Genomic DNA, 114,390 nt, shown 5'->3' on the forward strand with positions numbered 1-114,390 from the left:
CAAAGAAAAGTAGGTGCCCCCCCGCACAGGGGGAACGCTAATAAACCACTAACAAATCAAGGAAAGGCCAAAGTCCTAAGAACACTGACAAACAAGCGCCGCGAAGGCAAAAACAAAAACCAAAGCCTTACCGCTGCGGCGCCCGAAATGGCACCCACGCCCCCACATCCACATCCCAATCATCAAGTTCAGACGGTGTCATAACATGCTCCTTTATAAAGAGTGCAAACAACCCACCGCGATGAAAATTTCTTTTGGAAACCGAATCATCGCGGCGCATTCGCCTTACTGCCCATTCGCCACGCGAGTAACATCGCCACTAGTCCCTTCCTGCAATGCAATGCGCGCAGCCTGCGTCTGACCAATCAGACCTTTATTCGGATACGACGTACGATTCAACGCAGGCAGCGAACCATCGCGATACGCAGCGACCAGTTCAGCATTAACTTCAGCACGCGTTTTGCCGACGGTAGTCGGAGCAGGCAACGTTTGGTAAGTGCCAGCATGCCCAATGCCCCCACCGTTGCTTTGAGCAAACACCGGTGCGCTGGCAAGCAGCGACAGAGCCAGACCTGCTAGGAGATTGCGCTTCATGATTCACTCCTGTCGATTCGTTTGCAGCACGAGCGGCGCTGCGACAGGATGAAATGTAGACTTCGAGGTGATGCGGATAAATCGCACTTTCGCGAAATGAATTGTCGCGAATCTAGAACAATCGCGACGACGTACGCCTTATCCGGTTACTGCAGGGCAACCGCGGCATTAGAGCCGCGGTTGAAATTCACTTTTCCATAATCTGTGCTTCAACTCACGCGAATCAGGCAACCCACTCCGTTATCACCGGCGTGTCGGCTATCGGAGCAGATTCGCGTTCTTCGAAAGTGCGCTTCGTGCACATCGCGTCGAGACTGCCGCGTCCGCTCAGCAACGGGCAGCGGTCGAACAGCTCGGCAATCCAGTCTACGAAAACACGGACTTTAGGCGACAGATGCCGACTGTGCGGATAGACTGCGGAAATCGGCATCGGCAAAGGTTTCAGCTCCGGCAACACTTCAACCAGCTGTCCCGAACGCAGATGCGGCAGCACCATGAAGAGCGCCGGCTGAAACAGGCCGAAGCCTTCCAGACCGCACGTTACGTAAGCATCGGCGTCGTTCACCGACACAATGCTCTTCATCTTCACTTCGACTTCTTTGCCATCAACCATGAAGGCCCAATCGATCGTGCGCCCCGTGCGGCTCGAAAAATAATTGACTGCTTTGTGATTCTCGAGGTCTTCGAGCGAAGTCGGCATGCCCGCCCGCTCGATGTAGCTGGGGGCCGCGCATGTCACGCCCTCGAACAGACCGATACGGCGCGCCACCAGCGAGGAATCCTGTAGCGCGCCCACCCGCACCACGCAATCCACGCCTTCCTGCAGCAGATCGACGGGCCGGTCCGTCAATCCGAGCTGCAGGTCGATGTCCGGGTAACGCGTGTGGAATTCACACAGCGAAGGGATCACGAGCAAACGCCCGATCGATCCCGGCATGTCGATGCGCAGCTTGCCGTGAGGCTTTTTATTGCCGCTCTGGAAGCTGGCCTCGGTCTCTTCGACGTCCGCGAGGATGCGCACGCAGCGTTCGTAATACGCCGCGCCGTCCGGCGTCAGCGACAAACGCCGCGTGGTCCGGTGCATCAAACGCGTGCCGAGGAACGCTTCGAGGTTCTGAATGATGGTGGTAACTGATGCGCGTGGCAGATCGAGCGTTTCCGCCGCGCGGGTAAAGCTGTTGGTGTCGACGACGCGCGTGAACACTTGCATGGCCTGAAGCCGGTCCATTGCAAACCTCCAGAAAGGGGCGGACGCACCGAGCAGGAATCGAATCCGCAGAGCAATCGCATTCGATTGTTCAGGGGCGCCGAATTGTGTTGCCGGATTATAGGCATTTATTTACGAGTCTGCCGAACCCACAATTCGCACCATTGAAGTTCTATGCGCATTGCGCGGCTCGACATGGATGCATTTAAACCGCCGTACTCGTTTGTGCCCGCCGGCAGCGGCCCGGCACAGGCTGACAGCACGGCACTCGACGTCACTGACGTGCAGATCGAAGGGCACGCACAGGACATTACGTTGCGTTTGTACCGCCAGGCACAGAAAGCCGCACTGCCGGTATTGCTTTACTTCCACGGTGGCGGATTTACCAAGGGTTCGATCGATCAGGCGGACTTCGCCGCCCGGTATTTCGCAGAACACTTACCGGCTCTGGTCGTTTCGGTCGGTTATTCGCTGGCGCCGCAGTTTCCGTTTCCGGCGGCGCCTGAAGACGCCCATCGCGCGGCGCTGTGGGTGCAGACACGAGCACGCGCGTTCGGCGGCAATAGCAAGAAGGTCGGCGTGGCGGGCCACGATGCCGGCGGGCAGTTGGCCAACTGCCTCGCTTTCATCGCGCGTGATCGCGGCGACGTGCGCATTGCGGCGCAAGCGCTGTTCGGACCGATGCTCGATCCAAGCCTGACGCGCCTCGGCGACGAAAAGCGCCTCGGCTCAGATATCACCGCGAAGGAATGCGCGGCGTGTTATCGCGCGTATCTGCCGCAAGCGTCGCAACGCATGCATCCGTATGCCGCGCCGCTCGAATCGTCGCGCCTCGCGGGCCTGCCGGCCACGCTGATCGCGACGGCGCAAAACGACGTGCTGCACGTGGAAGCGGAGAAATACGCGAGCGGTCTGATCGACGCGGGTGTGCTGACCCAGGTGGTCCGCTATCCCAGCGTTTCGCACGCCGCGTTGGCCGACCATCCGCCCGCCTTGCAGGAAGCGGTGCGATTTTTTCAGTGGCGCTTCGATGCACGCGCCCATCGCTGAGACACCAATAAGCAAAACTTTAATCAACGATACCGGGAGCTTCTCATGACCATCCTTCCTCTTTCCCGTCGCCGTGTGGCGATTGCCGTGCTAGCCGTCATCGTGGTGGCCGGGCTGGGTACGTTCGGCGCGATCCGCGTCGACGCGAGCTCGCCTGCTGCGCCGACCATCGTGCCGGAAGTCGACGTGGCCACCGTGGTGCAAAAGACCATCACCGACTGGCAAAGCTATTCGGGCCGCCTCGAAGCGGTCGAAAAAGTGGACGTCCGTTCGCAAGTGCCGGGCACGATCGTGTCCGTCAATTTCAAGGACGGCGCCCTCGTGAAGAAGGGCGACACGCTGTTCGTCATCGATCCGCGGCCGTACGCGGCTGAAGTCGATCGCACCGAAGCACAGGTCGCGGCGGCGCAGGCGCGTACGGGCTATACGCAAAGCGATTGGGAGCGTGCGCAACGCCTGATCGCCGACAACGCGATCGCCAAGCGCGACTATGACGAGAAGCAGAACGCCGCGCGCGAAGCGAGCGCCAACCTGAAGGCCGCGCAAGCCGCCGTCGAAACCGCGCGTATCAATCTCGGCTACACGAAGATCGTCGCGCCGGTGTCGGGCCGCGTCTCGCGTGCGGAAATCACGGTGGGCAATGTGGTGTCGGCGGGTGCAAGCGCGGCGCCGTTGACCACGCTGGTGTCGGTTTCGCCGATCTACGCATCGTTCGACGTCGACGAACAAACCTATCTGCAGTACCTGAGCCGCGCGAAGGATGGCAGCAAGGTGCCGGTGGACCTGGGGCTGGCGGATGAAAGCGGCTACTCGCGCAGCGGCACGATCGAATCCGTCGACAACCGGCTGGATACGTCGTCCGGCACGATCCGGGTGCGTGCGCGCTTCGATAACCAGGACGGTGCATTGATCCCAGGTCTCTATGCACGCGTGAAGGTCGGCGGCAGCGAGCCGCATCCGGCACTGCTGATCGACGACGCCGCAGTGGGCACCGATCAGGACAAGAAGTTCGTGCTGGTGGTCGATCAGAGCAACCACGTCGTGTACCGGGAAATCGCGGTGGGCGGCATGCAGGGCAACCTGCGCGTCGTCAAGGGCGGTTTGCAGGCAACCGACCGGATTGTCGTGAACGGTGTCCAGCGCGTACGTCCGGGCGATGCAGTGCGCGCTCACATGGTGCCCATGACCACCGATCAGGATCCGAACAGCGCGCCGCTTGCGCAGACGCGAGCAAAAGCAGCGGACAAGAATTCGTGAGTCTCGTGCGCCGCGCTTGGCCAGTCACGTTGACGGCCGTAGCAGGCGCATGCTCCAACGTTAAGAGCTTCCCATGAACATATCCAAATTCTTCATCGATCGACCGATCTTTGCCGGCGTGCTATCGGTATTGATCCTGCTGGGGGGCATTATTTCGCTCTTCAAGCTGCCGATTTCGGAGTACCCGGAAGTGGTGCCGCCTTCGGTGGTGGTGCACGCGCAATATCCGGGCGCCAACCCGAAAGTGATCGCGGAGGCCGTTGCGGCGCCGCTTGAAGAGCAGATCAACGGCGTTGAGAACATGCTGTACATGCAGTCGCAAGCCAATAGCGACGGCAATCTCACGCTGACGGTGACCTTCAAGCTCGGCACCAATCCGGACCTGGCGACGCAGCTCGTGCAGAACCGCGTCAACCAGGCGCTGCCGCGCCTGCCGGAAGACGTGCAACGGCTTGGCATCACGACCATCAAGAGTTCGCCGACGCTGACGATGGTGGTCCACCTGATCTCGCCGAACAATCGCTACGACATGACGTACCTGCGCAACTACGCGTTGCTCAACGTCAAGGACCGCCTGGCGCGGATTCAGGGCGTCGGCGAAGTGCAGTTGTGGGGTTCAGGCGACTACGCGATGCGTGTCTGGCTCGATCCGCAGAAAGTCGCACAGCGTGGCTTGACGGCGACCGAAGTGGTCAACGCAATCCGTGAGCAGAACATTCAAGTGGCAGCCGGTGTGATCGGCGCATCGCCTTCGGTGCCGGGCACGCAACTGCAGTTGTCGGTGAATGCGCGTGGTCGTTTGAAGACTGAGGGCGAATTCGGCGACATCATCGTCAAAACTGCGCCGGATGGCGGCGTGACATACCTGCGTGATATCGCACGCGTCGAACTGGCGGCGTCGGAATACGGCCTGCGTTCGCTGCTCGACAACAAGCCTGCTGTGGCGCTCGCTATCAACCAGGCGCCGGGCGCGAACTCGCTCGCGATTTCCGACCAGGTTCGTTCCGCGATGAAGGAACTGGCGGAAGACATGCCGGCAGGCGTCGAATACAAGATCGTCTATGACCCGACGCAGTTCGTGCGCTCGAGTATCGAGGCGGTGATTCACACCCTGCTCGAAGCGATCGCGCTGGTGGTGATCGTGGTGATCGTGTTCCTGCAGACGTGGCGTGCGTCGATCATTCCGTTGATCGCAGTGCCGGTGTCGATTGTCGGTACGTTCTCGTTGCTGCTGGCGTTCGGCTTCTCGATCAACGCGTTGTCGTTGTTCGGGATGGTGCTGGCCATCGGGATCGTGGTGGACGATGCGATCGTGGTGGTGGAGAACGTCGAGCGGAACATCGAAAATGGGCTCAGTGCGCGCGATGCGACTTATAAGGCCATGCAGGAAGTGAGCGGGCCGATTATCGCCATCGCGCTGACGCTGGTTGCCGTGTTCGTGCCGCTCGCTTTCATGACCGGCTTGACGGGTCAGTTCTACAAGCAGTTCGCGATGACCATCGCGATCTCGACGGTGATCTCGGCGTTCAACTCGCTGACGTTGTCGCCGGCGTTGTCCGCGATGCTGTTGCGTGGCCATGGTGCCAAGGAAGACTTCCTGACGCGTGTGATGAATCGCGTGCTGGGCCGCTTCTTCAAGGGCTTCAACAAGGTGTTCCATCGCGGCTCGACGGAATACGGCCGTGGCGTGAAAGGCGTGCTGCGTCGTAAGGGCGCGATGCTCGCGGTCTACGCGATCCTGCTGGGTGCAACGGTGCTGATCTCGCGCGTCGTGCCGGGCGGTTTCGTGCCGGCGCAGGACAAGGAATACCTGATTGCGTTTGCGCAATTGCCGAACGGTGCATCGCTGGACCGCACGGAAAAGGTGATCCGCGACATGAGTGCGATTGCCTTGAAGCAGCCTGGCGTGGAAAGCGCGGTGGCGTTCCCTGGTTTGTCGGTGAACGGCTTCACCAATAGTTCGAGCGCGGGCATCGTGTTCGTCACGCTGAAGCCTTTCAAGGAGCGTGGCAACAAGAAACTCTCGGCCGGCACGATTGCCGGTGCGTTGAACCAGCAGTACGGCGCGATCAAGGATTCGTTCGTCGCGGTGTTTCCGCCACCTCCTGTGCTTGGCCTGGGTACGCTGGGCGGCTTCAAGATGCAGTTGGAAGATCATGGTGCGGTGGGCTACGCAGAGTTGAACAAGGCTGCGGAAGCGTTCGTGAAGAAGGCAGCGCAAACGCCTGAACTCGGACCGACGTTCTCGAGCTATCAGATCAACGTGCCGCAATTGAACGTCGACCTGGATCGCGTGAAAGCCAAGCAACTCGGCGTGCCGGTCACGGACGTGTTCAACACGATGCAGATCTATCTGGGCTCGCTGTATGTGAACGACTTCAACCGCTTCGGCCGTGTGTATCAGGTGCGGGTGCAGGCTGATGCGCCGTTCCGTCAACGTGCCGATGACATCCTGCAACTGAAGACGCGCAACGCTGCAGGTGACATGGTGCCGTTGTCGTCGCTGGTGACGGTGACGCCCACGTACGGTCCGGAAATGGTGGTGCGTTACAACGGCTATACGGCTGCCGACATCAACGGTGGTCCGGCGCCGGGCTTCTCATCGGGCCAGGCGCAAGCCGCGGCCGAACGCGTGGCGGCGGAAACCTTGCCGCATGGCGTGAAGCTCGAATGGACCGACCTGACGTATCAGCAGATCATCGCCGGCAATGCGGGCCTGTGGGTGTTCCCGATCAGCGTGCTGCTCGTGTTCCTCGTGCTGGCTGCGTTGTATGAAAGCCTGACGTTGCCGCTCGCGGTGATTCTGATCGTGCCGATGAGCGTGCTGTCTGCGCTGACCGGTGTGTGGCTCACGGGCGGTGACAACAACATCTTCACGCAGATCGGTTTGATGGTGCTGGTGGGGCTGTCGGCGAAGAACGCGATTCTGATCGTCGAGTTCGCTCGCGAACTCGAACATGACGGGCGTACGCCGCTGGCGGCGGCGATCGAGGCGAGCCGCTTGCGTCTGCGTCCGATTCTGATGACGTCGATCGCTTTCATCATGGGTGTGGTGCCGCTGGTGCTCTCGAGCGGAGCGGGTTCGGAGATGCGCCACGCGATGGGTATCGCGGTGTTCTTCGGCATGCTCGGCGTGACGCTGTTCGGCCTGATGCTGACCCCTGTGTTCTATGTGGTGCTGCGTACGCTGGCGGGCGGGACGATTCACGTCGCGCAGAAAGACGCGCCGCACCTTGGTGCGCCGGTGACGGACGCCTGAGGAGAAAATAATAATGAAGCGTTTTGAATCTTTAAGCGGGTGGGGCAGAGCGGCTGCCAGCGGTTTGCTGCTGGCGTTGCTCGCGGCCTGCTCCGTGGAGCCCACGTATAAGCGGCCCGACGTGGATACGCCGGCTGCGTTCAAGGAAACGCCGACTGCTGCGTCGGCTGCGTCCGGAGCGTCGGCTACATCGGCTACCTCCGCCGCATCGCCGCAGGACACGGGCACCTGGAAGCAGGCTCAGCCCGCCGACGACGCGCATCGCGGCGAATGGTGGACGATTTTCGGCGACCCGCAGTTGAACGCGCTGGAAGAACAGGCGGCTGCCGCGAATCAGGACTTGAAGGCGGCTGCAGCGCGCGTGCAGCAGGCGCGTGCGGTGACGCAAGCGGCGAAGTCGGACTGGTTCCCGAAGTTCGACGCGGGCTTCGGCCCGACGCGTGAACGGGCATCGGCGGCCTCGCAGTTTCAGCCGGATAGTGCGGGCGGGACGAACGGCACGATTTGGCGTGCGCAGGTTGGCGCATCGTATGAAACCGATCTGTTCGGGCGGGTTGGTTCGAACGTGAATGCGTCGCGGGCGGACGAGCAGCAAAGTGAAGCGTTGTTCCGGTCTGTGCAGTTGTCGTTGCAAGCCGACGTTGCGCAGAACTACTTCCAGTTGCGCGAGCTCGACACGGATCAGGATCTGTACCGCCGTACCGTGGCGTTGCGCGAGGACACGCTGAAGCTGGTCGAACGCCGTTTCAAGGAAGGCGATATCGGCGAGCTGGATGTTTCGCGCTCTCGCAACGAACTGGCGAGTGCGCGTGCCGATGCAGTTGGTGTGGCACGTCAGCGCGCGGCCTCCGAGCACAGCCTGGCGATTCTGCTCGGCAAGCCGCCGGCGGATTTCTCGTTCGCGGAGGCACCGCTCGTGCCGGTGACGGTGCGTGTGCCGCCAGGTTTGCCTTCGGCGCTGCTCGAACGTCGGCCGGACATTTCGGCGGCGGAGCGGGCGATGATGGCGGCGAATGCGCGGGTCGGTCTGGCGAAGTCGGCGTTCTTCCCGAAGCTCGATATCACGGGTGCGGCTGGTTTTGAATCGGCGACGCTGGGCGATCTGTTCAAGTGGTCGAGCCGCGCGTTTATTCTCGGGCCATTCGCCGGTACCGCGCTAACGTTGCCTTTGTTCGACGGTGGCCGCCGCAAGGCAAACCTCGCGCAAGCTCGCTCGAAGTACGACGAAGATGTCGCGCAGTATCGTCAACAGGTGCTGGTGGCGTTCCGTGAGGCCGAGGACAACCTTGCCGATCTGCGTTTGCTCGACGATCAGATTCGCGAGCAGAACGATGCAGTCGTGGCCTCGCAACGCGCGGCGCATCTGTCGCGCACACAGTACACGGAAGGCGCGGTCAGCTATCTGGATGTGATCGACGGCGAGCGGCAGGTGCTGACATCGCAACTGCAGGCGAGCCATCTGTCGGGTACGCAGGCGGTGGCGACGGTCAATCTGATTCGCGCGCTGGGCGGCGGCTGGGGTGATGTGAAGCCTGCGGGCGATGAGGCGGTGGGGGCGGTTGCGCCGGCTTCGGGTGCGGTTGGTGCGTCTGCTTCTACGTCTACGTCTGCTTCTGCGTCGGTGGAACAGGTGGCGAAGCGCTAAGGTTTAGGTTTAGTTTTAGTTTGTTGGCTGGTGAAGAACGCCGGGTTGCGCGAAAGCGCGGCCCGGCGTTTTTTCTTTGGTGACGTGGTGTGCCTGCTCCATGGGGCAAGCCCCAAATCATTTTTCCGGCTTTCCTTCCAAAAATCCGTTCGTAGACCGCCGGTTTCCCGCCGTCTATGATGATTCGCACCTCATCTGGAGAGAGGCGATGACCTGTCCGACCTGCCGCTGTCCGCGCTGATCCGCCCGCGCGTTCTATCGCTGCCGCACGCCGGTTAAACCGCGCGCTGCAGATTTCTGTTGTCCGACCGATTTCGGCGCGCCTGCCCGCATGCCGCGGGACCGGCTCGCCTCGAAACACACCACGCCCCCCATCCTAACGAGTTCACCATGCGCATTTCTCTGACCACTGCACGGCGTTTTTTCAAGGCGCGGACGCTGACGTTCCTCGGCGCGTTCGGCCTCGCGCTAACGTTGTCCGCTACGCCCGCGTTCGCGGCAGACACTCCCACGCTGAAAATCGGCACCGCCACCAGCCCGCAAATCGAGGCGCTCAAAGTCGCCGCGCGCGAAGCGAAAGAGCAAGGGCTGGACGTGAAGATCATCGAGTTCACTGACTGGAATACGCCGAATGCGGCGCTCGCCAACAAGGATATCGACGTCAACTATTTCCAGCACATCCCGTTTCTCGAGAACGCAAAGAAGCAGGGCGGTTATAACTTCGTCGCAATCGCACCGGGCACGATCATGAAGATCGGCCTGTATTCGAAAAAGATCAAACGCTTCGATGAATTGAAAGACGGCGCCACCGTTGCCATCGCTAACGATCCGGTCAACGGCGGTCGTGGTCTGTTGTTGCTGCAACGCGCCGGTCTCATCAAGCTGACGCCGGGCATTGACTATCGCGCTACGACGCTGGACATCATCGACAACCCGAAGCACCTGAAGATCGTTCAGCTCGAGGCCTCGCAATTGGCCCGCTCGCTCGACGACGTCGATCTCGCCCAAGGCTACCCGAGCTTCATCAAGCTCGCGGGCACCACCGACCCGAATAGCGCATTGTTGTTCGACGGTCTGGAAAACAAGAACTACGCGATCCAGTGGGTCGTGCGTCCGGAAAGCGCAAATGATCCGCGTATCCGCAAGTTCATCTCGATCTATCAGCATTCGCCCGCTGTGCGCGCGGCGCTCGACAAAGCCTTCGGCAGCCTCTACGCCGTCGCCTGGTAAGGCGCGCCGCTAGCAACGTTGCAACCAGCAAGGAGCCGCACGATGGCGAAGAAAAAGATCCTGCTGAACGCGTTCAATATGAATGCGGTCGGTCACATCAATCATGGTCTGTGGACGCATCCGCGCGACCGCTCGGCGCATTACACCGACCTCGACTACTGGACGAGCCTCGCGCAAACGCTCGAGCGCGGCAAGTTCGACGGGATCTTTCTCGCGGATATCGTCGGCGTATACGACGTTTATCAGGGCGGCCCGGAAACTCCGTTGCGCGAATCGGTGCAGATTCCGATCAACGATCCCTCGCTGATCGTGCCCGCGATGGCACACGTGACGAAGCATATTGGCTTCGGCGTCACGTCGAATCTCACTTACGAGCCGCCGTACCTGTTCGCGCGCCGCATGTCGACGCTGGATCACCTGACGAAGGGCCGGGTGGGCTGGAACATTGTCACCGGCTATCTGGACAGCGCCGCGCGCGGCATGGGTCTCGCACAACAGATTAGCCACGACGATCGTTACGATCGCGCGGACGATTACATGGACGTGGTCTACAAGCTGTGGGAGCAAAGCTGGGAAGACGACGCGGTAGTGCGCGATCGCGAGGCGCGTATCTTCTCGCATCCTGACAAGGTGCATCGTGTGAAACACGACGGTCCGTACTATTCGATCGACGCCATTCATCTGAGCGAGCCGTCGCCGCAACGCACGCCGGTGTTGTATCAGGCGGGTTCGTCGAGCCGGGGCGTTGATTTCGCGGCGCGTCACGCGGAATGCGTATTTGTCGGTGGCCAGAACAAGCAGCTCGCGCGTTCCATTGTCGACGACATTCGCGCACGGGCGGTTAGCTTCGGCCGCGCGCCGGACGATATCAAGATCTTTGCCGGCATCACCGTTGTAGTCGGCGAAACAGAACGCGCTGCGCAGGAAAAATTCGAAGAGTACCGGCGTTATGCGAGCGCTGAGGGTGGCATTGCGCATTTCTCCAGTTCGACCGGCATCGACTTCTCACAGTACGAACTGGACGAGCCGATTTCGTATGTGAAGACCGAATCGATGCAATCGGCCGTTGAAGCGATTTCGAAGAAGAGCGTGAGCGGTGTATGGACCAAACGCAAGGTGCTCGAACAGATGACGCTCGGCGGCCGCGCGAAGCCCGTAGTCGGGTCGCCGCAGCAGATCGCGGACGAGCTGGTGTCGTGGATAGAAGAGGCCGGCGTTGACGGATTCAATCTGACGCGTACGGTCATGCCTGAATCGTTCGAAGACTTTGTCGACCTGGTGGTGCCGGAATTGCAGAATCGCGGCGTCTACAAGGAAGACTACGATCCGGCGCCGACGCTGCGCGAAAAGCTTTTCGGCGGCGGCCGCGCGCGACTGCCTGAGGTGCATGCCGGCGCGCAGCATCGGCGTAATGTACCAATTACGCAAAGCGGCGCGCGATCCACCGTGGACGCTTGAGAGGAACGAAGCCATGGCTCATCTTTTCGACACGCCGCAATTCATTGAAGACGCACCGTCCCTCGCCTTGAATCGTGATGCGGCCGATGCCGCGCAAGAAGCCGTCGTATTCGACGACGTGGGCAAGGTGTTCGCCAACACGCGCGGTGTGTCGACTGCCGCGCTGGCGAACGTCACGCTGAAGGTGGCGCGAGGTGAAGTGTTCGGCATTATCGGCCGAAGCGGCGCAGGCAAATCGACCCTGCTGCGGCTCGTCAATGGTCTGGAAAAGCCGAGTTCCGGCGCCGTGCGCGTGAATGGCGTGAGTGTCGGCGAGCTCGACGAACGCGGGCTGGTCACGCTGCGACGGCGCATCGGCATGGTGTTCCAGCACTTCAATTTACTCTCCGCGAAGACGGTGCGCGAGAACATTGCGTTGCCGCTAAAAATCGCCGGCGCGCCTAAAGCTGCGATCGACAAAAAGGTTGACGCCTTGCTCGAACTCGTCGGCCTGTCGACCAAGCGCGATGCCTATCCGGCGAGTTTGTCCGGCGGCCAGAAACAGCGCGTCGGGATTGCGCGCGCCCTTGTGACCGACCCGGACATACTGCTGTGCGACGAGGCAACCTCCGCACTCGATCCTGAAACGACGCAAGCCATTCTCGCGTTGCTGCGCGATATCAATCAGCGGCTCAACCTGACCATCGTGCTGATTACGCACGAAATGCAGGTCATTCGCGAGGTCTGCGATACGGTGGCCGTGATCGAACGCGGTGAGGTGGTGGAGACGGGGCCGGTGTGGCGCGTATTCGGCGACTCACAGCATGATGCGACGCGCGCGTTGCTGCGGACCCTTGTGCATGATCTGCCTGCGGATCTCGCCGCGCGCGTCAAACCGTTGCACGAGATCGAACAAGCGGATGCGCAGATTCTGCTCGACGTGCGCTTCACCGGCAACGATGCGCGTGAGCCTGACCTGGGCGGGTTGACGTCCGCATTGAGCATTGAAGGTGGCCGCGTGAGTTTCGTGCATGGCGGCATCGACCGGATTCAGGGGCACGCGCAGGGGCGTCTGGTAGTGTCGGCGGAGGTGCGCGCGGACGCGGAAGGCACGGTGCAAAAGCAGATCGCGACGCTGCTCGAGCGTGCGCGTCACTATGCCAATCACGTCGAGGTGCTCGGTTATGTCTGACCTCTGGCTCTCGGAACTCGCAGATGCCATTCGCGACACCATCGTCATGGTCGGCGTATCGGCCTTCGTAGCGGCGCTGATCGGCATTCCCCTTGCACTGGTGCTGGTTACCACCACACGCGGCGGCATCTTTGAAAAGCGTGTGGTGAACAGCACACTCGGCGCGCTCGTCAATGCGTTCCGCTCCACGCCGTTCATCATTTTGCTGGTCGCGCTGTTGCCGCTCACGCGTTTGCTGATCGGCACGACGATCGGCGTATGGGCCGCCATCGTGCCGCTCAGCATCGCAGCGATTCCTTTTTTTGCGCGCGTGGCCGAAGTGAGCTTGCGCGAAGTGGACCGCGGTTTGATCGAAGCCGCGCAGGCAATGGGCGCGCAGCGCCGGCATATCATCCGGCATGTGCTGCTGCCTGAAGCGCTGCCGGGCATTCTCGGCGGCTTCACGATCACGGTGGTGGCGATGATCGGTTCCTCGGCCATGGCGGGCGCGGTGGGCGCCGGTGGTCTCGGCGATCTGGCGATCCGCTACGGCTATCAGCGTTTCGATACGACCGTGATGGTGACGGTGATCGCATTGCTGATCGTGATTGTGACGGCGGTGCAGTTCGTCGGCGATCGCTTCGTGCGACGGCTTGCGCAACGCGCATGATCTTCGCCTTTCGCCCGCTATTTGCATGACGAATACGCGCTTGCGGCCCACGTTTTCAGCGCTGACGCCACGGTCTATCATCCTATTTGCGACGCTGGGCGCAGCGAGACTCCCGCTCGCCAAACTTCTCCACGTGGACATTGCATGAACGAACCTCGACATCCCGAGGCGCTGCAACCGCTGCAAACCGGCGCTGCGCCTGTGGTGCGCGATCTGACCGGCTTGCTCGATGCGTTGCGCGCCAGCGCGGTTCAGCGCGATCGCGACGGCGGTCACGCCGCGCAGGAAAAACAATGGATCGCCGACGCGGGACTGCTCACGCTAGCCGTACCGCGTGAATTCGGCGGTTCAGGCACGCGCTGGCCCGAGATCTACGAGACGATCCGCCAGATCGCGCGAGTCGACAGTGCGCTCGCGCATCTGCTTGGCTTCACGTGCCTGCAGGTGGTCAGCGTCAATGTATGGGGCAACCCGGAACAACGTGCCCGCTATCTGGGCGGCACCGTGGAAGAGCGCTGGTGGTGGGGCAATGCGGTCAATCCGCTCGACACGCGACTCGTTGCAAGCGCAACCGCCGACGGTGGCTATCTTTTAGATGGGCAGAAAGGATTTTGTTCGGGCACGCGCGGCTCGCACATGATGACGGTTTCCGGGCACGATCCGGTCGCCGGCAAAGCGGTGTTCGCGGTGGTGCCAACCGCGCGTGAAGGCATTACCGTTCACGAAGACTGGAATCCGATCGGTCAACGGCAAACCGATAGCGGCAGCGTCTCCTTTGCGCGCGTTAAGGTTGAACCGCACGAGGTGCTGGAGCGGGCCGACACCTCATACGCGAGCCTCCGCACGCTGATCTCGCAGCAGGTGCTGATCAATCTGTTCGTCGGCATCGCGCAGGGCGCGCTCGAAGAAGCACGCGCCTATGTCACGCAGTACGGCAAGCCGTGGATATCTTCGGGCGTCGAAAAAGCCACCGACGATCCTTACCTGATCCAGCGCTTTGGCGAGATGCGTCTGCAGGCGGTGAGTGCGGAAGCGCTGGCAGTGCGTGCCGCCTACGCGCTCGAAGACGCATGGCAACAAGGCCCGACGCTGGACGCCGAAACCCGTGCACAGGTGGCGCTCGCCACCTCGGAGGCGAAAATCGTCGCGCACCGCGCCGCGCTCGACGTCAGCGAAAAACTGTTCGATGCCTGCGGCGCGCGCGCCACCCACGCGCCACTCGCGCTCGACCGCTTCTGGCGCAACGCTCGCGTGCATACGCTGCACGATCCACTCGACTATCGCGTACGCGACGTCGGCCGTTATGCGTTAAGCGGGACATTGCCGGAAGTTTCTTTGTACACTTGAGGCGGTTCGCGGCGGCCTGCATGAGGCGTCGCGGTTTATCCCCTTCAAGAGACCACCGGCTTGCAGTTCAAATTACCGACCACCGCAACGGCGCCGTTTTGCCCATCCGAGGTGCAAGGCACGGTCGCCGTTACGCAAGGCGCGCCGTTCTGGAAAAAAATCCTGCAATTCGCGGGGCCAGGCCTGCTGATTTCGATCGGCTACATGGACCCCGGCAACTGGGCCACCGATATCGAAGCGGGCTCACGTTACGGCTACAGCCTGTTGTTCGTCGTCATGTTGTCGAGTCTTGCGGCGATGGCGCTGCAATGTCTGAGCATGCGGCTCGGCATCGCCACCGGGCGGGACCTCGCAGAATTGTCGAGACTGCGTTACTCACCAGGTGTCGCGCGCTTTCAGTGGCTGCTTGCCGAACTGTCGATCGTGGCCTGCGATCTGGCCGAAGTGCTCGGCGGCGCGCTGGCTTTCCACCTGCTCTTCAAATGTTCGCTGACCACCGGCGTGTTGCTGACCGCGTTCGATACGCTGATCGTGCTCGGCCTGAAGGGCAAGAATTTTCGCGACCTTGAAGCGATCATGCTCGGGCTGATCGCGACCATCGGCGTCGGTTACATCATCGAGCTGGCGCTGGTGAAGCCGCATTGGCCGTCCGTCGCGCAAGGGCTGATTCCTTCGTGGCAGGCACTCAGCAGCCGCGAGCCGATGTATCTGGCGATCGGCATTCTCGGTGCGACCGTGATGCCCCACAACCTCTATCTGCATTCGTCGATCGTGCAGACCCGCGCGGTTAAACGCGATTCGGCCAGCATCCGCTCGGCGATCGGCATGTCGCGCATCGATACGATCGTCTCGCTGATCATTGCGCTGCTGATCAACATGGCGATCCTGATTCTCGCGGCGGCTGCGTTCCACGCGACCGGCCACAACCAGGTCACCGAAATCGAAGACGCGTACAAACTGCTGGCGCCGATCGTCGGCACCGGTTTCGCGGCGGTGCTGTTCGCGATCACGTTGTTGGCGTCGGGGCAAAGTTCGACCTTCACCGGCACGGTGGCGGGGCAGGTCATCATGGAAGGCTTCCTGAAGCTGAAAATTCCGTGCTGGCAGCGGCGCTTTATCACGCGGGCGCTTGCCTTGATTCCGGCGCTGATCGGCGTGCAGATGATGGGCAACGGTGCAGTCGGCAAACTGTTGGTCGCAAGCCAGGTCGTCTTGAGCCTGCAACTGCCGTTCGCGCTTTATCCGCTGATCCGCATGACCAACGATCGTTCTCTGATGGGCGAATTTGCCAACAGGCTGCCGACGCGGCTCGTCGCCTGGTCGCTGTTCGTGGTGATCAGTGCGGCGAATCTGTGGCTGGTGGTGCAGACGGTGGGACTGGTCGGCTGATGCGGCAAAGGGGGGTAGCGGGGTAGCGCCTGGTGCCTGGCGTCGGTTGCTAGATGTGAGGTGTCCGTGTCAGGGCGAGAACCACACAAAAAAAAGTCCGCGGGATGGCGGACTTTTTCCAAGGTGCTTCGGTTCGAATCAGGCTGGACCGGCCCTCATCGATTCCACTTAACTCAGGCGGCTTGCGCGATCTGCGCTGCTTCGAGCGCTTCCTGACGAGCGGCGGCCGCCTTTTTGGTCTTGCCGGCGCGCGATGGCGGTTGGCATGCGCCACACACCACGTTGTGTTGGAGGTCGTGCTTGTGCGCGACGAACTTGCCGGTGCAACGGCAGCATTTGGTCAGCTGCAGGATGTCGGCGTCGAAGAAACGCACCAGCGTCCATGCCCGCGTGAGATCCAGCACCGGTTCGGAGTCGCTGTGCTGGCAATGTTCCAGATACAGCCGATACCCCTTGGTCAGCGCATCCAGGTGCGAGCAGCGCGCTTCGTTCTTCAGGAACAGGTATGTGTTGTAGAACAACGACGCGTGGATGTTCGCCAGCCACGTCATGTACCAGTCCGCCGAGAAAGGCAGCATGCCCTTGGGCGGCGACACACCTTTGACCTCGCGGTACAGGCGGATCATGCGGTCGCGCGAAAGCGTCAACTCGCTTTCGAGCACCTGCATGCGCGCGCCGAGTTCAATCAGCGCGATGGCACGGAATACTTCTTGTGCGTCTTCCGTCAGGCTACGCTTGAGCATCGCGGTCACCTCGATTAAGCAAACTGCTCAGCAGGCTGGCCTGCAAGCAGGATTGCCGCGTGAGTCGGTGCAACTGCTGCGTGCTTCGTCGTTTGCGTCAACGCCGACAACATCGAGTGGTCGTTGAAGCGGAAGAAGCATAAAAGCTGATCGGAAGCGGCCAGCTTGACGATCTGCGCGAGCGACAGCCCGGCTAGCAAATCAGCCAGTTCCGACGACAGTCCCAGTCGAAACATGCCGACCGGTTTGTCCTCACGCAACATACGTTGCGCGAGCATGATGTAAGACAAGTTGATCTCGCGGATTGAATCCAGCGTCTCGCTGCTACGGTCCATTTTCTGTTTTCCGAAGCCCCGAATTACTAAGTCGGCTTTTTTTGCCGTTATGTCTTTTATGCCTCGCCGGAAACGTTGTCCTCCGGCTACATGTCACCACCTGATACAGATGGCGACTTTTTGATACATCGCGTTACATTTCGTAACAGCTTGGGACGAATTGTATGAAGGGCAAAACAAGAAATCAATCCCTTCTCAAAAAAATATCTCAAAAAGATACATCAAATTTCGGTAAGTCTTTCACGGTCCTGTAATAGACGATGCTTAGCGGGTTTTTTGCGGCCTCGGAATTTCGTCTGATCCATGAAAACCCTTGTGTAGTGGGCTTCAGAGTCATCCATCTGAGCAATGGCGTGTACCCGGTCGAGAACCGGAAAATCATGACGGAATCAGAAAGGAAATAGAAAGCGAGCCCAATTGAAAGTAATAAATACCGTTCGTTGGAACTGCAATGGGGACGAATCAGACGTGTAACATGTTGATGCGGCCCCAGTTACAAACGAGGCCGCATTTGTAACTTCTAGCAACCGTTTGCGCGGATGCGTTCGACTTCGAGGCCGAACAGCGGGCGCAGGCGGGTGCCGAGCACGTTGCCGGCGAAGGCGGCGACCAGCCACAACCAACCGTGCAAGCTGCCTGACACGATGCCGCTGAAATAGGCGCCGATGTTACAACCGTAGGCCAGACGGGCTCCGTAGCCGAGCATCAGGCCGCCGACCACCGCCGCGATCAGCGAGCGGGCCGGCACCTTCCAGACCGGTGCGTAACGGCCGGCCAGTGCGGCGGCCGTCATGGCGCCGAGGATGATGCCAATGTCCATCACCGTGGTGACGTCATGTGTAACAGGAGCGGCCAGTGCGCCGGCGTTGGCGTGAGCGGCCCAATACGTCCAATTGGCCACATCGATGCCCAGTGCGGCAAATATCTTGGCGCCCCACAGCGCAAACGCGGACGTCACACCCCATGGGCGACCGGACAGCGCCAGCGTCGCGAAGTTGAGCAGGACCAGCGCGATTGCACCGACGAACAACGGCCACGGGCCGTGCAGCCATGGCGACGCGTGCGGCGGACGCTGCGGCTCGTCGACCAGCCCGCCATGGCGGCGCCGTTCGACCCATACGGTGAGCGCCGCGATCGCAGCGAACATGAGCAGATTCAGCGCGATCGCCCAGCCGAGACCGAGCGTGGTTACCATCGAAAGCGGTTTGAGAGACGGCAGTGCGGTCCAGAACGGCATATGAGCGGTCGCGACAACCGAACCGATGACGAACGCCGCCAGCGTGACGATCATGCGCGTGCTGCCGCCGCCTACGGTGTACAGCGTGCCGGACGCGCAGCCGCCGCCCAGCTGCATGCCGATGCCGAACATGAAGGCACCAACCAGCACGGATGTGCCTGCCGGTGCGACGAGGCCGACCACCGGCCGGCCGAACAGCGTACCCGCGGCGAGCGCCGGAAAGAACAGCAACACGCCGAGCGCCAGCATCAGCATCTGGGCGCGCAGACCCGCGCCGCGGCCGTCGGCGATAAAGACTCGCCACGCCGAGGTAAAACCGAACGCCGCGTGATAGAGCGACAAGCCCAGCAAGGTGCCGACGATGTAGAGCGCTGCCTGACGACCGCTAACGGTCTGTGCCAGATAGACGGCGCCCAGCGCGATAAGAAGGAGTGCGGCACCTAGCGGTTTCGGATTGATGTCGAAACGGCGTGGTACACGCGGAAGGGAAGTGGCAAGGTCGGACATGGTGTTTGACTGGCGAGCGGCAAATCGAAGATAGCCCGAGGGCGGCGGATAAGCCGCTTCGGGGTTGGTGCAGCGGAAAGGTGATTGAAAAAGATAGCACGTATCGCGCGTTGAAGCAGGGCACCCGAAAGCCGTTACATGAAGCGCGCCATCAGATCAGCATCGTGAAACACGCCGCCGACGTTCAATGCTTCCACCTCGCAACCATATTTGCGAAAGCCAAGCGACTCATAGAGTTTGCGTGCCGCTTCGTTGCGGCTACCCACCATCAGCTGGATTTGCCGTAGACCTTCTATCTGCGCCGCTCGCGCCAGCAACTCATTCAGCAAGGCGCGCCCGACTCCGCGGCCCGCAGCTTCCGGCGCGACATACATACCGACGACGGAAGCCTTGTGCCTTTCCTTGTCGCTCTGGTTACGCAGCAGTCCCACTACACCGATCAATGGCGTATTAGCCGATTCATAAGCACCGAGCAAAAAATCACCTTCGGCTGCGCGTGTGCCTTCCAACATCGCATCGTGCCGCGCGGCGCCCTTGGCCACCGCGTCCTCGTAGCTTTGACCGAACGACTCCGGATGCGCCTTCAGTCCGCGCAGGCGAAGCTGAAAGTAGGCGTCGCGGTCGGCGAGACCGAGTTGGCGGACCAGTAGGGCGTTGTTGATCAAGTGTGTCTCTCCGTGTGGTTTGAACGATGCTGCAAGCGGGAACAATTCAGCTTTCGATATTGCGCTCCAGGTTTCTGCGGTGCTGCTATGACTTCACAGCTTCAGCCCCTTGGCCTTCGGCGCGCTGGCTCGCGGCAAACTCACGCAGCGCGGCCGCGGTTTCCTGATCGGCGGGAAAGAACGCTTCAATAGCAAGCTCCGACAGTGTGACATCTACCGGTGTGCCGAACACCGTGGTCGTGCTGAAGAACGACAGGACGCCGATCGGCGTGCGCAACCGCAGCGGCACGGCGATCTGATTACCTGCCGTGTCGTCGTGGTCGGCCGCTTCAGCGCCGGGTGGAGCGGGATATGCAGCGAGTTCGTCGCGCAGTGCGCTCAACGTGTCGTCACCGCTCACGTCGATTTGTCGCTGAAGCCGGGACAGCGCGTGCGCGCGCCAGGCATGCCAATTGACGATCGACGCCGCGATGCCTCCCGGATGCAAGCTCAATCGCATCGCATTGACCGGCGGTTTCATAAGCTCAGGGCTTGCGCCTGCAAGCAGCGGCGCAAGCGCATTGTTCGCGGCAACGATGGTCCAGTGACGGTCGATCGCGAGAGCCGGATACGGCTCGTGACCTTTGAGCACCAACTCAACTGCCTCGCGTGCGGCGGCTAACTGCGGGTCCGTCAACGGGCGTTCGCGGAACAGCGGCGCATAACCCGCCGCAATCAGCAGTGCATTGCGCGCGCGCAGTGGCACGTCGAGCCGCTCAGCGAGGTGCATGACCATTTCCCGGCTAGGCACCGCACGGCCTGATTCGACGAAGCTCAGATGCCGCGTTGAAATATCGGCTTCAGCGGCGAGCAGCAACTGACTCATTCTTCGCCGCTGCCGCCATTCGCGCAGCAGATCGCCGACCGTGCGGCTTGCTGTCGGCCCGTTCGACGGGATGGTTTGTGCAAGAGAGAGTGTGTTCATGTTGCCGATGATAGCCAAAGCGCGTTAGCGATCCATTACCTGACAGGTAATGGAATACCCCGGGAATACCCGGGAATGCTAGGCAATACCGTGGAATGTCCGAGAAAGCGTAGGAGCACCCACGAATACGCAGCTCATTCAGGGCGTCACCCCAGGCGACAACACGCCAGGCGCGAATCAGGCGGGCGCTACGCCTTCCGGCACGGCGTTGAGTTTGACGCCCAGCGCGCGCAGCAATTTGAACACCGTGTCCATGCGCGGTTTGGAGCCGGGCGCGAGGGTTTTATAGAGGCTTTCGCGCCCGAGTCCGGCGTCCGCCGCAACCTTCGCAATGCCACGTGCTTTTGCGATGTCGGCGATCGCGGCGAGGAGCAGGTCGGCGTCCCCTTCTTCCAGCGCTGCGTTGAGATACTCGGCGATCATCTCTTCGCTATCGAGGTAATGCGATGCGTCGAACCGTGCGGTTTTGACTTTGCTCATGACAGTTCCTTTCTGATGTCTGCCCACATTGATTTGGCATGCCTGATGTCGGCTGGCTGCGTGGATTTATCGCCACCGCAGAGCAGCAGGAACACCACGCGCCCTTCGCGCGCGAAGTAGACCCGATAGCCGGGACCGCAATCGATGCGCATCTCGGACACACCGTCTTCCAGCAGCTTGACGTCGCCGAAATGACCTCGCTCAGCACGCCGGACTCGCACCAGGATTTTGGCTCTCGCCCTCAAGTTTGCGAGGCCGGCAAGCCAGTGGTCGAATTCCTCGGTGCGCTTGACCGTGTACACAGGCGGTGAACCGATTTGTTGATGAGTGTATCCCGTTGGATACGGTCTTGCAAGTGTGAAAACCATATTAAAAAAGCGGCCTGTGTCCGCGCCCATTCAGTTCGTCACATGCCGCGAGTCGACGCTGCGCGGCCCCCAATTCCGCCATGAGGTTAGCGGCTGACGAAGTCGGTGACGATTCAGCCAAATGGCCTATCCGGTGGGCAAAACAGCGCGGTTCTTCACGCTGGTGCATCTCGATGCTTACCTCCAACGTAATCGACGCGCTGCGCTCGAGCCGTCAATCTTCACTCCGAGCCCGCCGCATACAACGTGTCTGCCGAGCGTAGTGCTCAGTCATGCCAATCAAGGAGTCTGAGATGAATGCGCATACCGATCTGATCGACCGTTACTTCGACGCATGGAATGAAACCGATGCAGTACGCCGCCGGGAACTGATCGCCGCGACATGGACCACCGATGCCGACTATCGCGATCCGCTGCTGGCAGGCGCGGGCCATGACGGCATCGACGCGATGATCCGTGCGGTGCATGAACGCTTCCCGCATCACACGTTTCACCGCACGACGGAAGTCGACGGTTTCGCGAACCGCCTGCGTTTTTCGTGGGCACTCACCACGCCGGCCGGCGAGGCGATCGTCAAGGGATCCGACTTCGGCGTGCTCGACATGCACGGCCGCTTGCAGGCGGTGACCGGTTTCCTCGACCAGGTCCCTGCCGCTACCTGAGCTCACGCAGTCTTTTTCACGGAGACGATCATGCACGAGTCCGTTGCCGTCACGGCTCCCGGTACTGTCCTCACGGTCACGCGCCTGTCGGGCGCTGTCGACGCGCTCTCCAGCGCGATCGCCGGCTTTGCTCTGCTGGCCGGCACACGCGCGTTCACCTTCACAGCGTTGCTGGCCTGGCGCGAGCCGGTGCTGGGTGGCGCGGGTCTCGTGCTGCTCGCATTGGTTGGATGGTTGCGGTGGCGGTGTCGCGCAATGCCGCTCGCCGCATCGTGTGGAAAGCTGGATTGACGATGAGCCGTCGGCAAAGAACCGTGCGCCACGGTCTTGCTACAATCGATCGCGACGCGCAACAAGGACAATCCGCTCGAATCCGGGTGGCTGGCGGCCAATCGACCCTCAAGGAGACACCGTGCTGAAGAATCTGGACCCGCTGCTGAATGCCGATGTGCTGCATGCGCTACGCTCGATGGGGCATGGCGACGAACTGGTGGTTTGCGACGCCAACTTTCCGGGCGCGTCCGTCGCGCAGGAGACGGTGTTGGGCAAGCTACTGCGCCTCGATGGCGTGAACGCGCCGCGTGCCATTCGCGCGATTCTGTCGGTGATGCCGCTGGATACATTCATCGAGCGTCCTGCGTCGCGGATGGAAGTGGTCGGTGAGCCGAACTCGATTCCGGCGGTTCAGCGCGAAGTGCAGCTTGAGATCAATGCGGCGGAAGGGCGCGAGGTGCCGTTTGCTTCTGTTGAACGTTTCGCTTTCTATGAGCGGGCGCGCAAGGCCTATTGCGTGATCGCTACCGGCGAAGAGCGCGGTTACGGCTGCTTCGTCTTTACGAAGGGTGTCCTGCTCGCGCCGGATGCGCCGCAGCAGTAGCACCTCATAGCACCTCACGACGGTGACGAAATCCATGAGCTTCTCGATAGACAGTCTCGATCATCTCGTTCTGAATGTCGCCGACGTGGAAACCAGTGCGGCCTGGTATGCACGCATGCTCGGCATGCGGCGTACCGAGTTCGAGTCGCGCACCGGCACGCGCGTGGCGATGACATACGGCAATCAGAAGATCAACTTGCGTCCCGTGGATGCGGACACGGTCGCGTGGTTCACCGGGCGTGAGCCGGTGCCGGGCAGCGCCGATCTGTGTTTTGTCACCACCGCGAGCCCCGCTGAGGTTAAAGCTCACTGGCTCGCTCAGGGTGTCGAGATAGAAGCCGGCCCGGTTGAACGCGATGGCGCACGCGGCAAGATGACCTCGGTGTATTGCCGCGATCCGGATGGCAATCTGATCGAGGTCGCGACATATCCCCGCGCTTAGGCACGACGTCGATACTGTCCATGGCGTGCACGATCGGGCACGCGCTGTGCGCTCGGACACTGTTTTCCTTCCCTTGAGACGGCGCAGATTGTGCCGTTCATGCCGGCCCACGCTTGGAAAAGGCGGGCAGCGCACCTATTCTCAGATGCAAAGTAGGGAACTGCGGCCGTCTGGCCGGGTCTGCTGCTTATTCATTTACAGGAGCCCCTCATGACGCGTCCCGTCGATTCCGGCGTGATCCTCATCGCGCGTATTGCCCTTGCCGTGCTGTTCTTATGGGGCGGTGTGATGAAACTGCTGGGCTATGCGGGCTTTGTCGGCTATCTGAATGCGAAGGGTGTGCCGCTCGTCCAGGTCGCCGCACCGATCGCAACGGCGGTCGAGGCACTCGGTGGCCTGCTGCTGATCGTCGGCTTCAAGATCCGCCCGCTCGCGCTCATCATGGCCGTCTACACCGTGGCAACCGCAGTGCTGGGCCACGATTTCTGGAATGTTACCGATCCCGCTTTGCAACGCGACATGGTGATCCACTTCTGGAAAAACGTCGGTATCGCGGGTGGTTTCCTGCTGCTGTTTGTGACCGGAGCGGGCCGGATCAGTATCGACGGCGCGCGCTCGCCTCGCGGCGGGCTGAATCTCTAATCACGCAATTGAGGTAGTCTGTGCAGGTCGCTTTTGATTGTGGCTGTAATCAAGGGAGCAAATAATGATTCAAAGCTTTGAGCAAACCATTGGCGGCAAGGTCACGCAGTTGTGCGCAAGTCTCGGCGAAGGGCCTACGCCGCATCGCGTCATCATCAGCCTTGCCGATTCGGCGAAAACGCTGGTGGTTCTGGATGCATCAGGTCTTATCAGCACGATCAAGGCCGAAATCGAGCAGCCGGAAAAGCTGATCGCCGACGCGATCACCAAGGCGCAAAACGAAGGATTGATCGAACGCGCGATCGACACCGGCACGATTCAGGAAGCGCCGCTGTAAATACGTGCGGCGGCAGCGCGAGTTGTATCGCGCCTGCTGGCGCCGTATAAGCGTTGAAAGAAGACTCCTGCGATGCCTAAGCATCGTGGGGTCTTGTTTTGCACTCAGGTTGAATCGGTGCGATGTTCAGTGCGATTTGCCAACTTGCCCACGACAAGTCCCGTGCGGCCTCAAGGCCGACGCCTGCGGCTCCGGATGAACAAGGCAGCCCATTACGCCACCAACCACCAGCAAACCGACCGAGATGGCCGTCGCGGCCTGCATCCCCGCGACGATCTGCGTGGCAGCCGCGCCGCTTGCCAACGCACCGAAGGCAGCCACACCCACCGCACCGCCTGCTTGCCGGGCGGTATTCAGCACGGCGGACGCAGTGCCGGCGCGCTGCGCTTCGACGGAAGCCAGCACGGCGGTCGTCATGGCCGGGACCGCGAGTCCCATCCCGGACGGAATCAGCAGGAACGGCAGCAGCAGGCCGATGAGCGGCGTAGACGCATCGACGAAATGCAGCAGGCCGTAGCCGAGCCCTGCGGTGATTGCGCCGGCGATCATCGGCACACGTACGCCGAAGCGCCCGACCACCCAGCCGCTCGCCACGTTCGAGAGCAGAAAGCCGCCCGTCAACGGCAGGAAAGCGAGGCCCGCCTGCAGCGGGGTGTAGCCGCGTACGCGCTGCAAATACAGGCTCAGCACGAATACCATGCCGTAGTACGTCAGATTCACGCAGATGCCGAACAGCACCGCCGCATTGAAGGTGCGCTTGCTGAATAGCGAGAGCGGCAGCATCGGTGCTTCGACACGCGATTCCACGACGATAAAGGCGGCGGCCGCGATCAGAGCGAGTATGAAACCGCAGGCGACCAGCGGATGGCTCAGCCCCAGCGGCCGCCATTCGATCACAGCGGCGACGAAGGCGGTGAGCGCGACGATCGCAAGGGCCTGGCCGCTCAGATCGATGCCACGGGGGATTGCTGTGGTCGTAGCCGAAGCCACTCCTTGCGCGATTTTCCGCGCGGACCCAGACCGCGGCACCCAAAGCAAAGTCGCCAGCAAACCGGCTACGCAAATCGGCAGATTGACGAGAAAGATGCTGCGCCAGCCGAACGCCGCAATCAGCACACCACCGACCACCGGTCCGGCCGCGATCGAAATCGCGCCCGCGGCGGTCCACAGTCCGACGGCGCGTGCCCGGAGCTTCGGATCGTGGCCGTATGACTGATTGAGTAGCGCGAGCGAGTTCGGCAGCATGGCGGCGGCGCCGATGCCTTGCACGGCGCGCGCGGCAATCAGCATGGTGGCATCGAGCGCCAGTCCGCAAGCGAGCGACGCGAGCGCAAACAGCACGATGCCGGCCGCGTACATGCGCCGTGTGCCGAGCCGGTCACCGAGCGCGCCTGCCGAAAGCATCAGCACGGCGAACGCGAGCGTGTACGCGTCGACAACCCACTGCAGGCCAGCAACGTCTGCATGCAGGTCTGCGCCGATCTTCGGCAGAGCGATGTTGACGATGGTCACGTCAAGCTGCGTGACGACGAAGCCGATGCTGACGGTCGCAAGGACGCGGCCGAGGGCCGGCGAGACGGGGGTATTGGGAGAGTTCATGAGACACATCGTAGGCCGATGCGGCGCACGATGTTTCGGTCCGGCGTGAAGTGTCGATGTCGCCGGAATTGCCGGAAAGGCTGAGCGTGAAGCCGATGGAAACAACGGCGCACCAGGCGGTGCGCCGTTACAAAACAGCTCGATTAGCGCGTTTGCGGAGCGTCTTTGATGAACAGCGTGGTCAATGCCCCGACAATGCAGATCGCGCCGACATACAGCGGCGCGGCCATCGGGTTCGACTTCATCATCAGCGAAACGGCGATCGGTGTGAGGCCGCCGAACACTGCGTAGGCAACGTTATACGAGAACGAGATGCCTGAGAATCGCACGACCGGCGGGAACGCCTTCACCAGCACGAACGGAATCGCGCCGATCACACCGACGAACAGGCCGGCCACCGCGTACAGCGGCACCAGTGCCGACGTATCGACGGCAAGTTGCTGGAACATCACGTAGTACGTCACGGCCAGCGCGAGGCCGCCGATGAAAATCGTGCGCCCCGCACCGATGCGGCCGGCGATTGAGCCCGCCATCACGCAGCCGATCGTCAGACACAGCGTCGCCACGCAGTTCGCCAGCAACGCCGTGGCCGGCGCGATATGAAACTGCTTCTGCAGCAGCGTCGGCGTCATCAGAATCACTACGACGATTGCAGCCGACAGCATCCACGTGAGCAGCATCGACACGATCACGGCGCGGCCGTGGTCGCGCAGCACAGCCTTGAGCGGCACTTCCGCGGCGATTGCCTTGCGTTGCTTGAGCTCGGCGAACACCGGCGTCTCATGCAGCCAGCGGCGCAGGTAAACCGAGAACATGCCGAACACGCCACCCACCAGGAACGGGATGCGCCATGCGTAAGAGGAGATTTCCGCCGGCGCGAAGTTGCGGTTTACCGCCGAGGCGATCAGCGAGCCGAGCAGGATGCCTGCCGTGAGGCCGGCTGTCAGCGTGCCGCACGCATAGCCGATGTGCCGCTGCGGCACGTGCTCGGAAACGAACACCCATGCGCCCGGCACTTCGCCGCCGACCGCAGCGCCCTGCATCACGCGGAACAGCAGCAGCAAGACCGGCGCCATCACGCCGATGCTGGCGTAGGTAGGAAGCAGACCCATCATCAGCGTCGGCACCGACATCAGCAGCACGCTCAGCGTGAACATGCGCTTGCGGCCGAACAGGTCGCCGAAGTGCGCCATGATGATGCCGCCCAGCGGCCGGGCCAGATAACCGGCCGCGAAGATACCGAAGGTCTGCACCTGACGCAGCCAGTCCGGCATCGCGGCGGGGAAGAACAGCTGGCCGATCGCCGGCGCAAAGAATACGAAGATGATGAAGTCGTAAAACTCCAGCGCCCCGCCGAGCGCGGCGAGGCCGAGCGTCTTGTAATCGCTTCGCCCAAGAGGGCGTGGGGTGACAGCCTGCGCTCCACCCAGATTTGTCGCTTGCATTGCTTGTGTCTTGTCTTGAATTGGAAACCACACGTGGCGCGTGGAAATACGGCGGTCGTCGGGCGAGAAGTGTGGCAAGCGCTGGGTAGAGCACGGGACACCGGCGCGCCGGCCCGGATAGGGCAAGCGCGATGACGACTGGGGCCAGGGCGGCGATTTTACAGGATGAAAGCGGATCGCTTCGGGAAGTGCTTAATTAGATTGGGAAAAGTTCCCGAAAACGGGGTTTTCGAAGGCAGCCAGGACGGCAAGGCCTGTGTGTCGTGCGAGCCGCAGCGGTCGCGTGTAGGAATGCAGCACACAGGTGTCGGAAGGGGGCAATTGACGCGCAAATTAGGAATGCTCCTATGGGATGGTTTGGGCGTCCCTCCGAGAATCGCGTCCGAGCTATCAGTTAAGAGTCATCCCATGCGCATTGCCATCCTTCAGCGTGACCCCGTCACGCGTCAGTCGATCGAAAAGATTCTCATGAGTGCCGGCCATACCTGTATGGTCTACGACGACGGTCTGAGTATGTCGAAAGCGCTCGCCCGTTCCACCGTGGATCTGCTGGTGCTGGACTGGCAAGGCACCCGTCTCTCCGGTGCGGAAGTTCTGAGGTCGGTGCGCGCCGTTGGTGGCGACCGCCTGCCGGTGCTGTTCGCTTCGGCCGAGACGTCGGAGGACAGCGTGGTGCGCGCCTTTGTCAGCGGGGCAGACGACTATGTCGGGCTGCCGTTGCGTCCGGGCGAGTTCCGCGAGCGCGTTGCGGCCTTACTGCGCCGCGCCTATCCGGACCGTTTCAGCGCCGCGAGCTTCGATGTCGGCCCCTATCACTTCGATACGCATCGCCAGCTCGTTATGCTGCGCGGTCAGCCGGTGCCTCTATCGGGTACGCAATACCGGTTGGCGTCGCTGTTCTTTTCCAATATTGGCCGCGTGATGTCGCGCGACCATATCTTCGCGATGGTGTGGGGCCGTGAGTTCCGCGAGTTCACCCGCACGATCGACAGCCATGTGTCGCGCTTGCGTTTGCTGCTTGAGATCGAGCCGCAAAACGACTTCCGGCTGCAACCCGTTTACAAGAGCGGCTATCGGCTGCTGCATTTGCGGCAAGGTGAGGTGGCCGCGGAAAAGCAGGCGGCCTGACAAGCGGGTATCTCACCGGCCGCGCTGCTCTGCGGCCGGGAGCGGCTACCCATCAACTTGCTGCAACTCAAACCGCAACTTAAACCTGCGGCAGCGTCGGACGGTTTTCAATCGACTGGCGGATCAACGCTTCAACGGCTTTGCGCTCATCTCCGGCCAGCGGCAGACGCGGCGGCCGCACCGGCTCCGTACCGAGCCCGACGATCGTCTCGGCCAGCTTGATGTTCTGCACCAGCTTCGACGAAACATCGAGTGCGAGCAGGGGCGCGAACCAGCGATAGATCGCGCGCGCTTCTTCAAGACGGCCCGCCTTCAGCAACTTGTAAATCACGACCGTCTCGCGCGGAAACGCGCACACGAGACCGGCCACCCAGCCATGCGCGCCCATCAATATCGCTTCCATCGCGAGATTGTCGACCCCGCACAGAATCGCGAAGCGGTCGCCGACCACGTTGATCAGATCGGTCACGCGCCGCACGTCGCCGCATGATTCCTTGATCGCGACGATCTTCTTTTCGTCGGCGATTTCCGCGAACATCTCGGGCGTCATGTCGACGCCATAGGCCAGCGGATTGTTATAGATCATTAGCGGCAGCGCGCTCGCATCGGCGACGCTGCGAAAGTGGTGCAGCGTTTCGCGCCGGTCGGACAGATAGCGCAGCCCAGGCAGCACCATGAATCCGGCCGCGCCATGCCGGCTGCCGGCTTCGGCCTGGCGGCATGCGTCGAGCGTGCTGTTCTCGGCGATCGTCAGCAAAACGGGCACACGGCCGCGCGACGCTTCAACGGCGATGTCGAGCACTTGCAGCTTCTCGTCCAGCGAGAGCGTCGATGCTTCGCCGAGCGATCCGCACACGATGATGCCGTCCACACCCGCGTCGATCTGCGCCTCGATATTCTTGCCGGTCCATTCGCGGTCTATGCTGAAATCCGCGTGAAACTTGGTGGTAACTGCGGGCAATACGCCTTCCCAGATATGCGCCACGACTGCTCTCCTGAGTGTGTTGAGTCGAAGCGCAGTGTAAGCAGGGAAAATGCTGCCGTCTTGCGTGATTCGCGCGTGACGGATGACGATTTCAGCATAGCGGCTGTGCCTGTATGCCTAGCAAGGCCAAGCGGACCGGCTATTTCAGCACAGGACGCAAAATACGTCGAAAGCATGTGGACTGGGCCTCACATGCATTCTGGACCTCGCTCGATAGAGGTTGTGCAGACGCGGCACCAGCCTGATTTCAATAGTCGACGCATGCGCGGATGGACAGATTATATATGCTGAAATCGTCACAATCTACGATTATGCACACCAAGACTTCGGCGCCCGGCATTCCTACCATGTGCATCATGAAAACCCTAGATATCATCGACTCGCACACCGGCGGTGAACCGACCCGCCTGGTGGTGTCGGGTGGCCCGGAGCTTGGCGGCGGCACGCTGGCGCAGCGTCTCGACGTGTTTCGCACGCATTTCGACGACTGGCGCGCAGGCATCGTCACCGAACCGCGCGGCTCGGACGTGGTGGTCGGCGCGCTGCTGTGCGAGCCGGACGATGCCGCGTGCGCGGCCGGCGTGATCTTTTTCAACAACGTGGGCTATCTCGGCATGTGCGGGCACGGCACGATCGGTCTCGTCGTCTCGCTCGCGCACATGGGGCGGATCGGGCCGGGGCTTCATCGGATCGAGACACCGGTCGGCGTCGTCGAAGCGACGCTCAACGAGGACGGCAGCGTGGCCGTGCGCAACGTGCCGGCGTATCGCTATAGGCAAGGCGTGCAGGTGGACGTGCCGGGCTACGGCATGTTGACTGGCGACATCGGCTGGGGCGGCAACTGGTTCTTTCTCGTCGCTGATCACGGGCACTCGCTGGAGGCGGCGCGTATCGCCGAGCTGACCAAGTTCAGTACGGCAATCCGCGATGCGCTGATCGCGCAGCGCATCACCGGCGCGGACGGCGCCTTGATCGACCACATCGAACTCTTCGGACCGGGCTCGCGAGACGGCATCGACAGCCGCAGCTTCGTCCTCTGTCCCGGCAACGCGTATGACCGTTCGCCGTGCGGTACCGGCACGAGCGCGAAAATCGCCTGCCTCGCCGCCGACGGCAAGCTGCCCGAAGGCGCGGTGTGGCGGCAGGAGAGCATCATCGGCAGCGTATTCGAGGCGAGCTATCGCCGCGCCGGCGATGGCGTCTCGGTGATTCCGACCATCACCGGCCACGCGCACATCATGGCCGAAGGGCGTTTGTGTTTCGACGAGCGCGACCCGTTCGCATGGGGCATCCGCACGGCATGACAGCGGACGCGTTGATCGTCGGGGCCGGCATTGTCGGCGCGGCTTGCGCGGCGGAGCTGGCCGCGCTCGGCATGCGCGTTAAGGTACTCGACGCGCAGGGCATCGGCGGCGGCGCGACGGCAGCGGGCATGGGCCATATCGTCGTGATGAATGACTCGCCCGCGGAATTCGCGTTGAGCCGCTATTCGCGCGACTTGTGGCTGGCGCTCGCGCCGCAGCTGCGCACGCGCGACGCGTTCGCGCGCTGCGGTACTTTGTGGGTCGCCGCCGACGATGAGGAATGGCAAGCCGCCCGCGCCATGCATGCCGCCTTCGAAGCGCAGGGCGTCACCGCTCAACTGCTCGACGCGGCCGCGTTGCGGGCGTGTGAGCCGGCGCTGGCGGCATCGATGGCGGGCGGCCTGCGGATCGAACACGACAGCATCGTGTATGCGCCGACGGTTTCCGAGTGGCTGCTGACGCAATCGTCAGGAGTCGAGAAGATCCGTGTGCGGCTCGGTACGCGGGTTACCGCAATCAGCGCGCGTGGCGTGACGCTGGCCGACGGCGAGCGCGTCAGCGCGGAGCACGTGATCGTGGCCAATGGTCTGGGTGCTCAGCAACTGCTGCCGTCTCTGCCGTTGCAACCGAAGAAAGGTCATCTGCTGATCACCGACCGTTATCCCGGACTCGTTCGCCATCAACTGCTCGAACTGGGCTACATCAAGAGCGCGCATCACGCAGCCGGTACCTCGGTGGCGTTCAATGCGCAGCCGCGGCCTACAGGGCAGTTGTTGATCGGCTCGTCGCGCCAGTTCGATACAACCGATCCTGCCGTCGACATGCCGGTGCTCGCGCAGATGCTGCAGCGCGCAGCACGTTATCTGCCGGTCCTGCCGACGCTCAATGGCATTCGCGCGTGGACCGGGTTTCGTGCGGCGTCGCCGGATGGTCTGCCGTTGATCGGGCCGGCCGGTGATTTTGCACCCGGTGTGTGGCTTGCGGTCGGACACGAGGGTCTTGGCGTGACGACTTCGCTGGCAACCGCAAAGTTGCTCGCCGCGCAGATCACTGGGAACACTGCACCAATTCCCGTCGAGCCTTACTTGCCGGTCCGTTTTGCGCAACAGGTGGCCCATGGCTGACGCCGATGCAACATACCTTCACTTGACGATCGACGGTAGAAGCGTCGAGGTCGAAGCCGGCACGATCGTGGCCGCGGCGCTTGCCATGGCGGGCGCGGGCCGTACGCGGACGTCGGTCAGCGGCGAGCCGCGTGCAGCGCTGTGCGGGATGGGTATCTGCCAGGAGTGCCGCGTCACGATCGACGGTCGGGCGCATGTATTGGCATGCCAGACGCTTTGCCGCGATGGGCAGGTGGTTTGCACTGCCGCGGCTGTGGCCAACGCAGTCAACGCGACCAACGCTCCTACCACCACGGACAACCGATGAAGCAGCATTTCGACATCGTCGTGGTAGGCGCCGGTCCGGCCGGATTGAACGCAGCGCAGGCAGCGGCGCGCGAGGGCGCCACAGTCGCAGTGCTCGACGACAATCCGCGCGCCGGCGGTCAAATCTGGCGGCAAGGTCCCGGCCATCCGCCGCAAGTGCCGCTACAAGGCCTGCTCGCCGTTTTGAAGACGCAAACCAACGTCACCCTTTTGCCATCCACTCGCGTAATCGCGCCTTTGAGTCCGCGAGGTTTGCTGCTCGAGTCGGCTGAGCACGGTGGCGTGTCGATCAGCTACGATCGATTGATTCTCGCGACCGGCGCGCGCGAGCGGCTATTGCCATTCGCTGGCTGGACGTTGCCCGGCGTGACCGGTGCGGGCGCGCTGCAGGCACTCATCAAAGGCGGCATGCCGGTACGCGGCGAACGGATCGTGATTGCAGGCAGCGGTCCCTTGCTGATCGCGGCGCTTGCCACCGCGCGTGCGGCGGGGGGGCGCGTGCTGGCGGTCGTGGAGCAGGCCTCGGCATTTGAGGTCGCCCGCTTCGGAGCCTCATTGCTGGGCGAGCCGGCGAAGTTACGGCAAGCCTTTACCATGACGCGCGGCTTCGCGGGCGTGCGTTACTGGACCGGCAGCATTGTCCGGAAAGCTCATGGCGATGGCCGCGTCGAGCGCGTGACGATCCGGCGCGGCGAGCATGAGTCGACGCTCGACTGCGACCGCATCGCCTGCGGCTATGGACTCGTGCCGAATATCACGCTTGCGCAAGCGCTCGGCTGTGCGATCACCGAAGCGGGCGAGATCGTCGTCGACGACGAACAGCGGACTTCGGTCGACGGCGTGCTGGCAGCAGGCGAATGCACGGGCGTCGGCGGCGCGGAACTGGCGGGTGTGGAAGGCGAGATTGCCGGGCTGGCCGCGAGCGGCGTCTCGGCAAACCGCACCGCATTGCAAGCGCAACGAGCCCGATGGCGGCGTTTCGCAAGGCGCGTCGAAACGGCCTTTGCCTTGCAGACCGCCGCGCGCACGCCACCCGACGACGCCACGCTGCTCTGCCGTTGCGAAGACGTCAGCTTCGGCGAGGTACGCGCCTATCCGGATTGGCGCGAGGCCAAGCTGCATACCCGCTGCGGGATGGGTGCATGCCAGGGCCGAATCTGTGGCGCCGCGGCTTCGCTGTATTTAGGCTGGCAAGCTGCAGCGCCGCGCCCGCCGTTCAGTCCGGCGCAAATCGGCACGTTGATGGCAATCAGCGAGGAGCCGTTGCCCGCTGAGTGAAACAGCCGTCCATTCGTCCGCTGGATATTTTCAATAGCGCGTGGCCCTATAATCGACCGCAAGCGCCACCCCGTGCAGTCGCGCGGATGAACGCACCAACGGCACTCAACGCACAACCGCACCGACCACGGAACCCGCACGATGAACACGCTGGCTCATCCGCTCGAACCGGACGACGCAACGCTGTCCGGCATGCTGTCGCATTTCACGCTACTTGAGCCCGTGTTCGATGCGATGCCGGACGTCGTGTTCTTCGTCAAGGACGCGCATGCCCGCTATGCGCTGGTCAATCGCACGTTGGCTTCGCGCTGTGGCTTCAAGGAAAAGTCCGCGCTGCTCGGCAAGACCGCCGAGGACGTCTTCCCGCACCGTTTCGGTCGCATCTACACCGCCCAGGACAAAGCAATCATCAACGTTGGCAGCCAGATGATCGATCAGCTGGAGCTGCACCTGTATCCCGGCCGTCAGCCGGGATGGTGCCTGACCTGCAAGCAGCCGTTGCGCGATCCGGCGGGGAAGGTGGTCGGCCTTGCCGGCATCTCCCGCGACCTGAAAGCGGACGAAAGCAGTCATCCTGCTTACAGCCGGCTGGCTGAAGTGGTGCAGTCCATTCAGGAAAATTACGTGCAGCCGCTGAATCTGAAACAGCTTGCTGCAATGGCGGATATGTCGGTGGCGCAACTGGAGCGTTACTTTCACAAAGTGTTTCATTTGACGCCGCGCCAGGTGTTGCTGAAAACGCGGCTCGACGCCGCCACCGCCTTGCTGGTTTCACACGACAAGGTCACCGATGTGGCCGCACTCTGCGGCTACACCGACCACAGCGCCTTTACGCGTCAATTCAAGGCGACCGTCGGCGTCACGCCGACCGAGTACCGGATGCTGCTGCACGGAACCTCGCGAAGCTGAGCCGCCGCGCACATGGTTCGTCGCAAGCATCATTACTACGTCTATGTCGTCGCACTGGACGACACCGTCTGGAACGAGGCGCGCTTTCGCCGCGCGAATCCGGATTACCGGTTCGACAAGCCGTGCGTGTATGTGGGAATGACGGGATTGGACCCGGATCTGAGATTCGACCGGCACAAGGCCGGCATTCAGGCAAATCGCTATGTGCGCGATTACGGCCTGCGCCTCATGCCCGAATTGTATGAAGTTTACAATCCGATGCCTTACCGCGGCGCACAGGATATGGAAGTGGAATTGGCGATTGGACTACGCGAGGCGGGGTACGGCGTCTGGCAGGCGTAACTAAAATCTACAACGCGCCTTATTTCACACCGAGTCCGCGCAACACTGCATTGCCTTCGGGCGTCAGACGGATATGCGAGGCGCCGGCGTCGCCGGAGACCGTTTCGATCAGGCCGGCTTCGTGAAGCTGCGGAATCTCGGGTTTCGCGGATGCGTCGATCGGCGCGTGCAGCAACACCAGCAGCGTTGCCAGTTCGTGATGGCTCAGCAAGCGACGCAGAATCGTGGGCTTTTTCGCCGGTGCGGGCGAGTCGTTCGTGTTGTGATCGGGCTGGTTCATGAAGCGCACCTTGTGCGGATTAGTGTCGGATGGATCATGCGGATGAAGTCTTAAACGATTCTTAAGACACCATTGTGATGTAACACCGTGACACTATGATTGCGCCGGAACAAGTTACCGACCGTTACACCTGGCCGATTATTGCGTCTGCTTACCTTACGGCGCGCAAGTTTTGCTCGCCGATTCTATCCACAGATTGTTCACGTGGCGTTTGCCCGCGTAGAAGCGATAAGTCGTCGCGCCGTTGTCGCTACGGACCTTGACGATATTCGAATCGCCGAAATCGAGCATCTGACCCTGCGGAATCGCGGTCGATTTGAACGCGGCGTTGTGGCTGGTCGCCACTTGCGTCAGGCAGGCGACTACGTCGCTGACCGAGCGTTGCGTGGTGGTGTCCGTGACGGGCTCGCCGGCATCCGGATTCTTCTGGAAGTACGCGCAAGCGCTGAGAAGCAGGGGAACTGACAGGACTACGGCAAACTTCTTCATATCTCTCCTGGCGTTTCATTCGGCTGACGGTACGCGCCACACCCGTATGGGGCAGGGTGCGCGCGGCACTGGCCGCGGATCAAACGCCATTATATCGGTGCGGCGCGCCCGCTTGAGCCGATGGAGCATGCGCCGTGCCCGATCTGCGTGAATTCGCGGGTGGAGGGCCGCGAACCGCAAACCACCGTCCACCAGCATTGCCGGCCGCAAACCCCTACTTGCGTCGCTGAGCCTGCGCTGCGAGCCGTACGGCTGCATTGGCCGCGCCATAACCGTCGTAGCCGCCGCGCCGTTCGACAATCTCCAGGAAAAAGCGCTGATCGAGTTGTTCGGTGTAAGCGTGGAAGAACTCGCCACCGCGTTCGTCGCGGTCATACAGGATGTTGTGCGCGCGCAGCGCCTCGAGCGTCTCGTCCGGCAGCGCGTAGCGGGCGGCGAGGTCGTCGTAGTAATTGCGCGGAATGCGTAGCACTGGCAGACCGTCGGCGACGAATTCGGGAACTGCGCTGAAAATGTCGCCGGTGCTGAACGCGACGTGATTCAGGCCCGAGCCGTGGTAGGTATGCAAGGCTTCGGCCACCGCCGTGTGATGGTCCACGGAGGCGTTCAGTACGATTCGCACCGAACCGTCGTGACTGCGCAGCGCGCGGCTGCGCACCAGCCCGTACGGGTCGGGCACCAGCACGCCGGGCTCGGCCTGGAAGCCGAGCGCGGTCCGCAGAAACAGAACCCATGTATCCAGCGAAGGCGCCGGCACCGACAGGCAGACATGGTCGATGCGCGCGAGCGGTCCCACTTCGGTCGGACCATTAATGTCGGTGAGCACGAAATCAGCTTCGAACAGGGTGGGCTGGTCCGGTGTCTCGTCGACGAAATAGTTCAGGCTGCCGTCGGGCGCCTGCACGGCCGGCAGCACGCGTTCGTTCGGGCCGATCTGGCCCGAGAACGGGGCGTAGCCGAACCCGGCGGCGCGCTCGAACGCCTGATTGGCGTCGTCCACGCGGAAGGCCGACGCGCACAGCGACAAACCATGCTGCTGGAAGAAAGCATTGGCGAATGAATCCGGTTCGGCATTCAGCACGATCGACGCTGCGCCATGCTGAAACAGCGTCACATCTTTCGAACGATGCTGGCCGGCCTGACGGAAGCGCAGCTTGCCGAGCCAGTCGACGAGATGCGCGCGGGTCGTGTGGTCGACCGCGAACTCGAGAAACTGATAGCCGACGTGCGCGGGCGCAGCGGGCGATCGATAGAGTTCGCCGACCGGCTGCCGGGTGGATTCAAGGAGCGCCCGGGTCTGTTCCTCGAGGAACAGCAATGAGCGATGGCCGTCCGCCGCGGTGATGGCGGTCGGTGCGGCGCGAAAACCGTCGTTGAAAATTTCGAGCGAAAGCGGGCCCGTGTAGCCGGTTTTCACGACCTGGGCGGTGAAGCCTGCCAGATCGAAATCGCCTTGGCCCGGGAAGCAGCGGTAGTGGCGGCTCCATTCCAGCACGTCCATGGCGAGCTTCGGCGCATCGGCAATCTGCACGAAGGCGATGCGATCGCCCGGGATATCAGCGATCCCGTCCACCGTATCGTTCAGCGACAGCGTATGAAAACTGTCGAGCACAAGCCCCAGATTCGGATGATTGACCGCATTGACGAGTTTCCACGCGTGGCGGTAGGTCTTGACGTGCTTGCCCCACGCAAGCGCCTCATAGCCGGCGATCACGCCGGCCGCTGCGGCCGCGCGGGCCAGCGCGCCGAGCTGGTCGGTCATCAGCGAGTCGTCGCCGATGGTGTCGGGGGAAACGTTGCTGCACACCAGAATCCGGTCCGTACCCAGTTCGTGCATCACGTCGAACTTGCGTTTCGCCCGATCCAGATTGCGTTCGAGGCGTTCCGGGCTTACGCCGTCGAAATCGCGGAACGGCTGAAACAGCATGATCTTCAGCCCGAGATCCTCGGCGATGCGCCGCACGTCGGCGGGTGAGCCGTCGAAATACAGCAGGTCGTTCTCGAAGATTTCGACGCCTTCGAAGCCCGCCGCCTGGATTGCGGTCAGCTTTTCGACGAGGGTCCCGCTGATCGACACGGTGGCAATCGAACGTTGCATGAACGGCTCCGGCAAAAACAATGAAACGACTGGTGGGGCGGCGCGAAGCGGCCGCTGTGCGGCGTCCGCGTGTCTTGCGGTCCGCTATGCTGCAATGCGCAAAATGGTCTAGCTAGTTACCGTCAACCAGCAGGCCGCAGGCCAGAACTACCCATATTAGCGGAATTTCCCGACAGTCTATACAAACTAACTAGATGGTACAAATTCGTATAAACCCCGAATGACGATTGCGGGCAATGCGCGCACACTGCGCTTACGTTGTAGAGCCACGGCGCATGCTGTGGCCCGCTTTATGCCTTACTTTTGCAGGAGTGGTCGTCATGAGTTTTGCTTCAGTGCTGGTCCTCAACGGACCGAATCTCAACCTGCTCGGCACGCGTGAGCCGGCCATCTACGGTTCGGAAACGCTCGACGACGTCGCGCGGCTCTGCCGCGACGCGGGCGAGCGGCTGGATCTGTCGGTCGATTTCTGCCAATCGAATGCGGAACATCAACTCATCGACTGGCTGCATGCGGCGCGCAGCAAGGTTGACGGCATCGTGATCAATCCGGCGGCTTACACGCATACCTCGGTGGCGATTGCCGACGCGCTTTCTGCGATCGAAAAGCCCGTCATCGAAGTGCATATTTCGAACGTGCATCGCCGCGAAGCGTTCCGGCATCACTCGTACGTATCGGCGGTGGCCGAGGCGATCATCGTCGGTTGCGGCACGCAGGGGTATGTGCTCGCTCTGGAGCGGATGGCGGTCATCCTTAAGAATAGGGCGGCCAAATGAACGCACAAGCGAATACCCAGACAAACGCTCAGGCGAGCCCACAATCGTTTCTCGTCGGTCTGATCGGTTCGGGCATCGGCGGATCGCTTAGCCCCGCGATGCATGAGGAAGAGGGCAGCAAACTCGGCCTGCACTATGTATATCGGCGCGTCGATCTGGAGGCGCTGAAGCTGGACATCACGGCGCTCTCCGATTTGCTCGTTTCAGCCGAGCGCATGGGCTACAACGGGCTGAACATCACGTACCCCTGCAAACAGGCCGTGATTCCGCTGCTCGACGAACTCTCCGACGACGCGCGCGCACTCGGCGCGGTCAACACGGTTCTGTTCAAGAACGGCAAACGTATCGGTCACAACACCGATTGGTCCGGTTTTGCGCGTGCGTTTCAACGCGGCTTGCCGGATGTATCGCTGGAACGCGTCGTGCAACTGGGCGCGGGCGGCGCGGGCGCAGCGGTCGCGCATGCCGCGCTGACCATGGGTGCGCAGACGCTCACGCTATTCGACGTGGACGCCGAGCGTGCCGCATCGCTCGCCGCGGAATTGCAGAAGCGTTTCCCCGCCTCCACCGTCACTGCCGGTAGCTCGCTCGCAGAATCGCTCGCCGCCGCTAACGGCCTGATTCACGCAACGCCCACCGGCATGGCGAAATTGCCTGGCTTGCCGCTGCCGGTTGAATTGCTGCACCGCGATTTATGGGTGGCGGACATCGTCTATTTCCCGATCCGCACCGCGCTGCTGCAGGCCGCCGAAGAACTCGGCTGCCGCACGCTGAGCGGCGGCGGGATGGCGGTGTATCAGGCGGTCGACGCGATGCGTATCTTCACGGGCCTCGAACCCGACGCCGAGCGCGTGTACACGCATTTCCAGTCCTTGTTGCAACGCCAGGCCAGTAACACATAAGCCATACATATCCGGTACGTAACCCGACCGAGGAGACAGAGACGCCATGCCACAACCCATTCATTCCACGCCCGCCGAGGCAACTCGCCAAACGGCTGCCACGGTAAGCACCGCGCGCCGCTCGAAAGCCCGCTATCAGATTCTTTCGCTGCTGGCGGTCGGCACAATGATCAACTATCTGGACCGCACGGTGCTCGGTATCGCGGCGCCGCAGCTGACCAAGGAGCTCGGCATCAACGCCGCGCTCATGGGCTTGCTGTTCTCCGTATTCTCGTGGAGCTATGTGGCTTCGCAGATTCCGGGCGGTCTGTTTCTTGACCGCTTCGGCAGCAAGCTCACGTATTTCCTCTCGATGACGTTCTGGTCGCTGTGCACGCTTGCGCAAGGGCTCGTGCATGGCATCGGCGCTTTGTTCGTCTTCCGTCTCGGCCTCGGCGTTTCGGAAGCGCCGTGTTTTCCGACCAATAGCCGCGTGGTGGCCACATGGTTCCCACAGAGCGAACGCGCGATGGCGACCGGCACCTACACGGTCGGCGAATATATCGGCCTCGCGTTTTTCAGCCCGTTTCTGTTCATGTTGATGGGCACGTTCGGCTGGCGTTCGCTGTTTTACGTGGTGGGCGGCGTGGGTCTCGTGTTCGGTGTGATCTGGTGGATGTTCTATCGCGAACCGCACGATCATCCGTCCGTCAATCAGGCGGAGCTTGACTATATCGAAGCAGGCGGCGGTCTGACGCACAGCAAGAAGGACGCCGATGTTTCCGGCGCACCGGCTGCATCGGCGAAGAGCGGCTTCGAATGGCGCACCATCGGACGCCTGCTCAAGCATCGTCAATTGGCCGGCATCTGCCTTGGCCAGTTCGCCGGTAACTCGACGCTCGTGTTCTTCCTCACCTGGTTCCCGACGTATCTCGCCACCGAGCGCCATATGGCATGGCTGAAGATCGGCTTCTTCGCGATCATGCCGTTCATTGCCGCGTCGATCGGCGTGATGTTCGGCGGCATCTTCTCGGATTGGCTGCTGCGCCGCGGCAAGTCGCCGAACGTGGCGCGCAAGCTGCCGATCATCGCCGGTTTGCTGCTCGCCTCGACGATCATTCTCGCCAACTATGTCGAGAGCAACGTGGCAGTGATCGCGATTCTGTCGGTGGCGTTTTTCGCGCAGGGGATGGCGGCGCTGGGCTGGACGCTGGTGTCGGATATTGCGCCGGATGGACTGCTTGGCGTGACGGGCGGCATCTTCAACTTTGCCGCCAATCTGGCGGGCATCGTTACGCCGCTGGTGGTGGGTTTCATCGTCGCGGCAACCGGTTCGTTTGTCGGCGCGCTGGTGTTCATCGGCGCGATCGCTTTGATTGGCGCGCTGTCGTACATCTTTATCGTCGGCGATATCAAGCGGATCGTGCTGGTGGACTGAACAGCACATATCGTTCGAACGGCTTTCATTGAGTAAAAAAAAGCGGGACCTGGCTAACACCAGGTCCCGCTTTTTTGTTTCAGGTTTGCCTTAGTCTTCCTTGCGCACGAAACGCAGCACGGCGTCGACGATCATCGCGCGATGGCGCGCGCGCAGGCGCGGGTGCGACGGATCGCGGCCGAACGCTGTACCGAAGGTATGGCGATTGCCGACACGGTGAAAGCACAGCGAGCTGATCATCAGATGCAGGTCGATCGCATCGACGTCGCTGCGGAACAGTCCCGCTGCGATGCCGCGCGAGAGCAGATCTTCGATCGTATGAATGACGGTGACGTTGCGGCCTTTGAAGCTCTTCACCTGCTCGACGTACTTCGCGCCGTGAATGTTCTCGATCGTAATGAGGCGTACGAAGTCGCGCTGGCGATCGTGATAGTCAAATGTAAACTCGACCAGCGCGCGCATGCCCTCGATTGGATCGAGTTCACTGACGTGCAGATCCTGTTCGAGCGCGCGAATGTCGCCATACACTTTTTCCAGCACGGCCTGATACAACCCTTCCTTGCTGCCGAAGTAGTAGTACAGCATGCGCTTGGTGGTGTTCGTGCGCTCCGCAATCGCGTCGACGCGTGCGCCGGTCAACCCCATCGCGGAGAACTCCTGCGTCGCGACGTCGAGGATATTGCGCTTCGTCTGTTCGGGATCGTACTTGCGTCGGGTGTCGGACGCGATGCCGTTGGTATCAGGCTCGGCGGCCTTGCTTCCCTTTTTCATTGTGTATTCGAGCGGCGATGACGGCGCATTCTAGCACGCTGAAACCAGCCTCCGGAGCGGGTCTCGGGCATAAGCGGCGGCGTATTGAGCCAGCTGTCGGGTCGCTTACTGAGTAGCGTCACAGCGCCGGCCGGGCCGAAGGGCGCCGGGCGGCGAGCGCGTCGCGCGTCTGCATGGCGGTGTAGGTGAGTTGCGCGGCCGCGAGACCGAGCGCGCCGTAAGTGCGCGTCAGGCCGAAAGCCGCGAATGCCTCGGGCACCGGCCGTTCGCCGGAGATGGCCGCCGCCAGCAATTCGCCCGAGACGGTGGTGGGCGCCATGCCGTGGCCGCCGAAGCCGACCGCGTACCAGATGCCGTCCGTATTGCGGCCGATTTGCGGCATCTTGTGCCGCGCGTAGCTCATCAGACCGCCCCAGGCGTGCTCGATCCGCACGTCGTGCAACTGCGGATAGACCTTCAACAGATCACGCCGCAGGAGCCGCGCGATGTCGTCGGGAGCGCGGTCGCGTACCGAGATGCGGCCACCCCACAGGATGCGTGTGTCGGGCAACGGACGGTAATAGTCGAAGGCGAAGCGGGTGTCGTAGACGGCGGCGCGGGTCTCCATCGCGTCTTTCAGGCGGGCGCCGAGCGGCTCCGTGGCCATTACGTAAGTAGCGATTGGCAGCACCGCGCGGTCGACCTGCGCATAGACGTTGCGCGCATAGCCGCCACCGGCCATCACCACGTGGCGTGCTTCGAGCGCGCCCTGCGGCGTGTGCACCACGAAGCCGGCGCCGTCGCGCTGTAGGCGCACAACGGGCGACTTCTCGTGAATCTGCACGCCCGCGTTGGCCGCTGCGTCCGCGATACCGAGTACATATTTGAGCGGATGAAAGTGGAACGCGTTGCGCTCGAACAGGCCGCCGTGATAACGGTCGGTCTTCAATTGTGAAGCGAGCTCCGCGGGCGCCACGGGTTCCCACTCAACGCCGAACGAATCCCGCATCAAACGCCGCTGCGTGTCGAGCCTTGCAGGTTCGTCGAACCAGTTGGCGAGGATCACACCGGCATCGGTTACATCGCAATCGATGCGGTAGCACTGGATACGTTGCCTCATCAGATCGACGGCGTCGGTTGTCAGCGCATAGAGTTCGCGGGCGCGGGCCGGCCCGAGGGTTTTGAGCAGATCCGCGCAATCGAGGCTGTATCCGCCGAACACGAAACCGCCGTTGCGGCCGGAGGCGCCGAAGCCTACCTGTTCGGCTTCGAGCACGGCGACGTCGGTGACACCCCGCTCGGCGAGTCCCAATGCCGTGGATAAGCCCGCGAGGCCGCCGCCCATGATGCAGACGTTGACGCTGCGCCGGCCGGTTAGCGGCGCGTAAGCGGACGAGTGCCCGGCAGCGCGGGTGACAGTGGCTTCGTAAAAGCTTTGCATAGGGCTAAGGGTAGATCAGGACACCGGCAGCAGCTTGCCGCTGAACACCACCGGACCTGTAGGCGCATTGTGATCGGGCGAGCCGCCCGGCGCTTCGATCGAGACCGCCAGCGCCGCGTAGCTCTCCGGCTTCTGCTGACCGGCCGTGACCTTGCCGTTGGCGCTGTCCGGCAGCATGCCGAGCGACACCGGATGGCCGCTGGCCGGGATGCCCCACAACTCCATCGCCCGGCCGGCCGGCAGGTCGACCTTGCCGAGCGGATGCAGCGTCATGGTCGAGCGGGCTTCGTCCCACGCGACCAGCATGACTGGATGCGCGTCCTTGTCGTTCAGCACCGCGACATGCGAGACGGCCGCTTCCGGCTGTTGCGCGACGGTCGGCGCAGTCGACGGTGTCACGCCCGACGGCAACAGCGAGCGCACGGCAACCACTGCCGCGATTATGGCAAACCCTGTCACACCGATCGCCCAGCCGCGCCAGAACGCGAGATTCTCGAAAATGCTGCCGGACGGACGCGCGGGTTTTTCGACCACGGTGCGCGGTCGTGCCGCCTCGCGCGCAGCCTCACGCGCCGACGTCAGGCCGAGCCGCCGCTCGATAGCATCCCAGATAGCAGCCGGCGGCATACGCGGCTCGGCGAGTTCGGCTAGCGGCGAGATTCTCCGCTGCCATTCTTCGACAGCCTGACGAATCACCGTATCGTGATCCGCGTAGCGTTGGAAGCGTCGTCGGGCGCCGCCGCGCAGTGTGCCGAGCGCGTACTCGGCGGCCAGCATATCGACCAGTTGAGGATAGCGATGGAGATTCATCACTCACCTCCCAGGCAGGTCTTCAGCTTGGCAAGGCCGCGCCGGATCCAGGATTTGATGGTGCCGAGCGGCACCGTCAGCGCTTCAGCGATCTCGCTATGGCTCTGGTCACGCAGGTAGGCGAGAGCCACCGCCTGACGCTGCGCCGGTTCCAGCTGCTGCATGCAGCCGGCCAGCAGACGTGCCTGCAGGCTGACCGCGCTCAGTGCTTCGGGATCCGGATCGCCGGTTGCCACAAGATCGTCCAACGCATCGCTCCATTCGGTTTCCTGCTTGTTGATCCGCCGCAGGTGATCGAGAGCACGATTCCGGACGATTGCCGACATCCACGTCATGGGGGCGGAGAGTGCCCGCCGATAGTCGCCCGCAAAGCGCCAGATGTTGACGAAGCTGTCCTGCAATACTTCCTCGGCCCACTCGTGCCTGCTCAATATACGAAGCGCAAGACCAAACAGTTTCGGGGCGGCGAGATCATATAGCTCGCGTAGTGCCGAAGCATCCTCTTTGGCAATGCGTTCGAGCAACTCGGCGAGGGTTTCCGGCGTCAGTTCTCGAGGGTCGGCGGTCATGGAAAGTGATGTGGTGAGCTTGCGGGCCTATGTTACTCAATTTCCTTCCGACCTTATATGTGGTTTTTCCCCCGTGTGCTGCATCCACCAGGCGTATGGCCGCGTATGTGGATGCAGGACCCGGGGTTTGCGTCCGGGGGTTGCGCGTGGGCGCTCATTGTTTTGCTTTGGACTGCTCCAGGTTGAGAGTTGAGCTTAGATGCCCCAGCGCAATACCAGCGGGTCGAGTCGCCGTGCGACTTTCAGCAAGCCTGCGCGTGTGGCCGGATGAATCGGCGGCAGCGGATGGCGCACTGCGTCCGATCGAATCACGCCGCCTTCTTTCATCAAGGCCTTGCACGATGCGAGGCCGCCCTGGCGGTTTTCATAGTTGATGAGCGGCAGCCATTCCTGATAGTGGGCGGCGGCCGCTTCGGTGTCGCCCGCGGCATAGGCGTCGACGATCAGGCGGATGCCGTCCGCGTAGCCGCCGCCGGTCATCGAACCGGTTGCGCCCGCATCGAGATCGGCCATTAGCGTGATCGCTTCTTCGCCATCCCATGGACCTACCACGGCGTCGCCACCCAGTTCGATCAGCTCGCGCAGCTTGTTCGCCGCTTGCGGCACTTCGATCTTGAAGTACGACACGTTCTGCAGTTCACGCGCCATGCGGGCAAGAAACGGTGCGGATAACGCCGTGCCGCTGACCGGCGCGTCCTGGATCATGATCGGAATTCCGATTGCATCGGACACGGTGCGATAGAACTCATAGATACCGCGCTCGCCGATGCGGATCGTCGCGCCGTGATACGGCGGCATGATCATCACCATCGCGGCGCCCGCTGCCTGCGCGCTGCGGCTGCGTTCAGCACACTGGTACGAGCTGAAATGCGTGGTCGTGACGATCACCGGCACGCGGCCCGCAACGTGTTCGAGCACCACGTGCATCAGCGTGTTGCGTTCGTCGTCGGACAGCGCGAACTGTTCGGAGAAGTTCGCCAGAATGCACAGGCCGTTGGAGCCCGCGTCGATCATGAAATCGATGCAGCGTTTCTGGCCTTCCAGGTCGAGACCGCCGGCCTCGTCGAAGATGGTCGGCGCGACGGGGAACACGCCGCGCATGGGAGCAGGGTTGTGGGTATGGGTCATGGTGATGTGCGTTGTGCCGAGGTGAGGTGACGACGTGATGGGGCGTGGGTGTTTGAATGTCTCCGTCGCTGACTATACGGCGCGGTGCGTGGCGGGTATATTGAATTGTTTCCATCTTGTGATCGCTTTTGCGACTCACCTTGCGATTCACCTCGCGGCTACCCGGCAATTCATGAAAGACACCCTGAACGTCCTGCTGTCGAGACTACGCATGAAGCAGTTGCAATTGCTGATCGCGCTCGACGACCATAAGTCGCTGCACAAAGCCGCCGGCGCGATGTCGATGACGCAATCGGCCGCCAGCAAGGCGTTGCAGGAGTTGGAGTCGATGCTCGAGGCGCCGCTTTTCGAGCGCTCGAAGAGCGGCATGATTCCGAACCAGCTCGGCCACTGCGTGATCCGCTACGCACGGCTCGTGGCGACGGACCTTACCGCGCTCTGCCAGGACGTCGCCGAGATACGCTCGGGGCGCGGTGGGCGGCTTGCGATCGGCGCGATCATGGGCGCGATTCCGGAGTGCGTCGTGCCGGCGCTGAACGATCTGCATGCCGGCCAGCCGGGGCTATCGATCGAAGTGATGGAGGACACCAGCGCACGCATGCTGCTGCAACTCGACGAAGGCCGGCTCGATCTGGTGATCGGCCGTGCGGCGGTTGCCGCCGATCCGTCGAAATATCACTACCGTCCGCTTGGGGATGAGCCGTTATCGGTGGTGGTGGGTTATGGCCATCCGCCAATGCCGAGGAAAGAAGTCAAACTACGTGACCTGGCCGGCCACCGCTGGGTCATGTATCCGTCACATATGCCCTTGCATGCGTTGCTCGAACGGGAGATGGATCTGGCAGGACTTGAGATGCCAGACAACCCGATCTCGACTGCCTCCACTTTCGTGACAGTCGCATTACTGCAAAGCAGCGCCGATCTGGTTTCGTTGTTGCCAACCGCGATCGCGGAGTTGTTCGTGCGGCAGAAAATGTTGCGCTTCGTGCCGGTCAAACTGAAGTCGCCGTCACAAACTTTCGGGATTGTGACGCGCAAAGGCGGCGTGCTGTCGCCGCCGGCTGAGCAATTCATCGAGTTACTGCGTGGACGGACGATGGGAGAGGGGGAAGGGCGAGCGGCGCCGGCGCAAAAAAACGCCTGAATCTGCTTTCTTCTGACGCGCGAAAGACCCTCAATATCTCACGCCAATCGGCGCTCCGCCAGCTTGGTGAGAAGGTGTTGCTGCGGCGACACTTTGGGGTAAATCCGAACCGATTGCATGCTCGCGTTCCGCGCTACACTTGATCGAAGGTGCGCCAGAATCAAGAGAATGGCGCACGCTCGGGGAGAGCAGCCATGAATCGGCCACTGATTCGGTTACCGCTTCGCGCGACAGGCACGGCGCCCGTCAGGAAGTGGCTTAAATGGGGGCTGGCAGTGGGCTTCGTGCTCGCGCTGGCTTTGGCGGCCCGCTTTGTCCAGGTCGAGATCGAAACGTCTCGACTGCAGGCGCGCTATCTCTCCGAACTCACGCGCGACGTGGGTTTCTCCGCCGAGAGCGGTCCAAGTCATTCCATCCGCTTCCCTCAAGCAGACAAAGGCCCTTACGACAGCCGCCTCGGCTACGCGTTGCTGCCGTCGTTCCAGAAGCGCCTGCTCGAACGCGGGTTTGAAATCAGCGCACAGTCGCGTGATTCCGAGCGAATGCTGTCGCTGGCCGATAGCGGTCTATTTATTCCCTACGCCGAAAAAGACCAGGCGGGGTTGCAACTCTTCGACGGTACCGGCGCGCCGCTCTTTGGTGCACAGTATCCGGGCCGCGTTTATGACAGCTTCGATTCGATCCCGCCGCTGATCGTCAATTCGCTACTGTTTATCGAAGACCGCTATCTGCTCGATCCGGATCAGCCGAACCGCAATCCGGCGATCGATTGGGGACGCTTTAGCCACGCGCTCGTCGACCAGGGCGCGCGCGTGTTCAACCGGCATCAGTCGACGCCCGGCGGCAGCACACTCGCTACGCAGATCGAGAAGTTCCGCCACTCGGCGGGCGGGCGCACGGCAACGCCGCCGGAAAAATTGCGGCAAATCGCATCCGCCTCGGTCCGGGCCTATCTGAATGGTCCGCAGACGATGCCCGCGCGCCAGCAGATCGTCGTCCACTATCTCAACTCGGTGCCGCTTGCCGCGCAGCCGGGTATTGGTGAGATCAATGGCATCGGCGACGGTCTGGCCGCCTGGTACAGTCGCGATTTCAACGACATCAACCGCATTCTCAAAGCACCGTCGACAGAAGAGAATCTCGCGGAGCAGGGCGTGGCGTTTCGCCAGGTGCTCTCGCTGATGATCGCGCAACGCGCGCCGTCGTATTTCCTGCATCACGGCTATGCCGAACTTGAACGTCTGACGGATAGTTATCTGCGCTTGCTGGCGAGCGGTGGTGTTATTTCGAACCCGCTGCGCGATGCCGCGTTGTCCGCGCAAGTGGATCTGCGCCGCGCACCGGAAAAAACGCACAACGCCGACTCGTTCGTGTCGCGCAAGGCTGTGACGTCGATGCGTTCGCACCTGTTGGCGGCGCTCGGCATTCCGAGTTTCTATGAACTCGACCGGCTGGACATGCAGGCAACGGGCACGCTCAACAACGCCGTGCAGCAGGCCGTGAGTGAACGTCTTGCCGCCGCCGCGACGCGCGACGGCGCAAAAGCCGCGGGGCTCGTCGGCTATGAAATGCTGCGCGCCTCCGACGATCCATCGAGAATCGCCTATAGCTTTACGCTGTTCGAACGGCGTGACGGCGCGAACCTGGTGCGGGTGCAAACCGATAGCGTGAACCAGCCATTCGACATCAATTCCGGTGCGCGACTGAATCTCGGTTCGACCGCGAAAATGCGTACCGTGGTGACGTATTTGCAGATTGTCTCCGAGCTGCATGCGCGTTATGCCCCGCTGAGCACAGCGGAGCTGAAAGCCGTGAAGTACGATCCGAACGATCAGCTCACGCGCTGGGCGCTGGACTATCTGGCGCATACCTCGAACCGCTCGCTGCAAGCCATGCTCGACGCGGCGGTGGAACGCAAATACTCGGCAAGTCCGGGCGAAACGTTTTACACGGGCGGTGGCGCGCAGACTTTCAACAACTTCGAATCGGACGACAACAGCCGCATTCTCACCGTGCACCGTGCATTCCAGCATTCGGTCAATCTGGTGTTCGTGCGGCTGATGCGCGATATCGTCCACTACGAGATGGTACAAACCACCGGACCGTCGGCGCAATGGCTGGGCGATCCTGCGATCCGCAAGATGTATCTCACGCGTTTCGCCGATCAGGAAAGCCGCGTGTATATGAATCGTTTCTACACGAAATACCACGGCAAGGCGCCCGAGCAACAACTTGCCTTGTTGCTGCTCGGCGTGCGCAAATCGCCGCCTAAGGTAGCGACGGTGTTGCGCAGTGTCGCGCCGGATGAATCGAATGCGTGGTTCAACGCGAAGATGCGTGCGGCGCTGAAGAACACGCCGGCTGCCTCCATCCTGGACGACGAGGACCTGGCGAACCTGTACGACAAATATGCAATCGACCGCTTCAATCTGAACGATCGCGGCTACATTTCGAGCGTGCATCCGTTGGAACTGTGGACGCTCAACTATCTGCGCGCCCATCCCGACGCGACGCTCGACCAGATACAGAATGCGAGCCGCGATGTGCGTCTGTCGACCTATTCGTGGCTCTTCAAGACCCGCTATCACGCCACCCAGGATCGCCGCATCAAGCGGATGGTCGAACTGCGCGCCTACGATGCGATCGGTAAATCGTGGCAGGCGCTCGGCTATCCGTTCGCGACGCTCACGCCGTCGTATGCGGCGGCGATCGGCGCATCCGGTGACCGGCCGGCTGCGCTCGCGCAACTGATAGGCGTGATTGCCAACAACGGCAACAAGGTGCCGACCGAAAGTCTCACGCAACTCGACTTCGCGAAAAACACGCCGTACGAAACGCATTTCCAGCGTGCTGCGGTGGCGCCGCAGCAGCAGTTGTCGCCGGAGATCGCCGGGGTGGTCAGAGGGCTGTTGCGCGATGTCGTATTAGGCGGTACGGCCAAGCGTCTCGCGCAGGGCATGACGTTTCCCGATGGTCAAACACTCGAAATTTACGGCAAGACCGGCACCGGCGATCAGCGCTTCAATGTGTGGGCCAAAGGCGCACGCCTGATCGAGTCGCGCAAGGTGAACCGCAGCGCAACCTTCGTGTTTGTGATGGGAGACCGTTTCTACGGCACGCTGACCGCCTGGGTGCATGAGCCGTATGCGGCGCATTACGAGTTCACGAGTGCGCTCTCGGTGCAGTTGCTGAAGTCGCTGGCGCCGGTGCTGCAGCCCTTGCTGCAAAATCCGCCGGCTAAAACGGCTGCGATAGCGAAAGTCGCCGCGCAATGAGCAAGGGCGCCTAATAGCCGGCGTCCGTCGCTGGCTTAAGGAAGAGCTCGTGCACGGGCGCGAAATGCGCATACAGCGGCAGAATTGCGCCGCCCATCGCTCGCGCGTCGGCGCCGATGGTGCCTTCCAGCAGTTGCGGACGTACCATACCTTCCCATTCGAAGCGATCGAGCACGCGCTCGGTTCGGCGGATGATTTCGCGGACCAGTTGCCGGTCGAGTTCGCCGTCGATCACCACCGCCTCCAGGTCGAGCAAGGCAGCCGCATTGGTCAATGCGTTGGCGATCGCAGGACACGCGGTGTCGAGCCATTGTTCGGTTTGCCGCCACAGTTCAGGCGACAATGCTCGATGATCGTGCGCGGCGGCGGGCGGCACGCCTGCATCGCTCAATAGCCGTTCCAGAACGAAACCCGATGCGGCGTGCAGCAGTTGCCGCGCGGGTTTGCGCGCGCTGCCGTCCCGCAGCGGTATCGAGCCGACCGCACCAGCATTGTCGTGTGGCCCGGCATGCAAACGGCCGTCGATCACCAGGCCGCCGCCGATAAACGTACCGACGAACAGATAGAGAAAATTGTGAATTCCGCGGCCCTGGCCCATCACGAGTTCGGCCGCGCAGGCGGCAGTGGTGTCTTTGGCGAACTCGACGGGCAAGCCCGTCATTGTCGCGATGCGACTGCGCAAGTCGATCTCGTGCCACGCTTCCAGTGCATCCTGCGGGGCGCCGAGAAAGTCGCGCCAGCCGCCGAGCCACAACGGCGCCGCCACGCCCACGCCAACCACTTTGTTCGCCTTTGCGCCGAGCGTCTGATTCACGCGCGTCAGTTTGCTTTCGAGTGCGGGGAATAGTGTGCGTGGATCGGGATAGGCATAGTCGAATACATCGCGGCACACCACGTGGCCCGCGAAATCCATTGCCAGCACGTCGAGGCTGCGTCTGCCCACCTTGATGCCGATGGTGTACGCGCCATCCGCACGCAGTGCGATCGGCACCGAGGGTTGACCGATGCGGCCGCGCACTCGGGCCTGTTTTTCGAGCAGGCCGTCGTCGATCAGACGGTCGACGATCATCGAGACGGTCTGCATCGACAGACGCGTGAGACGGCCTACGTCGGCTTTCGGCAGCGGCCCATGCAAGCGGATCGCTTGCAGGACGATCCGTTCGTTGAACTGCCGCATGCCGACCTGGTTCGAGCCGACCGTGCGTTTGAGAGGCGAACGTGTACCGGTGGTGTCCATCGTCGTGTGCCCCTCAGCGGGATGCGTGCATCATGCAATCGCCTTGACGTCCGCCTGCTTCGCGCCCGTCATGATCGCCACGGCCTCCGACATGTGGATGTCTTTGGTGTTGACCACCGCGGCACGCCTGCCGAGCCGCTGGATATGAATACGATCCGCGACTTCGAACACATGCGGCATGTTGTGGCTGATCAGGATCACCGGCAGGCCGCGATCACGCACGCGGCGGATCAATTCGAGCACCATGTTGCCTTCCTTGACGCCGAGTGCGGCGGTGGGCTCGTCGAGAATCACCACGTGCCGCGCGAACGCCGCGCTGCGCGCGACAGCCACGCCCTGACGCTGTCCGCCGGACAAGGTTTCGACCGCCTGGCGCATCGAGCGGATGCCGATCTGCAGATCCTTCATGTGCGCGGTGGCTTCGTCGAGCATGCGGCGCTTGTCGATCATCTTGAAGATCGAACCGCGCCAGCCCGGTTTGACGAGCTCACGGGCGAGAAACAGGTTTTCGGCGATGCTCATGGCGGGCGCCACCGCGAGTTCCTGGTACACGGTTTCGATGCCTTGAGCGCGCGCATCCAGCGGGCTGCGGAATTTGACCGGCTTGCCGTCGAGCAGGATTTCGCCTTCATCGGGGATGGTGGCGCCGGACAGCGCCTTGATCAACGACGATTTGCCCGCGCCGTTGTCGCCGATCACGGCGAGTATCTCGCCGGGCAGCACTTCGAAATCGCAGCCGTCGAGCGCGGTGACGTTGCCGTAGCGTTTGATGAGTCCGCGCGCCTGCAGAACGGGCATCACGGCAGAAGCGGAAGTAGGTGTCGACATGACAGGTTCCTTTGGGCGTTCAACCGCGACGATGGGAAAGTTTGTCCGCGGCAACCGCGAGAATCACCAGCATGCCGGTGATCAACACCTGGTAGACCGAAGAGACACCGATTAGCGTCAGGCCATTACGAAACACGCCGACGATCAGCGCGCCGAGCAGCGTTCCGCTAATCGAGCCACGTCCGCCGAACAGACTCGTGCCACCTAGTACCACCGCCGTAATACTGTCGAGGTTCTCGGTTTGCCCCGCCTGCGGATCGCCGACACCGGTGCGCGAGACAGACAACAGCGCGGCGATGCCATAGATCGCACCGGCCAGCGTATACACGGTAAGCAGGATCTTCTGCGACGAGAGGCCCATCAGGCGCGCGGCTTCGGGGTTATTGCCGAGCGCGTACAGATGCCGGCCGGGCACGGTGTCGCGCAAGACGAACCACGTTGCCCCATACATCAGCAACGTCAGCACCGTGCCGTAGGTGACATCAGCGGGCCCGAGTTTGAACGTGTTGCCGAGGAACATGATCGCGTCCGGCAGGTTCGAGACGCTCTCCGCGTTCGAATAGATCTGCGTGAGCGCGAATGCGATGTTCAGCGTACCGAGCGTGACGATGAAGGCGGGCAGTTTGATCCGCGTGATCAGCACGCCGTTGAGCGCGCCGAACAACGCGCTCGCGGCGATGCCGCACAGAATCGCGAGAACGGGCGGCACGCCGAGCGTGACCGCGAATTTGGTCATGATGATCGAGCCGAACGCCATCACCATCCCGCACGACAGATCGATCCCGCCTGTCAGCACGATCAGCGTCTGGCCGATGGCGATGACGGCGACCACCATCGTCTGCTGCAGGATCAGCGAGAGGTTCTGGAACGACAGGAAGCGGTTGCTCTGCGAAATGAAGAAACCGCAGGCCAGCAGCAGGGCGATCAGCGGTCCGATTTCAGCGAGCGATGGCAAACGGTCGGTGAAGGTGCGCGGGTGGCCGGCAGGCGCGGAAGGTGTCGACATGATAGGTGTCCTCGATGCATGAACGTGGCGGGCAGGCCACGTGGCAAATACGGAGACCGGCCATCTGGTGGGCCGCCGATCCGCGGTGTACCCCGCGGCCGTCGGTTCAGTGGCTGGCAATCCGTGAGCGGCCCGCGAAGTGGGCCGCCATTCAGTGCGCGTTACTTGTTGCCCCAGCAGTTGTCGAGGCCGTACTTCGTATCTTTGCTGTCGACGCCGGACATCGGCTTGTCGGTGATCAGCGTCACGCCGGTGTCCTGATAACCGGAGACCTTCTTGCCGGTCTTCGCATACTCGACACCCGCCGTCACGCCGAGCGAGGCCATCTTCAACGGATACTGCTGCGAGGTCGCGGCAATCGCACCGGCCTTCACATTGCGGACACCTTCGCAGCCGCCGTCGATGGAAACGATCATCACGCTCTTGTCCTTGCCCGCTGCCTTGAGCGCGCGATACGCACCCGCTGCAGCCGGTTCGTTGATCGTGTAGACCACGTTGATATCCGGCGATTTCTGCAGGCAATTTTCCATCGCCGTCTGGCCCTTCGACTGATCACCGCGCGTGTCCTGGCTGCAGACGATCGACGGATCGCCTTCCTTCACGCCGAAGCCTTCCAGGAAGCCGTTGTGGCGCAGCACGCCGACCGAGACGCCGGGCGCGAGATCGAGCGTGGCGATCTTCGCGGGCTTGCCGTTCATGGCGGCTTTCGCGTACTTGCCGATCAGCACGCCGGCTTTGAAGTTGTCGGTGGCGAAGAGGGCGTCCGTGGCGTCTTGCGGATCGGTCGGCGTGTCGAGCGCGACCACCATCACACCGGCGGCGCGCGCTTTCTTGATGCTCGGCACGATCGCCTTGGTGTCGCTCGGCGTGATCAGAATCGCTTTCGCGCCGGCCGTCATCATGTTTTCGATGGCGGTGACCTGGCTCGCGTTGTCGCCGTCGAACTTGCCGGCGGCGGTGAGCAGTTTGGCGCCGTCTTTCGATGCCGCTGCTTCAGCGCCCTGTTTCATCTTCACGAAGAACGGGTTGGTGTCGGTCTTGGTGATGAGGCCGACGACAGGCTGGTCGGCCGCCTGGCTCGCGCTCGCACACCACACGGCCGATGCCGCGACGCACATCGACACGATTTTCCTGGCGACAGGATGCCTGCGGGAATTCAGATTCATGGGACGCTCCTCCGGTTATTGGTCACGACGTTGTGAACTGCGGGTGATTGCACACGCGAACGCTGCGCGCTTGCCGCCTGCTTGCGATCTGGTTTCGAAGCTGATGCGATTCCAATGCAATGCGAAACTGGCTGCTTAAATCACTTTAGTTGATTTAGTACAGCAGGCGCGAGGACGCTCGTCAAGGAAGCGATCGGGAGGGGCGTCGACATGTCAAAGCGGCCGCCAGGGCGGCAGGCCTTACGTGACGGGGCTTTGCGGGAGTGGTGCGATGCAAGATCGAGCGCCGGTACTTCGGGAAAGTCCTGGCTCGATTGAAAGCTGGTTGAAATATTAATTGATGCGTTGCGACGGGTTTGACTGTCGTCGCGAAGGTATGAGGCGGCGGCCAGAAGCAGCGATTCTCAGCGGCGATGACTGCAGACTTTATCTACGCCGTGAGAATCGTGGCGAGCGTACCCGCAGGAACTCACCCTCGCGGCGCGAGCCTTTGACGCTTCGTTTCGAGTTGCGTGACGACACGCTGCAAGATCCGTTCAGCCGGCCCCGGCGTCGTCACGAACTTGCAGCCGATCACGAAGCGCAGATCGCCCTTCGGCGTAGTCAATTGCCGTGGCGCGACGATTTCCAGATCGAGGAGAAGCGTGCCGAAGCTGCCGAATTGCAACGTGACGTTGCGCAATACGGTGCCACTCTCAAGCGCGCCGAAACGTGCATCAGCAGTGTTCAACGCCACGCCGCCCAATGAAAGATCCTGCAATTCGAGCCTGAACGAACCGCCGTCCACATACGGCCCGCTAGCGATGTACGGATCCAGCACGGGCGTTTGCACGCGGAAGAATTCGCGGCGCTGAACGTAGTACAGGAGCGAAGGGAAAGCGGCCTCGAAAGCCGGGCGTCCTTCGAACATGATCGGATCTGCGTTAAGCGTCGTGAACTCCGTGCGAATGCCGCCCGGCAAACTGCGAAAGATCAACTGGCGGGCAGACGGCAGCGCGTAATTGTCCAGCTGCGTACTGCCGGCGTCGAAGATAAAGCGCGCATTGCGCGAATCGACCTCGAGTATCTGCGTCACGATCTGGCGGCCGTTGAATTCCACCGTCACGAAGTCCTGTCCGGCCATCAGCTTGCGAAGACAAACTGCGATTTGCAAGGGATGGCGCTGCGCGAAGGTCGAGTCTGTGTCGGTGGTCTGTTCGGCGAGATCGGCGTCCAGCAGAAGAGCGGCATTCATTTGAGTATCCATGCTTGTTATGGCCTTGGCCTGGCCGGTTGGGGAGCGCGGGCGGCATGTAAGTCATGCCGGCGCTCAGCCTTTTCCTGCTTTATTGCAGGGACCGTGCCAACTGCATGGATGGACTGATTGAAACGGTGTTTTTGCCGCGGAACCGCTTGATACGGGCGTTTGCGGACGGCGGTCCGGAAGGTGGGGGCGGCCGTAGCCAGGGTTCGCTACGTAACGTCCCCGATGTTGTTACGGCCACGTTACCTCGGGCGCGGCACCCCCGTCGACGCGCGCACAACCAGTTTCGGCGCGGAGGAAATCCGCATCGGCACGCTTGCCGCCGATTGATGACCTGCTTGCCCATACGACGATTCAATCAACTCGCGCAGCAGCGACACCGCCAGGTCGGCGACTTCGACAGTCGGCACGGCGACTGTGGTCAACGCGGGTCGCGATTCGCGCGCCAGTTGAATATCGGTAATGCCGATCACGGACAGATCACCCGGCACGTTCAGGCCAAGATCGGCGGCGGCGTGCATCGCGCCGAGCGCCGGCAGATCGTTGGTCGCGAAGATCGCGGTGAGTTTCGGATCGGCTTCCAGTAGCGCCCGCGCCGCGGCGTAGCCGCCTTGTATCGTATCGGGCGCATGCTTGACCTTTCCTTTCGGCGCGCCGGCCGAATGCAGCGCATCGACAAAACCTTCGTAACGGGCGGCGTGAATACCTGAAGCCTTGCTGCCGACAATCGCGCCGATCCGCCGGTGCCCGAGCGTCAGCAGATGCGTGCCGGCCAATTCGCCAGCCAGACGAAAATCGACCGCGACACATGGCAGCCCCGGCGGCTCATTGGGCCGTTCCCACATGCACAGCACGACGGGCGTGCCGCGTGATTCGGTCGTATGAAGGTCTGCAAAGTCCAGGTTCGCATTGGTGACGAGCACGCCTTCGGAAAGCGTCCCTGCGATCTGGTCGAGATAGGCGCGCCCGGTCAGCGGATCTTCGTTCGTATTGCAGATGATCACGAAGTGGCCGCTGCTGCGCGCCGCGTGTTCGACCGCGAGCGCGAACTCCGGATAGAACGGATTGGCAATGCTCGACACCATCAACGCCAACGTCGGCGCGCGGCCCTCGGCGAGCGCGCGGGCGGCCAGATGCGGGCGGTAGCCGAGCGCGTCGACGGCGTCGAGCACCCGCTGCCGGGTGCTCGCGCCGACCCGGCCGCGATTGCGCAGCACGTTCGACACCGTGGCAGGGGTGACGCCGGCGTGACGCGCGACTTCGCTAAGGGTTGTCATAATGCTTATTCAATATTTGGGATGGGTGTCCGACATTTGCATCACAGCCCAAGGCGCGGCACCATTTGCCGCACAGACAAAACGATATCGGAGACAGGTAAGGCCCCAACGATCGGTAGCGATCGATTTTTTTCGGCCCTACTGATTAAGCGCTTAATCTCCGACGTCGAGCCGATTAAATCACGGAGTCGATGCGATGGCGAGCATTTCATTGAGGGGCGTGCAGAAGGCGTATGGCGACGGCGCGCTAGTGATCCGCGATGTCGATCTGGAAATAGGCGAGAACGAGTTCTGCGTGTTTCTCGGTCCGTCCGGCTGCGGTAAATCCACCTTGCTGCGGATGATCGCCGGCCTCGAAGACGTGACCGACGGCGACCTGTCGATCGCCGGCCGCCTCGTCAACGACGTCCCGGCGGCGCAGCGCGGTGTGGCGATGGTGTTCCAGAGCTATGCGCTGTTTCCGCATATGACCGTGTTCGAGAACATGGCCTTCGGCCTCAAACTGGCCAAAACCCCCAGGGACGAAATCGACCGCAAGGTGCGGGAAGCCGCGCGCATCCTTCAACTTGAGGCGCTGCTCGAGCGCCGGCCCAAAGCACTGTCCGGCGGCCAGCGGCAACGTGTGGCGATTGGCCGGGCCATCGTGCGTGAACCTGGCGTGTTTCTGTTCGACGAGCCGCTCTCCAATCTCGATGCGACGCTGCGCGGCCAGACCCGCATCGAAATCGCGCGGCTCCATAAGCAGTTCGCCAAAGCCAGCGTGGTGTACGTCACGCACGACCAGATCGAAGCGATGACGCTCGCCGACAAGATCGTGCTGCTGCATGCGGGTAAGGACACCGAGCGCTACGGCAGCATCGCCCAGATCGGCGCGCCGCTCGAGTTGTATCACCGGCCAAAGAGCCGCTTCGTCGCCGGTTTCATCGGATCGCCGCGGATGAATTTCTTGCCGGGGCGGGTGGCGTCGGTTGATCCGCAGGGCGTGGTTGTTACGCTCGATCACACTGACGAAAACGTGCGCGTGCCCGTCAGCGGCGATGGACTCAAGGCGGCGCAACCGGTCACGCTCGGCGTGCGTCCGGAACACCTCGAATTCATCGACGCGACAGCTTCTGGCAACCCACAGGACGCCGTTCTGAGCCGCACCGTATCCCTCGTCGAACAGCTCGGCGAGCACAGCTATGTCCACCTCGATCAGCCCGGCGGCGCCACGCTGATCGCCAAGGCGCCCGGCGACACACGCCTCGCGCCGGGCGACCGCGCCAGCTTGCGCGTCCCCAGCCGCGCCTGCCATTTGTTTACCGAAGACGGCTTTGCCGCCGCTTCGCTCGAATCCGTCGAACACTACGCATAGAGGACATTCGGATGCGCCTTGGAGTCTGTTATTACCCGGAACACTGGCCGGAGTCGATGTGGGAAGACGACGCTCGCCGGATGAAAGCACTCGGCATCGAGCAGGTGCGTATCGCCGAATTTGCGTGGAGCCGGATGGAGCCAACGCCTGGCGAGTACGACTGGGGCTGGCTCGATCGCGCGGTCGATGTACTCGGCGCGGCCGGTTTGCAAGTTGTCATGTGCACCCCCACCGCGACGCCGCCCAAGTGGCTGATCGACCGTCATCCGGACATTCTGCCGATCGGTGCCGATGGCCGTCCGCGCGCCTTCGGCTCACGCCGCCATTACGATTTCTCCTCGCCTTCGTATTTCACTGCATCGCAGCGAATCTGCACGGCAGTCGCCGAGCGTTACGGCAAGCATCCGGCCGTTGCCTACTGGCAGACCGATAACGAATTCGGCTGCCATCACACGGTGGTCAGCTATTCGCCGGCTGCAGTGGGGCGCTTTCGCGAGTGGCTCAAGGCGCGCTATCAAACCATCGATGCGCTGAACCGTGCGTGGGGCACGGTGTTCTGGAGCATGGAGTACCGCAGCTTCGACGAGATCGACGCGCCGGTGGCGACCGTCACCGAAGCGCATCCGTCGCACCGGCTCGATTACCGGCGCTTCGCCTCCGACGAAGTGGCGCGCTACAACCGCATGCAGGTCGAGATCATCCGCGCGCATTCGCCGGGGCGGCCGGTCGCGCACAACTTCATGCAGCTCTTTACCGAGTTCGATCACTACAAGGTGGCGGCCGATCTCGACATTGCCGCCTGGGACAGCTATCCGCTCGGCGCGCTCGAAGAGCAGTGGTTTGCACCGGACGTGAAGGCGCGCTGGTTGCGCAGCGGGCATCCCGACTTCGCGTCGTTCAACCATGACGTGTACCGCGGCATGTCGAAGCTGCCGTTCTGGGTGATGGAGCAGCAGCCCGGCCCGGTGAACTGGGCACAGTGGAATCCAGCACCGCTGCCCGGCATGGTGCGGCTATGGAGCTGGGAGGCGTTCGCGCACGGCGCGGGCTGCGTGTCGTATTTTCGCTGGCGCCAGGCGCCGTTTGCGCAGGAGCAGATGCACGCTGGCTTGAATACACCCGATAACCGGCTCGATGTGGGCGGCAATGAAGCTGCGCAGGTTGCCGACGAGATTCGCGCGGTGCTCGCCGCGAATGCCGACGCGAACGCTGCGATCCGCTCGAAGGTTGCGCTCGTCTACGACTACGAAGCGAAGTGGCTCTTCGCGATTCATCCGCAGGGCGCGGACTTTCACTATCCGCGCTTCGCATTCGAGTATTACTCGGCGCTGCGCTCGCTTGGATTGGATGTCGATATCGTGCCGGTCGATGCAGCCCTCGACGGCTATCGTTTGATCGTCGTGCCGCCGCTGCCGGTTGTGCCTGCGGATTTCGCCGCCCGGCTGGCGAGCTCGGGTGCGCAGGTCGTGCTGGGTCCTCGCACCGGTTCGAAGACGGCGGACGTGCAGATTCCGGCGAACCTGCCGCCGGGTGCGCTCGCTTCTGTGTTGCCGCTGCGTGTGTGGCGTGTCGAATCGATGCGGCCGAATGTGACCGAAGCTGTGGTGCTCGTGGATAACCAGAACTCGAGCGCGGTGGACGGCGTGGCGCGCCACTGGCGTGATTTCATCGACAGCGATACAGCGGATTCGCTCGACGTGCGTGCCCGTTTCGCTGACGGTCATTCTGCTTATGTGAAAAGCGGCGCGTTTCATTACTTCGCGAGCCTGTTTGACGATGCGCTGACGGTCCGCCTTCTGAAGCAGATCGCTGAAGAAGCGGGCGTCGAAACGACATCGCTCGGCGACACCGTGCGCTTTAGCCGTCGCGGCGCGCTGACCTACGTGTTGAACTACGGCGACCAGACGCACACGCTGGCCAATGTCGCCGACGGCGCTTTCGTGATCGGCTCACGCGCCATCGAACCGCGCGGTGTGGCTGTCTATCGATCAGGCAACTGATTTATAGGGCCGAACGAAGGATTCCATGCAGTAACAACAACGACGCAAAATCAAGGCATAAAGGAGACAGCAACATGGCACTGAAACCTCGCAAGATTCTGCTGGCACTCGCGCTGGCCGCGGCCGCCGCAGGCGTGTCCGTCGTCAGCACCGCGCAGGCCGGCACGCTCGCGGTCAACATCGCATTCAAGGGCGCAAGTCAACGCGCCGTCTGGCAGTCGATCATCGACGACTTCAAGAAAACGCATCCTGGCACCGACGTGAAGGTGTCGTTCGTCGATGAGGAAGCGTACAAGGTCCAGTTGCCCGGTTGGCTCTCCACCGTCGCGCCCGATATCGTGAACTGGCATGACGGTGAGCGGATGGCGTATTACGCGCAGCGCGGGCTGTTCGAGGATCTGAGCGGCGACTGGGCGAAGAACGGCTGGAACGACATGTATGCTTCGACGAAGGAAGCGTCGTCGTATAAGGGTAAGCAGTACGCGGCACCGACCGTGTATTACTCGTGGGGCATGTTCTATCGCAAGGATCTGTTCCAGAAGGTCGGCATTACCGGCGAACCGAAAACGTGGGACCAGTTTCTCGACGACTGCAAGAAGCTGAAAGCGGCAGGCATTACACCGATTGCCGTGGCGGGCCGTGATTCATGGACGCTGGCCGGCTGGTTCGATTATCTCGACCTGCGCCTGAACGGCAACGCGTTCCATCAGAAACTGATGGCGGGCGATATCGCGTACACCGATCCGCGTGTGAAGAAGGTCTACACGACGTGGAAGCAACTGATCGACGCCGGCTATTTCATCGACAATTCGCTTTCCTACGATCTGGATGCGGTGCAGCCGTTCCTGTTCCAGGGCAAGGCCGCGATGATGCTGATGGGCACCTTTATCACGGGTGGCTTCCCGCCGAACGTCAAGCCGGAAATGGGCTACTTCCAGTTCCCGATCATCGACGCGAACGTGCCGACCGCCGAAGACGGTCCGGTTGAATCGCTGCATATTCCGTCGAAGGCGAAGAACAAGGCGGATGCGCATGCGTTCCTGGCGTTTGTCCAGACGCCGGAAAATGGCGCGAAGCTGGCGGCCGGGCTCGGCTCCTTGTCGGCGAACAGCAAATCGCCGGAACCTGAAGATCCGATTTCGAAGATCGGCTTCCAGATTCTCGCGAATACGAAGGGCGGCATTGCGCAGTTCTACGATCGCGACATGACGAAGGAAATGGCCGATGAAGGGATGAAGGGGATGCAGCAATTCATCTCCGATCCTTCGAAGCTCGACGAGGTGCTCGCGCAACTCGAGCAGACGCGTAAGCGGATCTATAAGAAGTGAGCGGTAGCGGCTCGGTCGTAGGTCCAGGCTTGGGCCGCTACTTGTTGCATCAGACTGGCAACTATGTTGCATGGGACCAGAGTACGGCACTAAAGCGCCCACGCTGGTCGACAGCTTTGCATGGGACCAGAGTAACGCGCTAAAGCGCGAACCCTGGTCGACAGGAGATTGATTGTGTCGCATTCCGTCACCCGTCACACCGTCGACGGCCCTGCCGAATCGGGCGGTCCTGGCTTGCCCGGTTCGGGCGTGCCGGCCTCGGGCGGTGCATTGCGCGGCGGGCCGCCTGGCGCGGCGCGCCGGCGCCGTCCGTCGCCGACCGCGCGTCGGCAGCGGCGAGCCGCTTTCCTGTTTCTCGCGCCGGCCTGCGTGATGGTGGCGATCTACGTCGTGTGGCCGATCATCTCGACCATGCGCCTGAGTTTTTTCAACTGGGATGGGATGACCGACCCATCCTTCGTCGGCCTCGCAAACTACATCGAGTTGTTCCATACGCCGACGTTCTACACGGCGCTGAAGAACAACCTCATCTGGCTGCTGCTGTTCCTGCTTGCGCCGCCGATGGGACTCGCCGTCGCGCTCTATCTGAACCAGGCCGTAGCCGGCATCCGCATCGTCAAATCGCTGTTCTTCGCTCCGTTCGTGTTGTCGGGCGTGGTGGTTGGCTTGATCTTTTCGTGGTTCTACGACCCGACCTTCGGCTTGCTCGCGGTGATTCTCGGTCACGGCGTGCCGGTACTCGGCGACCCGCGGTACGCGACCCTCGGGATCGTGTTCGCCGCGCTGTGGCCGCAAACTGCGTATTGCATGATCCTTTATCTAACCGGCCTGACGTCGCTGAACGCCGAGCAGATCGAGGCGGCGCGCATGGAAGGCGCGCGCGGCTGGTCGATGTTGTGGCACGTGATCCTGCCGCAATTGCGGCCGACCACGTTCATGGCGATCGTCGTCACGGTGATCGGCGCGTTGCGCAGCTTCGATCTGATTTCGGTGATGACAAGCGGCGGACCGTTCGAAAGTTCGACCGTGCTCGCGTACTACATGTACGACCAGGCAATCAAGTACTACCGCATCGGCTACTCCGCGGCGGTGGCAGTTGTGCTGTTCGCCATCATGCTGGTGTACATCGTCTATCACCTGCGCCGCATGCTGCGCACCGAGCAATAAGGAGCCGATCATGTTTCCGATCCCGATCGACAAATGGAAGCCGGTGACGCGCCGCGCGTACAAACTGACCTTGCCGCTCGCGCTGCTGATCTGGTTGCTGCCGATGATCGCGGTGCTCGTGACCTCGGTGCGCTCGACGGAAGAATTGAGCGAAGGCAACTATTGGGGCTGGCCCAAGCACTTCGCGATGTTCGATAACTATCGCGAGGCGCTGACGACCTCGCCGATGTTGCATTACTTCTGGAACAGTGTGCTGATTACGGTGCCCGCTGTGGTGGGTTCGATTGCGCTTGCGGCGATGGCGGGATTCGCGCTGGCTATCTATCGGTTTCGCGGCAATTCGACGTTGTTTGCGACGTTTGTTGCGGGCAATTTCGTGCCCGTGCAGGTGTTGATGATTCCGGTGCGGGATCTGTCCTTGCAGCTCGGTCTGTTCAATACGGTGAGCGCACTGATTCTGTTCCATGTGTCGTTTCAGACTGGATTTTGTGCGCTGTTTCTGCGGAACTTCATCAAGCAGTTGCCGTTTGAGCTGGTCGAGGCGGCGCGGATCGAGGGCGCCAATGAGTGGACTGTGTTCTTCAAGATCGTATTGCCGTTGATTCGTCCCGCGCTGGCGGCGCTGGCGATTCTCGTGTTCACGTTCGTGTGGAATGACTACTTCTGGGCGCTGTGTCTGACGCAAGGTGACGATGCTGCGCCGATTACCGTAGGTGTCGCGGCGTTGAAAGGGCAGTGGACCACGGCGTGGAATCTGGTTTCGGCGGGGTCGATTCTTGCCGCGTTGCCGTCGGTCGCGATGTTCTTTGCGATGCAGAAGCATTTTGTGGCGGGGCTGACGTTTGGGGCGACGAAGGGGTGAGGTAGGCGTTGGTAGAAACCCAACGCGCAACCTTCACCGGGCTAGCTCACATTGAAATGCACGCGGATGTCCTGTCGGCTTTCGACCGGATGTCCCGCTTGCATCGCCGGAAAGAACCGCCATTTACGGAGCGTTTCGAGCAGGATTTGATTGAGGCGCGGATTGGCGGTTGGCTTGATGAGTTCGACATCGACCGAGCCGTCAACGTGAATGGCGAAACGAGCGATCGCGACGGTTTGATACGCCTGGTCACGTAAATCATCAGGGAGTTCCGGCAACGGTTTAGCAATGGCGCGCGCGGTTGCGTCGCCGGACGAGGTGGCTGATGGTGTTGAGTTTGCTCTTTCTTCGGAAGAGGGACCGGCAGGCGGCTCGGCTGCCGGCTTCGGCTCTTGAACTGTGGGCGCCGACTGAGCAGGTGCAACGCTTTGTACCGATCGCACATCCGGCTTCGATGGGACAGGTAGTGTCGTGCGTACTTGTGCTGACACGTGAGGGCGCGGATCGGCAGGCTGTTGTGACTTTGCCGGTGCGATCGGAGCAGGCGTAGTGTGCGCAACCGGAGCCTGCGGAGGATCGAGTTCTACCACCCGCATCTCGAGTGGCTTATCAGGCGTATGCATAGACGGCGTTGTACCCAACCAACTCCCCAGCTGAAACAAAAACCCAATCCATACGACTAGCGCGACCAGCACCGCTAGCGCAATCCGCATCCGCGGAGAATCGTCCACAGTGTCCGCGAATCGCATCCGGCTACTCACGACGCACGGCGATCAAAAACCGCTCAGCGCCCGCGCGGCGCGCGGCCAGCATCGCCTGAACGACCACGCCGTGGCCCGCTGTGTCGTCAGCAGCGATCACCACGTTGCCGTCCGCTTGCAGCAGGCGTTTTACCGTCGGCTCGACCTGATCAAGATGGACGGACTGATGATTCACAAATACCTCGTTGCTGCTGTCCACTGAAATGGTAAGTGGTTCATGTGCCGCCATCTTTTGCGCGCTGCCGGCAGGGAGATTGACCTTGAGTGCATCGAGCCGCTGCATCGCAAGCGATGCGAGCATGAAGGTCGCCAGCAGAAAGAACATCACATCGATCATCGGAATGATTTCGATGCGACCGCGCTTAGCCGCGCGCGAGCGCTTGAACTTCACGGCTGCGCTCCCACGGACGTGTCAGCAACGGCAAGGCGGATTTCGCTGAGCCGCGCATTCGCGAACGACTCGAGTTCATCCATGAGTCGTTCGAGCCGGCGGGAAAAATAGTTGAACGCAAAGAGCGCGAACAGCGCGACGACGAGACCGATCGCGGTTGCCACCAGCGACTGTGCCACGCCGCCGGTCACGCCACCTGGATCGACGAGACCATCGCCACCGAACAACTGGAACGAATGCATCATGCCGACGATGGTGCCCAACAGACCCAACAGAGGCGCCGCCGTCACGATGGTTTCCAGCACCCAGAAACCTTTGCTCATGTCTCGTTCGATTTGCGCGGCGACCGATTGCGCCTTCGCCTCGCGCAGCCACAGCGGTACAGAAGGATCAGGCGCCCACGGCGCGCTCATCCGTCTGAACGCGTTCTGACTGGAGACATCCTTCAATCTGCCGGCCCAATCAAGGGCTGAACCGGCCGCCGCAATCTCGTGTGTGCCACGCAGCGTGCCCGACAACCGGCCGAAACGTAGAAACACATAGGCCCGGTCGAGGGCAATGGCGACTGCCAGAATGGCGAGTATCGTCAGCGGATAGATGACCCATCCGCCTACGCGTACTGCCGCTAGAACGCTTGTCCAATCTTGCATGCTCTACCTCTTCGTAGCTGGACGGAATCAAAAATGCTTGGTGACGCCGGCGTAGACGGCGAAATGCGGGCCGTACTGCGGGGCGCCGACGCCGATACCCGACCCGTCGCGCAACTCATAGACGCGGTTGAATGCGTTGACTACGACGAGGCGCGCATCGAATTTGCCGATGAGCGGTTGATTAAAGTGCTGTATCACCCCGAGATTGACTTGCGCATAGAGCGGCAGTCGATCCGTGTTCGCAAAGCCGCTGCGCAAACCGCTTCCGACGAGTCCGTCGAACGTGAAGGTCGTTCTGCCGAGATCGTAGGTCCCGCCGAACGACGCGGTGATGCGTTGGTCGTGATCCAGATAGACCCAGTGATTGTTGATATAGGCGAGTTCCGCCGGATCGAAATTGAACTGCGCGGAATCGATCTGCGTGCCCTGCGCGCGGCTCCACGCGAGATTCATATACGCGGATACGTTGTCCTGTTTGTAGTTGGCCGTGAACTCGACGCCATACACGCGCCCCTCCCTGTAGTTGAACGGCGTGAAGATAAGCGCTGAGCCGAACTGTCCTTCATCGAGCAGGTTCGCCGACTTCTTGTAGTAAGCGTCGAGCCCGACCGTCACGTTCGATCCAAGACGCTGGGTCACGCCGAGATCGAAATAATGGCTGCGTTCCGGTTGCACCTGGTCGTTCTGGTTCGACGGACTCTGGTTGGTCGTGCCATTGAAGCGGCTGATGGTCGAGCCGGATACCAATTCGAACGCGGGCGGCGTGAAATAGCGCGCGTAACCTGCGTGGAGGGTCGTGGCCGGCGTCAGCGCATAGACGAGACCGATGCGTGGGCTAAGCTGGCTTGCGCTGACATATTCGTCCATCTTGTCGTAGCGCAGACCATAGTTCAGCGTGAGCTTGTCCGTGATTTTCCACTCGTCCTGTACGTAGGCGCTGTACAGATAACCGGTCTTGCTGCTGGAGTCCTGAATATTGAAGGGCTGATCTGAAAGCTGGTTGCCGTTGCTGTCCGTCGCGAATACGTTGACGCTGTCGTTGAACACGGCGTGTTCTTGCTGGAAGAAGATACCTGCCCGCACCGTATGCTTGTCGTTCAGCCGCCAGGTCGTGTCCACCTGTGCGCCATTGGCCGAGTTGCTGTGAAAATCCTGCGACGCCACGCCGTTGAAGAGCAGATCGCCGACCGGGTCGGGATTGAATTGCGTCCGCGTGTAGCGGGTAAACAACGCAACCTGATAATCCAGTGCGCCGCCATTGGTGCCCTGGAGGGCCACCACCGCGAAGTTGTTCAACTCCGATTGCGTTTCGTTCAGTTGGCTCGAATCGAACGTGTTGCTGCCGTTGAGTGTGAAGTTGGTCGGCAAGCCGGGTGTGTTGGGAATCTCGAACTGGTTGCTCGTCGTGCCGAACATCACGCTCACGCGGGTGAGCGGGTTGATGATGTACGACATGTAACCGAACGCGTCGCCTTGACGGGTGTGATCGTGAATCGCGTTGGCACTCGCAGTGGGATTCTCGATCCCGAGGTTGTTCATGCCGAGCGAACCGCTGAAGTAGTAGCTGAACGGCCCTTCACTGCCGAATACATCCGCGCTGGTCTTGATCGTCTGATGGCTGCCGCCGAACACGTCGATGGACCCGCCGTTGCCGGCATCGCCTGTCTTCGTGCGGATGTCCACCACGCCGGCCGTGCGGTAGCCGTATTGCGCCGGTAACGCGCCGGTGAGCAGGTTCACCTGGTCGATGATGCGAGTGTCGAGTGCCTGGCCGAAACCGCTGATCGGTTCGGGAATGATGATGCCGTTGATGCGGTACTGCAGATTCGCGTGATCACCGCGCACGTGCAGTTGTCCGTATGAGTCGCTTGCCACGCCGGGTGCCTGGAGCAGCACCTGGTTCAACGGCGTGTCTTGCCCCGCGGGCAGCGCATTGATATCGGCCTGGCTGAAACGGTACACGCTGCTGCCGGTTTCCGGCAGTAGTCCGTTGCGGGCTCGATCGAGACGCTTTGCGTTCACCTGAACGTCGAGCGTGTCGCTTTGAGCGAGTTTGACGCTTACTGCCCTTTCTGCACCTGCTGTCGTGGTCGTCACGCTGCTGCCGCTCGCAAATCCCGGTGCCGTAACCACGATCGCGTAAGTGCCCGGCGTCACATGGCCGATCGCAAAACGGCCGTCCGCATCCGTCTTTGCCTCATTGACCGCGGCGCCGCTTGCGTTCTGAACGCTCACGGTCGCGTTCCGGACGGGCTTGCCTGCTGCGTCGGTGACGGCGCCTGTTACCGAACCTTCGTCGGGCGCGGCATGGGCGTGAGCGGCGATAGCGAACAGCAGCAGGGCTGCATGGGAGACACGCGTGCGGTTTTTCATCGTTATTTATTCGGGGTGAGCACTGGGTGGATGTGTTTTCTGTCTTGCCGCCGTTTTTCCAGGACGAAATACGGATGACCAGGCGTGCGCCGACCGGTCCCGATCAAGCGGGCACCTTGTCGTCATTCGTCACGAGGAATGTTATATCATTACATCTCAAAACAAAAATGACAACCCAATGGAGGGCACGGCGAGCGATTGGGGAAAGCGAGGAGGGGCGTTTTACGCGTGAGGGGCGGCTCGGATTCGGACCGCCGCAATCGTTCGGCGCGAGGGGAGGGACGCTCGCGCGCGGTGGTTTCGACGAACGGTTTACCCGTAGCCGCCGATGACCCGCGTGTCGCGAAGTCATCGGCGAGCGTTCAGGCGTTCACATCAATCGGCCAGCGGACTTAATGTGCGAAGCCATTGCTCTTGATATAGGCGGACAGTTTCGCGATATCCAGACTGCCCCATCCGGTCGGATAGTCCCAACCGGTGGCCGCCTTGTAACCATAGCCGCCGTAGCCGTTGTTACCCGATTTCACGTCGTGCACCAGCGAAGGCGTCGAGCTAATGGCGCTGTAAAAGCTGGCTGCGGGGAAGCCCAGGCTGTTCGAATTCGCGGTCTGCAAACGTGCCCACAGTCCGACGAAGATCGGCGAAGCGAGGCTCGTCCCGCCAATCTGCTGCAGCTGACCGTAGTTGTAAATCAGTGCACCGGTGCTCTGCGCCGCGTCGAAGGAGATGTCGGGCAGCAGGCGCTGGCTCGGCGTGCCGCTCACCGCCGATTGCCACGACGGCTTCGCCTCGTACACGCTGTAGCCGCCGCCGGTCGCCCAGAGCTTGCCGTTGCTGTCGAGCCCTTCATTCCAGACGGTTTCGCTCGAGTAGGCGCCTGCTGACGTCGTGTAAAGCGTCGTGCCGCCGACGGCGATCACATTCGGCGACGAGGCCGGCCACGATACCGAATAGGTGCTGCCGTCCGGGTAGCCGCGGTTGTTGCACTCGTACACGCCCTCATCGCCGGACGACACCGAGAAGGTTTGCCCTTGTGCAGCCGCCGTCGAGAAGATGCGGTCTTCGGCCTGCAGCGTGCCGTCCGCGTTGGCATCGGCTTCACACCAGCCGAGCGACACGTTGATCACCTTCGCGACGTTATCGGACACCGCCTGATTGAACGCCTGCGTGAGGCCGGTGTTGCCGGACGCGCTTTGATCGGCCATATAAAACAGTAGTTGCTGCACGGCGCCGCCTGCGGAACCGACAATCGACTGGCTGTCGAGGTCCCATTCACCCTGGCCGTCCTGATCGTCGCTGTAGTCGCCATTCGACGACCCGGTCTGGATCGTCTGTGTGTTGACGGGCGCGAGACCGTTCGCGCTGGTGAACTGCTGGAGATCCTGCAGCGTCTGCGAGACGCCGCCGATCGTGATGATGCCGACCGTCGTGTTCGCCGCGGTGGGCGCGCTGCTGGCGTCGTAGATCGTCGGGAATTCGGTCGGATTGTGACCCTTGGCCGTACCGGCGGCCAGCGTCTTCGCGGCGGAACGCTCGCCGACCTTCAGCATCGGATGGGCTCGCGCGACGTTCTGCAAGCCGAGCACCGAACCGACTATTTCGCCGAGATCCTGCGGCACTTGTGCCGGCGCCGTGTTCGCGTAGCCGGCCTTGCCGTTCAACTGGTAGCGAACCAGCGGCGTATTGAAGGCCGCTTTGACTGCACCGGCGCTGCCGTCGGCGGAAATCAGCAGACGGTTCGGCGCGACGTGAATGTTAACGAAGCCGTTCTTCCGCAAATGCGCGACGACGGCCTGCACTTGCGCTTCGGTCGGCGCGTACTGCGAGAGGAATTGCTGACGCTTGAGGAATTTGCCGAACTGCGCGTTGCCCGGCTGGTTGACTGCCTGCGCAAGTTGCTTCAACTGCGCCTCATCGCGAAGCTTGAGACTGACCACGACATGTGCGCTCTCGCCGGCGGCGAGTTCGAGCAATGGCGTCGCACTGCGCGCCTCGACTTGGGAGGGCGTCACAAACGCCTTCGTGTCGGTGGGCGCCCACAGCGTGGACGCGGGTGAGGCGCCGAATGCGGCGAACGAAGCAATAGCGAGAGGCAAAGCAACGACCGCGTAACGGTTTAGACATAGGACCGTCTGTTTTGCGGCTGACGACTTCATGTGACCTCCTGAGATAACAGCGCAACGAGACGCCGAATCTTCCGGTGGCTGTTTCCGGTCGAGTCAAATAAATAGGAATTTCGTCTGGAAGCGCTGTTCTGAACGGTTAATAGGGGCACTCAGTTAAATTCGTGAGCGCCGCCAAATTACCGTTCATTACAGATTATCGGTACCTATCAGAATAGATAGTTGAGAGGAAGGGGAGGTCGAGAATGAACGAGGGCGACTACTTAGAAATATTATTGTTATCAGTTAGTTATGGAGTTGTTGATTGTTCGGCAACGCCTAAGTACATGGCGCGCTGCAATGGAGGTAGGACTCTAATTGATTTAATGAGCCCATCGTTCTGCTATTAATTACAAAATCATTTCTTTATGCTAATTCGATAGCGATTCATCGGGATTCGAAGAGTTTCCAATTAAAATGCATGTCTGCTCGATTGGAGTTAATTGAGCTGTATCGTCAAAGGGGAAATCAAAAAATAATGCGACCTGTGACCGACTCGTGAGCGCGGGCGGACGCCTCATGACACCACCGTCCGCTCGCCCCCGGCACAGGCATTCGCCAGCCCGCCAGTCATTCGCTGAATCCCGAACCACTCCCAGACGTGCATCGTCAGCGGTTAGCTGCCGAAGTACGGCGAGCAGAAGCTTACGGGGCCGACACACGCCGGCATCGCCGCGTCTGCTGAACGAGCGGGCGTGCTGGACGAGCGTTGGCCTGCCGCCGTCGAACCCGACATCGCCGGACCTTCGCCACTCGTGTTCATCTTCAGACGTGCGGCCTGCTGCGCGAAGATCGGGCTAATCTCGGGATACGACGTGTCGGTCACGAGGTTCGAGCCGTTAGCTTCTGCCTGAACCAGTTCCTGGCGCACTTCCGCGCGGGTCTTTTCCTGCGCCGATGCCTGAGTGACTGCGCCGGCCGACGCAAGGAGGATCATCGAAAGAGTCATTGCAAGATTGAGTTTCATTTGGATGCCTAATTAAGGTTGATTGAATCTAACGATCCATGTGATTGAGAACTACGTCTTTACTTGTCTACCTATGTGATCTACGTGCTGCTGAAGCTGCGCAGAAGCGTTTCTGCTTTCGCTCGTAGACCGTCTGTTTGCTGCCGTCCACGTAAGGGCAAACACATCGCCTAGCGGCTTATTCCAGATTTTTTCTGCAGCCCCGGTGGAATGGTACAAAACTTACAATTGCCTGAAGGCGCCGACGAAACCCTGTACGCCACCGTACCGACTTCCCCCTCCTACGCGAGCACCGTCGTTGCAAGCCCTCTGCTTTTCTCCGTCACCGCGGATCGAAACAGTTTCGTGTGACAAGGCTTCCCTGACCGATTTGTGCGCCATCCCCATTTCGCCCGGAGCGGCCAACCGCTTGATCGAACCGATCACGCGGAATGCCATGTCACGCCCGGCGCAGCAGGGGCGCCGCCACGAGCGCAACACATCTATCAAGCACGCACGAAAGCGTGCAAGGGACACAAAATGTCAACCAGCGATTCGATTCTGGAGGAGCCGCAAGCCTTCCTTCCTCACGCCAGCGTGGCGGCTTACGCCGCGATCTCCGGCATGGATGCCTACCGCGCGTTGGTCGCCGAAGCTGAGCGCGATTACACAGGATTCTGGGCGCGTCTCGCGCGCGAAACGCTCGAGTGGAAAAAGCCGTTTTCTACGGTTCTCGATGAATCGCGTGCGCCGTTCTATGAATGGTTCAACGATGGCACCCTCAATGCGTCCTACAACTGCCTCGACCGTCACGTCGAAGCCGGCAACGGTGAGCATGTTGCGGTGATCTTCGAAGCCGACGACGGCACCGTCACGCACGTCACCTACCAGCAATTGCTCGAACGAGTGAGCCGCTTTGCCAACGCTTTGCGAACGCGCGGCGTGAAGAAAGGCGACCGCGTGGTGATCTACATGCCAATGTCGATTGAAGGCATCGTGGCGATGCAGGCGTGCGCGCGCATTGGCGCGACGCACTCTGTTGTGTTCGGCGGCTTTTCGTCGAAATCGCTCAATGAACGGATCGTCAACGTGGGCGCGATCGCGCTGGTGACCTGCGATGAACAGATGCGCGGCGGCAAGGCGCTGCCGTTGAAGAGTATCGCGGACGAGGCCCTTGCGCTGGGCGGCTGCGAAGCGGTGAAAAGCGTTATCGTCTATCGGCGCACGGGCGGCAAGGTTGCGTGGCACGAAGGGCGCGACCTGTGGATGCACGAGCTCACAGAAGCCGCAGCAGACACGTGCGAGCCCGAATGGGTCGGCGCGGAACATCCGCTCTTTATTCTGTATACGTCTGGTTCGACGGGGGTGCCCAAAGGTGTGCAGCACAGCACGGGCGGCTTCCTGATGTGGGCCGCGCAGACCATGAAGTGGACCTTCGATGCGAAGCGCAGCGACGTATTCTGGTGTACCGCCGACATCGGCTGGATCACTGGCCATAGCTACATCGCGTACGGCCCGACAGCGATCGGCGCGACCCAGGTCGTGTTCGAAGGCGTGCCCACCTATCCGAACGCCGGCCGTTTCTGGGAGATGATCGCGAAACACCGCGTGACTGTGTTCTACACTGCGCCGACCGCGATCCGTTCGCTCATCAAGCTTGCCGAGTCCGATCCCAAAGTTCATCCGGACCGTTACGACCTGTCAACATTGCGTTTGCTCGGCACAGTCGGCGAGCCGATCAACCCGGCCGCGTGGACGTGGTTCTACGAACACGTCGGCCATAGCCATTGCCCTGTCATCGATACCTGGTGGCAAACGGAAACGGGCGGCCACATGATCGCGCCGATGCCGGGCGCGACGCCACTGGTGCCGGGTTCGTGCACGCTGCCGCTGCCTGGCATCATGGCCGCGGTCGTCGACGAAACCGGGCAGGATGTGCCGAACGGGCAGGGCGGCATTCTCGTCGTCAAACGGCCGTGGCCGTCGATGCTGCGCGGCGTCTGGGGCGATCCGGAGCGCTATAAGAAGAGTTACTTCCCCGAAGAGCTCGGCGGCAAGCTGTACCTCGCCGGCGATGGCGCGGTGCGTGACGAGGACACCGGCTACTTCACGATTACCGGCCGTATCGACGATGTGCTCAACGTGTCAGGCCACCGGCTCGGCACGATGGAGATCGAGTCGGCACTCGTCGCGAACCCGCTGGTGGCGGAAGCCGCGGTCGTCGGCCGTCCCGACGAGACGACCGGCGAAGTCGTCGTCGCGTTCGTGGTGTTGAAGGGCGAGCGGCCGACCGGTGACCAGGCGATCAGAATCGCGACCGAATTGCGCAACTGGGTCGGCAAGGAAATCGGGCCGATCGCGAAGCCCAAGGAAATCCGCTTCGGCGAGAATCTGCCGAAAACGCGCTCGGGCAAGATCATGCGCCGCTTGCTGCGCTCGCTGGCGGCCGGCGAAGAAATTACCCAGGACGTATCCACGCTGGAAAATCCGGCGATTCTCGATCAGCTCGGGTGATGGTTCGCGAAGGTCGCGAGATTGCCGGAACGCTTTTTATCTTCAGGAGCAGGCCATGGCCAGCGCACCGATTCGAACCACGCTTGCGAACCCCGCGCCACTGGGTCTCGCCGGTTTTGCATTGACAACGTGGCTGCTCAGCATGATCAACGCCGGCTGGTTTTCGGGCGAGTCGATGGGCCTCGTGCTCGCTTGCGCGCTCGCTTACGGCGGGACCGCGCAGGCCATTGCCGGGATGATGGAGTTGCCGCGCGGCAATACCTTCGGCGCGACGGCCTTTCTAAGTTATGGCGCGTTCTGGTGGTCGTTTGCACTGTTCGTGCTTTTTTTACACGACAAGGTGCCGCCCGCGTTCGTCGGTTGGTATCTGTTTCTTTGGGGCGTCTTCACGTTTTATATGTGGCTGGCGACCTTTCGCTCGCCTCGCGCGCTGCAGTTCATCTTTCTGGCGCTCTGGATCACCTTCGGCCTGTTGGCTGGAGGAGAGTGGACGGGTTCAGGCCTGGTGCGGATGGCGGGCGGCTATATGGGACTCATCACCGCGGCGTTGGCGTTCTATCTGTCCGCAGCCGACGTGATCAACGAGGTGCACGGGCGAGTGGTTCTGCCGGTCGGCGATCCACGGGTGCTTAGCCGGCATGCTGTGGCGCTCTGATAGACCAGTTGGGCGGCGCGCGCAAACCGCGAGCGTCGAACACGCACCACGTTGCGTTGAGCAGGCACGAGGCAAAACTTTATGAACCTGTCGGGAAGAGTGGACGGCGATGGCTGGACGGTCACGGCTTGTGCACGCGAAAGCGGCACTGAATTTGGCTGTCTGATCGGTACGAGCGTTGCCGCGCCGGATGGTGTGGTCGTGCGTGAATTCACGCACGACCGAAACTTCAGCACGCCGCAGGAGGCCGTGCTGGACGGCCTGAAGCAGGGCATGTCGTGGGTGGATCTGACGACCTCGAATACGATTTGCGCTGCCTGAGCGCGCCGTATTTCCCACCCTCGACGCGACGTCGAGCGCCCCGGCTCTCTAGTGCGGCGGCATCTCATACATCACAGCGGCAACGTCGGTATGCCCCGGTTTGGCCGACTCCACGTGCGTGGTTTGCGCCTGGCGGCTCGGTATCAGCAATACCGGACAGCACGCACTGCGCACCACGCGTTCGGCGACGCTGCCGAGAAACAGACGCTTGAAGCCGCGCCGGCCGTGCGTGCCGAGCACCAGCAGGTCCGCATTGAATTCGTTGGCCGTGATGCGGATGCGCTCCGAAATATCCTCGCCGATCGGCTCGACGTCCACCATGCGCGGCGTGCCGGCCACGTTTTCGTGTTTCATGCGTGCCAGTGCGTCTGCCAGCAGCCGTTTGCCTTCTTCCACGAACGCGCCATGCAGGATCGTCGGATCGTAGCCGGAGGCGTCGTACGCCATCAGCGGATTGTCGACGACATAGAGCGGCTGCAGTTGCGCGCCGCTCTCGCTCGCGAGTTGCAAAGCGGCGTTGAATGCGTGCTCGGACGTGTCGCTGCCGTCGATTGCTACCAGAATGTGTTTATACATCTCAGCCTCGAAGAGTTTGTTCAAAGAGTTGCCGTGTCACTTAAACGGCTCTCAGATCGGGCAGCAGGCGGTCGAATTCCCGCCTCACCACGCCGTAGCATTCGCACACGCGTTCCTCTAGACCCGACCGGTCGACCACTTCGATATGGCCGTAGCTGTAGCGGATCAAGCCCGCGTCCTGCAGCTTCATGGCCGCTTCGGTGACACCTGACCGGCGCACGCCGAGCATGTTGGCAATCAACTCCTGGGTCATCTTGAGTTCGTTCGACGGCAAGCGGTCGATACTCAACAGCAACCAGCGGCACAACTGCTGATCGATCGTGTGATGCCGGTTGCAGACGGCCGTTTGCGCCATCTGCGTGATGAGCGCCTGCGTGTAACGCAGCAGCAAGCGTTGCACCGGGCCGGCACGATGAAACTCTTCTTTCAGAATGCGCGCGTCGAGCCGGTATGCCTTTCCGGCGCTTTGCACGACCGCGCGGCTAGGCGTCGTTTCGCCGCCCATGAAGAGCGCGATACCGATCAATCCCTCATTGCCGACAATCGCGATCTCGGCCGACGAGCCGTCTTCCATCACATAGAGCAGCGAGACGATCGCGGTGGTGGGGAAGTAGACATAGTCGAGCCGGTCACCCGATTCGTAGACGACCTCCCCGAGCGGCATATCGAGCGCGATGAGATGCGGTGCGATGCGTTCCCACTCTGCTTTCGGCAGCACGGAAAGCAGATGGTTATCTTTCGGTTGATGTGTGGTCAACATGAACCACCCCACAGTGTCCTGCCGAAAAACGACCTCGTATTCGCAGAACTGACTTGAAAAGTTTTCAGGTCCTCCTGACGGGGCGGTTGCGAAATCGACTGGAAAGCGGTTTGGAAATCGCCGGTGCATACAGGGCCAGCAACCATTCTGGCACGCTTCGTGGTGCGCGTCTGTACGGTGGCGTTCACGTCTTGAGCGCATGGCTCATGCAACCCAGCTGACAGCCATCGCGATGACCGTAATCGCCATCACACCGGTAGCAATCCAGCCGAGGACGCGCAGCACCAGCGGCAACGTGAAGCGCGACATGATGCCGGTTCGCATCGACAGATGCATCATGACGATCATGACCGGCACGGCGACCACCCCATTGAGCACGGCGCTCCAGAAGAGCGCCTTGACCGGGTCTATCGAGGTGAAATTCAAGCCGACGCCGATCGCTGTCGCCGCCGCGATCACGCCGTAAAACGCCTTCGCCTGCAGCGGCAGACGGGCCAGACCGATCCGCCATGCGAACAGTTCGCCCACTGCGTAGGCACCCGAGCCGGCCAGTACCGGCAGCGTCAACAAACCGGTGCCGATAATGCCGGCCGCGAAAATGGCAAACGTGAACGGTCCCGCGACCGCTCGCAGCGCTTCCGCTGCCTGAGCCGACGTCTGGATATCGTTGAGCCCGTGAGCATGCAACGTCGCTGCTGTGGTCACGACGATAAAGAACGCGATGGTATTCGACAGCGCCATGCCGAGATAGGTGTCGATGCGGATTCGCGCGAACTCGGCGGGGGCCTCCCACGGTGCGTGAGTGAGCGGATGGGCGCCGGGCCGCTCCAGTTCGTCTTCGACTTCCTGTTCGGCCTGCCAGAAAAACAGGTAAGGGCTGATCGTGGTACCCATGACCGCGACGATGGCCACGATGTAATCCGGCTTGGCCGAGAGCGGCGGCCAGATCACTGCCCAGCCCACCTGGGTCCACGGCACTTTGACGACGAACGCGCAGATCACATAGCTGAAGAGCGACAGGCACAGCCATTTGAGTATCGACACATAGCGCGAGTAACGCGTAAAAACTTCGAGCGTTACCGAGAGCAGGCCGAAACCGCAGACATAGAGCAGCGCGGGACCCGAGATCAACAGCTTGAGCGCCGCGCCCATCGCGCCGAGGTCCGCGCCCAGATTGATGATGTTCGCAATCAGCAGCAGACTGACGACGCTGGTGGAAAGCCAGCGCGGATAGTGCCGCCGCAAATTGCCGGCGATGCCGCAGCCGGTCACGCGCCCGATGCGCGCGCTGATTTCCTGGATTGCGGCCATCAGCGGGTAGCTGAACAGCAGGGTCCACGCGAGGCCATAGCCGAATTGCGCGCCGACCTGCGAATAGGTGGCGATGCCGCTCGGGTCGTCGTCCGAGGCACCGGTGATAAGGCCGGGCCCCATCACCTGAAGCAGTTTCGGGCGAGTCGGCTGCTTGACCGGATCGCGGGTTAGCGTATCCATGGCCGGGAGCTCCTGGTGGCGGGCGCGGCCGCCACCACCCGTCGGATGGTTGCGGGGCCGCCGGTTCGGTCGTCACCACGCCTTCATGCGCAGTGCGGCCGGCGTGACACGGGCAGCCATCGCACTTCTTTTGCTGATGTGCGGCGTGTCTATCCGAGGGTGCGCTGGTTTGCCGATGCAGTCGGTACGGTGTCGTACCACGCTACCTGGTTGCCTACTCTGCATGTGCCCGGTGAAGCTAGCCCTAACGAAAAATCTCGGCGATGAGGTTGGCCACCGTGCGGATGCGCTCGCTATCGCGTAGAGCGGGATGCAGCACCATCCACACATCCTGGTCGAGCGCCTTGATATGTTTCTCGATGCAGACGAGATCGCTCGTGGTGTCGCCCGCGAGCTGGGCAAGCACGCCGAGCCCGGAGCCGCCCAGCACGCCGTCGAATACGCCCATGCCATAGCTGCTCCGAAGCGAAGGCGCAGGCGCGCCGGGCAGGGTTTTCAGCCATTGCGTGGCCGGGTGATCCGGTTGCCGGTCGTCATAACCGACGAACGACAGCTTGTCCCACTCCTTCCGGGTAATTGCTGCCTTGTGGCGCAGATAGTAGTCGCGCGAACCGAACAGCCCGAAGCGGATCCGGCCGATGCGCCGCACATACAGATCGCCCTCGTCGGGGCATTCGGACCACAGCGCGATATCCGCTTCGCGGCGGGCAAGGCTATACGGCCGCCGCGAGGTCAGCACCTCGATGGCGAGGCCGGGCAGCCGGTCCTGGAACGAGCCAAGCAGTTTAAGCAAAATGTAAGATGGCCATTCGACGGCGTTGATCCGCACCGTGCCGTGAGCCGCTGCGCCGCCGGTCACGTCCGCGGCACGCTCGATCTGGTGGGCCAGATCCTCCATCTGCTCGGCCCAGGCCAGCACGCGCGCGCCGAATGCCGTCACCGTACAGCCCGACGGAACCCGGTCGATAAGCGGCTCGCCCAGCCGCCGTTCAAGCTCGGTCAGGCGGCGTGACAGGGTGGGCGGACTCAGATCGCATGCCGTCGCGGCGGCTCGCATCGTGCCGCCGCGGGCGATCGCCACCAGAATCCGCAGGTCGTCCCAGTCAACGTGTTCCATTTTTGAAACGCTCGATTTTGAAATTAGGCATAGCATAACGTGGATCGCGAGGATAGCATTGGACTTGGCCATACTCGTCCCAGCATCTGGCAAAGAAACCCGAGGGCTTCATTGGCAACTGGCGGCAAGTGTGGTGAACCTGCCCATCACACGACTCAACGGCTATCAGTCACTACGTAGACCGAACGAGCGATACGGAGACATCAATGATTCGTCATTTCCAACCGGCGCGGCGTCGCGCTATCGTAGCCAGCGCAGCTTTCTTCGCAGTGTCGATTCTGCCGGGCGCAGCGTTCGCTCAGGCCGCCCACAAGCCGAAAGTCGCACTGGTGATGAAGTCGTTGGCGAACGAGTTTTTCCTGACCATGGAAACCGGCGCGAAAGACTATCAGAAGCAGAACCCCACGAAATTCGATCTCGTCACGAACGGCATCAAGGACGAGACCGATACGGGTAATCAGATTCGCATCGTCGAACAGATGATCGTGTCGAAGGTCGACGCACTCGTGATCGCACCAGCCGATTCCAAGGCGCTGGTGCCGGTTCTGAAGAAAGCGGTCGATGCCGGCATCATCGTGGTCAATATCGACAACAAGCTGGACCCGGACGTGCTCAAGTCGAAAGACCTGAACATCCCGTTCGTCGGCCCGGATAACGCCAAGGGCGCGCAGAAGGTAGGCGACTACCTGGCCAAGCGCCTGAAGTCGGGCGACAACGTCGCCATTATCGAAGGCGTCTCGACTACCACCAACGCGCAGCAACGCACGGCCGGCTTCAAGCAGGCCATGGCGACGGGCGGCATGAAGGTCGTCTCGCTGCAATCGGGTGAGTGGGAAATCGACAAGGGCAACGCCGTCGCGAGCCAGATTCTCAATGCGAACCCGGACGTCAAGGCGCTGCTGTGCGGTAACGACAACATGGCGATCGGCGCGGTATCGGCCGTGCGTGCAGCGGGCAAGGCGGGCAAGGTGCAGGTGGTGGGCTATGACGACATCAACGCGATCAAGCCGATGCTCGCCGACGGCCGCGTTCTTGCCACTGCCAATCAGTACGCTGCCAGACAGGCCGTGTTCGGTATCGATACGGCTTTGAAGGCAATCGCTGAACACAAGAAGCAGTCGGAATTGTCGGGCGTCGTCGAAACGCCTGTCGATCTGGTCACCAAGTAAGATTGGGGCAACACGTGGCCCGCATCGTTTGCGGGCCACCCCCGCCTGATCTTTGTCTGGCTTTATCAATCTGATGTCCACTCCCAACCTATCCCTTGCCGTTGCCCCGCCCGTGCTGACTGTGCAGGGCATCGGCAAGACCTACGCCGGGCCAGTGCTCGCCGATATCTCGCTGGATCTGTACGCGGGCGAGGTGCTGGCGTTGACCGGCGAAAACGGCGCGGGCAAGAGCACCTTGTCCAAGATCGTCGGCGGCCTCGTTACGCCGACCACCGGTTCAATGACGCTTGGCGGCGCAGCTTATACGCCGGGCAGCCGCAAGGACGCCGAGGCGCTCGGCGTGCGCATGGTCATGCAGGAGTTGAACCTGCTGCCGACCCTCTCGGTGGCGGAGAACCTGTTCCTGAATCGTCTGCCGCAGCGCGGCATGTTCGGCTGGATCGATCGCGCCAAGCTGCGCGAAGACGCCCGGCATGCCATGGCGCAAGTCGGGCTCGACGCGATCGACCCTGACACGCTGGTGGGCACGCTGGGCATCGGCCATCAACAGATGGTCGAGATCGCGCGCAATCTGATCGGCGATTGCCGCGTGCTGATCCTCGACGAACCCACCGCAATGCTGACCGCCCGCGAGGTGGACCTGCTGTTCGAGCAGGTCGAACGGCTCAAGGCGCGCGGCGTGGCGCTGGTGTACATCTCTCATAGACTTGAAGAATTGAAGCGTATCGCGCGGCGTGCAGCCGTGCTGCGTGACGGGCGACTCGTGCATGTCGACGAGATGGCGAACCTCTCGGCCGACCGTCTGGTCACGCTGATGGTTGGGCGTGATATCGGCGAACGGATCGACCTCGGCGAACGGCGCATTGGCGACGTGGCGTTCAAGGTCACGGGCATGACCCGCGAGCCGGTTGTGCGCGATGTGTCATTCGAAGTCAAAGCAGGCGAGATTTTCGGCATCAGTGGTTTGATCGGCGCGGGTCGCACGGAATTGATGCGGCTCGTCTACGGGGCCGATCGCGCGGATGCCGGTACGGTATCGATCGCGCATGGCGGCGGCCCGCTGCAGACGGTGACGGTATCGTCGCCGTCGGACGCAGTAAAGAACGGCATCGCACTGATTACGGAGGACCGCAAAGGCGAGGGCCTCCTGCTGACGCAACCCATTGCCGCCAATATCTCGCTCGGCCATTTGCGCTCGGTGTCGAAGAACGGCGTGGTGGACGCCCGTCGCGAGGCGGCGCTGGCGCGCAAACAGATCGACGCCATGAGCATCCGCAGTTCGGGGCCGTCGCAGCCAGTGTCGGAACTCTCCGGCGGCAACCAGCAGAAGGTGGTGATCGGCCGCTGGCTCGCGCGCGATTGCACGGTGTTGCTGTTCGACGAGCCCACACGTGGCATCGACGTCGGGGCGAAGTTCGATATCTACGCGCTGATGGGCGCGCTTGCGCGGGAAGGCCGCGCGTTGGTGGTGGTGTCGAGCGATCTGCGCGAATTGATGTCGATTTGCGACCGGATCGGGGTGATGTCGGCGGGACGGATGACGGGCATGTTCGAGCGCGGAAGCTGGACCCAGGACGCGCTGCTCGCAGCGGCGTTCGCGGGCTATACGAAACGCGACGCGCTGCTGCACGACCCGATCGAACCCGACGCTAAAGCGCCCGACTCAACGGCGCCCGATCAAAAATCTGTGGAGTATTGAAGCATGACTGCACCAACCAGCCTGCCTTCCGTGCAGAACGAACCGCCCAAAGACGCGAAGCCGATCGGCACGCGCCTTGGATTCTCGAACTATATTGGCCTGCTCGGCGCGCTGCTCGGGATGATCGTCCTGTTCTCGCTGCTGAGCTCGCACTTCCTGAGCTACGACACCTTCAGCACGATCGCGAACCAGATTCCCGATCTGGTTGTGATGTCGGTCGGCATGACCTTTGTGCTGATCATCGCCGGGATCGACCTGTCGGTCGGCTCCGTGCTGGCGCTCGGCGCGGCGCTCACGAGCGTGGCGGCCTTGCAATGGCACTGGCCGGCGCTGCCTGCCGCCTTGCTCGGCATGGCGGGGGCGGCCTTGACGGGCTGCGTGACCGGCGCGATTACCGTGGCCTGGCGGATTCCGTCGTTCATCGTGTCGCTCGGCGTGCTCGAGGCGGCCCGCGGTCTCGCGTACCAGATGACCAACTCCCGCACGGCCTATATCGGCGATGCGTTCGATTTCCTCTCCAACCCGATCGCGTTCGGCATTTCTCCCGCGTTCCTGATTGCCATCGTCGTGATGGTCGTCGCGCAGTTGGTGCTGACCCGCACGGTGTTCGGACGTTATCTGGTCGGCATCGGCACGAACGAGGAAGCGGTGCGCCTCGCCGGCGTCAACCCGCGTCCGTACAAGATTGCCGTCTTCGCGATGATGGGCTTGCTGGCCGGCCTCGCGTCCCTGTTCCAGATTTCGCGGCTCGAGGCAGCCGACCCGAATGCCGGCGCGGGCATCGAATTGCAGGTGATCGCGGCGGTCGTGATCGGCGGAACGAGCTTGATGGGCGGACGCGGCTCGGTGATCAGCACCTTCTTTGGCGTGTTGATCATCTCGGTGCTAGCCGCGGGTCTTGCCCAGATCGGGGCAACCGAGCCGACCAAACGCATCATCACGGGGGCTGTGATTGTCGTGGCCGTCGTGCTGGATACGTATAGAAGCCGACGTCGCGCTGCATAAATATTGACCCATTAATGACCGTCAGCGACCCTTCGTGGACGGTCAGCAGGAGAGTGAACGTGTCGAAAGAAGTGAAGCCGGGCCGCGTGCTCGTGGTGGGCAGCATCAATACCGACCTCGTCGCCCGCGCACCGCATTTGCCGCGGCCGGGCGAGACGATCAGCGGACAGGAGTTCTCGCAGGTTGCCGGCGGCAAGGGTGGCAACCAGGCCGTGGCGGCCGCCCGCATCGGCGCGCGCGTGGCGATGGTTGGCCGCGTGGGGAAGGATGCGAACGGCGCCCAGCGGGTCAAGGATCTGGAAGCTGAAGGAATCGATTGCGCGGGCGTCGAGGTCGACGCCGTGCAGCCCACCGGCGTCGCCATGGTCACAGTCTCGGACGACGGCCAGAACACGATCGTGGTGGTGGCGGGCAGCAACGGTGAGTTCACGCCTGAAGGCGTCGCGCGCCACGAAGCGGCGATCAAGGCGAGCGACGTCGTGGTCTGCCAACTGGAAACGCCCTGGGATTCCGTCCACGCAACGCTCGCGCTCGCCCGGCGCCTCGGCAAGATCACCGTGCTGAACCCGGCGCCCGCAACCGGCCCGCTGCCCGCGGAATGGCTGCCGCTCGTCGACTACCTCGTGCCGAACGAGGTCGAGGCCGCGATACTCGCCGGCCTGCCGGTCGAATCGCAAAGCGGTGCGAGAAGGGCGGCGCTGGAGCTGCAACGCGGCGGCGCCCGCAACGTAATCGTCACGCTCGGTGCGCAGGGCGCTTACCTGTTGCCGGAAGGCGGCGAAGGCATGCATTTTCCCGCGCCGCAGGTGAAGGCCGTGGATACGACTGCGGCCGGCGACACCTTTATCGGTGTCTTTGCCGCGCAACTCGCCGCCCGGCAGCCGCTGGAAGGCGCAATCAGCCTCGCGCAACGCGCTGCTTCGATTTCGGTCACGCGCGCTGGTGCACAGCCATCGATCCCGACTCGCGCGGAAGTCGAAAGCGCAGCCTGAAACGGATGCCTGTTGTGACATGAGGCAGTCCGGCCTGCAACTCTGCGTAGCTTGACGTTGAATGACCGGCACCATCTCCGGATGGTGTTCCCCCTGGTTTGATCGCGATCTCTACTGGAATAAAAGGACTAAACATGAAATCACAATGCATAGGCATCCTGATGATAACGTCGCTGCTCGCCGCATGCGGAGGCAACGTGACGACCACCGATCCGCTCGCCAACGCGCCGAAGATCATCATCGATTCGGACTTCAACACGATGGGCGACGACGGCCAGTTGTTCGCCATGACCACACAGTTGATGGGGCAGGGCAAGGTCAACCTGCTCGGGCTGACCGTCGTGACCGGCAACGACTGGTTGCTGCAGGAAGAAGCGGATGCGCTAAAGGCGGTGGAGCGCATGGGCGTGCAGAACGTAGTGGGTGTCTATGCCGGCGCCGACTATCCATTGCAATATGATGTGGCGAGCATTCGTGCGCAGCAGGCTGCCAACCCGCAAGGCTATTTTGGCGCGTGGATGCGGCCGGAACCAACCCAGCAATCCCAGCTTGTGGCGCCGCCGGACGGCTTCGCGGTGTCGACGAAACTGCAGACGCAAAGCGCTGCAGACTTCATGATCCAGACCATCAAGCGCTATCCGAATCAGGTCACCATTCTCGAGGTCGGCCCGCCCACCAATCTCGCCACGGCCATCAAGAAGGCGCCGGAGATCGTGCCGCTGATCAAGCGGATCGTCTACATGGGCGGCGCGATGGCGGTGCCGGGCAATGCGAATGCAGTGGGGGAACTCAACTGGTGGTTTGATCCGCTGGCCGTGCGCACGGTGCTTCAGACCACGATCCCTCAGGCCGTTATTCCCCTCGACGTCACGAATACGGTGCCGCTCACGCAGAGCATCTTCGATCAGATCGTCAACAACCCGAACAAGCAGACCGCGGTAACCAAGGCGTATGGGATCGTCAACGCCGGGTCGTTCGGCGACAACACGCATCTGTTCGACACACTGACGATCGCTTATTTCATGGACCCGACCTACGCCACGCAAACGAAAAGCGCCTACCTCGATATCGACACCACGAGCGGCGAGGATCAGGGGCATGTGACGGTCTATCCCGATCAACCCGCGGCGGGCGCGTCACCGAACAAGATCACGTACGTCACGCAGTTCGACAACAATCGTTTCTTCAGCCTCTACGTCGATCTGCTTACGCGCCCTGTGCCGATTACCTTGCCTTGACGAGGAATTACATACACACGCACGGCGGATTATTTGCAACGCAGGGCCGAGGTCCCGCTCAGACCCGGCCCGGATCGAGCAGGTTCGAGCTGAAATCGCAGCACTGCGCGGCGAGCCGTGCGATTTCGGCATTCAACGAGTGCGGTTGTTCCGCGCGATGCATCGCGACGTATGAGACAGGCGGCAGCGCCGGTCGCGTCTGAATCATCCCGAGCGCACCGCGTGTGACCATATGGTTCAGGCATGCCTTCGGTAGATAGCTGATGCCGAGGCCCGAGAGCGTCAGCCCGATCTGCGCGATCAGACTGTTGCTCGCGAGAATGCGTTGCATGCTGACCCCGTGCTCCTGCAGGAAGCGGCTATAGATAAAGCCTGTTCCCGACAGACCGCCCTGCAGGATCAGCGGGTACTGCGCAATCTCGGCGAGCGGAAGGACGTCCTGCTTCGGCGCCAGTGCCGGCGCGCACATCCAGGCATTTTCCACTTCACCGACCTGCGTCATAACGAAGGACTCGGTGCTGTGGATTTGCGGCACGACGATGATGTCGATCGTGTCGTCCGCAAGCCGGTCGCGCAGCGTTGCATTCAAATCCACCTCGGCTTCGACCACGACCTTGGGATACGCCGCCTGGATCGCGCCGATCAGCCGGGGCAGCCACGTCAAGGCGGTCAGCTCCGTCACGCCAATGCGGACCTGGCGCACCAGCGCTTCTTTTGAGCTGATCCGCTCGACGATCTGGTCGCGCCGTTCGAGCAGTTCTTTCGCGTAGGCGAAGAACTCGGCGCCTTTCTCGGTCAGCCGCGCGCTGCGGTGCGCGCGGTCGAATACCGTCAGGTCGAAGGCGCGCTCGAGTTCCTGAATCCGCTTCGAAACGGCCGACTGCGTGGTGTTCAGGCGGCTCGAAGCGGCCTCGAACGAACCCAGTTGCACGATCCAGTAGAGCGCTTCCATCTGCTTGAACGTCAGCATCGCGCCGTCCTTTGCATGAATTAAAGCGATAGTTTCTCATACAAAAAAATCGCTTTTTTTACTTATTTCGGCTGCTTAAGGTTTCTCCATCGCCCCGCCCCCAAATCTGGAGAGAGCATGGATACTGTCGTCGAAAGGCCGCCTGTCAACCATATTGAGCGCAAACCGCGTGTCGGACTTGCGTGGCAGATACTGATCGGTCTCGTCATTGGCGTTGCCACGGGACTCGTGTTGAACCACTTTCCGCAAATGCGGGACGCGACCATTTCAGGGCTGTTGCAGCCCGCCGGCGACATTTTCATCAAGCTGATCAAGATGATCGTGGTGCCGATCGTATTCACGAGCATGGTGGTCGGGATCGCCGGTGTCGGAGACGGTAAATCGTTCGGGCGCATCGGCCTGAAGACGCTCGTGTACTTCGAGGTGGTCACGACGATCGCGATCCTCCTCGGGCTGATTCTCGGCAACGTGTTGCAGCCGGGTGTCGGCACCGACATGTCGCAGCTCGGCCACGCCGACATTTCCCGCTATCAGCAGGCAACACAGCAGGTGCAGGGGCATCATGGCCTGATGACCCTCGTGCTTGGCGTGATTCCGGACAATATCCTCGCTTCGATGGCCAAAGGTGACCTGCTGCCCGTGATCTTCTTTTCGGTGTTATTCGGCCTTGGTCTGCAGTCGGTCCCGGAAGAATTCCGCAAGCCGGTAATCGTCATGCTCAAGGGCGTCGCGGAAGCCATGTTCAAGGTGACGAATATGGTGATGCGTTACGCGCCGATTGGCGTATGCGCGCTGATCGCGGTGACCGTGGCGAGCTTCGGCTTCGGTTCATTGCTGCCGTTGCTTAAGCTGGTGGCCGTCACGTATCTGGCGATCGTGCTGTTTGTGCTTGTCGTGCTCGGCATCACCGCCCGGCTGTTCGGCTTTCGTATCTTCACGTTGCTGCGGGTTATCAAGGACGAACTGATCATCGCGTTCTCAACCTGCAGCTCGGCAACCGTGCTGCCGCAACTGATGAAGAAGATGGAAGACTACGGTGTGCCGAAAAGCATCACAACCTTCGTCGTGCCGACCGGCTACACGTTCAATCTCGACGGCGCATCGATCTATCTCGGCATTGGCACGCTGTTCGTCGCGCAGTTGTACGGCATTCATCTTGGCTGGCAGGAACAGATGGTCCTAGTATTGACGATGGTTGTGACGTCCAAGGGTGCAGCCGGCGTGCCGGGTTTCATGTTCGTGATTTTGCTCGCGACGCTTGCAAGCGCAGGGTTACCGCTCGAAGGGCTCGCGTTCATCGCAGGCGTGGACCGCGTGATGGATATGGGGCGTACCGCGCTGAATGTGGTGGGTAACGCGCTTGCGCCGCTCGTCATCGCCAAATGGGAGCGCCAGTACGACGCGGAGAAGGGCAAAGCGTATGTCGCGTCGCTTGACGCTTGAGCGGACACGGTTCGCGGCACGACATCATTTAGCAGAAAGATCAGGAGCATCCAGATGAGCAGTAATCAAGGCGAGTTCTTTTCCGAGTCGCTGATGCAGGAGATCAAGGCGCGTTTCCACCACGTCGACCACGACATCGACGGGAGCGAGAGACTCTTCTTCGACAACGCAGGTGGCTCGTTCCGCCTCAAGGCGGCCGTCGACGCGTTCGCGCGAATCGATGCGCTGCCCGATTGCCCGGAGCGCATTCACGCACGCGCGCGCCATCTTCAGGACGTTCAGGCGCGCGGCGAGGCGGATATCCGCACGATCCTCAACGCGAAGGACGGCAGCATCTACCCATCGTTGACCGCGTCGGGCGCGATGTTCGACATGGTGCGCGCGATCATGGAGAACGTGCCGGGTACCAACGCCGTCACGACGATCCTTGAACATCCGTCTTCCTTCGACGCAATGACGTACTACGCGCAACGCACGGGCAAGTCGTTGCGTGTCGCGCCCAGCAATCCGGAGACGGGCGGCGTGGACGTGGATGCGATTCTGTCCTTGATCGATGCTGACACGGCGCTGCTCAGCGTGATGTACGCGTCGAATATTTCCGGCGCCAAGTTCGATATCGCGGCACTCGTCGAGCGGGCCCGAGAAAAGAAGCCCGGACTCTTTATCGTCGTGGATGCGGTCCAGCACGCGCCGCATGGTGTGATCGACCTGCAGAAGACACCGGTCGACGGCATCAATTTCGCACCCTACAAGTTTTTTGGCTGCCGCGGCTCCGGCATCTCGTGGCTGTCGCCGCGAGCGGCCGCGCTGCCGCATCACCGCCTCGACGCGAAGCAGGAAGGCGTGTGGGAACTCGGCAGTCCGGCGCCCGCGCAGTTTGCGGTCGTGACCGAGATCGTCGAGTACGTGACGTGGATTGGTGGCCAATTCAGCGATGCCGATACGCGCCGTGAGCTTTTCGTGGAAGGGATGAAACGCATCGAGTTGCATGAGCGCGCGCTACTATCCGCGCTGCTCGACGGCCAGGGTGGGCGGCGCGGTTTGCGGCGGCTCGATGGCGTAGAGGTGTTCTGGGATCATGCCGATCTCACGAAGCGCGACCTGATCCTGGGTATCGGCTTCGCGAATCTGAGCCCGACCGATGCAGTGCGCGAGTACGAGAAGCGCGGCGTGATCGTCTACGAGCGGATCGCCTCGAGTCTGTACTCCGGCCGTATGCTGAAGTCGTTCAATCTGGCGGGCGCGGTGCGCATTTCGCCGCTGCATTGTCATGCACCCAGCGACGTCGAGCGCTTTCTTTCTATTACAGAAGCGCTGACGACACTGTAAAGCGGCCCCATACGCAGACCCCAATTACGGGGCGCATAGAAAGTATTGCGCCCCTTTACTCCCGCACCTCGCTCGCTACCTCTGCCGCGCGGCGCATCAACGCTTACCGCTGACGCTTACAGCACTGCAGGTAATCCGTAGAAACACAACCGTAGCCAAACTGTAGCGTCGTTTGTCTAGGATGCCTCCATCGCCCATGTATCGATCAATGGAGGTACTCAATGCTCAGCCACCACGAACTTGCGACACTCATGCTGCTTGGCGACACGGACAAGCGGCTGGAAGATTTCGACCCGGACGTACTGGCGTTACGCCGTTACGAGTTAGTGGAAATTCGCCAGCGTGACCGGCAAGGTTCGACACTGCAACTGACCCGTCAGGGCCGTGAACTGCTGGAGCGTCTGCGCACGGGCGCGCAGCAATGAGCCGATACGGCGCGATCAGAGCTCACCCCGCATGCCGGGCCGTGTGCATCGCGCCGCCGCCGAAACCCGGCCACGTGGGCCAATCCCTTACGGAGTCTCACAGCCTGCCAAACGTTTGCGCTATTTGCACGATTATGTCTGACGATTGAGAAGGTTAAAGATTTGCGTTTTGCATGTCGTTATCCAGTCAAATAAGTCAGGACCATCGCACATACCCGCGGCCTCATGAAGACCCGGGATGAGCGAGGCAATAGCTCTACGGGGGATTGAATTTTGAATCAACAACGATCGCCATGGTCGCGCGCAGCGGCTCCGGGCGAAGTCATCTATTCCGAAGGCTTCGCGGGCGACGCCGTCATCTACGTAATCGCAGACGGCAAAGTCGAAATCTCCACCCAATGCGACGAAAAGAAAGTCATTCTCGCCACGCTCGGCAAGGGTGAGTTTTTTGGCGAAGCCTCGTTGTTGCCAGCCGAACCACGCGCACACACCGCGAAAGCCATCAGCTTCTGTCAATTGACCGTGATTGCGGCAAGCGTCGTGGAAGAGGAGCTCGAACGCGTATCGCCGCTGCTGCGCCATATCGTGCGCACCATGATTCGACGTGTGAGAAAGAAGGACGATGTCCTCGCTACCAACACGCACGCTGATTTTCTGCCAGGGGTTCTCTCCTACGCGCATGTTCTGTCGCTGATGGCGGGTATCGAGAGCGCAGACCGGGTGGATGGACGCGCGCGCCGCGGCCAGGGGGAAGAGTGCTCGGTGCCGCTGCCCGAAGTCATCAAGAAGTGTCATGCGATTGCCGGTCATTCCCGTCCGCACGTGATGGCGATGCTCAAGCGCATGGAAAAACTCAACCTCGTTACGCTCGAGCCAGGCCGCTCCGATCGCGTGAGCACCCTGTCGGCGCGCTATTCGGCGCAGGACGGCGCAGGCGGGCGGCAGCTCGTGACTTTCGATCCCGTGCGGATCACGGAACGGGCCCAGCAGGTGGCGGACCACGATCTCGACGTGTCGATCAACAGCGAACTGGAACTGATCGAACTGGCCGACCTGGAAGCCCTGATCGGTGTCGAGAAGAACCTGATTCTCAACAAGCTCGCCCATGCGGAAATCGCCGAAGACATCTTCGCGTTTCGCAAGACCAAGGTACTGAACTACGTCGAGGAAAAGGGCATCACGTATTTTTCCCGGCGTACTCCCCGTGGCGCAAGCGAGCTGAAGTCGCTCGCCGATCTGGAGTTTGTCGACCAGCGAACCCTGTTCGAAGCCATCAGCGCTTTCGACACCTATGACCTCGCGAAACTGCTTTCTGCCGTGACCGGCGAGCCGATTTGTGATCGCCTGTTCTCGGTGATGACCGAGGCGCGCAAGAAGGAGGTGTCGTGGGTCATGCGCCGTGAGATCAAGATCGATCCGCTCGAGATCGCCGAGATCGAGGAGCGCTTCATCGAGACCGTGCGCGCGATCAAATCGCCGGCTGCCGCTGCAGCGCCGCTTTCCAATGTGGATGCCTGAGGCCTGACTGATGGTTGGACCACGGACGCTTTAAGGTCCGATCCGATCACTGGAGCAGCCGTTCGAGAGGACGTATGGATCTTTTGACGCTATTTGGCGCCCTGTTCGGCGTGACCGCCATCGTGGCCGGATTTTCGCTCGAGGGTGGCCACTTCACCTCGCTGTTTCAACTGGAGGCGTTTGTCATCGTATTGGGCGGTACCTTCGGCGCGGTGATGATCCAGAACACCTGGGCGAGGTTTTATGACGGCGTGAAGCAACTGCGGCTCGCGTTTGTGAAAGCGCGGCAGGTCGACCGGCAAAGCTTGTCGGTCCTGCTCGAGTGGGGCGATCAGGCGAAGCTGAACGGCATGCTCGTGTTCGAGTCGATCGAGGCGGGCGATATCAATCCGTTTGCCAAACGTGGCTTGGAGCTTCTGGCCAATGGGGTGTCGACAGCCGTGCTTGAAGACGCTCTGCAACGCGAACTGGATGCCTATGAGCGCAATCACATGGCGGCCGCGCGGATATGGCAACAGGCCGGCGGCTATGCGCCGACGTTCGGCATTCTGGGGGCGGTGCTCGGCCTGATTCAGGTCACGGGCCATATGCTCGAGCCGGCGCAACTCGGGCAAGGTATTGCGGTCGCCTTTGTGGCGACGCTGTACGGTCTCGCGTTGGCGAATCTGGTTTTTCTGCCCTTGTACGGAAAGATCAGGGCGCAGGTGGATAGCGAATTGCGCTTCAGACGTTTGTATCTCGATGGTTTGCTCGCGATTTCGCGCAAGGAGTCGCCCCATACGATCGAAACCCGGCTCGCGGGTGATGTCCGGGAGCGATCGGCGGAGTTGCTGGGGTAACCAGGGGTCGCCCTGGGATAACTCGGGATAGCCGGCCTCGATCGGTTGGCGCTAGCGCGCGAGGCGCCCATTCAAACGCAATTCGGAAGCACACGTTTCGAGCATGACAATCTCCTCGGGTAACAAGCGCCTTGCGGCGGACAAAGCCGGCTATCGGCACGACGATGACGACGGCGATGGCGAGGCGCAATCCGGGCGCTGGTTGATCTCCTACGCGGACCTCATCACCACGTTGATGGTGCTGTTCCTCGCGCTTTACGCGCTGCAACTGGCGAAGAACCGGGAGCTCGAAGTCAGGATGCTCGAGCGCCGCGAGGTGAAAACGGCGACGGCTGCCGGCAGCGCCCACGCGCCGGTGGCAGCGGTGCCGGGCGCACCGGAAGCCGCGAGACGGCAGCTTCTTGCCTTGCTGGCGCCGCTTCAGGACAACCGGCAGATCACGATTTCGAATGCCTCACAGGGCGTGGAAATCGCCATCAACGCGAAAATTCTCTTCAACTCGGGCGACGCGCGCTTGTTGCCGGAGTCGTTCGGCGTCCTGGATCAGATCGCAGGGGTGCTGCGCGACCGTTCAAAGAACAACATCCTCGTCGAGGGGCACACGGACAATGTGCCGATATCGACAGCGAAGTACGAGTCCAATTGGGAGCTGTCGTCGGCACGAGCCGGCGCCGTGGTTCGATTCTTTGCCGACAAGGGCATCGAAGCTCACAGAATGGCCGCCATTGGCAGGGCGGACAACTTCCCCCTGATCATCGGCGACGATGCCGCAGCGCGCGCCGCGAACCGCCGCGTCACCATCCTCGTGGCATATTGAGTCGCAAGCAGCGTGAGTACGCTGCGCGTCAACACGGATCTCTCTACGGTCCACATGAATCAAAACCGGCCATTTCTTGCCGCATCTTACTCAGCGCTGAACTAAGCCGGACACCGCGTGCTTCGCGAGCATCCAGGAGGCTATGCGACGCGCCAGGTGCGAAGTTTTTTATCCACCGTCCGCAAAACCCCATCGTTTGAAACGCACCTTTTCGCCGCGTGACGCGCCACCAGCAAGGCGCTGCGTTTAGTGCGAGGCGAAGCGAGTGCATCGCTTACGCCACGCAAAAAAATTCGTGCGACAACCGGCCTGTCCCACGTCCAAGCGATTCATAAATCCACCGTCAATCCCCGTAGTGCGGGCCAGCACACATAGCGATGCAGGCGCAGGCGCGTCAATCTCGCAACCTGTCCGCCAGAACGACAGCTTGCTGTCTCAACCTTGCGACATACCGGTCCACGACCTGTAAAAGCTACTTTTGTGTGTTGAGACCCGGCATTTTTGACCTGGGCATTCGTCAAACCATTGCCAGTCATCGTGGCTGCGGGTTTCCCCACCCTCCAGAATTCACGCGTGGCGCATCGCGGCAACCCGCCGCCACGGCCGCTCACGGCGTATCAAACACGAATCATCGCGTGATGCGAACTCCCTTCTGCGGGTTGCACCGAATCGCTCATCACTGCCCAGCAAGGTTTTGAGGGCACATGGCACAGCGCGTGCAATAAGGGAGTCACAAAGCGAAACACGTTGCAGCCGGGAAGCAGCAAACGAGCAGAAGCAGCAGAAAAAAATCCCGGCAGCAACAACAGTCTTCGTAGAACGCGTCGGGGAGTTCAACGCGCTTTACGGGGTGCGGCGGGGCCAACGAAAAACGGATGTCGATAAAGCACGGCGCGAACGATCGATACGGGGTATCGACGATTCGTGACCGGGACGACGTGAAGCGCTGACCTCGCCACTTTTTCCGTCTCTGTGGACGGACCTCAACGCCGCACCGGTGGACCTGTTTTCAGGCAACTGGCGCGGCACAAACCGAAGTCAACTTTCACTCTTACGGGGGTTAGCATGAAGAACACGATCCAACAATTTCTGCGCGAAGAAGACGGTGTTGCAGCGATCGAATATGGCCTGCTGGCCGGGCTGATTGCGGTCGGGATTATCACGGCAGCGACCTTGTTGGGCACGGACATTTCCAATCTCTTCAACAAGATCGCGGGCAAGCTCAACGGCATCGCCGTCAACTGATCGCTGCGAGCAGAAGCGGGCCGTGAGTCCGGTCGTCTGCTTTATCTCATCAAGCATGTTGAGGTAAAGCGACGGCTGGCTCGGTCCCGAAACGGCGTCGATCCTGACAACGGAGCCTGCGATGAACGGTGTGCCATTTCCCATTGGACCTTGTGTGTTGGCGTTCGTCGTGATCGCGGCGTTGTCGGACGTGCGCACGCGGAGGATTCCGAACTGGCTCGTTGCCACGGCGCTCGTCGTCGCGCTGCCGGTGCAGGTGGTACTCCACGGGGCAGTTGAAGGGATGCAAATGTGGTTGGGTGGTTGTCTGACGGGTGGCCTGTTGCTTCTGCCGGGTTATCTGATGCGGTTGATGGGTGCGGGCGACGTAAAGCTGATGGCCGCTGTCGGTTCGTTCTGCGGCGCATACGGCGCATTCGAAATTGGACTGGCGACCTTTGCGATTGGCGGTGCATGGTCGCTGGTGGTGTTGCTCAGGCGGCGCCAGATGTTGACGGGATTGATTGGGGCCGCTTCGCTACTGGTCGAGACTGCTGTGCCCGGTGACGGCATGGTGCAGCGACGCAGCGGCCTTGCACACGGTTCGATCGGAACCATACCGTACGGTGTAGCGATAGCGATAGGCAGCACGTTCGTGTTATTCGCGAGCGTGTGACGAAGCAGGCAAGGGAAGGTGTGGCGCACGGTTCTGACCAGCCGGCGTGAAGACATGAGGCGCAGATGGCCTGAGTCTCCGTAGAGAGGCACACGTTAAGAGGATAACCAGGACGTCGTTGTTGCGCTGGTGCGCAAACACGATTCACCTGGAAAGCGCCTTCGCAGGAAGGCCAACCAGATTCGGGGGATGTGATGAGAACAACGATCAAGCCGGCCGGGCTTCCGGCCGCACACGGGTTGGACCGCTGCGCAACGACCGGCGGTCAATCGATCGACCTGCTGATGCTGGTGATCATCCAGGAAGCGCAACGCAGGCTCAGCGAACAGATGCAGCGCGAACCGCTGCATGCCACCTCGCGTCTCGATAGCGCGGCAGCGGTTGGACACAATGTCATCGCTTCGACGCCACTGCACCCACTCGAATTCAACTGATACACCGTCATCGGATGCTGTAGCTCCATTCTCATAGCGTCGTCGACCGACGACAGGATGCAGGAGAACGAAATGAAAAATGCCCGCGCTTTAATCATGCTGCTGATCGCCACGATTGCCGGCCTGACCGCGGTGGTTTTTGCGGCGCGCTGGATGACGTCACAGACCTCGAGCGCGACCACGAAAGTCGTCGTGGCCGCGTCTGACATCAATCTGGGTCAACGCATCTCGCCTGATTTCCTCAAGGTGGCGGACTGGCCGTCGAACAGTGTGCCGCCGGGTTCGTTCACCGACATGCAAAAGCTCGAAGGCCGCGTGCTGAAGGAAAGCCTCTTGCACGGCGAGCCGATCCTCGAGGCGAAGCTCTCGCCGGTCGGTACGCTCGGCGGTTTGTCGGCGGTCATCAACGAAGGCAAGCGCGCGATCACGGTGCGTGTGAACGATGTGATCGGCGTCGCCGGCTTCGCGTTGCCCGGCAACTACGTCGACATCATCGTCAATACACAGAAAGACAGCAAAGACCCGAACACGCAGCGCGATCAGAACATTTCGAAGATCGTGCTCGAAAAGATTCTTGTGCTGGCAGTCGCACAGGAAGTCGGGCGCGATGAGACCAAACCGAAAGTCGTCGATGCGGTGACGCTCGAAGTGTCGCCCGAGCAGGCCGAGAAGATCGACCTGGCGCGCAGCATCGGCACGCTTTCTCTCGTGCTGCGCAATCAGGTGGATCCACAGGCTACCGACACGATTGGCGCCACCAAGGCGTCGCTACTGAAGATTCCGGTAGCCGTGCCGGTGGCGCCTGAACCGGCACCGGTGGCACGCATCGTACGGAAAGTGGCGGCGCGGGCACCGGGCAACTGTGTGCGGGTGCTGGACGGTGCAGATTCAAGACAAGAATGCTTCTGACAGGCTCAGCCTGCAAGCCGTGACAAACGGCGCCATTACGGGGGTAGGACATGAACGCCAGACCGAATCATCGCGCGAAAGCGGCGAGTGCTCCGCACGTCACGCAAACCAGGACCCGGCTGCGGATCGCCCAGGCGAGCGCATGCGGATTGATCGGCTCCTGCCTGTGGGCGCTGCCCGCCGCGCAGGCCGCCGGGCAGAACGTGCCGGCGCTGCCGGACACACCCCTCACCGTCGCGGCCAGCGGACCGGTGCATCTGACCATCGGCATGAGCGGCAGCGGCGCGCCTACCAACGGCTCGTCGCAAGCCGGCAGAGGCCCGAGCTGCACAGGGCCCGTCGCTGACCATACGTCGGTACAGATTCCGGTTGGCAAGTCGACCATGGTCGATCTGCGTGAGCCCGTGCGTACGCGCACGGTTGGTAACCCATCGATCGTGCAGGCGATGCTGGTGTCGCCGACAACCCTCTATCTGCTCGGATCTGACGTTGGTACAACCAACATGATCGTGCAGGGCAAGAGCGGCTCGTGCACGATCATCGACGTGAATGTCGGCGCAGACCCGGCCGGCCTGCAACAGACACTCGCGGTGCTGATGCCTGAAGAAACCGGTGTGCAGGTGAAGGCCGCTGCCGACACGCTGGTGCTGACGGGCGTGGTGTCGGACTCGGTGAAAGCTGAGCGCATCGTCGAACTCGCGCATGCGTTTGTGGCGCGTCCTACCGCGGCCGTGCCGAGCGCCGCGCCGGCTGCGGGGCCGCTGCCGATCGGCGGGGCGCGCCTGGCTATCCAGCCGCCGCCGTCGTTAGGAGGCGGCAATTCGGAACGCATCATCAATATGATGCATATCGCCGCGCCTCAGCAGGTGATGCTCGAGGTGAAGGTTGCCGAAGTGTCGAAGACGCTCATCGACCAACTTGGCATGGCAGCCAATATCAATGGCGGCTTCGGCAGTTGGAGTTTTGGCTTGCTGGCGGATTTCCTCTCGGGTGGGCTTAGCGCCATCACAGCGTCGAAGGCCAACAACTCGCCGCTGAAGCTGGCGTTTGACGCGCAGAAAACCGATCAACTCGTGAAGATTCTCGCCGAGCCGAACCTGATGGCGATCAGCGGCCAGGAAGCGAGTTTCCTCGCGGGCGGCAAGGTCTACATTCCGGTGCCGCAAAGCAACGGCGCGAACGGTACGACGATCGTGCTGCAGGAAGAGCAATACGGCGTCGGCCTGACCTTTACGCCGACCGTGCTCGAAGGCGGCCGCATCAACCTGAAGGTCGCACCGGAAGTATCGGAACTGTCGTCGACCGGCGTTGCGGTCACCGCTGGCAACTCCAACAACACAACGATCCTGCCACTGATCACAACCCGCCGCGCCTCGACCACGCTGCAGGTCTACGACGGTCAGAGTTTCGCGATTGGCGGTCTGCTCAAAAGCAGCGTGACCGGTACGCTCAAGGGGCTGCCAGGAGCGGGCGAACTTCCGGTGCTAGGCGCGCTGTTCCGCAGCACGAGTTACGAACAGGACAAGACGGAACTGGTGTTCGTGGTCACGCCGCGTCTTGCTAAACCGCTGCCGCGAAACTATCCGCTGCCAACTGACGGGTTCGGTGATGCGGGCGAAGCCAACGTCTATCTGACCGGCAACATGGAAGGCAAGAAGCGTGCGGCGACGGCGGCAGGCGCTTCATCGGCCGCTACGACGACGTCGCCCATGCTGGCTGCGCCGACGCTGCCGCCGCAACCGGCGCCTGCCCCTGATCGCAATCCGGTACCGGTCTCCGGGCCCGCCCGGGTACCGACGCCGGCCGACGACCACGGCACACCCGACTCGCAGCCGCTCACGTCCACAAAACCCAATGACGCGCCGCATAGCGAACCGGTCCCCACCGCGGTGGTAGTCAGCGCGACGCTCCCGGCGGACGCCGACTCACACGCGGCGCGGTGATAGAAGCGCGCATCTAACGGTTATTCGGAGATTGACATGAAAACCATTCCCACACTGATCCGCCTCGCGCTGTGCGCTGGCGTGACTGTAACGCTCGCCGGGTGCCTCACGTCGACGCCCCACTGGGACGCGACCTTCGGCGATTCGATCAATCAGATCAAGGCAATGCAAACACTCAATCCAGAAGCCTCGGCCAACACCGACCCGGTGTCGGGCATCGACGGTCCGGCTGCTGCGGCGGCACAGAAGGGCTACGCCAAATCGTTCACCGCGCCGACGCCGCCAACCAATATGTTCACGATCGGTGTCGGCTCGGGCAGTAGTTACTGAAACAGGTGCTGGCAACAGCACCTTGCAGGGTCAGCGGAGACTTGAAATGATCGACATCCTCCTGATTTCGTCCAGCGCGGAACGCTCGACGCACATCGGCGCACGGTTGGAAGCAAGCGGCGTGGCCTATCGGCTGCGCACCGTACACGGCGAGGCGCGCCAATTACGCGCGCATGCCGCGGCGATCAAGACCGCGGATCTGTTGATCGTCGACGACGTCGATCTGACGGAGCGCGAACTGAGCGGCATCGAGGAGGCGCTCGTGCAGACGCCGCATCTGCATTGCATGCTGATCACGCCCGCGCCGTCGACCAACCTCCTGATGGCCGCGATGCGAGCAGGCGTGCGGCACGTGTTGTCGTGGCCGCTGGATGAACGCGAAATCGTCGCCGCGCTCACGCATGTCGCCAACAAGAAAAACGCAGGATTGCGCCGCGAAGGGCGTGTGGTATCCGTGAGTTCGTGCAAGGGCGGCAGCGGTACCACGCTGATCGCCGTGAACCTCGCGTACACCCTCGCCGCGCAGCGCGACAAGCGCGTGTTGCTGATCGACCTGAACCAGCAGTTTGCCGACGCGAGCCTGCTGGTGGCCGACAAGGCGCCGCCGGCGACCCTCGCCGATCTGTGCTCGCAGATCGACCGGCTCGACGCCGCTTTCTTCGACGCCTGCGTGATGCACGTTCACGCGAATCTGGACGTGCTGGCCGGCGCCGGCGATCCGGTCAAAGCAGCCGAGCTGCGCCCTGCACATCTGGAACGGATGTTCGCGCTGGTGCGTGAACAGTACGACGCGGTCATCGTCGATGTCGGGCAGAGTATCAACCCGCTCGCGATTCATGTGCTCGATCACAGCGACTCGATTTGCATGGTGATACGGCAGAACATTCTCTATCTGCATTCCGGGCGCCGCATGCTCGATATCTTCAAGGAACTCGGTTATTCGGCGAGTAAGGTGCGGCTGATCGTGAACCAGTACGACAAGAACGCACGCATCAGCCTGGCGACACTCGAGGAAACACTTGGCGCCAAAGTCGCGCATCAGTTGCCGCGCGACGAAAAACACGCGAACGACGCGCTCAACCACGGCATACCGGTCGTCACGGCGGCCAAGGGCAGTGCACTCGCCCACGGGATCGTCCTGCTCGCAGAAATGTTGTGGCCGGTCGTCGCGGCGTCACGCAAAGGCGTGCTGAGCCGCCTCTTCGCGACCCGGCCAAATCCCCTTCAACAGTTGAAGACTGAACACTGACCGGCTAACGGCAGCGGAGACCATCATGTCATTGCGCGAACAGATGTCGATCCAGAACGGATTCTTGCCTGCAGATACGGCAGGCGCCGCAGCGGCAGGCGTCGCCGCCGAGAGTCTTGCGGCGCGGCGCGCGTATCAGCAGCTCAAGATGAATATTCATCAAACGATCATCGAGCGCGTCGAACTGGACAAGTTGCAGCGCCTTTCACCTGAGCAGGTCAAGCGCGAACTGGCGCAACTCGTCGAACGTATTGTCGAGGAAGACAAGATTCCGATGAACGAGCTGGAGCGCCGCCGGCTCGCTCAGGACGTACATGACGAGATGGTCGGACTCGGGCCGCTCGAGCCGCTGCTCAGCGATCCGACCATTTCCGACATTCTGGTCAACACGTCACAGCACGTGTACGTAGAACGCCGCGGCCGCCTCGAACACACCGACGTGACCTTCTACGACGATGCTCATTTGATGAAAATCATCGAGCGGATCGTCTCACGGGTAGGCCGCCGCATCGACGAATCGACGCCGATGGTCGATGCACGCCTGCCGGACGGCTCACGCGTCAACGCGATCATTCCGCCGTCGGCGATCGATGGTCCGCTGGTGTCGATTCGCCGCTTCGCGGTGAATCCGCTGACCGTGACCGATATGGTGAACAACCAGAGCTTCACGCCGGCGATGGCGCAACTGCTCGAAGCGCTGATCAAGTCGAAGCTCAACGTGCTGATTTCGGGCGGCACTGGCAGCGGCAAAACGACCTTGCTGAATCTGCTGTCCGGTTTCATTCCCGATGACGAGCGGATTGTCACGATCGAAGACGCGGCGGAACTGCAACTGCGCCAGCAACATGTGCTGCGCCTCGAAACGCGTCCGCCGAATATCGAAGGCAAGGGCGAAATCTCGCAGCGTTCGCTGGTGCGCAATGCGCTGCGGATGCGGCCCGATCGCATCGTACTGGGCGAAGTGCGGGGCGCCGAAGCGCTCGACATGCTGCACGCGATGAACACCGGCCACGAAGGTTCGATGGCGACGCTGCATGCGAATACGCCGCGCGATGGTTTGACGCGGCTGGAAAACATGGTTGGCATGGCCGGTCTGACGATGCCGATCAAGGCGATCCGCCAGCAGATCGCCTCGGCGATCACGGTGGTCGTGCAGGCGTCGCGGCTCACGGACGGCCGCCGCAAGTTGATGAGCATTCAGGAAATCACCGGCATGGAGGGCGACATCATCAACATGCAGGAGATCTTTACGTTCAAGCGTACTGGTGTCGACGAAAACGGCATGATCAAAGGTTACTTCTGCGCGACGGGCGTGCGTCCGAAGTTCTGCGACCGGCTGGCCGGCTTCGGTATCACGCTGCCCGATCAGATGTTCGATCCCGCGCGGCATCTGGACGTGTAAGCACACGACGCGAACCGCAAGGTCCGCGTCGTCCAAGGAGTCGAGCATGAACACATCGTTTATCGGTTTCGCGGTTCTGGCGTTTCTGGCGATCGTGCTGCTGATCGAGAGCATCTACCTGTTCTGGAGCAGCCATCACGGCCCCGTCGTCAAGCGCATGGACGAGCGCATCCGCGCGCTGTCCGCGGGCGGCAATGTGAGCGCGGAGCAACTGTCGATTCTGAAGCAGCGCATGCTGAGCGAATCGCCGACGCTCACGCGGCTTCTGCTGGTTTTGCCGCGCGTGCATACGCTTGACCGCCAGTTGCAACAGTCGGGGCTCACGTGGTCGGTAGCGCGTTTTGTGAGCTATACGCTCCTGTCCGGGCTCACGGGGCTGTTCATCGGATTCGTGCTGCATGCACCATGGACCGCGATGTTCGGGCTCGCCGGCGCGAGTGCGCTGCTGCCGCTGATGATTCTGCGCCGCAAGCGCGGCAAGCGTGTATTGCAGCTCGAACGACAACTGCCGGACGCCGCCGATCTGATTGGCCGTGCGCTGCGCGCCGGTCACTCGTTTCCCGCTGCGCTCGGGATGGTCGGCGAAGAACTTCCCAATCCGCTTGGCGGAGAGTTTGCACTGGCATTCGACGAGATCAATTACGGCGTGTCGATGAATGATGCGCTGCTGAACATGGTGAACCGGGTGCCGGTGGACGATCTCCGCTATTTTGTAATCGCCGTGCTGATTCAGCGCGAGGCGGGCGGCAACCTCGCGGAGATTCTCGGTTGCATCAGCAACATTATTCGTGAGCGCCTGAAGCTGCTCGGCAAGGTGCGGGTGCTGTCGGCGGAGGGGCGGCTGTCGGCGTGGATTCTCGGCTTGCTGCCTTTCGTCGTCGTGGGGGTGCTGTCCCTGCTCAACCCGGCATATATCAAGGTGTTCTGGACCGATCCGACCGGCATCCGTCTTGCCGTGTCTGCGCTCACGATGATGCTATTCGGCATCTTGTGGATGCGCAAAGTGATACGTATCCGCGTGTAGTCGCAGGATCGGAACGATTTCAAGCCGGCGCATCAGGGAACAACGAATCGAGGAGGGCGGGGCAGCCCGCAGACCATGAGAACCGAACAAATCGTCATGCTGGGCCTGATGTTTCTCATCGTATTCGGCGCCATGCTGAAGGCGATGATGCTGTTGCGGCCCGATCCATTGCAACGGCGTATCGATCATGTCGGTGCGCCGGCGTCCCTCGACGAGTCCGACTCGGGCGAACAGAATACGTGGGTCGAAACCGTCACGAAAATGTCCCACCACGTCGCAAAACTCTCTTTGCCGAAAGAAGATTGGGACAAGTCGACGCTCCGGCTGCGGTTTGCCAATGCAGGCATCCGCAATCCGTCCGCCCCGGCGCTTTATTTCGCCGCGAAGACCCTGTTGGCGCTGGTATTGCCGGCGATAACCCTGATTTTTTGCGGAAGCCTCTTCACCCCTGAGCGGCGCATGTTGCTGCTGCTTGCAGTGCTCGCTGCGTCGGCGCTCGGCTTCTATCTGCCGAACCTGGTCCTTTCACGCATGATCGAACAACGGCAGCGCAAGCTGTTCGAGGATTTGCCCGATGCGCTTGATCTGATGACCGTCTGTGTGGAGGCCGGCCTTGGCCTCGACGCGGCCATGATGCGCGTCACACGGGAAATCGGTGTAAGAAGCCACGCGCTGAAAGAAGAGTTCGAGTTGGTGTTGCTCGAACTGCGTGCTGGTTCGGGACGCGATAAGGCGCTGCGCAACCTGTCGCTGCGCACCGGCGTCGAAGATATCGACACGCTCGCTGCAATGCTGATTCAGGCCGATCGCTTCGGCACCAGCGTCGGCGATTCGCTGCGCGTCTATACCGACAACCTGCGCACCAAACGCCGCATGCGCGCCGAAGAGAAGGCTGCCAAGATCGCGCTCAAGTTACTGTTTCCGCTGATGTTCTTTATCTTTCCGGCATTGATTACGGTATTGATTGGTCCGGCAACGATCCAGGTGATACGCCAGTTGGTGCCAACGATGAGTGGCATCTAGGGAGGCATGGGCACCATGCCGGCCTCGATGACGATGCCTGGTGACCCTCAACGAGGAGACGAAATGAAAACTGCTCGCCCGCAATTGAAGCAAGCGCCGAAGCGCACGCTCAAACAGCGTGGTGTCGTCACTGTTGAGTTTGCGCTGCTTGCACCGCTGCTGTTTCTGCTGCTGTGCATTGCGATGGATCTGGGAGTCGCGCTGTGGGTCAACCTGACGATGCAATATGCAGTGCGCGAGGGCGCACGCTATTCAGTGACCGGTCAAAACAACCTTGACCCGAGTGCGACCAATCAGCAGCGTTATCTCGCGATCGTCCAGGAGATCAAGGATAGTTCGATGGGTTTGTACAACATGGTGTCGCCCAGCTATACGATCACGATCAACGGTGTGACGCAAAGCTATAACACCCAGGCGAGCTACGGATCCAGCATGTTCGGCAGTCCTGGCGACATCGTGGTGCTGCAGATCAATTGCATCTGGCCGTTGCTGACGCCGCTGGTCAGCCCGTTCTTCGCTGGAGGCAAATATAGCTTTAGCGTCGCGACGACGATGCGCAACGAGGGTTTCTAACATGAAGACAAAACCATGGGGGAAGAGCCGCCGCAAGGCCACTGGTGTCGTCAGCGTGGAACTGGCGCTATTGCTGCCGATACTCGTTGCGCTTGCGCTGCCGGTCGTCGACGTCGCGCGCAACATTCAGGCGCAGATGATTCTGATCAGCGTGAGTCGCGAAGGGGCAAACCTGTCGTCGCGCGCGTCGCTGACGTATCCGATGCAGACCATCATGTCGTCACTCACTGCGACGACACCGCCACTCGATATGAACGCGAACGGCATGGTCTACATCACCGAAATCATGGGCAACAACAACTGCGACGCCAACGGCAACAACTGCACCGGGGTGGTGGTCTCGCAGTATCGCTGGACCGGCGGCAACTACTTTCCGGCAAGCAAACTGTGGACCTGTGGCAGCAGTAGCGGTACGAGCACGAGCTGGGCCACCGACGGCACGGGTAGTTGCGGCGGCTTGCCCGCGCCAGGCAGCAAGTCGCCGGTCGTGAATCTGTTGCAAGGCAGTCTATCGAGCGGGCAGATTGCATACGCCGTCGAAGCGTTTTATCTGCAAACACCGCTAATCGGATCGTTGAATCTGGGTGGCGGTGTCACGACACCAGCGCTGTCGCCGAATCTGTATGCGATGACGGTGTTCTGATTCAAAATAAAAGCAGGTCGGGGGATGGAATGAAAACAGCGCCACGCAAACATCAGAAAGGCTCGATCAGTATCCTTGTCGCGGTATCGCTGGTCGCGTTGCTGGGCATTGTTGGCCTCGCAATCGATTCGGGTCTCGGCTACATGATTCGGGCGCGGCTCGATGCCGCCACCGACGGCGCGGTGGTCGCCGCGGGCCAGGCCGTCACGCGCGGCAACAATAAGTCAGAGCAGACCACGAACGCGACGCAGGCCGCCAATGCGTTTTTTGCGGCCAACTATCCGGCTGGTTTTCTCGGCTCGACGGCAACGGCCGGCACGCCCTCAGTCGTATTCGATAGCAAGGGGACCGTGACGATCGGCATGTCGGCGCAGGCTCAGGTGCCGGTCACCTTCATGCAGACGCTTGGCTTCAAGGTGCTGAACGTCAGCGCATCTTCGCAGGCGATCCGCAAGACGCTCGATATGGCGTTTGTGATCGATACGACTGGGTCGATGGGAACGGACCCGACCGAACCACCCGTGGTGCGAGCGAACGCCATCTCGTTCCTGAACAGCTTTGACATCACGAACGACCGTGTCGCCCTGATGCATTTCGCTTACGGCACGATCATCGACACGCCGTTCAAGCCGGATAGCGCGCGTGGTTTTGAGCGCGCGACGATGACGTCGCAAATCCAGAAATATAGCTTCTCCGGCAGCACCAATTCCTCGGAAGCGTTCTGGAATGCGCGCAATCAGCTGAACCAGCTGACTAATCCATCGAGTCTGCGCGTGATCGTATTCTTTTCCGATGGTGCGCCGAATAGCTTTGCTTCAGCGTTTACGTTTGCGAAGAAGGCCAAGGCGTGTAATAACCTCGTTGGCACGATTGCGTCGCCCGACAGTAAAGGCAAGATGAGCGGGCTTTGGCGCTACGATCAGTTGCAGACAGCGTTTAGTTCGCCGTGTTACGACTCGGATCTGGAAGGCGATTCGAGCAGTTTCATCCCGTCACTTCCCGCCTACTACAACGCGCATAATCCGACCGACACGACCTTTCCGATCATCACGAATAGTCCACGCGTCGTCACGGCGGCCGTCACCTATCAGAATGTCAATCGAGCTTCGCGAAACCTGCTCGAAGCGATGGCGGCGGACGCACGCAACAACAACATCTATGTGTTCACGCTCGGTTTGGGCCAGCCGCTGGTGCAACCCGCAGGCCCCGATAACGAATTGGGCCAGGACGTTCTCAAATGCATGGCAAATACACCGGATTCGCTACCGCGCTGCTACAACCCGAAGCAGCCGGTCGGCGTGTATTGCCACGCGGCGACACCCGCGGACCTGGCGCCATGCTTTTCGCAGCTGGCATCGCAAATCCTCCGCATTTCGCAGTGAGCGCGCCATGACAACGACTCACCAGTGAGAGGCCACACCATGCCGGGTAACGCGTGTCGAACTGCCGCGGCGCCCACACGCATCAGGCCGCTGCTGCTCGTGGTGGCCTCATGCGTGACAGTGGGCCTGTCGCTGGTCACGCGCGTACCGGTTCGTCTGGCACCCGATGTATCTCGGCTACTTCACCACGGACATCGGCTTCCTGCTGACGAACTTCAGTTTGCAGAATATGATCGTGTATGCGTGCCAGTTCGCGCCGCAGGTCGTGCGCCAACTGTTCTCGACCATGCGTGGTGGCCAGGTTGAGCGGCTGAGAGATTGAGCGCACCGTATTGACTGGGAAATCACATGTTTTCATCGGGCCCATTTTCTGAGTTGCTGCACCACGCGAGCCACTGGCTGGGCGCCTTCGCGCTCGCTCTGCTGATGATGGGCGTGGGCGGGGCACTGGAGCGCCGCTGGCCGGCCGAGCTATTGCAATCGAGCGCCGGGATGCGCTTCAACGTCGCCTACGCGGCGCTGTATATGGCGTTCGCCGAAGCCATGCGGCCGCTCATGGCGATGGTCAGCGTCGCGCTCGTCAATGCGCTCGGCGGCGGCTGGGTCGTGCTGGCCTCGCGGGGGTGGGGCGCGTTGGCTTCCATCGTAGTCGTGCTATTGACGTTCGACATGCTGGAATATGCGTTTCACCGCTTGCAGCATGCATGGCCCGTGCTGTGGAAGCTGCACTCCCTGCACCATAGTGCCGCCGAGTTCAATGTCACGGTGACGTTCAGGCATCACTGGTTCGAGGTACTCCTCAAGGGCTGCCTGCTCTATCCGGTGGTCGGCGTGCTGTTCAAGGTCGAGCCGTGGATCGTTGGCGTCACGGCGGTCATTTTCATGTTCGGCAATTACTTCGCGCATATGAACCTGCGCATCGACCTGGGTCGCTTCACGACGTGGGTCAACAATCCGCAATATCACCGCCTGCATCATTCGAACCGCACCGAGCATTACGACCACAACTTCACGCAACTGTTGCCGCTGTGGGACCACCTGTTCGGCACGCTCTGGGTGCCTTCGAAGCACGAATGGCCAGCCACCGGTCTGGACGACGGCGCGCAACCGCGTTCGCTGCTGGGTGCGTTGAGCTGGCCGCTGCGTTCGCAACCCCGGCGTCTTCTAACCAACACTCCCACCACGCACCGCCTTCCCACCCGTCAAACAAACAACCATAGTAGCCACGACGAGCACGCATAACGCCACGCGCAAGCCGAGCAAACCCGCACCGAGTCCGATCAACGGCGGCCCCACCAGGAAGCCGGCATAACCCGCCGTGGCCGCCATCGAAACACCGACAGCCGGCGTCACGGTCGAGCGGCCCGCGGCGCTGAAAATCACCGGGACGATATTCGCGAGGCCGACGCCGACCATGGCAAAGCCCACGCAAGCCGTAAGCACGGTGGGCAGGCTCAACACCAGCGCGAGTCCGGCTGCCGCCAGCAGGCCGCCGAAGCCGATCACCTTGCTCGAACCGAAGCGCCGCACGGACACATCGCCGACGATGCGGCAAGCCGCCATCGAGAACGCAAACGCGGAATAGCCGACCGCCGCGACGCTGGCCGCTTCGGTCAAGGTAGCGCGCAAATACACCGCGCTCCAGTCGGCCACCGCGCCTTCCACCATCATGCAAAGGAACGCGAGCAACGCAAGCTTCATCACTTTGGCGTTGGGCAACGCGAAGCCGCTGGAGGACGCGGCCGCGCGCGGACCGAGATCACGCAACGCCAACACCGCGGCAGCGGCCATGAGGACGGCGATGAATACGGCCGGCAGCATGAGACCGCCGATCACGCCGACGCCGTTTTTCTGCAGCATGGCGCCCGTCGCCGCGCCGAGCAGGCCGCCCGCACTCCACGCCGCGTGAAACGACGACATGATGGGCGACTTCCATTGCGTTTCGATCGTGCTGGCGTGGCCGTTCATCGAGACGTCGAGCGCGCCGTTCGCCGCACCGAGCAGGAGGAGCACGATGCCCAGCGTCGCCAGGTTCGGCGCAAAGGCGGGGAGCGGGAGCGCGATAACAAACGCAGCGCCGAGCAGCGCGGTGGCCCGGCCGCTGCCGAAGCGCGGCGCCAACTGTCCGGCCAACGGCATCGCGATGATGGCCCCCAGCGCAAAGGCGAATAGCGCGATCCCCAACGACGTATCGCTGAGCGACAGACTCTCCTTGATACGCGGCACTTCGACTGCCCAGGCGCCGATCCCGAATCCGTTGGCGAGAAACACGCCGAGGGTGGCCACCCGCTCCTTGAGCGGTTTCATGAGCGGTGTGCTGATCGGAGTAACGAGTGTTTTCATGAGCGCGCCACCATCACGTTGTCGCACACCGCTGCGAGTTGGGTACGCCGCGCGGCCGTCACATCCGCTTCGACGAATAGATGGTCTACGGCGCGCGCCGGCGCAACGTAAAACGGCGCAGCGGTCATCAGTTTTTCCGACGTCACGGCGATAGCGACCTGGCTGCTTGCCTGCACCATCGCCCGTTTGAGTTCGGCCTCTTCAGCGTCGAACGCGGCGACTCCTTCATCTGTATCGAACGCGCACGCACCCAGAAAGCAGAGGTCGGCCTTGATCTGCTGGATCTGCAGCAAGGCGGTGGCGCCGGTCGCGCCGGCTGCATGCTGAGCGATGCGCCCGCCGATAAGAATGATCTCGAAGCCAGGCCGGTTCAGGAGACGCGCGCAAGCCTCGGGCGAGTTAGTCACGACGGTTAGATCCGCGTTGTCCGGGAGCGCCGCGGCGATCGCGACATTCGTCGACCCGGTGTCCAGCAAAATGATCTGTTTGGGCCGGACGATGGACGCCGCGACGACCGCGAGAGAGGCCTTCCGATCCACGGCTTCGTGCATGCGGACCGAGGCGTCTACGCCGGCAGGCGAGATCAGCAGGGCGCCGCCGTACACGCGCTTGCAATGACCGTGGTCGGCCAGTTCGCGCAAATGACGGCGGACCGTATGTTCAGATGTTTGGAGTTCGGCAGCGAGTTCGGATGCCAATACGCGGCCTTGAGCACGCAACCGTTCCAAAATCAGCTGTTCCCGCTCCTCGGGCAGAAGCCCGTCCACTGCGTCCTGCCTCGTTCGTTGCATGACTTCACCTTGCTCGATTGCGAAACGATCATAATCGAGCATAATTTAACGTAAACGAGCAGGGCGAGCAACGGTGCAGTCGAAATTCTTCTGAAGGGACGGATTCGGCAGGTCGTAAAGCGTTTGCGTCGGCGCCGGCGGGGCGGTCTGCAATCTGCTTAACAGGGCTGGAGGCCTGTAATCGCCGAGGCCGCGATCCACGCGCGCCATTGCGACGTGAAATTGAATTCGGCATCGATTGCGAATGCCGAGTCGAGCGCTTCGTTGAGCGTCGTTCCACGTTGCAACGCATCGAGAGCCGAATGCGCGGCGGCGCATTGAACGAGTATCTGCGGCTGCCACTGCGGTCGCACGACCAGTACATGGGTCGGTGACTCGAAATTTGCCGGAAAGGAGCCACCTGGCTGATGCGCTGCCCAGATATCGGCGATCGCATAGGGTGAAGCGATGAACGTGCAGGCGGGATGCACGACCAATTTCGCTTCGAGCAAATCTTTGGGGAGGATGGCGGCCCATTCCGCTGGCGTAAGCACGTTGGCGTCCGCGGCAAAGTAGGCCAGATGCAGCGACCATTCGAGACGCGCGAGATCGGCGAAATAGCGGAAACGGGGAGCCTGTTCGTAGGTTTCGACGAAAGCCGGTAGCGCTGCGCCGAAGCGATTGAGGTCGCCGCTCTGTGACGGATGGGCTTCTGCGTAAGCCACCGACAGCGCATTGAAGTAGGCTTCACCGACTAACACCAACAAGACGGGATAGGCGCTCGCGAGTGCAGTCCGCCGGTGGGCGCGAATGCTGCTCCGATAGAGGTCGACGCGCTCGCGCAGATTGTCCGCGAGTTCGTTGCCGTTGCCTGGTGTTTGTTCAGAGACGCATGCAGCGCTCTCAGCGCGACTTAGCGCCTGATGGACTCCACGCCCCGTGCATTGCAGTTGCGCAAGCACAGGCCGCTGTTCGCCCTCCAGCGATTCAGCGAACATGCGCTGCAGTGACTCAAGCGGCGTGCGCATTATCGGCATCGTGTTGATTCGAAGGGGTGAGGGCCGATCGCCTGGCGTGCACGGTGTTCTGAATATCACGTGCGCGATCCGCTTCATCGAGCAAGACGCTTAACGCCGGTACATCGGTATCCCACTCGATCAGCGCCGGTATCGTGCCGAACCGCTGCAGTGCGTATTCATAGAGCGCCCAGACTTCGTTGACGACGCGTGAGCCGTGATCGTCGACGACGGCGATGTCCGTCACGCGATGACCCGCAAGATGAATCTCGCCAATCGTGCCGATCGCCAGCGCGTTCATGGCCGCGACGGCGTCCTCTCCATGATTGCATTGGTTCACGTATAGGTTGTTCACGTCGAGCAATACGCCGCAACCCGTGCGTGACGCAAGTTCGGCAAGAAATGCAGTCTCACCGTACTGATCGTCGCGGAATCGAACGTACGTGGAGACGTTTTCCAGTAGAACCGGCCGGCCGAGCGTGTCCTGCAATTCGCTGACACGCGAAGTGAGCAGCGAGAGCGCCGCCTCGGTCAAAGGCATCGGCAAAAGATCGTTCAGATGGCCAGCCGATGTCGCGCCCCAGCAAAGATGTTCGGAGACGACAGCCGGCTCGATCCGCTCGATCAGACGTTTGAGCTTCGCAACGTGAGCGAGGTCGAGTGGCTTCGTCGAGCCAAGGCCGAGACCGACCCCGTGCAAACTGACAGGCAGGTCGTGTCGCACGGTGTCGAGCACGTGCAGATCGAAGCCGCCGTCGCCGAAATAGTTTTCACTGTGCACCTCGACCCAGTCGACCGCAGGCGTAGCGTCGAGGAAGTCGCGGTAATGAGCATGGCGCAACCCGATTCCGATGCCGGGCGGCGCGCAGGCAGAAGGGACGAGAGGATGCATCATGGGCCCGGACTGGCACAGGAGCGCCGCATCCGCATCAGGAATGCTGCTCGTCGAACTTGCCGCCCATCTTCTGGCAGGTTCCTTTCGGCACGGTCTTGAAGTCGCCTTTGTCGTTGTCGACCTTGGCCTCACCGGCGCAGCCGTGCACACCGGTCTTGCTCGCACAGTCGTTCTGACCGGCCTTGGCGATGCCAAAGCACTGAACCTTCTCGTCCGCATGCGCTGCGCTGATGCCGGTGGCGGCGAGTCCCGCGAGGGCCGCGGCGATCAATGCCGGCCGGCTAAGTTTCGAGTTCAATTTGCTTCTCCTGAGTAAGCGGCGGTGGATCGCTCGCCGCACCATTTCAACCGTCGCTTCGCCATGGGCTGCTGCGGGGCTGAGACGGTGCGCCTGATTCGCAGCGCCGCGGCCATGTGTAAACCGATTCTAAGCCTGCCACATTAATTATCCGGCATGTTACTGGCTCATCGTACTCGCGCTTTTCACGGCACAGGAGGCGGTGACTTTCTCGCCGTCGCTGAATGAGAACGCCAGCGGGATCGTCGTGCCGATCTTGAGCGGCTGTTTCGGATGCTCCAGCATCACGTGATAGTTGCCCGGAGCAAAGACGAGCGAGCCGTGCGCGGGCACCGCCACCTGATGGACCATCGCCATGGAAGACGTGCTGCCCTGGCTTTGCGTCTGATGCAGCATGGCCATGCCGAAAGCGTCAGTGCTGATGCCGGTGAGATTGACGGGCTGATCACCCGTGTTGCTGGCCTTGAAATAGCCACCCGATGGCAGATCGCCCGGCAACGCGCGGATCCAGCAGTCCGATACGCTCACGGCTGCAGCGGCACCGGCGAAGGCCTGAATGGATGATCCGCACAGCAAGGCGGCGAAGAGAAGTTTGCGTGTTGTCTTCATGAGGTGTTCCTCGTTTTTAACAGCGGAAATGAAGCGTTAAGCAGCTTGCCGCGTGGCGCGGCCAAAAATCGTGCGATCGGCAAGCCACACTGCGAGCAACGTGGCGCCCATCAACGGAAAGACGATACCGAGCAGAACGAGACTGGTTTTCCAGCCACGCATCGGCGGTGCGGCACGTTCGCGCGAGGGTGCGCCGAGCGAGCGCTGCGGGCGTCGCTTCCACCACATCACGCAGCCGGTCACGGCCATTCCCGCGAGCCCAAGCGAAATCGCAGCGCAGAGGATCTGATTGGCGACGCCGAAATAGCGGCCCATATGCAACGACGTGCCGTACGACACGGCTTTCGACACCGCGCCGTAATCGCCGTAGCGGATGTCTTTCAGCACCGTGCCGCTGTATTGGTCGATGTACAGCGTGCGCTCGTCTTTCGGGTCGGCGGGAAAGTACGAGACGGTGTAGACGCCCGTAGCGGATGACGGCAGCACGATGTCGTAGCCGCTCTGGACACCGAGCGATGCGACGAGGGCGACGATGCGTCCGAGCGGCAGCGCTTGCGCCGCGTGTGCGTCGGCGGATTGCGGCACCGGCGTGTTGCCGACGGCCCATGGCGTGAGCGGCAACGGCAAATCGTCCATCACCATGCCCGGCATCGAGTCCATGTTCGCCTGATCAGCGCCGTGCGCGGCTTGCGTTTCACCACGCGCTCCCGGCAGGACAGAACGCAACGGCAAACCGCCCCACGAACCTGGCGGCGCGCCAAGATTGACAGAGGTTGCGAGCGCCTTGAACTGCTTACCCCATGAGCCTGTCCACGGCAGACCGCTCAGCACGAAAATGAGCGCACCGAGCGCGAGCCAGATACCCATCACGGCGTGAAGATTCTTCCAAAGCGCGCGTCCTTGCAGCGAGAAACGCGGCACCAGCACAGCACGTGCGGTGGTCTTCCCGCGCGGCCACCAGAGTGCGATGCCGGTGCCGATCATCACCAGCGTCCAGCACGCGGCCAACTCCATCAGCAATTCGCCTGGTTTGCCGAGCAGCAGCTTGCGGTGAAGCATGCGGTCCACCTGCATGAAGCGGCGCTCGACGCTTAGCGTGCCCAATACTTCGCCGGTGTAGGGGTTCAGATAGACACTCTGTTTTTCGCCGTCGGCGAGGCGAAAAATGAACTCGGTGCTGCGATCCGGTGCGCTCGCGATAGGAGCCGTCACCGCGCGCGCATCGGTCGGCATCGCCGCGCGGGCTTTGGCGAGCAACGCGTCTTCAGTGAGCCTTGGCGTGGCTTGCGGTTCGACGATCAGGCGGTGCGGGTAAAGCAGCGGTTCGATTTGCGGCTGGAAGCAATACAGCGTGCCGGTGATCGCAAGCACGACCAGAAACGGCATCACAAAGAGACCTGCGTAAAAGTGCCAGCGCCAGAGCGTTCGGTAGCCGGCATTCGCTGCGCCTGTTGCCGAGGTCGCGCGTTGTGCGGTGGTGGTGGACATTCAATCCTCCTGAAGCAAAAATGGGTCGATCGGTTTGCGCAGTGATGCACGCGCTGGTTTGCAACTCACGAGTGCAAACCGCGCATGCCAATCGCGTGTTCACATACGCAACTTTGCTTCGACGTAAAACGTGCGGCCCGGATACGGGTGATAGACGAAGTAGCGCGCGTCAAACAGGTTGTCGACGCCGATACCAACTTCACTCAGCTTCGTCGGCTTGAACGTGAATTTCGCGTCCGCCACCGTGTACGAACTGGTGCCGCCGAATACATCGGGATTCGTGTCGGTATTGGTGAGCGTGTTGTATTCACGGCCGGAGTAGCGCGCGGCAAGCGTGATCGCTGCGCGTTCGTCGATGTGATACGTCGCGGCGAGATTCGCGCGCCACAGCGGAATCCGATAGAAGTACTTGCCGACGGTGGCCGGGTTCTGCGCATTCGCGATGATCTTCGACTGCGTGTACGCCACGCTCGCCAGCAGATCGAGACCACGCACGAATACATCCTGTCCCGAGTAGCTCGTTTCGACGCCACGCGAGCGCACCTTGCCGATGTTCTGGAAATTCGTCACATTTGGAATCACGGTCGTATCGGTCTGACTGAAGATCGTGTTCTTCACGTCGTCCTGAAACAGCGAGAAGCGGAACACGCCATTCCAGTGCGCCCATTCAGCGGTCAACTCCTTCGAGAGATCGTCTTCGGGCTTCAGGTTCGGATTGTTGTTGATGATCGAGGAGCCGTTGATTTGCCCCTGGAACATCTCACCCACCGTCGGAAACCGATAGGCGCGGCCAATCGATGCGCGCAAGCTCAGATCGTCAGTGACATCGAACGACAATGAGGCTTTCGGCGAAAAGTGATGCTGGTTCGCGTCGCTATACGGGAACACCTTGCCCGGCAGTGCCTGCGAGCCGCCGTAGGCTTGCCAGTCTTCGTACCGTACGCCGTAGACCAACTTCCAGCGCGGCAGAAAGTGCCAGGCATCCTGGGCGTACAGCGCCTGGGTCTGCGTCTTGCCCTTGAAAGCATTGGCAAACGAGGTCGCCGCGCCATCGCGCCAGTTCAGCGTGTTGTAGCTCTCGTTGTCGAGGAAATAGTTGTCGTAGTGATAGCCGAAGCTCAGCGCATGACTCGTCAGGCCCGCTTGCGGCGTGACGGGTGTGTAGGTGGTGCGCAGATCGAGCGTTTTCCAGCCGGTGCCGTCGCCGAAGATCACCGTGCCGGGGCCGTTGCCCGGCGCGCCCGAATTCGCGGTGCGCGCCACGCTGTTGCCGACGTCGTAGTACGAAGCGATTGCTTCGCCATTCCAGCCGGTGGCGTTGCGGGTTTTCAGCGTGAGCCCGTATAACCAGTTCTCGCTGTAGCCGAGGCTCGGGGCGAGGGCGGCCGCCGGAATCGTGTACTCGTAGCCGCCGATCGCGACCTTGCCGCTGTATACCGGGTTGCCGTTCGCGTCGCGCAGGAAACTCGACGTCGCGCTGTTATAGGTCTGGTGCCAATAGCCGAGTGTGAAGGCGGCCTGCAGTGTCGGCGTGAAGTCGTACTGCATCTTCAGCTTGAACTGGTCCTGTACCGTGTGTTCGATCCCTTCGCCGTTCACGCCGAGCACCGCGGTCGGCGTATTGGTCTGGTTGTTGTAGAAGTACGCGCCGGTCACCGGTGTGTCTCCGGCTTTCGCGGGCGTATTTGACTTGGCGAGCGTGGCGAATTGCAGCGGCTGGCTCGTGTTCTCAAGGTGATTCACGCCCAACCGATACGAGAACTTCCCGATCTGATCGCCGATCGACGCGCTTGCCTCGCTGCCGTTGAAATTCTGATTCACACCGAACAGGCTGAAGTGCTGGGTGAAGGCTTTGACGTCCGCGTCGGCTTCGAACTTCTTCGGCATGCGGGTGCTGATGAGCACCGTGGCGCCTAGCGAATTGCCCGGATAGAGCGCGGAAAACGGCCCATAGATCACGTCGACCTGCTGGATCTCGTCGGGAAACACCATCGACCAGCGGGGCGGAAACGAATAACTATTGCCGAGCAGATTACTGAGCAGGAGGCCGTCCGCATAGACGAGACCGCGTGCGCTCTGCGAATTGCTGGTGCCGCGTACGGCGATGATCGAGTTCAGATCGCCGATAAAACGCTTGCGCACGGCAAGGTTCGGCATGTACTTCAACACGTCTTCGGTATTGACGACGTTCCAGTTGTCGAACTGTTCGCGCGTTACGGTTTCGACCGAAGCCGGCAGATTAGGGTCGACGGCGCGCGGGTTGGCGACGGAATTGGCACTGGCGGTAACGCTGACGGCAGGTAGCGTGGCGTCGGCGGACGCGCTATCCGCGTGAGCCGGGGAGGCGATAAGTGCCGGTGCGAAGGCTGGAACTAGTGCAGAAAAATAAGCCGGGAAATGCGACAGCGGCCGCCGGCCGGATGGAATGCGCCGGGCGCCGCGGCGGGCGCAAAGAGGCAGCCTTCGCAAAGCGAAGTTGAGCATGAACGTTTCCTTGATGCATTGAACAGGCG

Annotated in this window: 107 protein-coding genes and 1 pseudogene; 63 read left to right on the forward strand and 45 right to left on the reverse strand. The window is 61.7% G+C overall.

Translation table 11 applies throughout. The features are described 5' to 3' along the window. Positions 1-204 (forward strand): hypothetical protein (locus M0D66_RS14305; RefSeq protein WP_266210939.1); only part of this gene is annotated, 204 nt, incomplete at its 5' end. A gap of 81 nt (positions 205-285) precedes the next feature. Here the strand turns inward: M0D66_RS14305 and M0D66_RS14310 are convergent. Then, positions 286-594 (reverse strand): DUF4148 domain-containing protein, encoded by a 309-nt coding sequence (locus M0D66_RS14310; protein ID WP_054039092.1) that lies wholly within the window; start codon positions 592-594, stop codon positions 286-288. Positions 595-817: 223 nt separating this feature from the next. Then, positions 818-1,822 carry a LysR family transcriptional regulator gene (locus M0D66_RS14315; protein WP_093634718.1) on the reverse strand — a complete coding sequence of 335 codons (1,005 nt, stop codon included), beginning with the start codon at positions 1,820-1,822 and terminating at the stop codon, positions 818-820. Positions 1,823-1,996: 174 nt separating this feature from the next. Here M0D66_RS14315 and M0D66_RS14320 point away from each other — a divergent pair, with 174 nt between their 5' ends. The 10 genes from M0D66_RS14320 to M0D66_RS14365 all read left to right on the forward strand — a co-directional run bounded on the left by M0D66_RS14320 (position 1,997) and on the right by M0D66_RS14365 (position 16,256). Then, a complete protein-coding gene (locus M0D66_RS14320; RefSeq protein ID WP_200618264.1) occupies positions 1,997-2,851 on the forward strand; it encodes an alpha/beta hydrolase in 855 nt (284 codons plus the stop codon). Positions 2,852-2,896: 45 nt separating this feature from the next. Continuing rightward, positions 2,897-4,108, forward strand: coding sequence for an efflux RND transporter periplasmic adaptor subunit (locus M0D66_RS14325; protein ID WP_093634717.1), 1,212 nt, complete (start codon positions 2,897-2,899; stop codon positions 4,106-4,108). Positions 4,109-4,181: 73 nt separating this feature from the next. Continuing rightward, positions 4,182-7,367 (forward strand): efflux RND transporter permease subunit, encoded by a 3,186-nt coding sequence (locus M0D66_RS14330; RefSeq protein ID WP_211707148.1) that lies wholly within the window; start codon positions 4,182-4,184, stop codon positions 7,365-7,367. Positions 7,368-7,380: 13 nt separating this feature from the next. Further along, a complete protein-coding gene (locus tag M0D66_RS14335) occupies positions 7,381-9,012 on the forward strand; it encodes an efflux transporter outer membrane subunit (protein ID WP_200618266.1) in 1,632 nt (543 codons plus the stop codon). Positions 9,013-9,402: 390 nt separating this feature from the next. After that, positions 9,403-10,242: a MetQ/NlpA family ABC transporter substrate-binding protein gene (locus tag M0D66_RS14340; RefSeq protein WP_200651457.1), complete on the forward strand. Its 840-nt coding sequence runs from the start codon at positions 9,403-9,405 to the stop codon at positions 10,240-10,242. A gap of 42 nt (positions 10,243-10,284) precedes the next feature. Further along, on the forward strand, positions 10,285-11,700 hold the full coding sequence (locus tag M0D66_RS14345) for an LLM class flavin-dependent oxidoreductase (protein ID WP_211707147.1): 1,416 nt from the start codon (positions 10,285-10,287) through the stop codon (positions 11,698-11,700). 13 nt (positions 11,701-11,713) lie between these two features. After that, positions 11,714-12,871, forward strand: coding sequence for a methionine ABC transporter ATP-binding protein (locus M0D66_RS14350; RefSeq protein ID WP_211707146.1), 1,158 nt, complete (start codon positions 11,714-11,716; stop codon positions 12,869-12,871). Further along, positions 12,864-13,520 (forward strand): methionine ABC transporter permease, encoded by a 657-nt coding sequence (locus tag M0D66_RS14355; RefSeq protein ID WP_093634711.1) that lies wholly within the window; start codon positions 12,864-12,866, stop codon positions 13,518-13,520. The genes M0D66_RS14350 and M0D66_RS14355 overlap by 8 nt, the downstream gene beginning before the upstream one ends. Before the next feature lie 144 nt (positions 13,521-13,664). After that, complete coding sequence (locus M0D66_RS14360; RefSeq protein ID WP_211707145.1) at positions 13,665-14,867, forward strand: acyl-CoA dehydrogenase family protein; 1,203 nt, start codon at positions 13,665-13,667, stop codon at positions 14,865-14,867. A 60-nt stretch (positions 14,868-14,927) separates the two neighbouring features. Beyond that, positions 14,928-16,256 (forward strand): Nramp family divalent metal transporter, encoded by a 1,329-nt coding sequence (locus tag M0D66_RS14365; RefSeq protein ID WP_093634709.1) that lies wholly within the window; start codon positions 14,928-14,930, stop codon positions 16,254-16,256. Positions 16,257-16,429: 173 nt separating this feature from the next. Here M0D66_RS14365 and flhC read toward each other — a convergent pair whose 3' ends face one another. From flhC to M0D66_RS14400, 7 genes are all read right to left on the reverse strand, one after another. Next, positions 16,430-16,999 carry a flagellar transcriptional regulator FlhC gene (gene flhC / locus M0D66_RS14370; RefSeq protein ID WP_054039111.1) on the reverse strand — a complete coding sequence of 190 codons (570 nt, stop codon included), beginning with the start codon at positions 16,997-16,999 and terminating at the stop codon, positions 16,430-16,432. 14 nt (positions 17,000-17,013) lie between these two features. Beyond that, positions 17,014-17,334 (reverse strand): flagellar transcriptional regulator FlhD, encoded by a 321-nt coding sequence (gene flhD / locus M0D66_RS14375; protein WP_028194930.1) that lies wholly within the window; start codon positions 17,332-17,334, stop codon positions 17,014-17,016. 520 nt (positions 17,335-17,854) lie between these two features. After that, positions 17,855-19,078 (reverse strand): YeeE/YedE family protein, encoded by a 1,224-nt coding sequence (locus tag M0D66_RS14380; RefSeq protein WP_266210940.1) that lies wholly within the window; start codon positions 19,076-19,078, stop codon positions 17,855-17,857. 134 nt (positions 19,079-19,212) lie between these two features. Further along, positions 19,213-19,743 (reverse strand): GNAT family N-acetyltransferase, encoded by a 531-nt coding sequence (locus M0D66_RS14385; RefSeq protein WP_200618272.1) that lies wholly within the window; start codon positions 19,741-19,743, stop codon positions 19,213-19,215. Positions 19,744-19,828: 85 nt separating this feature from the next. Continuing rightward, on the reverse strand, positions 19,829-20,707 hold the full coding sequence (locus M0D66_RS14390; RefSeq protein ID WP_211706560.1) for a helix-turn-helix domain-containing protein: 879 nt from the start codon (positions 20,705-20,707) through the stop codon (positions 19,829-19,831). A 177-nt stretch (positions 20,708-20,884) separates the two neighbouring features. Beyond that, a complete protein-coding gene (locus M0D66_RS14395; protein ID WP_054039070.1) occupies positions 20,885-21,187 on the reverse strand; it encodes an addiction module antidote protein in 303 nt (100 codons plus the stop codon). Beyond that, positions 21,184-21,555, reverse strand: coding sequence for a type II toxin-antitoxin system RelE/ParE family toxin (locus tag M0D66_RS14400; protein ID WP_200651461.1), 372 nt, complete (start codon positions 21,553-21,555; stop codon positions 21,184-21,186). Before M0D66_RS14400 ends, M0D66_RS14395 begins: the two co-directional genes overlap by 4 nt. 293 nt (positions 21,556-21,848) lie before the next feature. Between M0D66_RS14400 and M0D66_RS14405 the strand changes: the two genes are divergently transcribed. The 6 genes from M0D66_RS14405 to M0D66_RS14430 all read left to right on the forward strand — a co-directional run bounded on the left by M0D66_RS14405 (position 21,849) and on the right by M0D66_RS14430 (position 24,515). After that, positions 21,849-22,217, forward strand: coding sequence for a nuclear transport factor 2 family protein (locus tag M0D66_RS14405; protein ID WP_200618275.1), 369 nt, complete (start codon positions 21,849-21,851; stop codon positions 22,215-22,217). A 30-nt stretch (positions 22,218-22,247) separates the two neighbouring features. After that, positions 22,248-22,508 (forward strand): hypothetical protein, encoded by a 261-nt coding sequence (locus M0D66_RS14410; RefSeq protein ID WP_200651453.1) that lies wholly within the window; start codon positions 22,248-22,250, stop codon positions 22,506-22,508. Between the two features lie 121 nt (positions 22,509-22,629). Next, positions 22,630-23,094: an RbsD/FucU family protein gene (locus tag M0D66_RS14415; protein ID WP_093634706.1), complete on the forward strand. Its 465-nt coding sequence runs from the start codon at positions 22,630-22,632 to the stop codon at positions 23,092-23,094. A gap of 34 nt (positions 23,095-23,128) precedes the next feature. Further along, a complete protein-coding gene (locus M0D66_RS14420) occupies positions 23,129-23,536 on the forward strand; it encodes a VOC family protein (protein WP_211706559.1) in 408 nt (135 codons plus the stop codon). A gap of 210 nt (positions 23,537-23,746) precedes the next feature. After that, positions 23,747-24,178: a DoxX family protein gene (locus M0D66_RS14425; protein WP_200618276.1), complete on the forward strand. Its 432-nt coding sequence runs from the start codon at positions 23,747-23,749 to the stop codon at positions 24,176-24,178. Between the two features lie 64 nt (positions 24,179-24,242). Next, complete coding sequence (locus M0D66_RS14430; protein WP_093634704.1) at positions 24,243-24,515, forward strand: hypothetical protein; 273 nt, start codon at positions 24,243-24,245, stop codon at positions 24,513-24,515. A 126-nt stretch (positions 24,516-24,641) separates the two neighbouring features. On the opposite strand, the gene M0D66_RS14435 is transcribed toward M0D66_RS14430, so the two are convergent. Together M0D66_RS14435 and M0D66_RS14440 are read right to left on the reverse strand one after the other, a co-directional pair. Next, the gene (locus tag M0D66_RS14435; RefSeq protein WP_211706558.1) at positions 24,642-26,123 is read right to left on the reverse strand and encodes an MFS transporter; all 1,482 of its coding nucleotides are present in this window, start codon (positions 26,121-26,123) and stop codon (positions 24,642-24,644) included. 134 nt (positions 26,124-26,257) lie between these two features. Next, positions 26,258-27,559, reverse strand: a complete 1,302-nt coding sequence (locus tag M0D66_RS14440; RefSeq protein ID WP_211706557.1) for an MFS transporter — start codon at positions 27,557-27,559, stop codon at positions 26,258-26,260. 408 nt (positions 27,560-27,967) lie between these two features. Here M0D66_RS14440 and M0D66_RS14445 point away from each other — a divergent pair, with 408 nt between their 5' ends. Further along, positions 27,968-28,687, forward strand: a complete 720-nt coding sequence (locus M0D66_RS14445) for a response regulator transcription factor (protein ID WP_093645309.1) — start codon at positions 27,968-27,970, stop codon at positions 28,685-28,687. A gap of 79 nt (positions 28,688-28,766) precedes the next feature. Here the strand turns inward: M0D66_RS14445 and M0D66_RS14450 are convergent, their stop codons facing one another. After that, on the reverse strand, positions 28,767-29,672 hold the full coding sequence (locus M0D66_RS14450; protein ID WP_054039054.1) for a dihydrodipicolinate synthase family protein: 906 nt from the start codon (positions 29,670-29,672) through the stop codon (positions 28,767-28,769). 347 nt (positions 29,673-30,019) lie between these two features. On the opposite strand from M0D66_RS14450, the gene M0D66_RS14455 reads away from it, so the two are divergent. The 6 genes from M0D66_RS14455 (at position 30,020) to M0D66_RS14480 (ending at position 34,935) form a co-directional block, all read left to right on the forward strand. Next, positions 30,020-30,976, forward strand: coding sequence for a 4-hydroxyproline epimerase (locus tag M0D66_RS14455; protein ID WP_211706556.1), 957 nt, complete (start codon positions 30,020-30,022; stop codon positions 30,974-30,976). Then, positions 30,973-32,100: an FAD-binding oxidoreductase gene (locus tag M0D66_RS14460; RefSeq protein ID WP_211706562.1), complete on the forward strand. Its 1,128-nt coding sequence runs from the start codon at positions 30,973-30,975 to the stop codon at positions 32,098-32,100. The genes M0D66_RS14455 and M0D66_RS14460 overlap by 4 nt, the downstream gene beginning before the upstream one ends. Beyond that, the gene (locus M0D66_RS14465; RefSeq protein ID WP_211706555.1) at positions 32,093-32,407 is read left to right on the forward strand and encodes a 2Fe-2S iron-sulfur cluster-binding protein; all 315 of its coding nucleotides are present in this window, start codon (positions 32,093-32,095) and stop codon (positions 32,405-32,407) included. Before M0D66_RS14460 ends, M0D66_RS14465 begins: the two co-directional genes overlap by 8 nt. After that, positions 32,404-33,684, forward strand: coding sequence for an FAD-dependent oxidoreductase (locus tag M0D66_RS14470; protein WP_093645315.1), 1,281 nt, complete (start codon positions 32,404-32,406; stop codon positions 33,682-33,684). The genes M0D66_RS14465 and M0D66_RS14470 overlap by 4 nt, the downstream gene beginning before the upstream one ends. Positions 33,685-33,825: 141 nt before the next feature. Beyond that, positions 33,826-34,593, forward strand: a complete 768-nt coding sequence (locus M0D66_RS14475) for an AraC family transcriptional regulator (protein ID WP_093645317.1) — start codon at positions 33,826-33,828, stop codon at positions 34,591-34,593. A gap of 12 nt (positions 34,594-34,605) precedes the next feature. Beyond that, entirely contained in the window at positions 34,606-34,935 is a 330-nt protein-coding gene (locus M0D66_RS14480; RefSeq protein ID WP_093645319.1) for a hypothetical protein, read from the forward strand. A gap of 19 nt (positions 34,936-34,954) precedes the next feature. On the opposite strand, the gene M0D66_RS14485 is transcribed toward M0D66_RS14480, so the two are convergent. The 3 genes from M0D66_RS14485 to M0D66_RS14495 form a co-directional block, all read right to left on the reverse strand. Further along, positions 34,955-35,215, reverse strand: a complete 261-nt coding sequence (locus M0D66_RS14485) for a hypothetical protein (protein ID WP_266210941.1) — start codon at positions 35,213-35,215, stop codon at positions 34,955-34,957. A gap of 156 nt (positions 35,216-35,371) precedes the next feature. Beyond that, complete coding sequence (locus M0D66_RS14490) at positions 35,372-35,704, reverse strand: hypothetical protein (protein WP_093645324.1); 333 nt, start codon at positions 35,702-35,704, stop codon at positions 35,372-35,374. Positions 35,705-35,918: 214 nt separating this feature from the next. After that, positions 35,919-37,802 (reverse strand): bifunctional sugar phosphate isomerase/epimerase/4-hydroxyphenylpyruvate dioxygenase family protein, encoded by a 1,884-nt coding sequence (locus tag M0D66_RS14495; RefSeq protein WP_211706554.1) that lies wholly within the window; start codon positions 37,800-37,802, stop codon positions 35,919-35,921. Between the two features lie 320 nt (positions 37,803-38,122). Here M0D66_RS14495 and aroQ point away from each other — a divergent pair, with 320 nt between their 5' ends. From aroQ to M0D66_RS14510, 3 genes are read left to right on the forward strand one after another with little or no spacing between them, the layout of a single operon-like run. Next, positions 38,123-38,578 (forward strand): type II 3-dehydroquinate dehydratase, encoded by a 456-nt coding sequence (aroQ, locus tag M0D66_RS14500; protein ID WP_093645328.1) that lies wholly within the window; start codon positions 38,123-38,125, stop codon positions 38,576-38,578. After that, entirely contained in the window at positions 38,575-39,480 is a 906-nt protein-coding gene (locus M0D66_RS14505) for a shikimate dehydrogenase (RefSeq protein WP_200651443.1), read from the forward strand. The genes aroQ and M0D66_RS14505 overlap by 4 nt, the downstream gene beginning before the upstream one ends. A 46-nt stretch (positions 39,481-39,526) precedes the next feature. Further along, a complete protein-coding gene (locus M0D66_RS14510) occupies positions 39,527-40,897 on the forward strand; it encodes an MFS transporter (RefSeq protein ID WP_093645333.1) in 1,371 nt (456 codons plus the stop codon). A 90-nt stretch (positions 40,898-40,987) separates the two neighbouring features. Here M0D66_RS14510 and M0D66_RS14515 read toward each other — a convergent pair whose 3' ends face one another. The 5 genes from M0D66_RS14515 to M0D66_RS14535 all read right to left on the reverse strand — a co-directional run bounded on the left by M0D66_RS14515 (position 40,988) and on the right by M0D66_RS14535 (position 45,595). Then, on the reverse strand, positions 40,988-41,668 hold the full coding sequence (locus M0D66_RS14515) for a TetR family transcriptional regulator (RefSeq protein WP_093645335.1): 681 nt from the start codon (positions 41,666-41,668) through the stop codon (positions 40,988-40,990). 118 nt (positions 41,669-41,786) lie between these two features. Further along, positions 41,787-43,088 carry an FAD-binding oxidoreductase gene (locus M0D66_RS14520; protein ID WP_211706553.1) on the reverse strand — a complete coding sequence of 434 codons (1,302 nt, stop codon included), beginning with the start codon at positions 43,086-43,088 and terminating at the stop codon, positions 41,787-41,789. Positions 43,089-43,103: 15 nt separating this feature from the next. Continuing rightward, positions 43,104-43,898 (reverse strand): anti-sigma factor, encoded by a 795-nt coding sequence (locus M0D66_RS14525; protein WP_211706552.1) that lies wholly within the window; start codon positions 43,896-43,898, stop codon positions 43,104-43,106. Beyond that, complete coding sequence (locus tag M0D66_RS14530) at positions 43,898-44,467, reverse strand: RNA polymerase sigma factor (RefSeq protein WP_093645341.1); 570 nt, start codon at positions 44,465-44,467, stop codon at positions 43,898-43,900. The genes M0D66_RS14525 and M0D66_RS14530 overlap by 1 nt, the downstream gene beginning before the upstream one ends. A 195-nt stretch (positions 44,468-44,662) precedes the next feature. Continuing rightward, entirely contained in the window at positions 44,663-45,595 is a 933-nt protein-coding gene (locus M0D66_RS14535; protein WP_211700482.1) for a dihydrodipicolinate synthase family protein, read from the reverse strand. Between the two features lie 172 nt (positions 45,596-45,767). Here M0D66_RS14535 and M0D66_RS14540 point away from each other — a divergent pair, with 172 nt between their 5' ends. Together M0D66_RS14540 and M0D66_RS14545 are read left to right on the forward strand one after the other, a co-directional pair. After that, positions 45,768-46,739 carry a LysR family transcriptional regulator gene (locus M0D66_RS14540; protein WP_211706551.1) on the forward strand — a complete coding sequence of 324 codons (972 nt, stop codon included), beginning with the start codon at positions 45,768-45,770 and terminating at the stop codon, positions 46,737-46,739. 194 nt (positions 46,740-46,933) lie between these two features. Continuing rightward, positions 46,934-50,014 (forward strand): transglycosylase domain-containing protein, encoded by a 3,081-nt coding sequence (locus M0D66_RS14545; protein ID WP_211706550.1) that lies wholly within the window; start codon positions 46,934-46,936, stop codon positions 50,012-50,014. 10 nt (positions 50,015-50,024) lie between these two features. Here M0D66_RS14545 and M0D66_RS14550 read toward each other — a convergent pair whose 3' ends face one another. The 6 genes from M0D66_RS14550 to M0D66_RS14575 form a co-directional block, all read right to left on the reverse strand. After that, positions 50,025-51,251: an ROK family transcriptional regulator gene (locus M0D66_RS14550; protein ID WP_211706549.1), complete on the reverse strand. Its 1,227-nt coding sequence runs from the start codon at positions 51,249-51,251 to the stop codon at positions 50,025-50,027. Positions 51,252-51,281: 30 nt separating this feature from the next. Then, complete coding sequence (locus M0D66_RS14555) at positions 51,282-52,079, reverse strand: ATP-binding cassette domain-containing protein (protein WP_093645350.1); 798 nt, start codon at positions 52,077-52,079, stop codon at positions 51,282-51,284. Between the two features lie 19 nt (positions 52,080-52,098). Then, entirely contained in the window at positions 52,099-53,085 is a 987-nt protein-coding gene (locus tag M0D66_RS14560) for an ABC transporter permease (protein WP_093645352.1), read from the reverse strand. A gap of 161 nt (positions 53,086-53,246) precedes the next feature. Beyond that, complete coding sequence (locus tag M0D66_RS14565; RefSeq protein WP_054039031.1) at positions 53,247-54,251, reverse strand: sugar ABC transporter substrate-binding protein; 1,005 nt, start codon at positions 54,249-54,251, stop codon at positions 53,247-53,249. A 469-nt stretch (positions 54,252-54,720) separates the two neighbouring features. Then, the gene (locus M0D66_RS14570) at positions 54,721-55,485 is read right to left on the reverse strand and encodes a flagellar brake protein (RefSeq protein WP_211706548.1); all 765 of its coding nucleotides are present in this window, start codon (positions 55,483-55,485) and stop codon (positions 54,721-54,723) included. A 251-nt stretch (positions 55,486-55,736) separates the two neighbouring features. Further along, positions 55,737-56,771, reverse strand: coding sequence for a LacI family DNA-binding transcriptional regulator (locus tag M0D66_RS14575; RefSeq protein WP_211700485.1), 1,035 nt, complete (start codon positions 56,769-56,771; stop codon positions 55,737-55,739). Positions 56,772-56,967: 196 nt separating this feature from the next. Between M0D66_RS14575 and M0D66_RS14580 the strand changes: the two genes are divergently transcribed. The 5 genes from M0D66_RS14580 (at position 56,968) to M0D66_RS14600 (ending at position 63,482) form a co-directional block, all read left to right on the forward strand. Beyond that, the gene (locus tag M0D66_RS14580) at positions 56,968-58,125 is read left to right on the forward strand and encodes an ABC transporter ATP-binding protein (protein ID WP_211706547.1); all 1,158 of its coding nucleotides are present in this window, start codon (positions 56,968-56,970) and stop codon (positions 58,123-58,125) included. Positions 58,126-58,136: 11 nt separating this feature from the next. Continuing rightward, positions 58,137-60,125, forward strand: a complete 1,989-nt coding sequence (locus tag M0D66_RS14585) for a beta-galactosidase (protein ID WP_211706546.1) — start codon at positions 58,137-58,139, stop codon at positions 60,123-60,125. Between the two features lie 74 nt (positions 60,126-60,199). After that, the gene (locus M0D66_RS14590; RefSeq protein WP_093645364.1) at positions 60,200-61,453 is read left to right on the forward strand and encodes an ABC transporter substrate-binding protein; all 1,254 of its coding nucleotides are present in this window, start codon (positions 60,200-60,202) and stop codon (positions 61,451-61,453) included. 168 nt (positions 61,454-61,621) lie between these two features. Further along, positions 61,622-62,620 carry a carbohydrate ABC transporter permease gene (locus tag M0D66_RS14595; RefSeq protein WP_211706545.1) on the forward strand — a complete coding sequence of 333 codons (999 nt, stop codon included), beginning with the start codon at positions 61,622-61,624 and terminating at the stop codon, positions 62,618-62,620. A 10-nt stretch (positions 62,621-62,630) separates the two neighbouring features. After that, positions 62,631-63,482, forward strand: a complete 852-nt coding sequence (locus tag M0D66_RS14600) for a carbohydrate ABC transporter permease (RefSeq protein ID WP_054039020.1) — start codon at positions 62,631-62,633, stop codon at positions 63,480-63,482. Positions 63,483-63,523: 41 nt separating this feature from the next. Here the strand turns inward: M0D66_RS14600 and M0D66_RS14605 are convergent, their stop codons facing one another. From M0D66_RS14605 to M0D66_RS14630, 6 genes are all read right to left on the reverse strand, one after another. Beyond that, the gene (locus M0D66_RS14605) at positions 63,524-63,973 is read right to left on the reverse strand and encodes a TonB family protein (protein ID WP_244179543.1); all 450 of its coding nucleotides are present in this window, start codon (positions 63,971-63,973) and stop codon (positions 63,524-63,526) included. A 262-nt stretch (positions 63,974-64,235) separates the two neighbouring features. After that, a complete protein-coding gene (locus M0D66_RS14610; RefSeq protein ID WP_093645370.1) occupies positions 64,236-64,634 on the reverse strand; it encodes a biopolymer transporter ExbD in 399 nt (132 codons plus the stop codon). Beyond that, positions 64,631-65,284, reverse strand: a complete 654-nt coding sequence (locus tag M0D66_RS14615) for a MotA/TolQ/ExbB proton channel family protein (protein ID WP_200618297.1) — start codon at positions 65,282-65,284, stop codon at positions 64,631-64,633. The genes M0D66_RS14610 and M0D66_RS14615 overlap by 4 nt, the downstream gene beginning before the upstream one ends. A gap of 27 nt (positions 65,285-65,311) precedes the next feature. Beyond that, on the reverse strand, positions 65,312-67,657 hold the full coding sequence (locus M0D66_RS14620; RefSeq protein WP_211706544.1) for a TonB-dependent receptor: 2,346 nt from the start codon (positions 67,655-67,657) through the stop codon (positions 65,312-65,314). Between the two features lie 392 nt (positions 67,658-68,049). Continuing rightward, on the reverse strand, positions 68,050-69,813 hold the full coding sequence (locus M0D66_RS14625) for a protease pro-enzyme activation domain-containing protein (RefSeq protein WP_211706543.1): 1,764 nt from the start codon (positions 69,811-69,813) through the stop codon (positions 68,050-68,052). Positions 69,814-70,435: 622 nt separating this feature from the next. Beyond that, the gene (locus M0D66_RS14630; protein ID WP_211706542.1) at positions 70,436-70,786 is read right to left on the reverse strand and encodes a DUF4148 domain-containing protein; all 351 of its coding nucleotides are present in this window, start codon (positions 70,784-70,786) and stop codon (positions 70,436-70,438) included. A 519-nt stretch (positions 70,787-71,305) separates the two neighbouring features. Here M0D66_RS14630 and acs point away from each other — a divergent pair. From acs to M0D66_RS14645, 3 genes are all read left to right on the forward strand, one after another. Continuing rightward, the gene (gene acs, locus M0D66_RS14635; RefSeq protein WP_211706541.1) at positions 71,306-73,279 is read left to right on the forward strand and encodes an acetate--CoA ligase; all 1,974 of its coding nucleotides are present in this window, start codon (positions 71,306-71,308) and stop codon (positions 73,277-73,279) included. A 55-nt stretch (positions 73,280-73,334) separates the two neighbouring features. Then, positions 73,335-73,934, forward strand: coding sequence for an acetate uptake transporter family protein (locus M0D66_RS14640; protein WP_093645383.1), 600 nt, complete (start codon positions 73,335-73,337; stop codon positions 73,932-73,934). Between the two features lie 81 nt (positions 73,935-74,015). Further along, complete coding sequence (locus M0D66_RS14645; RefSeq protein WP_200618302.1) at positions 74,016-74,255, forward strand: UDP-glucose 4-epimerase; 240 nt, start codon at positions 74,016-74,018, stop codon at positions 74,253-74,255. A gap of 48 nt (positions 74,256-74,303) precedes the next feature. Here M0D66_RS14645 and M0D66_RS14650 read toward each other — a convergent pair whose 3' ends face one another. The 4 genes from M0D66_RS14650 to M0D66_RS14665 all read right to left on the reverse strand — a co-directional run bounded on the left by M0D66_RS14650 (position 74,304) and on the right by M0D66_RS14665 (position 78,274). Then, positions 74,304-74,831, reverse strand: coding sequence for a universal stress protein (locus M0D66_RS14650; RefSeq protein WP_211706540.1), 528 nt, complete (start codon positions 74,829-74,831; stop codon positions 74,304-74,306). Positions 74,832-74,871: 40 nt separating this feature from the next. Further along, a complete protein-coding gene (locus M0D66_RS14655) occupies positions 74,872-75,591 on the reverse strand; it encodes a Crp/Fnr family transcriptional regulator (protein WP_093645389.1) in 720 nt (239 codons plus the stop codon). Between the two features lie 204 nt (positions 75,592-75,795). After that, complete coding sequence (locus M0D66_RS14660) at positions 75,796-77,085, reverse strand: NRAMP family divalent metal transporter (RefSeq protein WP_211706539.1); 1,290 nt, start codon at positions 77,083-77,085, stop codon at positions 75,796-75,798. A gap of 244 nt (positions 77,086-77,329) precedes the next feature. Next, the gene (locus M0D66_RS14665) at positions 77,330-78,274 is read right to left on the reverse strand and encodes a LysR family transcriptional regulator (RefSeq protein ID WP_244869762.1); all 945 of its coding nucleotides are present in this window, start codon (positions 78,272-78,274) and stop codon (positions 77,330-77,332) included. Positions 78,275-78,408: 134 nt separating this feature from the next. Here M0D66_RS14665 and M0D66_RS14670 point away from each other — a divergent pair, with 134 nt between their 5' ends. The 5 genes from M0D66_RS14670 to M0D66_RS14690 all read left to right on the forward strand — a co-directional run bounded on the left by M0D66_RS14670 (position 78,409) and on the right by M0D66_RS14690 (position 84,305). Continuing rightward, positions 78,409-79,371 (forward strand): sugar ABC transporter substrate-binding protein, encoded by a 963-nt coding sequence (locus M0D66_RS14670; protein WP_054038992.1) that lies wholly within the window; start codon positions 78,409-78,411, stop codon positions 79,369-79,371. Between the two features lie 73 nt (positions 79,372-79,444). Then, the gene (locus M0D66_RS14675; RefSeq protein ID WP_211706538.1) at positions 79,445-81,070 is read left to right on the forward strand and encodes a sugar ABC transporter ATP-binding protein; all 1,626 of its coding nucleotides are present in this window, start codon (positions 79,445-79,447) and stop codon (positions 81,068-81,070) included. 3 nt (positions 81,071-81,073) lie between these two features. Further along, a complete protein-coding gene (locus M0D66_RS14680) occupies positions 81,074-82,075 on the forward strand; it encodes an ABC transporter permease (protein ID WP_054038990.1) in 1,002 nt (333 codons plus the stop codon). Positions 82,076-82,089: 14 nt separating this feature from the next. After that, entirely contained in the window at positions 82,090-83,067 is a 978-nt protein-coding gene (gene rbsK / locus M0D66_RS14685; protein ID WP_200618307.1) for a ribokinase, read from the forward strand. Positions 83,068-83,201: 134 nt separating this feature from the next. Then, positions 83,202-84,305: a nucleoside hydrolase gene (locus M0D66_RS14690; RefSeq protein WP_211706537.1), complete on the forward strand. Its 1,104-nt coding sequence runs from the start codon at positions 83,202-83,204 to the stop codon at positions 84,303-84,305. A 58-nt stretch (positions 84,306-84,363) separates the two neighbouring features. Here M0D66_RS14690 and M0D66_RS14695 read toward each other — a convergent pair whose 3' ends face one another. Further along, positions 84,364-85,275, reverse strand: coding sequence for a LysR family transcriptional regulator (locus M0D66_RS14695; protein WP_211700499.1), 912 nt, complete (start codon positions 85,273-85,275; stop codon positions 84,364-84,366). Between the two features lie 117 nt (positions 85,276-85,392). Between M0D66_RS14695 and gltP the strand changes: the two genes are divergently transcribed. From gltP to M0D66_RS14800, 21 genes and pseudogenes are all read left to right on the forward strand, one after another. Next, positions 85,393-86,718 (forward strand): glutamate/aspartate:proton symporter GltP, encoded by a 1,326-nt coding sequence (gene gltP, locus M0D66_RS14700; RefSeq protein ID WP_211700500.1) that lies wholly within the window; start codon positions 85,393-85,395, stop codon positions 86,716-86,718. A gap of 54 nt (positions 86,719-86,772) precedes the next feature. Continuing rightward, on the forward strand, positions 86,773-88,047 hold the full coding sequence (locus M0D66_RS14705) for an aminotransferase class V-fold PLP-dependent enzyme (protein ID WP_211706536.1): 1,275 nt from the start codon (positions 86,773-86,775) through the stop codon (positions 88,045-88,047). Between the two features lie 221 nt (positions 88,048-88,268). Further along, positions 88,269-88,472: a hypothetical protein gene (locus tag M0D66_RS14710; protein ID WP_093645406.1), complete on the forward strand. Its 204-nt coding sequence runs from the start codon at positions 88,269-88,271 to the stop codon at positions 88,470-88,472. Between the two features lie 273 nt (positions 88,473-88,745). Next, a complete protein-coding gene (locus M0D66_RS14715; RefSeq protein ID WP_211706535.1) occupies positions 88,746-89,990 on the forward strand; it encodes a Crp/Fnr family transcriptional regulator in 1,245 nt (414 codons plus the stop codon). Between the two features lie 74 nt (positions 89,991-90,064). Continuing rightward, positions 90,065-90,829 (forward strand): flagellar motor protein, encoded by a 765-nt coding sequence (locus tag M0D66_RS14720; RefSeq protein WP_175048632.1) that lies wholly within the window; start codon positions 90,065-90,067, stop codon positions 90,827-90,829. A 103-nt stretch (positions 90,830-90,932) separates the two neighbouring features. Further along, the gene (locus M0D66_RS14725) at positions 90,933-91,646 is read left to right on the forward strand and encodes an OmpA family protein (protein WP_211700503.1); all 714 of its coding nucleotides are present in this window, start codon (positions 90,933-90,935) and stop codon (positions 91,644-91,646) included. A gap of 1,065 nt (positions 91,647-92,711) precedes the next feature. Continuing rightward, positions 92,712-92,891, forward strand: coding sequence for a Flp family type IVb pilin (locus M0D66_RS14730; protein WP_211706534.1), 180 nt, complete (start codon positions 92,712-92,714; stop codon positions 92,889-92,891). A 121-nt stretch (positions 92,892-93,012) separates the two neighbouring features. Beyond that, complete coding sequence (locus M0D66_RS14735; RefSeq protein ID WP_211706533.1) at positions 93,013-93,546, forward strand: prepilin peptidase; 534 nt, start codon at positions 93,013-93,015, stop codon at positions 93,544-93,546. Positions 93,547-93,740: 194 nt separating this feature from the next. Continuing rightward, positions 93,741-93,980 carry a hypothetical protein gene (locus M0D66_RS14740; protein WP_211706532.1) on the forward strand — a complete coding sequence of 80 codons (240 nt, stop codon included), beginning with the start codon at positions 93,741-93,743 and terminating at the stop codon, positions 93,978-93,980. Between the two features lie 72 nt (positions 93,981-94,052). Then, positions 94,053-94,889, forward strand: a complete 837-nt coding sequence (cpaB, locus tag M0D66_RS14745; protein ID WP_211706531.1) for a Flp pilus assembly protein CpaB — start codon at positions 94,053-94,055, stop codon at positions 94,887-94,889. A 50-nt stretch (positions 94,890-94,939) separates the two neighbouring features. After that, positions 94,940-96,832 carry a type II and III secretion system protein family protein gene (locus M0D66_RS14750; RefSeq protein ID WP_211706530.1) on the forward strand — a complete coding sequence of 631 codons (1,893 nt, stop codon included), beginning with the start codon at positions 94,940-94,942 and terminating at the stop codon, positions 96,830-96,832. 36 nt (positions 96,833-96,868) lie between these two features. Continuing rightward, a complete protein-coding gene (locus M0D66_RS14755; protein WP_211706529.1) occupies positions 96,869-97,162 on the forward strand; it encodes a hypothetical protein in 294 nt (97 codons plus the stop codon). A gap of 46 nt (positions 97,163-97,208) precedes the next feature. Then, a complete protein-coding gene (locus M0D66_RS14760) occupies positions 97,209-98,411 on the forward strand; it encodes an AAA family ATPase (RefSeq protein ID WP_211706528.1) in 1,203 nt (400 codons plus the stop codon). Positions 98,412-98,436: 25 nt separating this feature from the next. Then, positions 98,437-99,813: a CpaF family protein gene (locus tag M0D66_RS14765; RefSeq protein WP_211706527.1), complete on the forward strand. Its 1,377-nt coding sequence runs from the start codon at positions 98,437-98,439 to the stop codon at positions 99,811-99,813. A gap of 46 nt (positions 99,814-99,859) precedes the next feature. After that, the gene (locus M0D66_RS14770) at positions 99,860-100,837 is read left to right on the forward strand and encodes a type II secretion system F family protein (RefSeq protein WP_211706526.1); all 978 of its coding nucleotides are present in this window, start codon (positions 99,860-99,862) and stop codon (positions 100,835-100,837) included. 75 nt (positions 100,838-100,912) lie between these two features. Beyond that, positions 100,913-101,860, forward strand: coding sequence for a type II secretion system F family protein (locus M0D66_RS14775; protein ID WP_211706525.1), 948 nt, complete (start codon positions 100,913-100,915; stop codon positions 101,858-101,860). A 63-nt stretch (positions 101,861-101,923) separates the two neighbouring features. Further along, positions 101,924-102,433: a TadE/TadG family type IV pilus assembly protein gene (locus tag M0D66_RS14780; protein ID WP_211706524.1), complete on the forward strand. Its 510-nt coding sequence runs from the start codon at positions 101,924-101,926 to the stop codon at positions 102,431-102,433. 1 nt (position 102,434) lies between these two features. Further along, positions 102,435-103,076, forward strand: a complete 642-nt coding sequence (locus M0D66_RS14785) for a TadE family protein (RefSeq protein WP_211706523.1) — start codon at positions 102,435-102,437, stop codon at positions 103,074-103,076. Between the two features lie 29 nt (positions 103,077-103,105). Further along, complete coding sequence (locus tag M0D66_RS14790; RefSeq protein WP_211706522.1) at positions 103,106-104,458, forward strand: VWA domain-containing protein; 1,353 nt, start codon at positions 103,106-103,108, stop codon at positions 104,456-104,458. Between the two features lie 142 nt (positions 104,459-104,600). Beyond that, positions 104,601-104,729, forward strand: a pseudogene (locus M0D66_RS14795) (isoprenylcysteine carboxyl methyltransferase); the annotation flags it as partial. 77 nt (positions 104,730-104,806) lie between these two features. Continuing rightward, positions 104,807-105,700: a sterol desaturase family protein gene (locus M0D66_RS14800; RefSeq protein ID WP_211706521.1), complete on the forward strand. Its 894-nt coding sequence runs from the start codon at positions 104,807-104,809 to the stop codon at positions 105,698-105,700. Here the strand turns inward: M0D66_RS14800 and M0D66_RS14805 are convergent. The 8 genes from M0D66_RS14805 to M0D66_RS14840 form a co-directional block, all read right to left on the reverse strand. Beyond that, positions 105,623-106,801, reverse strand: a complete 1,179-nt coding sequence (locus tag M0D66_RS14805) for an MFS transporter (RefSeq protein ID WP_211706520.1) — start codon at positions 106,799-106,801, stop codon at positions 105,623-105,625. The genes M0D66_RS14800 and M0D66_RS14805 overlap by 78 nt on opposite strands. After that, entirely contained in the window at positions 106,798-107,592 is a 795-nt protein-coding gene (locus M0D66_RS14810) for a DeoR/GlpR family DNA-binding transcription regulator (protein ID WP_211706519.1), read from the reverse strand. Before M0D66_RS14810 ends, M0D66_RS14805 begins: the two co-directional genes overlap by 4 nt. 158 nt (positions 107,593-107,750) lie before the next feature. After that, entirely contained in the window at positions 107,751-108,599 is an 849-nt protein-coding gene (locus tag M0D66_RS14815; RefSeq protein WP_211706518.1) for a DNA-binding domain-containing protein, read from the reverse strand. Continuing rightward, the gene (locus tag M0D66_RS14820) at positions 108,583-109,482 is read right to left on the reverse strand and encodes a DUF692 domain-containing protein (protein WP_244869761.1); all 900 of its coding nucleotides are present in this window, start codon (positions 109,480-109,482) and stop codon (positions 108,583-108,585) included. The genes M0D66_RS14815 and M0D66_RS14820 overlap by 17 nt, the downstream gene beginning before the upstream one ends. Before the next feature lie 34 nt (positions 109,483-109,516). Next, complete coding sequence (locus M0D66_RS14825) at positions 109,517-109,780, reverse strand: DUF2282 domain-containing protein (protein ID WP_234487631.1); 264 nt, start codon at positions 109,778-109,780, stop codon at positions 109,517-109,519. A 159-nt stretch (positions 109,781-109,939) separates the two neighbouring features. Next, complete coding sequence (locus M0D66_RS14830; protein ID WP_211706517.1) at positions 109,940-110,389, reverse strand: copper chaperone PCu(A)C; 450 nt, start codon at positions 110,387-110,389, stop codon at positions 109,940-109,942. Positions 110,390-110,425: 36 nt separating this feature from the next. Then, a complete protein-coding gene (locus M0D66_RS14835; RefSeq protein ID WP_211706516.1) occupies positions 110,426-111,877 on the reverse strand; it encodes a PepSY domain-containing protein in 1,452 nt (483 codons plus the stop codon). Positions 111,878-111,976: 99 nt separating this feature from the next. After that, positions 111,977-114,361: a TonB-dependent receptor gene (locus M0D66_RS14840; RefSeq protein WP_211706515.1), complete on the reverse strand. Its 2,385-nt coding sequence runs from the start codon at positions 114,359-114,361 to the stop codon at positions 111,977-111,979. Positions 114,362-114,390: the final 29 nt, after the last annotated feature.

This window comes from Paraburkholderia sp. SECH2 (assembly GCF_030464795.1).
GTDB classification, from domain to species: Bacteria; Pseudomonadota; Gammaproteobacteria; order Burkholderiales; family Burkholderiaceae; genus Paraburkholderia; species Paraburkholderia aspalathi.

Coding starts and splice junctions, on each gene's coding strand:
- M0D66_RS14310 (WP_054039092.1), bottom strand. CDS start 594: ATGAAGCGCAATCTCCTAGCAGGTCTGGCTCTGTCGCTGCTTGCCAGC.
- M0D66_RS14315 (WP_093634718.1), bottom strand. CDS start 1,822: ATGGACCGGCTTCAGGCCATGCAAGTGTTCACGCGCGTCGTCGACACC.
- M0D66_RS14320 (WP_200618264.1), top strand. CDS start 1,997: ATGGATGCATTTAAACCGCCGTACTCGTTTGTGCCCGCCGGCAGCGGC.
- M0D66_RS14325 (WP_093634717.1), top strand. CDS start 2,897: ATGACCATCCTTCCTCTTTCCCGTCGCCGTGTGGCGATTGCCGTGCTA.
- M0D66_RS14330 (WP_211707148.1), top strand. CDS start 4,182: ATGAACATATCCAAATTCTTCATCGATCGACCGATCTTTGCCGGCGTG.
- M0D66_RS14335 (WP_200618266.1), top strand. CDS start 7,381: ATGAAGCGTTTTGAATCTTTAAGCGGGTGGGGCAGAGCGGCTGCCAGC.
- M0D66_RS14340 (WP_200651457.1), top strand. CDS start 9,403: ATGCGCATTTCTCTGACCACTGCACGGCGTTTTTTCAAGGCGCGGACG.
- M0D66_RS14345 (WP_211707147.1), top strand. CDS start 10,285: ATGGCGAAGAAAAAGATCCTGCTGAACGCGTTCAATATGAATGCGGTC.
- M0D66_RS14350 (WP_211707146.1), top strand. CDS start 11,714: ATGGCTCATCTTTTCGACACGCCGCAATTCATTGAAGACGCACCGTCC.
- M0D66_RS14355 (WP_093634711.1), top strand. CDS start 12,864: ATGTCTGACCTCTGGCTCTCGGAACTCGCAGATGCCATTCGCGACACC.
- M0D66_RS14360 (WP_211707145.1), top strand. CDS start 13,665: ATGAACGAACCTCGACATCCCGAGGCGCTGCAACCGCTGCAAACCGGC.
- flhC (WP_054039111.1), bottom strand. CDS start 16,999: ATGCTCAAGCGTAGCCTGACGGAAGACGCACAAGAAGTATTCCGTGCC.
- flhD (WP_028194930.1), bottom strand. CDS start 17,334: ATGGACCGTAGCAGCGAGACGCTGGATTCAATCCGCGAGATCAACTTG.
- M0D66_RS14380 (WP_266210940.1), bottom strand. CDS start 19,078: ATGTCCGACCTTGCCACTTCCCTTCCGCGTGTACCACGCCGTTTCGAC.
- M0D66_RS14390 (WP_211706560.1), bottom strand. CDS start 20,707: ATGAACACACTCTCTCTTGCACAAACCATCCCGTCGAACGGGCCGACA.
- M0D66_RS14395 (WP_054039070.1), bottom strand. CDS start 21,187: ATGAGCAAAGTCAAAACCGCACGGTTCGACGCATCGCATTACCTCGAT.
- M0D66_RS14400 (WP_200651461.1), bottom strand. CDS start 21,555: ATGGTTTTCACACTTGCAAGACCGTATCCAACGGGATACACTCATCAA.
- M0D66_RS14405 (WP_200618275.1), top strand. CDS start 21,849: ATGAATGCGCATACCGATCTGATCGACCGTTACTTCGACGCATGGAAT.
- M0D66_RS14410 (WP_200651453.1), top strand. CDS start 22,248: ATGCACGAGTCCGTTGCCGTCACGGCTCCCGGTACTGTCCTCACGGTC.
- M0D66_RS14420 (WP_211706559.1), top strand. CDS start 23,129: ATGAGCTTCTCGATAGACAGTCTCGATCATCTCGTTCTGAATGTCGCC.
- M0D66_RS14425 (WP_200618276.1), top strand. CDS start 23,747: ATGACGCGTCCCGTCGATTCCGGCGTGATCCTCATCGCGCGTATTGCC.
- M0D66_RS14430 (WP_093634704.1), top strand. CDS start 24,243: ATGATTCAAAGCTTTGAGCAAACCATTGGCGGCAAGGTCACGCAGTTG.
- M0D66_RS14435 (WP_211706558.1), bottom strand. CDS start 26,123: ATGTGTCTCATGAACTCTCCCAATACCCCCGTCTCGCCGGCCCTCGGC.
- M0D66_RS14440 (WP_211706557.1), bottom strand. CDS start 27,559: ATGCAAGCGACAAATCTGGGTGGAGCGCAGGCTGTCACCCCACGCCCT.
- M0D66_RS14445 (WP_093645309.1), top strand. CDS start 27,968: ATGCGCATTGCCATCCTTCAGCGTGACCCCGTCACGCGTCAGTCGATC.
- M0D66_RS14455 (WP_211706556.1), top strand. CDS start 30,020: ATGTGCATCATGAAAACCCTAGATATCATCGACTCGCACACCGGCGGT.
- M0D66_RS14460 (WP_211706562.1), top strand. CDS start 30,973: ATGACAGCGGACGCGTTGATCGTCGGGGCCGGCATTGTCGGCGCGGCT.
- M0D66_RS14465 (WP_211706555.1), top strand. CDS start 32,093: ATGGCTGACGCCGATGCAACATACCTTCACTTGACGATCGACGGTAGA.
- M0D66_RS14470 (WP_093645315.1), top strand. CDS start 32,404: ATGAAGCAGCATTTCGACATCGTCGTGGTAGGCGCCGGTCCGGCCGGA.
- M0D66_RS14475 (WP_093645317.1), top strand. CDS start 33,826: ATGAACACGCTGGCTCATCCGCTCGAACCGGACGACGCAACGCTGTCC.
- M0D66_RS14480 (WP_093645319.1), top strand. CDS start 34,606: ATGGTTCGTCGCAAGCATCATTACTACGTCTATGTCGTCGCACTGGAC.
- M0D66_RS14485 (WP_266210941.1), bottom strand. CDS start 35,215: ATGAACCAGCCCGATCACAACACGAACGACTCGCCCGCACCGGCGAAA.
- M0D66_RS14490 (WP_093645324.1), bottom strand. CDS start 35,704: ATGAAGAAGTTTGCCGTAGTCCTGTCAGTTCCCCTGCTTCTCAGCGCT.
- M0D66_RS14495 (WP_211706554.1), bottom strand. CDS start 37,802: ATGCAACGTTCGATTGCCACCGTGTCGATCAGCGGGACCCTCGTCGAA.
- aroQ (WP_093645328.1), top strand. CDS start 38,123: ATGAGTTTTGCTTCAGTGCTGGTCCTCAACGGACCGAATCTCAACCTG.
- M0D66_RS14505 (WP_200651443.1), top strand. CDS start 38,575: ATGAACGCACAAGCGAATACCCAGACAAACGCTCAGGCGAGCCCACAA.
- M0D66_RS14510 (WP_093645333.1), top strand. CDS start 39,527: ATGCCACAACCCATTCATTCCACGCCCGCCGAGGCAACTCGCCAAACG.
- M0D66_RS14515 (WP_093645335.1), bottom strand. CDS start 41,668: ATGAAAAAGGGAAGCAAGGCCGCCGAGCCTGATACCAACGGCATCGCG.
- M0D66_RS14520 (WP_211706553.1), bottom strand. CDS start 43,088: ATGCAAAGCTTTTACGAAGCCACTGTCACCCGCGCTGCCGGGCACTCG.
- M0D66_RS14525 (WP_211706552.1), bottom strand. CDS start 43,898: ATGAATCTCCATCGCTATCCTCAACTGGTCGATATGCTGGCCGCCGAG.
- M0D66_RS14530 (WP_093645341.1), bottom strand. CDS start 44,467: ATGACCGCCGACCCTCGAGAACTGACGCCGGAAACCCTCGCCGAGTTG.
- M0D66_RS14535 (WP_211700482.1), bottom strand. CDS start 45,595: ATGACCCATACCCACAACCCTGCTCCCATGCGCGGCGTGTTCCCCGTC.
- M0D66_RS14540 (WP_211706551.1), top strand. CDS start 45,768: ATGAAAGACACCCTGAACGTCCTGCTGTCGAGACTACGCATGAAGCAG.
- M0D66_RS14545 (WP_211706550.1), top strand. CDS start 46,934: ATGAATCGGCCACTGATTCGGTTACCGCTTCGCGCGACAGGCACGGCG.
- M0D66_RS14550 (WP_211706549.1), bottom strand. CDS start 51,251: ATGGACACCACCGGTACACGTTCGCCTCTCAAACGCACGGTCGGCTCG.
- M0D66_RS14555 (WP_093645350.1), bottom strand. CDS start 52,079: ATGTCGACACCTACTTCCGCTTCTGCCGTGATGCCCGTTCTGCAGGCG.
- M0D66_RS14560 (WP_093645352.1), bottom strand. CDS start 53,085: ATGTCGACACCTTCCGCGCCTGCCGGCCACCCGCGCACCTTCACCGAC.
- M0D66_RS14565 (WP_054039031.1), bottom strand. CDS start 54,251: ATGAATCTGAATTCCCGCAGGCATCCTGTCGCCAGGAAAATCGTGTCG.
- M0D66_RS14570 (WP_211706548.1), bottom strand. CDS start 55,485: ATGAATGCCGCTCTTCTGCTGGACGCCGATCTCGCCGAACAGACCACC.
- M0D66_RS14575 (WP_211700485.1), bottom strand. CDS start 56,771: ATGACAACCCTTAGCGAAGTCGCGCGTCACGCCGGCGTCACCCCTGCC.
- M0D66_RS14580 (WP_211706547.1), top strand. CDS start 56,968: ATGGCGAGCATTTCATTGAGGGGCGTGCAGAAGGCGTATGGCGACGGC.
- M0D66_RS14585 (WP_211706546.1), top strand. CDS start 58,137: ATGCGCCTTGGAGTCTGTTATTACCCGGAACACTGGCCGGAGTCGATG.
- M0D66_RS14590 (WP_093645364.1), top strand. CDS start 60,200: ATGGCACTGAAACCTCGCAAGATTCTGCTGGCACTCGCGCTGGCCGCG.
- M0D66_RS14600 (WP_054039020.1), top strand. CDS start 62,631: ATGTTTCCGATCCCGATCGACAAATGGAAGCCGGTGACGCGCCGCGCG.
- M0D66_RS14615 (WP_200618297.1), bottom strand. CDS start 65,284: ATGCAAGATTGGACAAGCGTTCTAGCGGCAGTACGCGTAGGCGGATGG.
- M0D66_RS14620 (WP_211706544.1), bottom strand. CDS start 67,657: ATGAAAAACCGCACGCGTGTCTCCCATGCAGCCCTGCTGCTGTTCGCT.
- M0D66_RS14625 (WP_211706543.1), bottom strand. CDS start 69,813: ATGAAGTCGTCAGCCGCAAAACAGACGGTCCTATGTCTAAACCGTTAC.
- M0D66_RS14630 (WP_211706542.1), bottom strand. CDS start 70,786: ATGAAACTCAATCTTGCAATGACTCTTTCGATGATCCTCCTTGCGTCG.
- acs (WP_211706541.1), top strand. CDS start 71,306: ATGTCAACCAGCGATTCGATTCTGGAGGAGCCGCAAGCCTTCCTTCCT.
- M0D66_RS14640 (WP_093645383.1), top strand. CDS start 73,335: ATGGCCAGCGCACCGATTCGAACCACGCTTGCGAACCCCGCGCCACTG.
- M0D66_RS14645 (WP_200618302.1), top strand. CDS start 74,016: ATGAACCTGTCGGGAAGAGTGGACGGCGATGGCTGGACGGTCACGGCT.
- M0D66_RS14650 (WP_211706540.1), bottom strand. CDS start 74,831: ATGTATAAACACATTCTGGTAGCAATCGACGGCAGCGACACGTCCGAG.
- M0D66_RS14655 (WP_093645389.1), bottom strand. CDS start 75,591: ATGTTGACCACACATCAACCGAAAGATAACCATCTGCTTTCCGTGCTG.
- M0D66_RS14660 (WP_211706539.1), bottom strand. CDS start 77,085: ATGGATACGCTAACCCGCGATCCGGTCAAGCAGCCGACTCGCCCGAAA.
- M0D66_RS14665 (WP_244869762.1), bottom strand. CDS start 78,274: ATGGCCAAGTCCAATGCTATCCTCGCGATCCACGTTATGCTATGCCTA.
- M0D66_RS14670 (WP_054038992.1), top strand. CDS start 78,409: ATGATTCGTCATTTCCAACCGGCGCGGCGTCGCGCTATCGTAGCCAGC.
- M0D66_RS14675 (WP_211706538.1), top strand. CDS start 79,445: ATGTCCACTCCCAACCTATCCCTTGCCGTTGCCCCGCCCGTGCTGACT.
- M0D66_RS14680 (WP_054038990.1), top strand. CDS start 81,074: ATGACTGCACCAACCAGCCTGCCTTCCGTGCAGAACGAACCGCCCAAA.
- rbsK (WP_200618307.1), top strand. CDS start 82,090: ATGACCGTCAGCGACCCTTCGTGGACGGTCAGCAGGAGAGTGAACGTG.
- M0D66_RS14690 (WP_211706537.1), top strand. CDS start 83,202: ATGAAATCACAATGCATAGGCATCCTGATGATAACGTCGCTGCTCGCC.
- M0D66_RS14695 (WP_211700499.1), bottom strand. CDS start 85,275: ATGCTGACGTTCAAGCAGATGGAAGCGCTCTACTGGATCGTGCAACTG.
- gltP (WP_211700500.1), top strand. CDS start 85,393: ATGGATACTGTCGTCGAAAGGCCGCCTGTCAACCATATTGAGCGCAAA.
- M0D66_RS14705 (WP_211706536.1), top strand. CDS start 86,773: ATGAGCAGTAATCAAGGCGAGTTCTTTTCCGAGTCGCTGATGCAGGAG.
- M0D66_RS14710 (WP_093645406.1), top strand. CDS start 88,269: ATGCTCAGCCACCACGAACTTGCGACACTCATGCTGCTTGGCGACACG.
- M0D66_RS14720 (WP_175048632.1), top strand. CDS start 90,065: ATGGATCTTTTGACGCTATTTGGCGCCCTGTTCGGCGTGACCGCCATC.
- M0D66_RS14725 (WP_211700503.1), top strand. CDS start 90,933: ATGACAATCTCCTCGGGTAACAAGCGCCTTGCGGCGGACAAAGCCGGC.
- M0D66_RS14730 (WP_211706534.1), top strand. CDS start 92,712: ATGAAGAACACGATCCAACAATTTCTGCGCGAAGAAGACGGTGTTGCA.
- M0D66_RS14735 (WP_211706533.1), top strand. CDS start 93,013: ATGAACGGTGTGCCATTTCCCATTGGACCTTGTGTGTTGGCGTTCGTC.
- M0D66_RS14740 (WP_211706532.1), top strand. CDS start 93,741: ATGAGAACAACGATCAAGCCGGCCGGGCTTCCGGCCGCACACGGGTTG.
- cpaB (WP_211706531.1), top strand. CDS start 94,053: ATGAAAAATGCCCGCGCTTTAATCATGCTGCTGATCGCCACGATTGCC.
- M0D66_RS14750 (WP_211706530.1), top strand. CDS start 94,940: ATGAACGCCAGACCGAATCATCGCGCGAAAGCGGCGAGTGCTCCGCAC.
- M0D66_RS14755 (WP_211706529.1), top strand. CDS start 96,869: ATGAAAACCATTCCCACACTGATCCGCCTCGCGCTGTGCGCTGGCGTG.
- M0D66_RS14760 (WP_211706528.1), top strand. CDS start 97,209: ATGATCGACATCCTCCTGATTTCGTCCAGCGCGGAACGCTCGACGCAC.
- M0D66_RS14765 (WP_211706527.1), top strand. CDS start 98,437: ATGTCATTGCGCGAACAGATGTCGATCCAGAACGGATTCTTGCCTGCA.
- M0D66_RS14770 (WP_211706526.1), top strand. CDS start 99,860: ATGAACACATCGTTTATCGGTTTCGCGGTTCTGGCGTTTCTGGCGATC.
- M0D66_RS14775 (WP_211706525.1), top strand. CDS start 100,913: ATGAGAACCGAACAAATCGTCATGCTGGGCCTGATGTTTCTCATCGTA.
- M0D66_RS14780 (WP_211706524.1), top strand. CDS start 101,924: ATGAAAACTGCTCGCCCGCAATTGAAGCAAGCGCCGAAGCGCACGCTC.
- M0D66_RS14785 (WP_211706523.1), top strand. CDS start 102,435: ATGAAGACAAAACCATGGGGGAAGAGCCGCCGCAAGGCCACTGGTGTC.
- M0D66_RS14790 (WP_211706522.1), top strand. CDS start 103,106: ATGAAAACAGCGCCACGCAAACATCAGAAAGGCTCGATCAGTATCCTT.
- M0D66_RS14800 (WP_211706521.1), top strand. CDS start 104,807: ATGTTTTCATCGGGCCCATTTTCTGAGTTGCTGCACCACGCGAGCCAC.
- M0D66_RS14805 (WP_211706520.1), bottom strand. CDS start 106,801: ATGAAAACACTCGTTACTCCGATCAGCACACCGCTCATGAAACCGCTC.
- M0D66_RS14810 (WP_211706519.1), bottom strand. CDS start 107,592: ATGCAACGAACGAGGCAGGACGCAGTGGACGGGCTTCTGCCCGAGGAG.
- M0D66_RS14815 (WP_211706518.1), bottom strand. CDS start 108,599: ATGCGCACGCCGCTTGAGTCACTGCAGCGCATGTTCGCTGAATCGCTG.
- M0D66_RS14820 (WP_244869761.1), bottom strand. CDS start 109,482: ATGATGCATCCTCTCGTCCCTTCTGCCTGCGCGCCGCCCGGCATCGGA.
- M0D66_RS14830 (WP_211706517.1), bottom strand. CDS start 110,389: ATGAAGACAACACGCAAACTTCTCTTCGCCGCCTTGCTGTGCGGATCA.
- M0D66_RS14835 (WP_211706516.1), bottom strand. CDS start 111,877: ATGTCCACCACCACCGCACAACGCGCGACCTCGGCAACAGGCGCAGCG.
- M0D66_RS14840 (WP_211706515.1), bottom strand. CDS start 114,361: ATGCTCAACTTCGCTTTGCGAAGGCTGCCTCTTTGCGCCCGCCGCGGC.